Origin of the sequence: Scandinavium sp. (assembly GCF_036271055.1) — a bacterium.
Classification (GTDB): Bacteria; Pseudomonadota; Gammaproteobacteria; order Enterobacterales; family Enterobacteriaceae; genus Scandinavium.
Map to the genome: position 1 here is coordinate 1 of NZ_DATBBJ010000099.1, position 115,343 is coordinate 115,343.

Annotated in this window: 100 protein-coding genes and 1 other RNA gene (1 of these 101 running past the window's edge); 54 read left to right on the forward strand and 47 right to left on the reverse strand. The window is 53.9% G+C overall.

Translation table 11 applies throughout. The annotated features are described in order from the left end of the window. The first annotated feature begins 8 nt into the window (after positions 1–8). The 15 genes from VH187_RS20070 to VH187_RS20140 all read left to right on the forward strand — a co-directional run bounded on the left by VH187_RS20070 (position 9) and on the right by VH187_RS20140 (position 19,305). Positions 9–141: non-coding RNA, RtT sRNA (locus VH187_RS20070), on the forward strand. A 716-nt stretch (positions 142–857) separates the two neighbouring features. Next, entirely contained in the window at positions 858–2,465 is a 1,608-nt protein-coding gene (dppA, locus tag VH187_RS20075) for a dipeptide ABC transporter periplasmic-binding protein DppA (protein WP_329703204.1), read from the forward strand. A 158-nt stretch (positions 2,466–2,623) separates the two neighbouring features. Then, on the forward strand, positions 2,624–3,643 hold the full coding sequence (dppB, locus tag VH187_RS20080) for a dipeptide ABC transporter permease DppB (protein WP_329703205.1): 1,020 nt from the start codon (positions 2,624–2,626) through the stop codon (positions 3,641–3,643). Between the two features lie 9 nt (positions 3,644–3,652). Next, positions 3,653–4,552, forward strand: a complete 900-nt coding sequence (gene dppC, locus VH187_RS20085; RefSeq protein ID WP_329703206.1) for a dipeptide ABC transporter permease DppC — start codon at positions 3,653–3,655, stop codon at positions 4,550–4,552. Positions 4,553–4,562: 10 nt separating this feature from the next. Next, positions 4,563–5,546 carry a dipeptide ABC transporter ATP-binding protein gene (dppD, locus tag VH187_RS20090; RefSeq protein ID WP_329703207.1) on the forward strand — a complete coding sequence of 328 codons (984 nt, stop codon included), beginning with the start codon at positions 4,563–4,565 and terminating at the stop codon, positions 5,544–5,546. Further along, positions 5,543–6,556, forward strand: a complete 1,014-nt coding sequence (dppF, locus tag VH187_RS20095; protein ID WP_329703208.1) for a dipeptide ABC transporter ATP-binding subunit DppF — start codon at positions 5,543–5,545, stop codon at positions 6,554–6,556. Before dppD ends, dppF begins: the two co-directional genes overlap by 4 nt. A 486-nt stretch (positions 6,557–7,042) precedes the next feature. Continuing rightward, positions 7,043–7,606: a cellulose biosynthesis protein BcsO gene (gene bcsO / locus VH187_RS20100; protein WP_329703209.1), complete on the forward strand. Its 564-nt coding sequence runs from the start codon at positions 7,043–7,045 to the stop codon at positions 7,604–7,606. After that, complete coding sequence (gene bcsQ, locus VH187_RS20105; protein WP_329703210.1) at positions 7,597–8,400, forward strand: cellulose biosynthesis protein BcsQ; 804 nt, start codon at positions 7,597–7,599, stop codon at positions 8,398–8,400. The genes bcsO and bcsQ (VH187_RS20105) overlap by 10 nt, the downstream gene beginning before the upstream one ends. A 17-nt stretch (positions 8,401–8,417) precedes the next feature. Further along, a complete protein-coding gene (bcsA, locus tag VH187_RS20110) occupies positions 8,418–10,523 on the forward strand; it encodes a UDP-forming cellulose synthase catalytic subunit (protein WP_329703211.1) in 2,106 nt (701 codons plus the stop codon). Beyond that, complete coding sequence (bcsB, locus tag VH187_RS20115; protein WP_329703212.1) at positions 10,520–13,018, forward strand: cellulose biosynthesis cyclic di-GMP-binding regulatory protein BcsB; 2,499 nt, start codon at positions 10,520–10,522, stop codon at positions 13,016–13,018. The genes bcsA (VH187_RS20110) and bcsB (VH187_RS20115) overlap by 4 nt, the downstream gene beginning before the upstream one ends. Further along, positions 13,015–17,070, forward strand: a complete 4,056-nt coding sequence (locus tag VH187_RS20120; RefSeq protein WP_329703213.1) for a cellulose biosynthesis protein BcsC — start codon at positions 13,015–13,017, stop codon at positions 17,068–17,070. Before bcsB (VH187_RS20115) ends, VH187_RS20120 begins: the two co-directional genes overlap by 4 nt. 1 nt (position 17,071) lies before the next feature. Beyond that, positions 17,072–17,545: a cellulose biosynthesis protein BcsD gene (gene bcsD, locus VH187_RS20125; RefSeq protein WP_329703214.1), complete on the forward strand. Its 474-nt coding sequence runs from the start codon at positions 17,072–17,074 to the stop codon at positions 17,543–17,545. Positions 17,546–17,557: 12 nt separating this feature from the next. Continuing rightward, complete coding sequence (locus VH187_RS20130) at positions 17,558–18,547, forward strand: family 8 glycosyl hydrolase (protein ID WP_329703215.1); 990 nt, start codon at positions 17,558–17,560, stop codon at positions 18,545–18,547. 165 nt (positions 18,548–18,712) lie between these two features. Next, positions 18,713–18,979 carry an AbrB/MazE/SpoVT family DNA-binding domain-containing protein gene (locus VH187_RS20135; protein ID WP_329703216.1) on the forward strand — a complete coding sequence of 89 codons (267 nt, stop codon included), beginning with the start codon at positions 18,713–18,715 and terminating at the stop codon, positions 18,977–18,979. Further along, the gene (locus VH187_RS20140; RefSeq protein WP_329703217.1) at positions 18,976–19,305 is read left to right on the forward strand and encodes a type II toxin-antitoxin system PemK/MazF family toxin; all 330 of its coding nucleotides are present in this window, start codon (positions 18,976–18,978) and stop codon (positions 19,303–19,305) included. The genes VH187_RS20135 and VH187_RS20140 overlap by 4 nt, the downstream gene beginning before the upstream one ends. Before the next feature lie 49 nt (positions 19,306–19,354). Here the strand turns inward: VH187_RS20140 and bcsG are convergent, their stop codons facing one another. The 3 genes from bcsG to bcsE are packed head-to-tail and all read right to left on the reverse strand — an operon-like array spanning position 19,355 to position 22,780. Continuing rightward, on the reverse strand, positions 19,355–21,034 hold the full coding sequence (gene bcsG / locus VH187_RS20145) for a cellulose biosynthesis protein BcsG (protein ID WP_329703218.1): 1,680 nt from the start codon (positions 21,032–21,034) through the stop codon (positions 19,355–19,357). After that, positions 21,027–21,224 (reverse strand): cellulose biosynthesis protein BcsF, encoded by a 198-nt coding sequence (gene bcsF, locus VH187_RS20150; RefSeq protein ID WP_329703219.1) that lies wholly within the window; start codon positions 21,222–21,224, stop codon positions 21,027–21,029. The genes bcsG and bcsF overlap by 8 nt, the downstream gene beginning before the upstream one ends. Beyond that, positions 21,221–22,780 carry a cellulose biosynthesis c-di-GMP-binding protein BcsE gene (gene bcsE, locus VH187_RS20155; RefSeq protein ID WP_329703220.1) on the reverse strand — a complete coding sequence of 520 codons (1,560 nt, stop codon included), beginning with the start codon at positions 22,778–22,780 and terminating at the stop codon, positions 21,221–21,223. The genes bcsF and bcsE overlap by 4 nt, the downstream gene beginning before the upstream one ends. A gap of 217 nt (positions 22,781–22,997) precedes the next feature. Between bcsE and bcsR the strand changes: the two genes are divergently transcribed. From bcsR to VH187_RS20200, 9 genes are all read left to right on the forward strand, one after another. Then, positions 22,998–23,186 carry a cellulose biosynthesis protein BcsR gene (bcsR, locus tag VH187_RS20160; protein WP_329703221.1) on the forward strand — a complete coding sequence of 63 codons (189 nt, stop codon included), beginning with the start codon at positions 22,998–23,000 and terminating at the stop codon, positions 23,184–23,186. Positions 23,187–23,196: 10 nt separating this feature from the next. Then, positions 23,197–23,949 (forward strand): cellulose biosynthesis protein BcsQ, encoded by a 753-nt coding sequence (gene bcsQ, locus VH187_RS20165; protein WP_329703222.1) that lies wholly within the window; start codon positions 23,197–23,199, stop codon positions 23,947–23,949. Continuing rightward, the gene (gene bcsA / locus VH187_RS20170; protein ID WP_329703223.1) at positions 23,946–26,564 is read left to right on the forward strand and encodes a UDP-forming cellulose synthase catalytic subunit; all 2,619 of its coding nucleotides are present in this window, start codon (positions 23,946–23,948) and stop codon (positions 26,562–26,564) included. Before bcsQ (VH187_RS20165) ends, bcsA (VH187_RS20170) begins: the two co-directional genes overlap by 4 nt. A gap of 10 nt (positions 26,565–26,574) precedes the next feature. Beyond that, positions 26,575–28,992 carry a cellulose biosynthesis cyclic di-GMP-binding regulatory protein BcsB gene (bcsB, locus tag VH187_RS20175; protein ID WP_329703224.1) on the forward strand — a complete coding sequence of 806 codons (2,418 nt, stop codon included), beginning with the start codon at positions 26,575–26,577 and terminating at the stop codon, positions 28,990–28,992. A gap of 6 nt (positions 28,993–28,998) precedes the next feature. Continuing rightward, positions 28,999–30,105 (forward strand): cellulose synthase complex periplasmic endoglucanase BcsZ, encoded by a 1,107-nt coding sequence (gene bcsZ, locus VH187_RS20180; protein ID WP_329703382.1) that lies wholly within the window; start codon positions 28,999–29,001, stop codon positions 30,103–30,105. Then, complete coding sequence (gene bcsC, locus VH187_RS20185) at positions 30,087–33,401, forward strand: cellulose synthase complex outer membrane protein BcsC (protein WP_329703225.1); 3,315 nt, start codon at positions 30,087–30,089, stop codon at positions 33,399–33,401. Before bcsZ ends, bcsC begins: the two co-directional genes overlap by 19 nt. Before the next feature lie 152 nt (positions 33,402–33,553). Next, a complete protein-coding gene (gene hmsP / locus VH187_RS20190) occupies positions 33,554–35,560 on the forward strand; it encodes a biofilm formation regulator HmsP (protein ID WP_329703226.1) in 2,007 nt (668 codons plus the stop codon). A 145-nt stretch (positions 35,561–35,705) separates the two neighbouring features. Next, on the forward strand, positions 35,706–36,992 hold the full coding sequence (locus VH187_RS20195; protein WP_329703227.1) for a dicarboxylate/amino acid:cation symporter: 1,287 nt from the start codon (positions 35,706–35,708) through the stop codon (positions 36,990–36,992). A gap of 242 nt (positions 36,993–37,234) precedes the next feature. Continuing rightward, positions 37,235–38,725: a M16 family metallopeptidase gene (locus tag VH187_RS20200; RefSeq protein WP_329703228.1), complete on the forward strand. Its 1,491-nt coding sequence runs from the start codon at positions 37,235–37,237 to the stop codon at positions 38,723–38,725. An 82-nt stretch (positions 38,726–38,807) separates the two neighbouring features. On the opposite strand, the gene kdgK is transcribed toward VH187_RS20200, so the two are convergent. Beyond that, positions 38,808–39,737, reverse strand: a complete 930-nt coding sequence (gene kdgK / locus VH187_RS20205) for a 2-dehydro-3-deoxygluconokinase (RefSeq protein ID WP_329703229.1) — start codon at positions 39,735–39,737, stop codon at positions 38,808–38,810. 234 nt (positions 39,738–39,971) lie between these two features. On the opposite strand from kdgK, the gene pdeH reads away from it, so the two are divergent. Both pdeH and VH187_RS20215 read left to right on the forward strand, forming a co-directional pair. Beyond that, positions 39,972–40,745: a cyclic-guanylate-specific phosphodiesterase gene (pdeH, locus tag VH187_RS20210; protein ID WP_329703230.1), complete on the forward strand. Its 774-nt coding sequence runs from the start codon at positions 39,972–39,974 to the stop codon at positions 40,743–40,745. 69 nt (positions 40,746–40,814) lie between these two features. Further along, positions 40,815–42,857, forward strand: coding sequence for an AsmA family protein (locus VH187_RS20215; RefSeq protein WP_329703231.1), 2,043 nt, complete (start codon positions 40,815–40,817; stop codon positions 42,855–42,857). Between the two features lie 83 nt (positions 42,858–42,940). On the opposite strand, the gene VH187_RS20220 is transcribed toward VH187_RS20215, so the two are convergent. The 3 genes from VH187_RS20220 to VH187_RS20230 form a co-directional block, all read right to left on the reverse strand. Beyond that, positions 42,941–44,263: an MFS transporter gene (locus VH187_RS20220; RefSeq protein ID WP_329703232.1), complete on the reverse strand. Its 1,323-nt coding sequence runs from the start codon at positions 44,261–44,263 to the stop codon at positions 42,941–42,943. 262 nt (positions 44,264–44,525) lie between these two features. Beyond that, the gene (gene yhjD / locus VH187_RS20225; RefSeq protein WP_329703233.1) at positions 44,526–45,554 is read right to left on the reverse strand and encodes an inner membrane protein YhjD; all 1,029 of its coding nucleotides are present in this window, start codon (positions 45,552–45,554) and stop codon (positions 44,526–44,528) included. 81 nt (positions 45,555–45,635) lie between these two features. Beyond that, positions 45,636–46,535 (reverse strand): LysR family transcriptional regulator, encoded by a 900-nt coding sequence (locus VH187_RS20230; RefSeq protein ID WP_329703234.1) that lies wholly within the window; start codon positions 46,533–46,535, stop codon positions 45,636–45,638. A 118-nt stretch (positions 46,536–46,653) separates the two neighbouring features. On the opposite strand from VH187_RS20230, the gene VH187_RS20235 reads away from it, so the two are divergent. Further along, positions 46,654–47,412, forward strand: coding sequence for an SDR family NAD(P)-dependent oxidoreductase (locus tag VH187_RS20235; RefSeq protein ID WP_329703235.1), 759 nt, complete (start codon positions 46,654–46,656; stop codon positions 47,410–47,412). A 111-nt stretch (positions 47,413–47,523) separates the two neighbouring features. Here VH187_RS20235 and VH187_RS20240 read toward each other — a convergent pair whose 3' ends face one another. Beyond that, entirely contained in the window at positions 47,524–48,054 is a 531-nt protein-coding gene (locus VH187_RS20240; RefSeq protein ID WP_329703236.1) for a GNAT family N-acetyltransferase, read from the reverse strand. Positions 48,055–48,197: 143 nt separating this feature from the next. On the opposite strand from VH187_RS20240, the gene VH187_RS20245 reads away from it, so the two are divergent. After that, positions 48,198–49,790 carry an STY4199 family HEPN domain-containing protein gene (locus VH187_RS20245; protein ID WP_329703237.1) on the forward strand — a complete coding sequence of 531 codons (1,593 nt, stop codon included), beginning with the start codon at positions 48,198–48,200 and terminating at the stop codon, positions 49,788–49,790. A 220-nt stretch (positions 49,791–50,010) separates the two neighbouring features. Further along, positions 50,011–51,597, forward strand: a complete 1,587-nt coding sequence (locus VH187_RS20250) for an STY4199 family HEPN domain-containing protein (protein ID WP_329703238.1) — start codon at positions 50,011–50,013, stop codon at positions 51,595–51,597. 5 nt (positions 51,598–51,602) lie between these two features. Here VH187_RS20250 and VH187_RS20255 read toward each other — a convergent pair whose 3' ends face one another. After that, positions 51,603–53,255, reverse strand: coding sequence for an alpha,alpha-trehalase (locus VH187_RS20255; RefSeq protein ID WP_329703239.1), 1,653 nt, complete (start codon positions 53,253–53,255; stop codon positions 51,603–51,605). A 377-nt stretch (positions 53,256–53,632) separates the two neighbouring features. On the opposite strand from VH187_RS20255, the gene VH187_RS20260 reads away from it, so the two are divergent. Beyond that, on the forward strand, positions 53,633–54,724 hold the full coding sequence (locus VH187_RS20260) for a serine hydrolase domain-containing protein (RefSeq protein WP_329703383.1): 1,092 nt from the start codon (positions 53,633–53,635) through the stop codon (positions 54,722–54,724). A gap of 5 nt (positions 54,725–54,729) precedes the next feature. Here the strand turns inward: VH187_RS20260 and VH187_RS20265 are convergent, their stop codons facing one another. After that, on the reverse strand, positions 54,730–54,981 hold the full coding sequence (locus tag VH187_RS20265; protein ID WP_329703240.1) for a hypothetical protein: 252 nt from the start codon (positions 54,979–54,981) through the stop codon (positions 54,730–54,732). A 308-nt stretch (positions 54,982–55,289) separates the two neighbouring features. Between VH187_RS20265 and VH187_RS20270 the strand changes: the two genes are divergently transcribed. Both VH187_RS20270 and VH187_RS23510 read left to right on the forward strand, forming a co-directional pair. Then, positions 55,290–55,904, forward strand: a complete 615-nt coding sequence (locus VH187_RS20270; protein ID WP_329703241.1) for a cyclic nucleotide-binding domain-containing protein — start codon at positions 55,290–55,292, stop codon at positions 55,902–55,904. After that, the gene (locus VH187_RS23510; RefSeq protein WP_414714013.1) at positions 55,882–56,040 is read left to right on the forward strand and encodes a helix-turn-helix domain-containing protein; all 159 of its coding nucleotides are present in this window, start codon (positions 55,882–55,884) and stop codon (positions 56,038–56,040) included. Before VH187_RS20270 ends, VH187_RS23510 begins: the two co-directional genes overlap by 23 nt. 359 nt (positions 56,041–56,399) lie before the next feature. Here VH187_RS23510 and gorA read toward each other — a convergent pair whose 3' ends face one another. After that, complete coding sequence (gene gorA, locus VH187_RS20275; protein WP_329703242.1) at positions 56,400–57,752, reverse strand: glutathione-disulfide reductase; 1,353 nt, start codon at positions 57,750–57,752, stop codon at positions 56,400–56,402. Between the two features lie 70 nt (positions 57,753–57,822). Beyond that, on the reverse strand, positions 57,823–58,665 hold the full coding sequence (locus VH187_RS20280) for a 23S rRNA (adenine(2030)-N(6))-methyltransferase RlmJ (protein ID WP_329703243.1): 843 nt from the start codon (positions 58,663–58,665) through the stop codon (positions 57,823–57,825). Positions 58,666–58,880: 215 nt separating this feature from the next. On the opposite strand from VH187_RS20280, the gene prlC reads away from it, so the two are divergent. Next, positions 58,881–60,923, forward strand: a complete 2,043-nt coding sequence (gene prlC, locus VH187_RS20285; RefSeq protein WP_329703244.1) for an oligopeptidase A — start codon at positions 58,881–58,883, stop codon at positions 60,921–60,923. 7 nt (positions 60,924–60,930) lie between these two features. After that, positions 60,931–61,683 (forward strand): 16S rRNA (guanine(1516)-N(2))-methyltransferase RsmJ, encoded by a 753-nt coding sequence (gene rsmJ, locus VH187_RS20290; protein WP_329703245.1) that lies wholly within the window; start codon positions 60,931–60,933, stop codon positions 61,681–61,683. 94 nt (positions 61,684–61,777) lie between these two features. On the opposite strand, the gene uspA is transcribed toward rsmJ, so the two are convergent. Continuing rightward, on the reverse strand, positions 61,778–62,215 hold the full coding sequence (gene uspA / locus VH187_RS20295) for a universal stress protein UspA (protein WP_329703246.1): 438 nt from the start codon (positions 62,213–62,215) through the stop codon (positions 61,778–61,780). A 302-nt stretch (positions 62,216–62,517) separates the two neighbouring features. On the opposite strand from uspA, the gene uspB reads away from it, so the two are divergent. After that, positions 62,518–62,853 (forward strand): universal stress protein UspB, encoded by a 336-nt coding sequence (gene uspB, locus VH187_RS20300; RefSeq protein WP_319627112.1) that lies wholly within the window; start codon positions 62,518–62,520, stop codon positions 62,851–62,853. A gap of 67 nt (positions 62,854–62,920) precedes the next feature. Here uspB and pitA read toward each other — a convergent pair whose 3' ends face one another. Next, positions 62,921–64,417 (reverse strand): inorganic phosphate transporter PitA, encoded by a 1,497-nt coding sequence (gene pitA / locus VH187_RS20305; RefSeq protein WP_329703247.1) that lies wholly within the window; start codon positions 64,415–64,417, stop codon positions 62,921–62,923. 230 nt (positions 64,418–64,647) lie between these two features. On the opposite strand from pitA, the gene VH187_RS20310 reads away from it, so the two are divergent. Further along, positions 64,648–65,841: a BaiN/RdsA family NAD(P)/FAD-dependent oxidoreductase gene (locus VH187_RS20310; protein ID WP_329703248.1), complete on the forward strand. Its 1,194-nt coding sequence runs from the start codon at positions 64,648–64,650 to the stop codon at positions 65,839–65,841. 197 nt (positions 65,842–66,038) lie between these two features. Here VH187_RS20310 and VH187_RS20315 read toward each other — a convergent pair whose 3' ends face one another. The 7 genes from VH187_RS20315 to VH187_RS20345 form a co-directional block, all read right to left on the reverse strand. Next, complete coding sequence (locus VH187_RS20315) at positions 66,039–67,247, reverse strand: MFS transporter (RefSeq protein WP_329703249.1); 1,209 nt, start codon at positions 67,245–67,247, stop codon at positions 66,039–66,041. After that, entirely contained in the window at positions 67,228–67,857 is a 630-nt protein-coding gene (gene purN / locus VH187_RS20320; RefSeq protein WP_329703250.1) for a phosphoribosylglycinamide formyltransferase, read from the reverse strand. Before purN ends, VH187_RS20315 begins: the two co-directional genes overlap by 20 nt. Continuing rightward, on the reverse strand, positions 67,854–69,143 hold the full coding sequence (locus VH187_RS20325) for an amidohydrolase family protein (protein ID WP_329703251.1): 1,290 nt from the start codon (positions 69,141–69,143) through the stop codon (positions 67,854–67,856). Before VH187_RS20325 ends, purN begins: the two co-directional genes overlap by 4 nt. 99 nt (positions 69,144–69,242) lie before the next feature. Then, positions 69,243–69,800, reverse strand: coding sequence for an inosine/xanthosine triphosphatase (locus tag VH187_RS20330; RefSeq protein WP_329703252.1), 558 nt, complete (start codon positions 69,798–69,800; stop codon positions 69,243–69,245). Continuing rightward, positions 69,790–70,647 (reverse strand): thymidylate synthase, encoded by an 858-nt coding sequence (locus VH187_RS20335; RefSeq protein ID WP_329703253.1) that lies wholly within the window; start codon positions 70,645–70,647, stop codon positions 69,790–69,792. Before VH187_RS20335 ends, VH187_RS20330 begins: the two co-directional genes overlap by 11 nt. A gap of 1,143 nt (positions 70,648–71,790) precedes the next feature. Continuing rightward, the gene (locus tag VH187_RS20340) at positions 71,791–72,156 is read right to left on the reverse strand and encodes an NlpC/P60 family protein (RefSeq protein ID WP_329703254.1); all 366 of its coding nucleotides are present in this window, start codon (positions 72,154–72,156) and stop codon (positions 71,791–71,793) included. 454 nt (positions 72,157–72,610) lie between these two features. Beyond that, positions 72,611–73,174 (reverse strand): LuxR C-terminal-related transcriptional regulator, encoded by a 564-nt coding sequence (locus VH187_RS20345; RefSeq protein WP_329703255.1) that lies wholly within the window; start codon positions 73,172–73,174, stop codon positions 72,611–72,613. Positions 73,175–73,963: 789 nt separating this feature from the next. Between VH187_RS20345 and arnB the strand changes: the two genes are divergently transcribed. Genes arnB through arnF form a run of 7 tightly spaced genes read left to right on the forward strand, consistent with a single transcriptional unit; the run spans position 73,964 to position 81,327 of the window. Further along, positions 73,964–75,103: a UDP-4-amino-4-deoxy-L-arabinose aminotransferase gene (gene arnB / locus VH187_RS20350; protein ID WP_329703256.1), complete on the forward strand. Its 1,140-nt coding sequence runs from the start codon at positions 73,964–73,966 to the stop codon at positions 75,101–75,103. A gap of 1 nt (position 75,104) precedes the next feature. Then, the gene (gene arnC, locus VH187_RS20355) at positions 75,105–76,088 is read left to right on the forward strand and encodes an undecaprenyl-phosphate 4-deoxy-4-formamido-L-arabinose transferase (RefSeq protein ID WP_329703384.1); all 984 of its coding nucleotides are present in this window, start codon (positions 75,105–75,107) and stop codon (positions 76,086–76,088) included. Beyond that, entirely contained in the window at positions 76,085–78,067 is a 1,983-nt protein-coding gene (gene arnA, locus VH187_RS20360; RefSeq protein ID WP_329703257.1) for a bifunctional UDP-4-amino-4-deoxy-L-arabinose formyltransferase/UDP-glucuronic acid oxidase ArnA, read from the forward strand. Before arnC ends, arnA begins: the two co-directional genes overlap by 4 nt. Beyond that, positions 78,067–78,960, forward strand: a complete 894-nt coding sequence (arnD, locus tag VH187_RS20365; protein WP_329703385.1) for a 4-deoxy-4-formamido-L-arabinose-phosphoundecaprenol deformylase — start codon at positions 78,067–78,069, stop codon at positions 78,958–78,960. The genes arnA and arnD overlap by 1 nt, the downstream gene beginning before the upstream one ends. 5 nt (positions 78,961–78,965) lie before the next feature. Next, positions 78,966–80,621, forward strand: coding sequence for a lipid IV(A) 4-amino-4-deoxy-L-arabinosyltransferase (arnT, locus tag VH187_RS20370; RefSeq protein WP_329703258.1), 1,656 nt, complete (start codon positions 78,966–78,968; stop codon positions 80,619–80,621). Continuing rightward, a complete protein-coding gene (arnE, locus tag VH187_RS20375; protein ID WP_329703259.1) occupies positions 80,618–80,956 on the forward strand; it encodes a 4-amino-4-deoxy-L-arabinose-phosphoundecaprenol flippase subunit ArnE in 339 nt (112 codons plus the stop codon). Before arnT ends, arnE begins: the two co-directional genes overlap by 4 nt. After that, complete coding sequence (gene arnF / locus VH187_RS20380) at positions 80,956–81,327, forward strand: 4-amino-4-deoxy-L-arabinose-phosphoundecaprenol flippase subunit ArnF (protein ID WP_329703260.1); 372 nt, start codon at positions 80,956–80,958, stop codon at positions 81,325–81,327. The genes arnE and arnF overlap by 1 nt, the downstream gene beginning before the upstream one ends. Positions 81,328–81,377: 50 nt before the next feature. Here the strand turns inward: arnF and acpT are convergent, their stop codons facing one another. The 21 genes from acpT to VH187_RS20485 all read right to left on the reverse strand — a co-directional run bounded on the left by acpT (position 81,378) and on the right by VH187_RS20485 (position 98,882). Further along, on the reverse strand, positions 81,378–81,956 hold the full coding sequence (gene acpT / locus VH187_RS20385) for a 4'-phosphopantetheinyl transferase AcpT (RefSeq protein ID WP_329703261.1): 579 nt from the start codon (positions 81,954–81,956) through the stop codon (positions 81,378–81,380). A 2-nt stretch (positions 81,957–81,958) separates the two neighbouring features. Then, a complete protein-coding gene (locus VH187_RS20390) occupies positions 81,959–83,188 on the reverse strand; it encodes a beta-ketoacyl-ACP synthase (RefSeq protein ID WP_329703262.1) in 1,230 nt (409 codons plus the stop codon). Continuing rightward, positions 83,185–83,916 (reverse strand): 3-ketoacyl-ACP reductase FabG2, encoded by a 732-nt coding sequence (locus VH187_RS20395; RefSeq protein ID WP_329703263.1) that lies wholly within the window; start codon positions 83,914–83,916, stop codon positions 83,185–83,187. The genes VH187_RS20390 and VH187_RS20395 overlap by 4 nt, the downstream gene beginning before the upstream one ends. After that, positions 83,913–84,389, reverse strand: a complete 477-nt coding sequence (locus tag VH187_RS20400) for a hotdog family protein (RefSeq protein WP_329703264.1) — start codon at positions 84,387–84,389, stop codon at positions 83,913–83,915. The genes VH187_RS20395 and VH187_RS20400 overlap by 4 nt, the downstream gene beginning before the upstream one ends. After that, the gene (locus VH187_RS20405; RefSeq protein WP_329703265.1) at positions 84,386–85,555 is read right to left on the reverse strand and encodes a beta-ketoacyl-[acyl-carrier-protein] synthase family protein; all 1,170 of its coding nucleotides are present in this window, start codon (positions 85,553–85,555) and stop codon (positions 84,386–84,388) included. Before VH187_RS20405 ends, VH187_RS20400 begins: the two co-directional genes overlap by 4 nt. 1 nt (position 85,556) lies before the next feature. Next, positions 85,557–86,141, reverse strand: coding sequence for a DUF3261 domain-containing protein (locus tag VH187_RS20410; protein ID WP_329703266.1), 585 nt, complete (start codon positions 86,139–86,141; stop codon positions 85,557–85,559). After that, a complete protein-coding gene (locus VH187_RS20415; RefSeq protein ID WP_329703267.1) occupies positions 86,138–88,459 on the reverse strand; it encodes an MMPL family transporter in 2,322 nt (773 codons plus the stop codon). Before VH187_RS20415 ends, VH187_RS20410 begins: the two co-directional genes overlap by 4 nt. After that, positions 88,428–89,033, reverse strand: a complete 606-nt coding sequence (locus VH187_RS20420; protein ID WP_329703268.1) for an outer membrane lipoprotein carrier protein LolA — start codon at positions 89,031–89,033, stop codon at positions 88,428–88,430. The genes VH187_RS20415 and VH187_RS20420 overlap by 32 nt, the downstream gene beginning before the upstream one ends. Beyond that, a complete protein-coding gene (locus VH187_RS20425) occupies positions 89,030–89,452 on the reverse strand; it encodes an acyl-CoA thioesterase (RefSeq protein WP_329703269.1) in 423 nt (140 codons plus the stop codon). Before VH187_RS20425 ends, VH187_RS20420 begins: the two co-directional genes overlap by 4 nt. 3 nt (positions 89,453–89,455) lie before the next feature. Continuing rightward, a complete protein-coding gene (locus tag VH187_RS20430) occupies positions 89,456–91,135 on the reverse strand; it encodes a glycosyltransferase family 2 protein (protein WP_329703270.1) in 1,680 nt (559 codons plus the stop codon). Continuing rightward, the gene (locus VH187_RS20435; protein ID WP_329703271.1) at positions 91,126–91,479 is read right to left on the reverse strand and encodes an ApeI family dehydratase; all 354 of its coding nucleotides are present in this window, start codon (positions 91,477–91,479) and stop codon (positions 91,126–91,128) included. Before VH187_RS20435 ends, VH187_RS20430 begins: the two co-directional genes overlap by 10 nt. Next, positions 91,476–92,825 (reverse strand): AMP-binding protein, encoded by a 1,350-nt coding sequence (locus VH187_RS20440; protein ID WP_329703272.1) that lies wholly within the window; start codon positions 92,823–92,825, stop codon positions 91,476–91,478. The genes VH187_RS20435 and VH187_RS20440 overlap by 4 nt, the downstream gene beginning before the upstream one ends. Further along, a complete protein-coding gene (locus VH187_RS20445) occupies positions 92,822–93,403 on the reverse strand; it encodes a COG4648 family protein (protein ID WP_329703273.1) in 582 nt (193 codons plus the stop codon). Before VH187_RS20445 ends, VH187_RS20440 begins: the two co-directional genes overlap by 4 nt. A gap of 5 nt (positions 93,404–93,408) precedes the next feature. Continuing rightward, a complete protein-coding gene (locus tag VH187_RS20450; RefSeq protein WP_329703274.1) occupies positions 93,409–93,660 on the reverse strand; it encodes an acyl carrier protein in 252 nt (83 codons plus the stop codon). Positions 93,661–93,673: 13 nt separating this feature from the next. Next, complete coding sequence (locus VH187_RS20455; RefSeq protein WP_110510180.1) at positions 93,674–93,931, reverse strand: phosphopantetheine-binding protein; 258 nt, start codon at positions 93,929–93,931, stop codon at positions 93,674–93,676. Positions 93,932–93,964: 33 nt separating this feature from the next. Further along, positions 93,965–94,750, reverse strand: coding sequence for a lysophospholipid acyltransferase family protein (locus VH187_RS20460; protein ID WP_414714014.1), 786 nt, complete (start codon positions 94,748–94,750; stop codon positions 93,965–93,967). Beyond that, positions 94,747–95,469 (reverse strand): beta-ketoacyl synthase chain length factor, encoded by a 723-nt coding sequence (locus tag VH187_RS20465; RefSeq protein WP_329703275.1) that lies wholly within the window; start codon positions 95,467–95,469, stop codon positions 94,747–94,749. Before VH187_RS20465 ends, VH187_RS20460 begins: the two co-directional genes overlap by 4 nt. Before the next feature lie 234 nt (positions 95,470–95,703). Further along, positions 95,704–96,096, reverse strand: coding sequence for a hypothetical protein (locus tag VH187_RS20470; RefSeq protein WP_329703276.1), 393 nt, complete (start codon positions 96,094–96,096; stop codon positions 95,704–95,706). 298 nt (positions 96,097–96,394) lie between these two features. Beyond that, positions 96,395–97,444, reverse strand: a complete 1,050-nt coding sequence (locus VH187_RS20475) for an AI-2E family transporter (protein WP_329703277.1) — start codon at positions 97,442–97,444, stop codon at positions 96,395–96,397. 141 nt (positions 97,445–97,585) lie between these two features. Beyond that, on the reverse strand, positions 97,586–98,143 hold the full coding sequence (locus VH187_RS20480) for a DcrB family lipoprotein (protein ID WP_329703278.1): 558 nt from the start codon (positions 98,141–98,143) through the stop codon (positions 97,586–97,588). A 73-nt stretch (positions 98,144–98,216) separates the two neighbouring features. Next, positions 98,217–98,882 carry a 7-cyano-7-deazaguanine/7-aminomethyl-7-deazaguanine transporter gene (locus tag VH187_RS20485; RefSeq protein WP_329703279.1) on the reverse strand — a complete coding sequence of 222 codons (666 nt, stop codon included), beginning with the start codon at positions 98,880–98,882 and terminating at the stop codon, positions 98,217–98,219. Between the two features lie 168 nt (positions 98,883–99,050). Between VH187_RS20485 and tusA the strand changes: the two genes are divergently transcribed. The 4 genes from tusA to VH187_RS20505 all read left to right on the forward strand — a co-directional run bounded on the left by tusA (position 99,051) and on the right by VH187_RS20505 (position 102,280). Then, positions 99,051–99,296: a sulfurtransferase TusA gene (gene tusA / locus VH187_RS20490; RefSeq protein ID WP_329703280.1), complete on the forward strand. Its 246-nt coding sequence runs from the start codon at positions 99,051–99,053 to the stop codon at positions 99,294–99,296. 173 nt (positions 99,297–99,469) lie between these two features. Continuing rightward, positions 99,470–100,453 (forward strand): TRAP transporter substrate-binding protein, encoded by a 984-nt coding sequence (locus VH187_RS20495; RefSeq protein WP_329703281.1) that lies wholly within the window; start codon positions 99,470–99,472, stop codon positions 100,451–100,453. A gap of 23 nt (positions 100,454–100,476) precedes the next feature. After that, complete coding sequence (locus tag VH187_RS20500) at positions 100,477–100,986, forward strand: TRAP transporter small permease (RefSeq protein ID WP_329703282.1); 510 nt, start codon at positions 100,477–100,479, stop codon at positions 100,984–100,986. 10 nt (positions 100,987–100,996) lie between these two features. Beyond that, the gene (locus VH187_RS20505; RefSeq protein ID WP_329703283.1) at positions 100,997–102,280 is read left to right on the forward strand and encodes a TRAP transporter large permease; all 1,284 of its coding nucleotides are present in this window, start codon (positions 100,997–100,999) and stop codon (positions 102,278–102,280) included. Positions 102,281–102,350: 70 nt separating this feature from the next. Here VH187_RS20505 and zntA read toward each other — a convergent pair whose 3' ends face one another. Together zntA and VH187_RS20515 are read right to left on the reverse strand one after the other, a co-directional pair. Next, complete coding sequence (zntA, locus tag VH187_RS20510) at positions 102,351–104,567, reverse strand: Zn(II)/Cd(II)/Pb(II) translocating P-type ATPase ZntA (RefSeq protein WP_329703284.1); 2,217 nt, start codon at positions 104,565–104,567, stop codon at positions 102,351–102,353. A gap of 78 nt (positions 104,568–104,645) precedes the next feature. After that, positions 104,646–105,272 carry a lysoplasmalogenase gene (locus VH187_RS20515; protein WP_329703285.1) on the reverse strand — a complete coding sequence of 209 codons (627 nt, stop codon included), beginning with the start codon at positions 105,270–105,272 and terminating at the stop codon, positions 104,646–104,648. 142 nt (positions 105,273–105,414) lie between these two features. Between VH187_RS20515 and VH187_RS20520 the strand changes: the two genes are divergently transcribed. Then, positions 105,415–105,771 (forward strand): DUF2500 domain-containing protein, encoded by a 357-nt coding sequence (locus VH187_RS20520; RefSeq protein WP_329703286.1) that lies wholly within the window; start codon positions 105,415–105,417, stop codon positions 105,769–105,771. Positions 105,772–105,823: 52 nt separating this feature from the next. Here the strand turns inward: VH187_RS20520 and VH187_RS20525 are convergent, their stop codons facing one another. Together VH187_RS20525 and rsmD are read right to left on the reverse strand one after the other, a co-directional pair. Continuing rightward, positions 105,824–106,096, reverse strand: coding sequence for a DUF1145 family protein (locus tag VH187_RS20525; protein ID WP_329703386.1), 273 nt, complete (start codon positions 106,094–106,096; stop codon positions 105,824–105,826). Further along, positions 106,086–106,682, reverse strand: coding sequence for a 16S rRNA (guanine(966)-N(2))-methyltransferase (rsmD, locus tag VH187_RS20530; RefSeq protein ID WP_329703287.1), 597 nt, complete (start codon positions 106,680–106,682; stop codon positions 106,086–106,088). The genes VH187_RS20525 and rsmD overlap by 11 nt, the downstream gene beginning before the upstream one ends. 146 nt (positions 106,683–106,828) lie before the next feature. Here rsmD and ftsY point away from each other — a divergent pair, with 146 nt between their 5' ends. The 4 genes from ftsY (at position 106,829) to rpoH (ending at position 111,246) form a co-directional block, all read left to right on the forward strand. Further along, positions 106,829–108,394: a signal recognition particle-docking protein FtsY gene (gene ftsY / locus VH187_RS20535; protein WP_329703288.1), complete on the forward strand. Its 1,566-nt coding sequence runs from the start codon at positions 106,829–106,831 to the stop codon at positions 108,392–108,394. A 2-nt stretch (positions 108,395–108,396) separates the two neighbouring features. Beyond that, on the forward strand, positions 108,397–109,062 hold the full coding sequence (gene ftsE / locus VH187_RS20540; protein WP_329703289.1) for a cell division ATP-binding protein FtsE: 666 nt from the start codon (positions 108,397–108,399) through the stop codon (positions 109,060–109,062). After that, positions 109,055–110,113, forward strand: a complete 1,059-nt coding sequence (gene ftsX / locus VH187_RS20545) for a permease-like cell division protein FtsX (RefSeq protein WP_329703290.1) — start codon at positions 109,055–109,057, stop codon at positions 110,111–110,113. The genes ftsE and ftsX overlap by 8 nt, the downstream gene beginning before the upstream one ends. 278 nt (positions 110,114–110,391) lie before the next feature. Further along, a complete protein-coding gene (gene rpoH / locus VH187_RS20550) occupies positions 110,392–111,246 on the forward strand; it encodes an RNA polymerase sigma factor RpoH (RefSeq protein WP_329703291.1) in 855 nt (284 codons plus the stop codon). Between the two features lie 116 nt (positions 111,247–111,362). On the opposite strand, the gene pdxR is transcribed toward rpoH, so the two are convergent. Further along, positions 111,363–112,844 carry a MocR-like pyridoxine biosynthesis transcription factor PdxR gene (gene pdxR / locus VH187_RS20555; RefSeq protein ID WP_329703292.1) on the reverse strand — a complete coding sequence of 494 codons (1,482 nt, stop codon included), beginning with the start codon at positions 112,842–112,844 and terminating at the stop codon, positions 111,363–111,365. A 116-nt stretch (positions 112,845–112,960) separates the two neighbouring features. On the opposite strand from pdxR, the gene VH187_RS20560 reads away from it, so the two are divergent. Next, positions 112,961–114,226, forward strand: a complete 1,266-nt coding sequence (locus VH187_RS20560; protein WP_329703293.1) for a 4-aminobutyrate--2-oxoglutarate transaminase — start codon at positions 112,961–112,963, stop codon at positions 114,224–114,226. A gap of 223 nt (positions 114,227–114,449) precedes the next feature. Next, positions 114,450–115,343, forward strand: the 5' portion of a protein-coding gene (locus VH187_RS20565; protein ID WP_329703294.1) for a branched-chain amino acid ABC transporter substrate-binding protein. Its footprint extends 210 nt past the window's final position; the window shows 894 of its 1,104 coding nt (coding positions 1–894); its start codon is at positions 114,450–114,452; its stop codon lies off the right edge, out of view.

Here is a 115,343-nt window from a genome sequence, read left to right on the forward strand (position 1 = left end):
AGGTTTTTTTTCGTCTGTAGGAAATGAGGATGAGAAGCTCCGGGGTAGGAGGTTCGACTCGAGCGCAGCGAGAGAACGTTGCTTCAGCAACGGCCCGAAGGGCGAGCCACGCAGTGGCGAGTGATCCTCTCTCGCCGACCACATTCGAAAAACCTGCTTTTTAAAGCAGGTTTTTTTTCGTCTGTAGTTTGTGATATTTGTTTTGCCGGGTGGCGGCGTTGCCTTAACTGTCCTACGTTGCTATCGTCTTTGTAGGCCCGCGCAAGCGAAGCGCCGCCGGGCATGAGCCTTGTCCCAAATTGCCTAAAAAGCCAACTCACCCCATTTCACGCCGCAAGTTAACCGTTTTGTGACATATTCCATTGTATTTTTTTATATTTGGTTAGCTATTTTCTTGCGTTTCTTATGGATAAGCTCAGCATTTTCACCTGTGCGTTTTAACGTTCACGCTATTAATCGCTCAGAATATCGCCATTTCGCAAGAAATTTTTAGCATTTAGCACAATTGTTAATCACTGGTTATTACGAAGTGTGAAGATGATTGTGCTGCTGTTAAGCGCGTAGCATAAATTTCCCTGCTGCAAATACCCACTTGAACTTTTTTTAATCTTTGTCTGCCAATTCTCACCGCTGATGTAAATCCCGGTTACCTGTATTGACGTTTGCACATTCTGTTGACAGATTGTACGGCATGAGGGGCATTTCAGGGAGGATCTGCGCTGCTACTCAATCGCACTCCTGAAAGGAATCTCTAACCCTTTTAACGCCTTCGGGCACTGCCGCACAGACCGTGTAAAAAACAAAAAAAGGCCTGGCGGAAAAACACAACAAACAAACATCACATTTGGAGCAGAATAATGAGTATTTCCTTGAAAAGGTCAGGGATGCTGAAGCTTGGTCTTAGCCTTGTGGCGTTGACTGTGGCGGCAAGTGTACAGGCCAAAACCCTGGTTTACTGTTCTGAAGGCTCGCCGGAAGGCTTTAACCCACAGCTGTTCACCTCTGGTACGACTTACGATGCCAGCTCCGTTCCAATTTATAACCGTCTGGTTGAATTCAAAACCGGCACCACGGAAATCATCCCGGGTCTGGCAGAGAAGTGGGACGTCAGCGCTGACGGTAAAACCTACACTTTCCACCTGCGTCAGGGTGTGAAATGGCAGGACAATAAAGATTTCAAACCAACTCGCGATCTGAACGCCGATGACATCGTGTTCTCGTTCGATCGTCAGAAGAATGACAAAAACCCGTTCCACAAAGTCTCTGGCGGCAGCTACGAATACTTTGAAGGCATGGGCCTGCCGGATCTGATCAGCGAAGTGAAGAAAGTGGACGATAACACCGTTCAGTTCGTGCTGACTCGCCCGGAAGCACCGTTCCTGGCTGACCTGGCAATGGACTTTGCGTCTATTCTGTCAAAAGAATACGCGGACAACATGCTGAAAGCCGGTACGCCGGAGAAAGTCGACCTGAACCCAATCGGTACAGGTCCATTCCAGCTGGTTCAGTACCAGAAAGACTCCCGTATTCTGTATAAGGCCTTCGCGGGCTACTGGGGCACCAAGCCGCAGATCGATCGTCTGGTGTTCTCTATCACGCCTGATGCGTCTGTGCGTTACGCCAAACTGCAGAAAAACGAATGCCAGGTGATGCCGTACCCGAACCCGGCTGACATCGCACGTATGAAGCAGGACAAAAACATCACCCTGCTGCAACAGGCGGGTCTGAACGTCGGTTACCTCTCCTTCAACACCGAGAAAAAGCCGCTGGATGAAGTCAAAGTTCGCCAGGCGCTGACCTATGCGGTGAATAAAGAAGCGATCATCAAAGCCGTTTATCAGGGCGCGGGCGTTGCTGCCAAGAACCTGATCCCACCAACCATGTGGGGCTATAACGACGATGTGAAGGACTACACATACGATCCAGAAAAAGCCAAAGCGCTGCTGAAAGAAGCGGGCCATGCAGATGGCTTCACTATCGATCTGTGGGCGATGCCGGTTCAGCGTCCGTACAACCCGAACGCTCGCCGTATGGCTGAGATGATTCAGGCTGACTGGGCGAAAGTGGGCGTGAAAGCTAACATCGTGACCTACGAGTGGGGCGAGTACCTGAAACGCGCCAAAGCAGGTGAGCATCAGTCTGTGATGATGGGCTGGACCGGCGACAATGGGGATCCGGATAACTTCTTCGCCACTCTGTTCAGCTGTGCGGCGGCGAAAGACGGTTCTAACTACTCTCGTTGGTGCTACAAGCCGTTTGAAGACCTGATCCAGCCAGCGCGTGCGGCTGAAGATCACAACAAGCGTGTTGAACTGTACAAACAGGCTCAGGTCGTGATGCATGATCAGGCTCCAGCGCTGATTATTGCTCACTCCACCGTGTATGAGCCGGTGCGTAAAGAAGTCAAAGGCTATGTGGTTGATCCATTGGGCAAACACCACTTCGAAAACGTCTCCATCGAATAATTAAAAATGAAAGGGGTACGTCAGTACCCCTATGCCAGGCGACGCTGCGTTTGCACGGGTCTACGTGAGTAGGCTGGTTCAGCGCAGCGCCACCCGGCAGTTGTGAGCAATACAGATGCACAGTTCCAGGCTGTGGATCTTGAGAGAGAATCCGGGTTATGTTTCAGTTCATCCTCCGACGTTTGGGATTAGTCATCCCGACCTTTATCGGTATCACCCTGCTGACCTTTGCCTTTGTCCATATGATCCCCGGTGACCCGGTGCTCATCATGGCCGGTGAGCGCGGTATATCCCCTGAGCGTCACGCAGAGCTTCTGGCTGCATTGGGTCTTGATAAGCCAATGTGGCAACAATACGTCCACTATGTCTGGGGCGTTCTTCATGGTGATTTGGGCATTTCACTCAAAAGCCGCCTACCGGTGTGGGACGAGTTTGTTCCGCGCTTTAAAGCCACGCTGGAACTCGGCGTTTGCGCCATGCTGTTCGCCATTGCCGTCGGTATTCCTGTCGGTGTCCTGGCTGCGGTCAAACGTGGCTCCATCTTCGATCACACCGCCGTTGGCCTCGCGCTGACCGGTTACTCGATGCCTATCTTCTGGTGGGGCATGATGATGATCATGCTGGTGTCGGTGCAGTGGAACCTCGCACCCGTTTCCGGGCGTATCAGCGATTCGGTGTTCCTTGATGACTCGATGCCATTAACCGGCTTTATGCTGATTGATACCGCCATTTGGGGCGAGCCGGGCGATTTCATTGATGCGTTAGCGCACATGGTCTTGCCTGCGGTGGTGCTTGGCACCATTCCATTGGCGGTGATTGTGCGTATGACCCGCTCGGCAATGCTCGAAGTGCTTGGCGAAGACTATATCCGTACCGCACGTGCGAAGGGTCTGACTCGTATGCGCGTGATCATTGTGCATGCGCTGCGTAACGCGATGTTGCCAGTGGTCACGGTTATCGGTTTGCAGGTCGGCACGCTGCTGGCAGGCGCAATCCTGACCGAGACTATCTTCTCCTGGCCGGGCCTTGGGCGCTGGCTGATTGATGCACTGCAACGCCGTGACTATCCGGTGGTGCAGGGTGGGGTCCTGCTGGTGGCGACGATGATCATCCTCGTTAACCTGCTGGTCGACCTGCTGTATGGCGTGGTGAACCCGCGTATTCGTCATAGGAAGTAAGGGGCCATCATGTCACAAGTCACTGAAAATAAAGTTGCTGCACCGGTGCCCATGACCCCGTTGCAGGAGTTCTGGCACTATTTCAAACGTAATAAAGGTGCGGTTGTCGGCCTGGTCTATGTGGTGGCGGTGATGATTATCGCTATCTTCGCGAATTTCCTCGCGCCGCATAACCCGGCGGAACAGTTCCGCGACACGCTGCTGGTCCCGCCATTCTGGCAGGACGGCGGCAGTCTGGCGCACCTGTTCGGTACGGACGATGTGGGCCGTGATGTACTGTCGCGCCTGATGTATGGCGCGCGTCTGTCGCTGCTGGTGGGTTGTCTGGTGGTCGTGCTGTCGCTGGTGCTGGGCGTTGTCCTTGGCCTGGTGGCGGGCTACTTCGGCGGCATCGTCGATAACATCATTATGCGTGTTGTCGATATCATGCTGGCCCTGCCGAGTTTACTGCTGGCGCTGGTGCTGGTGGCGATCTTCGGCCCGTCGATTGGTAACGCCGCGCTGGCGCTGACCTTCGTCGCCTTGCCGCACTACGTGCGTTTAACGCGTGCGGCGGTGCTGGTGGAAGTGAACCGCGATTACGTGACCGCTTCTCGCGTGGCGGGTGCGGGTGCGATGCGTCAGATGTTCGTTAATATTTTCCCAAACTGTCTTGCGCCGCTGATCGTTCAGGCGTCGCTTGGTTTCTCGAACGCCATTCTCGATATGGCCGCTCTTGGCTTCCTTGGCATGGGTGCGCAGCCGCCAACACCGGAGTGGGGCACCATGCTCTCCGACGTGTTGCAGTTCGCGCAAAGCGCCTGGTGGGTCGTGACCTTCCCGGGTCTCGCAATCCTGCTGACGGTGCTGGCATTTAACCTGATGGGCGACGGTCTGCGTGACGCGCTGGATCCCAAACTGAAGCAGTAAGAGGCACGAGATGGCGTTATTAAATGTAGATAAATTATCGGTGCACTTCGGTGACGAAGGCACCCCGTTTCGCGCCGTGGACCGCATCAGCTATAGCGTAAAGCAAGGCGAAGTGGTGGGCATCGTTGGGGAATCCGGTTCCGGTAAATCCGTCAGCTCGCTGGCGATTATGGGGCTGATTGATTACCCAGGCCGCGTGATGGCGGAAAAACTGGAGTTCAACGGTCGCGACCTGAAGCGCATTTCTGAGAAAGAGCGCCGCCAATTGGTGGGCGCAGAAGTGGCGATGATTTTCCAGGATCCGATGACCAGCCTGAACCCTTGCTACACCGTTGGTTTCCAGATAATGGAAGCGATTAAGGTGCATCAGGGCGGTAACAAGAAAACCCGTGTTCAGCGTGCGATCGATCTGCTGAATCTGGTGGGTATTCCTGACCCGGCTTCGCGTCTTGACGTTTATCCGCACCAGCTTTCCGGCGGGATGAGCCAGCGCGTGATGATCGCGATGGCGATTGCCTGTCGTCCGAAATTGCTGATTGCCGATGAACCGACGACCGCGCTGGATGTGACCATTCAGGCGCAGATCATCGAGCTGCTGCTGGAACTTCAGCAGAAAGAGAACATGGCGCTGGTGCTGATCACCCACGATCTGGCACTGGTGGCGGAAGCGGCACACAAAATCATCGTGATGTACGCAGGTCAGGTGGTGGAAACCGGTGCCGCGCAGGATATTTTCCGCGCGCCGCGCCATCCGTATACCCAGGCACTGCTGCGCGCGTTGCCGGAGTTTGCGCAGGATAAAGCGCGTCTGGCTTCGCTGCCGGGTGTGGTGCCAGGCAAGTACGACCGTCCTAACGGTTGTCTGCTCAACCCGCGCTGCCCGTATGCCAGCGATAAATGTCGCACTGAAGAACCTGAACTGAATACCGTCGATGGCGGTCGTCAGTCCAAATGCCATTACCCCCTCGATGATGCCGGGAGGCCGACACTATGAGTACGCATGAGGCCACCTCGCGACAGCCGTTGTTGCAGGCTATCGATCTGAAAAAACACTACCCGGTGAAGAAGGGCATTTTTGCCCCTGAGCGCCTGGTGAAGGCGCTGGATGGCGTATCGTTTGACCTCGAGCGCGGTAAAACGCTGGCGGTGGTGGGCGAATCCGGCTGTGGGAAATCCACGCTGGGCCGTCTGCTGACGATGATCGAAGTTCCGACTGGCGGCGAGCTATATTATCAGGGGCAGGATCTGCTCAAGCCTGATCCTGCGGCAGAAAAGCTGCGTCGTCAGAAAATCCAGATCGTGTTCCAGAACCCGTACGGTTCTCTGAACCCGCGCAAGAAAGTCAGCCAGATTCTGGAAGAGCCGCTGCAAATCAACACCACGTTGAGCAAAGCGGAGCGCCGGGAAAAAGTGCTGGAGATGATGGCGAAAGTCGGCCTGAAAACCGAACACTATGACCGCTATCCGCACATGTTCTCCGGCGGCCAGCGCCAGCGTATCGCCATCGCCCGTGGTTTGATGCTTGACCCGGATGTGGTGATTGCCGATGAACCCGTTTCTGCGCTCGACGTGTCCGTGCGCGCGCAGGTACTGAACCTGATGATGGATTTGCAGCAGGAAATGGGGCTGTCGTACGTGTTTATCTCGCACGATTTGTCGGTGGTCGAACACATCGCCGATGAAGTGATGGTGATGTATCTGGGACGCTGCGTGGAGAAGGGCACCAAAGAGCAGATTTTCAACAACCCGCGCCATCCCTACACCCAGGCACTGCTTTCCGCGACGCCGCGCCTGAATCCGGATGACCGTCGTGAGCGTATTAAGCTGACGGGCGAGCTGCCTAGCCCACTGAATCCACCGCCGGGCTGTGCGTTTAACGCCCGCTGCCGTCGTCGCTTTGGCCCTTGCACGCAGTTGCAGCCACAGTTAAAAGACTACGGCGGCCAGCTGGTCGCGTGTTTTGCAGTCGACCAGGATGAAAACGGCGAGAAGCCGTTGGCTTGATCGGAATGCGTGGGTTTTAACCTGAACCGGAGCCTTGGCTCCGGTTTTTTATGCCCTTTAAAACAGTACTGATAATGAATGAGTAAATGTAACTATAAATTTCAGATAATGTAAAAAAATTTCAAAGGCAAGAATTCACCCAAAAGCATTAGGCCATGAATTTAGCGTATGGCACTTCACTATATTGCGCTTCGAAGGCCCGCCAGTACGTTCTATGGCTTAGTTATAGTAGATCTAGCAGGAAACACCGTCATTATTTTTGGATGAAAAAAAAATAGTCGTGGTTCAGGTAATATGAAAACATTGCGCTAAATAAACCAGCGCTTATTAAACGATGAACTCTTGCTTAATAGTTGCATATGGAAATTAATGGATTATTCAGCTAAGTGCTCGCACTTATACAAAATACACTATGCTGTAGTTGGATGGATACGTTATAAAACAGCAAGTTATTGACGTAATACTTTTGTGAATCATGGGGTTACTATGAATCATTATGATGATTTGCAGCGGTTTAAGGACAAAACACGCACGCAAAGCCTCGATTTTAAGGATCTTTCTGCTCAAAACGCCGCGAGCGAACGTGGTGATTGGGCTATTCTCGATCAGCTTTCCCCTCCTGCAGAGAAAGAAACCACTCTCGCAATGGGTGGCTCAGTGTCGCAGATTGTTCCCCAGCCTGTGGCGGCTGATGCTTTTACTGCACATGACTTGCCACCGGTTAAGGCGACGCCCCCTGGCGATGCCATCCATGAATCGCATGCAACCTCTATTATGCAAAGCGTTTCCTCCCAGATGGCGCCGAAAGTGGCACCCGTGCCGGAAGAAGCGCCAATAGCCAAGCCCGAACCGGTTGTTCAGGCCGTCGCTCCACAGGCTGAGCCGACTCTGGCACCTGCTCCACGTCCACAAAAACCGGTTACCCCGGACGCGGTGAATTATTCCCGACTCTTTGCGCCAAAACCCGCCAATATTCCGGTGAAAGCAGAGAAAGAAGAAAAAGATCAGCCCTTAAAATCATTGCTCGAAAGGATTTCTTCATGCCGCTAATTTGCGTCTGTTCTCCTAAAGGCGGCGTGGGAAAAACCACCCTCGCGGCTAACCTGACTCACGCTCTCGCGCGCGCAGGCAGTAAAGTGCTGGCGCTCGATTTTGATGTGCAGAACGCGCTGCGTCTGCACTTTGGTGTACCGCTTTCCGATGAGCGCGGCTACGTCGCCAAATCGTCTGATTCTTACGACTGGAGTCAGTATGTGCTCGGCGCGGGTAGCAATATGTTTGTACTGCCTTACGGTGAAGTGACCGAGCAGCAGCGTGTTGATTTCGAAGATAAATTAATGCATGACGAACATTTTCTCAGCCGTGGGCTGGGTACGCTGCTCAACTATCCGGGGTTGATTATTGTCGCCGATTTCCCGCCGGGCCCGTCTGCGGCCCTCAAAGCCATGACTCCGCTTGCCGATATTCATTTAGTGACGCTGATGTCTGACACTGCTTCGATGTCGCTTTTGCCGCACGTGGAAAATAACCGCCTGACAGGCGAGGCGCTGAACCACAAACACGGTCATTTCTTCGTTGTGAATCAAAGCGATAGCCGTCGCCAGATCAGCCGTGATGTCACCGGGTTTATGGAAGAAAGACTGGGTGAACAGCTGCTTGGCATTATCCATCGTGACGAAAGCGTGATCGAGGCTAACGCCTCACAAAAATCTATATTCGAGTTTAGCCCGGCCTCTGCCGCGGCTTTTGACATCGAAATTATTGCAAAAAAGGTCGCCGCGAAACTGGGCGTCAAAGTTGGGGACGGCACGGTACATAACATGCCACGCATGTCCGGGCTTTAATACATTCAGGGCCGCTTATGAAAAAGTTATCTTTCTGGTTGCTGGTTTTGCTGCTGGCACCGGTAGCAATTCTTGTGATTGCCACCCCCATGGACAGCCAAAAACAGTCTATTTTCGGTTTGCTGAGCGTCGGCATCCTGTTCCTGATGGGATTCAGTAAACGCCGCAGTATCTCGGTGATTATGGTGGTGACATCGTTATTGATGTCTACCCGATATATGTATTTCCGCCTAACGCAAACGTTGCATTTTAATTCTGAAATAGAGGCCATCCTCGGTACAGGGTTATTTCTGGCGGAAGTCTATATTTGGGTGATGCTGCTGCTGAACTATTTGCAGACCGTCTGGCCGCTCAATCGCGATATTACGCCGCTGCCTGATGATATGTCGTTGTGGCCGACGGTTGATGTCTATATCCCGAGCTATAACGAACCGCTGGAAGTGGTGCGCGACACCGTGCTGGCGGCGCAGTGCATCGATTACCCGAAAGATAAAATCAAAATCTATCTGCTCGATGACGGTAAACGTAACGAATTCGCCGTGTTTGCCGCCGATGTCGGCGTGGGTTATATCACCCGTAACGACAATAGCCATGCAAAAGCCGGTAACCTCAACCATGCGATGAAGCTCACCAAAGGCGAGCTTATTTGTGTCTTCGACTGTGATCACGTGGCAACGCGTATTTTCCTGCAGGCCACCGTCGGTGGTTTCCTGAAAGACCCGAAACTGGCGCTGGTGCAGACCCCACACTATTTCTACTCACCAGATCCGTTCGAGCGTAACCTCTCTGTAGGCCGCGATATTCCTAACGAAGGGATGCTGTTCTACGGCCCGATTCAGCGCGGCAACGACAACTGGAACGCGACCTTCTTCTGCGGCTCTTGTGCGGTTATCCGCCGTAGCGCGCTGGAAGAGATTGGTGGTTTTGCGGTTGAAACGGTGACAGAAGATGCGCACACGGCGCTGAAAATGCAGCGTCTTGGCTGGAAATCGGCGTTTATCGATATTCCACTGGCAGCGGGCCTTGCGACAGAGCGTCTGGTGCTGCACGTTATCCAGCGTACCCGTTGGGCACGTGGTATGACACAGATTTTCCGTATGGATAACCCGCTGTTTGGCCGTGGGCTGACCTTCCAGCAGCGCCTGTGTTATCTCAGCGCGATGATGTATTACCAGTTTGCGCTGCCGCGTGTGGTGTTTGTCACCGCACCGTTGGCCTACCTGCTGTTTAACCTCAACATCATTCACTCTTCGGCAAGTTTGATTGTCTCTTATGCTTTGCCGCACCTGTTCCTGGCTATTTATGTCGGTTCGCGAATGAACGGGCGCTATCGCTACAGCTTCTGGGGTGAAATCTACGATATCGTACTGGCGTTCCACCTGGTGCTGCCGACGCTTATCACCATGATTTTCCCGAAACGCGGCAAGTTCAACGTGACCGATAAAGGCCAGTTACTCGACGAGGATTACTTTGATTTCGCCGTAGTACGTCCGCATTTGATCGTGGCGTTCCTGCTTGGTGTGGGCGTGATCGTCGGTATCATCCGGGCCAGCGGCTTTAACTTCTTTGGCTCAGACCCAAGGGTTATCGCACTCAACGTCGGTTGGGGAGCGTACAGCCTGATCTTCCTGCTTGCCGCCATCGCGGTGGCGCGTGAAACCAAACAGACCCGTAAAACGATTCGTATTGACGTGGATATCCCTGTCCTCATTCACTATGCCAGTGGCATTGTGTCGCGCAGCAAAACCGCCGATCTGTCGATGGGCGGCTGCCGTATTGAGGTTGTCGACGAACGTCATTTGAACGATGAGATTGAAGAAGTGGAGCTGATTCTGGAGTCAGGCGCTATTTCGATTCCGGCCAAAATGATTGCGACCGATGAGCGCTATATTCGCCTGATGTTTGAAGAGAATATTCCGCTGGCTCGCCGTCGTGAACTGGTTCGTGTCGTGTTGTCCCGTGCCGATGCGTGGATCCAACCACCACGTCCGCAAGATAAGCCGCTTCGCTCATTCGTGACTATTTTGCGCTGTGTGTTTGAACTGTTCTGGTTAACCTGGAAATCGCGTAGGGAAAATCGCCGTCTGCGTGCGGCGATGGCAAAAGAGGAAGGCCGCGTATGAAACGAATTACGACGCTAGCGCTGCTGATGAGCACACTGCTGGCGCCTTCGCTGAACGCGGAAGAGCCCGCTAGCGATACAACGCCTGCGATGAGTTTCCCGTCGCCGATTGCTGACGACATGGCGGCCTCAGACGCTGCTGCACCAGCAGAACAGGATAGCACAACGCCGCCAGCCCCGGATGCCAGTGGTGCAGCGACACCAGATACCACTGAGGCTCCGGCTGCAAATTCGCCAGAAAGTGATGCGACCGATACGCCGCCTGCAAACATTGACCCGACAGACAGCGTGCCTCCACCGGCAATGCCTCCTGTCACCGATGACACCACGCCGCCGGTTAGCGGTCTGGTGCCGTCGATGGTCAGCGGTCTGAATCTGTCGCAAATGGGGATGCCGGAAGGGATTATCCTCAGCGGCGGTCAGCTTCAGGGCGGGGCTGATTTCACGCTACCAGGCGATCAGGTCGTAACGGCTGCACAACTGACGCTGGATGTGAAAGTATCGCCAGAAATGGCAACCCGTAATGCCACGCTGCAACTGATGCTCAACGGCCAACCGCTGGGTACTGTGCCGCTGGGCGCGGCAGAAAACGACATTTCTCATTATCAGCTCGACATTCCTGCGGCGCTGATGGTCTCGAGCAACAACCTGAGCTTTAAGATTAACGATGGCGATGCCCGGCAGTGTCAGCGTGATCTGACGGACAAATACCGCGTCGTTATCCTGCCGACCTCTCGTTTCAACTGGGAAGGGCAGCAGCTGGATATCGGTTCCGATCTGAGCCATTTCCCGCGCCCCTTCTTCGACAGTATGCAGATGACGCCTGCGGGTGTGTCGGTGAGCTTCCCGGCGCGTATCAGTGCGGATACCGTCAGCGCTGCGGCCGTTGTGTCGTCGTGGTTGGGTATTCAGGCCGATTATCGCGGTATCTCCTTTGAGGCGCTGCATGACCGCCTGCCGGACAAACACGGGATCGTGATTGGTCATCCGGGCGAACAAGTGGGCGGTTTAACGCTGCCGCAAACCACGAAGCCGCTGCTGAAAATCATTCCTAACCCGGCGAACCCGGTTTACAAGCTGCTGCTGATTGTCGGTAAAGATGATGCCGCGTTGCGTGCGGCGGCCTGGCGTTTGACGCGTGGCGACTTTGCGGTGCAAACCGCCAGTAGTGAAGTGGATTCACAGGCAATCCCTGCCAGCCGTCCTTACGATGCTCCGCGTTGGATCCCAACCGATCACCCGGTGAAAATCAGCGATCTGATCCGTAAAGATCAAAGCACAACCGTGAGTGGCGTGTGGCATGAACCCCTGCGCGTAGCGTTCCGTGCAGCGCCGGACCTTTATCTGTGGGACGGCGAGACCATTCCATTGCAGATTGGCTATCGTTTCCCGTCGGAAAACTGGATTGATGAACAGAAATCGCGGCTTAGCATCACGCTGAACAACACGTTCCTCAGTAATTTGCCGATGAACAAACAGGGGATCCTCGAATCGCTGTGGCACAAGCTCGGTGGCGATGCCCGTCAGGAACGCGTCACCATCCCGCTCGAACCGTACCTGATTTACGGCGACAACCAGATGTCGATGTATTTTGACGTGGTGCCGAAAGACAACGCGCCGTGCAGCGTGCTGTTGAACAACAATATCAAGAGCCGTATCACCGACGACTCATGGATTGATTTGAGCCGCACGCGTCACTTCTCGCTGCTGCCAAACCTCTCTTATTTCGTGGGTGCCTCTTTCCCGTTCACCCGTCTGGCGGACTTCTCGCAGACGGTCCTGTTGCTGCCGGAAAAACCGTCGGAAATGCAGGTCGCGACAATGCTGAACATGACCGCGCGTTCCGGTAATGCGACGGGCACGGCGCTGGGGAACAACCGCGTTGTAATGGGGATTCCGTCTGGTGGCGCCAACCTTGAGTTCTTGCGTCAACGTGATGTGCTGGCGGTCAGCGGTCTCGACCAGAAGCAATTCAACCAGGGGCTGCTGGCAAATTCACCGTACAGTCTGACAGACAACACGTTGGGTGTGCGCAGTGCGACGACGTGGCAAAAAATGCAGCGCTGGATAGTAGGCGACTGGACGGCTGATGGCGTCGATGCGGATCGCTATCTCTCTTCGAACAGTGCCTGGCGTGGTTTTGTCAGCTATCGCTCGCCGTGGAACAGTGATCGTCTGGTGGTCGCCGCCTTGGGTAGCAGCGATGATCAGCTCGCTCGTTTGTATAACGACCTGAATTCCCCACGCATCAACGCCGGGATCCGTGGTGATACTTCGATCATCACCAATGAAAACACTGTGCGCAGTTTCCGCGTCAGCACGCAGTTCCCAAGCGGGCAAATGCCGTGGTACATGATGGCTATTTGGTATGCCAACCAGCACTCTGGGCTGCTGGCGATCCTGGGGCTGATTGCCACTTCGATTATCGGCCTGGCATTAACGTCGATGTTCAAACGACATGCCCGTAAGCGCCTGAATCCGGGGGAAGATAAATGAAAAGAACCACCCCAATGAAGACCCCTAAACTGCGCAGACTTTCCAGCCTGTGCCTTTCAGGCATGCTGGCACTGGGCGCAATGGACAGCGCCCAGGCGGCGGGCAACGACGCGGCCATGAAAGCGTTGTTCGACCAGGCCCAGTACTGGCATGAGAAATCGCACGACGATTTGGCGATGGAATCGCTGAAGAAAGTGCTGATGGTTGACCCGAATAATACCCAGGCGTTGTATCTGCTGGCGCTGTGGAATCAACAAGGCGGCAATATGCAGGCCTCCGCGCAGTGGCGCGAGCGGCTGGCGAAAGCCTCGCCGGGCGATAACAGCTTACAGGAGCTGGATAACGCCCGAAAAATGTCGAAGGTCCCGCAGGGGCAACTGAACCTGGCGCGGCAGCAGGCACGCAGCGGCAACATTCCGGCGGCGCTGACCACCTGGCGCGGCATGTTCAACGGCGATCAGCCGCCTCAGGCGCTGGCCTCTGAATACTACACAACCATGGCTAGCGATAAATCGCTCTATCCGCAAGCGGTGAGCGAACTGCGTAGCTATGTGGCACAGCATCCGCAAGATAACGCCAGCCGTGTGGCACTCGGAAAGGTGCTGACCTGGCGAGAAGATTCGCGTCGTGAAGGCATTGAAATGCTGGAACCGATGGCGAGTGGCAACAAAGAAGCCAACGCCGGGTTGCGTCAGGCATTGTTGTGGCTCGGGCCGCAGTCGGGTGATGATAAATATTATAACAACTGGATGCAGCGTAATCCGCAGGACAGCGCGGTGCAGGCGTATTACCGCGAACACGTCGGCGGACTGGCGAAAGGCCAGGGTTATACCGATCTGAACAGTGGCAATACCAGCGGAGCCAAACAGCAGTTTGAGCAGGTTTTGCAAACCAACCCGCAAGATGCCGACGCGCTGGCGGGAATGGGTTATATCGCCCAGCGTAGCGGAGATTATCAGGCCGCAGCGCAGTATCTGAATCGTGCGGCAGCGCTCGGCGGCGAGGCTTCGGCTACGCGTCGCGAGCAGGCGGCGGATGCACAGTTTTACGGTCAGTTAGCGCAGGCGCAGTCGGCGTATAAACAAGGCAATGTTAGCCAGGCGCTGGCGCTGTCGGCTCCTCTTGCACAGCAAAGCGGTACGCGTGGCACGGCAGCGAAACTGTTCCGCGCTGACGTGCTTCGTCACAACAAAGATTATCCGCAAGCCGAGCAGACCTTGCGTTCGTTGTTAAACGATCAGCCACAGAATGCGTCCGCGCGAGAAAACCTCTATTACGTTCTGCGCGATCAGAACAAAACCGAAGAAGCCCAGACTGTACTGCGTACGCTGCCTGCCAGTTTGCAGGCCAAGCTGCAACCGAAAGTGGTCAGCGGCACACCTGGTGACGGCGTTCGTCGTCAGGCGCAGCAGATGGTGGCGAACGGTGATACTCAGCAAGCCATTACCACGTTACAACAGGGTGTGGCGCGTTATCCGGACGATCCGTGGATGCGTCTTGATCTTGCGCGTTTGCTGCAAAAATCCGGCAACAGCGGAGAAGCGGCATCGGTGATGGCGACGGCTTATCGTCCCGGCGCCAGTGCAAATTCATTGTACTCCGCAGCACTCTTTGCCAGCGAAAACGGCGCATGGCAGCAGTCGCAGACGCTGCTCTCACGTATTCCGGCCTCCAGCCAAACCTCGCAAATGCGCGATTTGCGCCAGCGGGTGAACTACAACCTGCAACTGGCAACCGCGCAAGGCTATCTGGCGCAAGGCAATAACGTTGCTGCGGCAAATACGCTGAAAGCGCTGTCAGCCACACCGCCTAAAGATCCGGCTGATGTCGGGAAACTGGCGCGGATGCTGGCAGACAGCGGTGATATGAATACTGCCGTTGCGCTGGTGCGCAATAACATTAGCAGCGGCGTGAAGGGGAACGTGGGTGATTATGCCGATCAGGTGACGGTGCTGAATCAGGCCGGTCTGACCCGTGAAGCGCAAAGTCTGTTGTCGAACCCAACGCTTCAGGCTGGAAGCACGCCAACGCAACTGGCGAGTATTCGCAACGGATACGTGATCAACGAAGCCGATCGTCTGCGCGCGCAGGGCAACTATGCTGGCGCGTATGACAAGCTGATTGGTGCAATGCAAAACGATCCGCAGAATACCGATTTGATGTTCGCGATGGCGCGTCTGTACCAGACCGGCAAAATGAACAAAGAAGCGGGGGTGGTTTACGACTACCTGATGACCCGTGATACGCCAACACAGGACGCACGTTCCGGCGCGATTGACGTCGCGCTGTCGGAAGGCGATAACGACCGCGCCGCCGATTTGGCGCACGGTCTGCGTAACGATAACAGCCCGGACCGCTTACTGCTGCTGGCGCGTGTTGAAGAAGCGCAGGGTAATCACCAACAGGCGATGACGTATTTGCGCAGCGCGCGCGGCAAGCTGGTGGGACTCGAATCCTCGAACACCGCACAGACGCCAACCGTTGGCGGATTGCTGATGTCGGATAACCCGTTTATTGGCACCTCGAAAACACCAGCCCCGACACGCACCGCTTCAACTTACGGCACGACGCTGCCGTGGCAGATTGGGCAAGTGGCCGCCGATCCAGGTACAGCGCTGCCGGGCACCGAACGAACGGATCTCCCGGCTGATACAGCGCAAAGTCGCACGTTACGTCAGGTTGATACCATGATGCAGCAGCTGCAAGAGAAAACCGGAACCTGGCTACAGGCGGGTATGCAGATGCGCAGCCGTGATGGCGAATCGGGGACCAGTAAACTCACCGAAATGAAAGCGCCGCTCACCTGGTCGTCATCCCCGTTTGGCGATTCCCGCTTTGACTTTACCGTCACGCCAGTGTCGTTAAGTGCGGGTAGCACATCGGGTGACGCCTGGCGTCGTTACGGTTCTAACCCGCTGTCGAACGCCGTATCCAACATTACCTCTACCGCGACGGCTGAACAAAAAGCGATTGCGGGTATGAATGCCGTCGAAAGGGCCGCTTATTTCGCGGCAAATCCAGGGGCTGCCGCATTGGCGGGGTTAGGTCCGATTGACCCGTCGGATCTGAACCCGACGACCAGCACCGGGATGGAGAATCTGGCGAAGCTTGGTCAGTATGACAGCGGCCAGGTTGCCTCTTACATTGCCGCTTCAAATCTGAAACCGAACGTTGATGAAGCGGGTGATGTGTCGACCGATTCGCAGAAAGCCAGCGGTGTTGAATTGAGCATGGCGTTGAGTGGCGATGACTACAAAGTAGACATTGGCAGCACCCCACTGGGGCAAGATCTCAACACTCTGGTTGGCGGCGTGAAGTGGTCGCCGAAGCTGACCAACTATCTGTCGCTGATCTTTACCGGTGAACGTCGTTCGATTACCGACAGCCTGCTTTCTTATGTCGGGCTGAAAGATTCCTACTCGGGTAAAACCTGGGGCCAGGTGACGAAAAACGGCGGTACGGTCCAACTGAGCTATGACGATGGCGATGCTGGTTTCTATGTGGGGGCAGGTGGCTACAGCTATCTCGGTGAAAACGTTGAAAGCAACACCAGCTTTAACGCCAATGCCGGGGTGTATCTGCGTCCTTATCATGATGAATACCAGACGCTGCAGACTGGGATCAGCATGAGTTACATGGACTACTCGAAAAACCTGAGCCAGTTCACCTTTGGTCAGGGCGGCTATTTCAGCCCGCAGAACTATGTCAGCGTGTCGCTGCCGGTAGATCTGACGGAGAAATACAACAACTGGACAATGAAACTGGGCGGCGCAGTCGGCTATCAATCCTACAACCAGGATGACAGTCCGTACTTCCCAACGGAATCAGGCTGGCAGCAGTCGCTGGAGACCGCTGTGTCGAATGGTTTCGCGAAAGAGGCGTACTACAAGGGCACTTCCACGAATGGCATCGGTTATACCCTTCGTGCGGGTGCGGATTATAAGGTCAATAATCAGATGACCATTGGCGGCCAGGTGGGGTATGACACCTTTGGTGATTACAACGAAAGCACCGCCGCGCTCTACTTCCGTTACATGTTGGGAGACAAATAAAATGACGGATAACACCGCTTCCGCCGCGTTGGCGTGGTTTCAGCAACAACAAACGCCTGCGGGCTGGTTTGATCTCCTGACCATTATGGTTGATGGCATGGTGCGTAATGCGGGCGAAGTTGAGAGTCAGCCCTTTTTACATCAGATGGGTCAACGGCTGGGAGACGCCTGGCCGCTGCCGGAATCCGAGACACTCGGCCAACTGGAAGAGAACATTAATCGCTTTCTGACACTGTTCCAGTGGGGCGTCATCACACTGCATACCGCTGAAAATGGACTGATGATCCGGCATCAGGCGCTGCCGGTGGGCCGCGATGCTGAGCAGCAGATGCGCTGGTGCAATGCATTTTGTACGATACTGGAAGGATTATACTCCCGTTGGCTGCAAGCGCAGGGTGGCGGCGAGCATGTGATGCTGCAGCGGGAGCAACTCTATTCCATTTCCGACGTGCAGTTCCGCTATTACCATCCATAAAAGAGTAACGCTATGCTAGTGCGAATGTTAATCGCCATGTCCGTCCTGTTTTCTACGTTTGCCCACGCAGGTGCGTGGGAGAACTATAAGTCTCGTTTCGTGATGCCTGATGGGCGCGTGGTGGATACCGGTAACGGCAATATCTCCCACACCGAAGGACAGGGTTTTGCCATGTTAATGGCAGTCAGCCTCAATGATCGCCAGACCTTCGATAAGCTCTGGAAGTGGACCGAATCGACGCTGAAAAACAAAGACACTGGCCTGTTTTATTGGCGCTATAACCCTGTTGCGCCCAATCCGATTGCCGATAAAAATGATGCCACTGACGGTGACATGATGATTGCCTGGGCGTTGCTGAAAGCGCAGAAGCAATGGCGGGATAACAGCTATGGCACCGCATCGGATAACATCACCAGTGCGTTGTTGAAGCACACGGTTATCACCTACGCAGGCTATAAGGTGATGCTGCCGGGAGCGAACGGCTTTAATCTCAACAGCCGGATTAACCTTAACCCTTCCTACTTTATTTTCCCTGCATGGCAGGCGTTTGCCGACCGTAGTCATCTGGTTGTGTGGCGTGATCTGCTGCGCGATGGGAAAAAGTTGGTCGGTAAAATGGGTTGGGGCAATGCCAATTTACCGACAGACTGGGTCGCACTGAGCGCTGACGGTAAACTGAAACCTGCCGATGAATGGAAACCGCGCACCAGCTATGACGCGATTCGTATTCCGCTGTATATCCGCTGGCAGGAACCGCAGAGTCCATTACTTGCGCCGTGGAAAGCCTGGTGGCAGAAATACCCGCGCGAGAAAACCCCTGCGTGGGTCAATGTGTTGACCAATGAAACCTCGCCTTACCCAATGAATGGTGGTCTGATGGCCGTTCGCGATTTTACGCTGGGCGACAATCCCGGCGAACCGCAAATCACCGTGCAAGACGATTATTATTCCGCGAGCCTCAAAATGCTGACCTGGCTCGCCGAGCGCGATATCACGCAGTAACCCTTCTTTTTTGCGAGGCGCTTTCAGGAAATGAAACGGACATCCTTCAGGTGTCCGTTTTCGTATTTCGCGCGGCTGTTAAAAAGTCTATTTTGTGTGCAACGCTCTTCGCGACAGAAGTTATACTGAGTTATATTCAGTTTAACGCATCATCACGGGGGTTCTATGTATAACACTACATTTCGCAAAGTAGGCGGTTCAGTCATGATGGCTATTCCCCCCGCGCTGCTGGAAGCGCTTAATATCCAGCCCGGCGATAGCGCCGTATTAATGGCCGTGGATGGCCAACTGGTTGCTTGCCCCACGCCCAAGGAGATTCGGCGTCGCAGTAAATATTTACTCTCAGATCTACTCGATGAGACAGATTACCCGTTAGACGACTCGGAACGAGAGTGGGTTGATGCGCCAGTGAAAGGGCGTGAAATTCTATGAGGCAGGGTGAGATTTGGTTATGCAACATGGAGCCTGTTGCGGGTCATGAGCAAGGAGGGAAACGCCCGGTGCTGATTATTTCCTCCGATGTTTTTAACTCGCGAACGGGATTGCCGGTTGTCTTTCCCATCACGCAGGGCGGAGGGTTCGCAAGGCGAAGAGGATTCGCTTTTGAACTGCCCGAGGGTGGAAAAATATCCGGCGTCATTCGCTGCGATCAGCCACGCACGCTTGATCTTGAAGCCAGAGAGGCGATTTGTGTGGGTCGCATTGATGGACCAACGTTAAGTGAAGTGCTGGAAAGGTATTACGCTATCGTGGAGTAAAAATGGAATAAAAAACCCGCTGCGAGAGCGGGTTTTTTGTGGCTGATGATTACTGCGGGTAAGGCACCCAATCGCCGCCGTTAAGCCGCACGTATGGTTTGTCCTGGTACTGAATCACCACCGCATTGGAGTTTTCAGATACAGGCGCGGTTTGCGGCAGGTTGCTGATGTACTCATCCCAATTTACGGTATCGGCGGTAAACATCTTGCCGTCGAGTGCACGGGAAACCAGCTCCGAAATCGCAAGCAGGCTGCTTGGGTTGTCAATTTCAATCGCAGCACCCTGATGCGGTGTTTTCATGCCGAAGAATTTAACGGCAGCGGGAACGTTGGTGATGTTCGGGCTTGGGATATCGCGCAGGCCAGAAACCTGCATTTTATCGCCTTTCAACGCACCGCCATGTTCCGGCACAAGCACCACCATCACTTTACGGCCTGATTTTTCCAGCTCGGTAAAGAATGTATCCAGTTCATCAAACATCTTCTGTGCGCGAACTTTATAGTCAGCCGTTTTGCTCTGACCGGTGAAGTGGTTACCGTCGTGCAACGGCAGCGTGTTGTAGAAGGTCGCAGTACGCGCGCCAGGCTCTTTCAGTTCACCTTCATTCCAGCGTTGGAGCACTGCCAGATCGTCGTAAACCGGTGAGCCGTCAAAGGCAGTCAGGCTTTGTTGCAGACCTTTTTGATCCATTAGCGGTGCCTGCATATCCCCGTAGTTACGCATTTCTTTCAGGAAATCGCCGAACACGCCGTTGTGGCCTAACATCAGCTGCGTTTTAAAGCCCAACGCCGCGAGGTTATCAAACAGATAGCACTGCTTACCCGCAGGGGAATACAAATTGGTGTGTGAAGGCTGGCCGCAACTGGCGCGCAGCAGGCGAATTGCCGCCGGGCCGCTGTATGAGGTTGCCGAGTTAAAGTGTTTAAACACGATGTCAAAATGCGACCACAGCGGGTGCTGCATCAACCCTGCGGCTTCAATGTCATCCCACGAGAGGGAGCAAATATTGATAACCAACAGTTCAAACGGTTGAGCATCCGCAGGCAGCGAGGCCGGGAATGTAGTCTGGCGCTTTTCTTCGGCGGCATAGAAGCTGGAAAGCCACGCGTTGAGATTCGCTGACGTTGGCGGCGCGGTTTGCGCAGGGATATCACCAACCACCGGTTTAGCATTCGCCGTGGCGACAGTAGCGGCTGCCGTTGCGCCGGTCGTGGTCACCGTGCCGGTAGGTTGCCCGCCCGGGAACAACGTGAAGTTCGGGCCAACCACGGTAATCAAATTCAGCCACACCATAATGAGCACGCTAAAGACGGTTACGCGTACCCATTGGGATAAAAACAGCCATGCAACCAGCAGAACGAAGAATAAACCCACCATTTGCCAGTTAATAAAACGCGTCACCAGATCGATGACGTAAGACATACTGAAGCCCGCCACTTCTGAACCCTGGCTCAAAATGCTTTCCGGGCCAGGCAACCACGTATCGTGCCAGAAAAGCGCAAAACCAATCGGAATGGCTATCCAGTGGCGAATTTTATGCAGCTTACGGTTGGGGATAGGTAGCAGCAGAAAAGCCATAAACACCAGGTTCTGCATCGCGTGGAAATTGAGATATCCGGCCCACAGCAGGCCAAACTTCGCCAGAAAGTAGAAGTTCCATCCAGAAAGGCCGCGCCAGTATTGCCAAAATGGCGATGAGGAGACGGCGGTTTGCGTTGGGTTAGTCATCGTTTTGCTTTGCCTTGACAAGATCAGACCGGCGCAGAGTGCCTGCCGGTTTTACATAACGGGGTCTAAAAAACATCAACCGAAAGGTGGTTTCAATGCGGCGAAGGAAGTGGCGCGCCATGTATCCCAGAGGGAAAAATATTAGCGCGCAAAGCACAACCAATTGAATAATATCGGCAATAGACATCATTGAGAGTGTCCTCCCTGTGCATCATCCAGACGAAGGGGTTCCGGGTAGCGACGCCAACTGCGCCCATCATGCACCGCATTGACCACCGTGTTTTTCTCTGGGGTGACGGGTAGAGGGGCCGTCCAGTGTTCCGCTGTGACCGCCCGCATTTGTACAATTTCAGCCGTTATCTGTTTATCTTCGAACCAAATCATACGGTTAGAGAAAATATCCCCGGTCGGTAACGGGAAAATATGATTCAGGGCGGTATCCAAATCGTTGATACGACAGAAGGTCAAAAACATCACCAGACGATTATCACCGATGGTCATGATGTCGCCGAGGCGGTTTGGACGGCACAGCGTTAACGCTTGCTCAACACGCAAACCCGGCACGGGGCGCAGCGCGACCATGACCCCCTTGTTATCGGCAGGCAACAGCGGATTGTTCATGATGTTGTGCACCGCTTCGCAGAAGATATCCCATTTTTGATAACCACGAAGTTTCAGCGGCTGGGTCATCGACAGCAGCATGCCGATTTCGTCCGGTACATGGCGCTGGAATTGCTGTTTCTGCACGCTTTCAATGAGCGTCAGGCAACGGGAAAGTGGCGCGTTCCAGGGGACAATCAGATTGGCGCCGCAGCCGAGCAGTAAACGCTCATCGGTCGCGCGCAGGCTGGCGGTAATTTCGCGCACCACAATTTTCAGGGCGCTACCACGTTGACGACGCAGGGTGTGAATCGCGTGGGCAAGCTGTTCAATTTGGCTGGTTTGCTCAACGGTAAAAATGATGGTCGCAGCCTGAGCGGTACGGGCGGCATTAAATACGGCGTCGTTTGTGTCAAAGACAGACCAGTATTCTGACAACGGCGGCGCGCCCTCCAGTGCACTTTTGGTGCTGAGCACATCTTTTTCGTCGCTGCGTGGCTGAACCACAGCTTCTTCTTGCTCAGCCAACTGCCAGGTTTTCCCCTGATGGTTAACTTGCAGTTGTTGACGCGCGCTGACACCTTTTTCGTTGGCCCAGAAAGCAATGTCAAACAGGTGACTGTCTCCCTGATAACGCAGGCTCGCCAAACCAGACAGCGACCGATACTCCGCCAGTAATAGTGAAAGCTGGGCGTCAGTATTGTTGCCGGGATTAATGATAAGTAGAGTGCAGTGGGAGTATTTGGCCCAACGCTGGGCGTTATTTAGCCATTTTTTTATGCGTTCAGAGTGAATATTTTGCCAGGTATTGTCCGCGCATAACAGGATAAATAAATATCCTGTCGGATCTATTGAACAAAGCAGATCGCGGCGCAATGAGTATAGACTGTTTTCATTATTTGGCATGCTGAAAAGGCGTATTTTTTCAGGACCGTGAGAGGCACTTAACTTTACGATTTTATGCGGTTTTTCGCCCATGGTTATTGCGGCGATTTTGGCGTCACAGTCTTGTGCTGAGATCGTCTGATTCAACAAACTCTCAGCGTCTTCACGGCGATCGACGTTCAACCACCAGACGCCGCCCAGGGGCATGTGACTAACTTCGTCCCATAAAGACTGGATTCCAAGTGAAAATACAGGGGTCACGGTGTCCCTCGAGTGCAAATTTGGCTATCTATTAGTTTACTAGCAAAAATTTAAGATTAAACCTAACATTGAAATTAAAGAGTAACAGATTTAGCATGTAAACCCATTTCGCTATCGGACATCGTGTATCTCAATGATGAACTCGTGTTTTAGTTTCTTGAATCAAAGAAATGTCCGATACATTTACCCATGAAATGTCCGATAAAGGGTTATAGAAATGTCTGAAAAAGAACTCCGGACAATGCCAGATACAACGCCTGGTTACACCTTTCAAAATGATTTTTTGGCTTTAAGTCGGGCATTTTCATTGCCTGAAATAGATTATACCGATATATCCCAACGCGAGCATCTCTCTGCCGCATTAAAGCGGTGGCCGCTGCTGGCCGAGTTTTCGGAACAAAAATAAGGAAGCCTGTATGGCCATTTTGGGATTACAGGGCCTGCGAGGCGGCACGGGAGCGACATCGCTGACTGCCGCACTGGGTTGGGCATTACAGATGCTGGGCGAGTCGGTCATCATGATTGATGCAAGCCCTGACAATATGTTGCGCTACTTTTTCAACGACGACATTGCTCACCGTGAAGGCTGGGCGCGCGCGCTTCTGGATGGAAAAGAGTGGCAAGATGCCGGGATGCGCTATACCTCTCAGCTTGATTTTCTCCCCTTTGGCCATCTTTCTGTAACAGAACGTTTAAATGTGCAGGTTTTGACACCTGTACTTGCTCAGGCTGTGGACATTGTTCGAGCGCTGCATCAACAACGTCCGCATCAATGGGTGCTTATCGATCTACCGCATGAAGTTGCGCCCTGGATGCAGCCCTTAATTGAGGCCTGTCATCATGTTCTGACGGTGGTGAGACCGGATGCCAACTCGCATATTCGCCTGCATCAGCAGGTGCTGCCTAAGCATGGTCATATTCTGATTAACGATTTGCGCGTCGGTAGCCCTATTCAGGACGATCTCTATCGCGTCTGGCTGCAGAGTCAGCCAAGGATGCTGCCCGTCGTGATTCACCGTGATGAAGCGATGGCTGAGTGTCTGGCAGCGAAACAGCCGCTCGGTGAATACCGGAGCGATTCTCTGGCTGCAGAAGAAGTGACCACGCTCGCCAGTTGGTGCCTGATGCATTACGCCGGGACCCACGCGGTCGCGGAGCAAACATCATGATACGCCTCACCGCCCTTTTGCTTGCACCGGAAGCGGGGGCGCGTTTGCGTGCGCGTTATCTGGATTATCGTCGCCATAAAGCGTCGTGGTTAGGCGCGACCTTAGGCTGTTTTTGGGTCGCACTGGCATGGATTTTTATTCCGCTTGAACACCCGCGCTGGCAGCGTATTCGCGCGAGTCATCACGAATTTTATCCGCACATCAACGCGCATCGCCCGCGCCCACTAGATCCGTTACGTTATCTTCTGCAAAGCCTGTGGCTGGTGGCGACACGGCCGATGGCAGAGAAGAAAAACTTCGAGTGGAAAGGACTGAAAGCCATGACTGGCGCTCGGGGTCGTTATCATGAATGGATGGATAATCTGCCTGAACGAATGAGCAAGAAAACCGCACATCTGGACTCTAAAAAAGAGCTGGCTCATGTCAGCCCGAAAGTGCGGAAAATCATTCTCGGGGTGGTGGTCTTTTGCTCGCTGTTGCTGGCGCTGGTGTGTGTCACGCAGCCGTTTAATCCGTTGTCGCAGTTTATCTTCCTGCTGTTGCTGTGGGGCGTTGCCTTGTTGGTGCGCAGGCTTCCGGGGCGCTTCTCTGCGCTGATGCTGGTAGTGCTGTCGTTAACGGTTTCCTGTCGTTATATCTGGTGGCGCTACACGTCGACCCTGAACTGGAACGATCCGGTAAGCCTGGTGTGTGGCTTAACGCTGCTGTTTGCCGAAACCTATGCGTGGGTCGTGCTGGTGTTGGGGTATTTCCAGGTTATTTGGCCGCTGAATCGCCAGCCGGTGCCGATGCCGAAAGATATGTCGACCTGGCCTTCGGTGGATATTTTCATTCCGACTTATAACGAAGATTTGAGTGTCGTGAAAAACACGGTTTATGCTTCGCTTGGCATTGACTGGCCGAAAGATAAGCTCAAAATTTGGATCCTTGACGATGGCGGTCGTGAAGAATTTCGTCAATTCGCGAAAGACGTTGAAGTGGAATATGTTGCCCGAACGACTCACGAACATGCGAAAGCGGGTAACATCAACAATGCGTTGAAACTGGCGAAAGGCGATCTTGTCTCGATTTTCGACTGCGACCACGTGCCGACTCGCTCCTTCCTGCAAATGACCGTTGGCTGGTTCCTCAAAGATAAAAAGCTGGGCGTGATGCAGACCCCGCACCACTTCTTCTCGCCGGATCCGTTCGAGCGTAACCTCGGGCGTTTTCGCACTACGCCAAATGAAGGCACGCTGTTCTACGGACTGGTTCAGGACGGGAATGATATGTGGGATGCCACGTTCTTCTGTGGTTCCTGTGCGGTGATCCGTCGTGGGCCACTGGATGAAGTGGGCGGTATTGCCGTCGAAACGGTCACTGAAGATGCACATACCTCGTTGCGTTTGCATCGTCGCGGTTATACGTCGGCGTACATGCGTATTCCGCAGGCCGCCGGCCTGGCGACGGAAAGCCTGTCCGCACACATCGGGCAGCGTATTCGCTGGGCGCGCGGCATGGTACAAATCTTCCGTATGGATAACCCGCTGCTCGGCAAAGGGCTGAAATGGTCGCAGCGCATCTGTTACGCCAACGCCATGCTGCACTTCTTATCCGGTGTGCCGCGTCTTATTTTCCTTACCGCGCCATTAGCTTTCCTGCTGCTGCACGCCTATATCATCTACGCCCCGGCGCTGATGATCGCGCTGTTTGTCTTGCCGCATATGATTCACGCCAGCCTGACGAACTCAAAAATCCAGGGCAAATATCGCCACTCCTTCTGGAGCGAAATTTACGAAACGGTGCTCGCCTGGTATATCGCGCCGCCGACGATTGTGGCGCTGATCAACCCGAAAATCGGGACGTTTAACGTGACGGCGAAAGGCGGTCTGGTCAAAGAAGAGTACGTCGACTGGGTTATCTCCCGGCCTTATCTGTATCTGGTTATCCTCAATCTGGTTGGTATCGGCTTTGGTATCTGGCGACACTTTACCGGCCCCGCCAATGAAGTGCTGACCGTATGGGTCAGTATCGTGTGGGTATTCTATAACCTGATTATTCTGGGCGGCGCGGTGGCGGTGTCTGTGGAAAGTAAACAGGTACGCCGTTCACATCGCGTTGAGATGCGCATGCCTGCGGCGATTGCCCGTGAAGATGGCCACTTGTTCTCCTGTACGCTGCATGATTTCTCAGACGGCGGTGTGGGAGTGAAAATCAACGGTCAGGCGCAGGTACTGGAAGGCCAGAAAGTGCATTTGCTGCTTAAACGTGGTCAGCAGGAGTATGTCTTCCCCATGCAGGTCGCCCGTGTGCAGGGCAGCGAAGTGGGTCTGCAACTGCTGCCGATGCCGACGCGTCAGCATATTGATTTTGTACAGTGTACGTTTGCGCGGGCTGACACCTGGGCGCTGTGGCAAGACAGCTTCCCGGAAGATAAGCCGCTGGAAAGTATGCTGGATATTTTAAAGTTAGGGTTCCGTGGCTATCGCCACCTTGCGGAGTTCGCGCCGCCTTCGGTGAAATTCATTTTCCGATCGCTTCTCTCTCTGGTTGCCTGGATTGTCTCTTTCGTACCGCGTCGCCCGGAACGCAACGCGGTAGCGACTTTCCCTGAACCGGCAATGGCTCAACAATGATGACTATACGATGAAAAGAAAACTTTCCTGGATGTGCGCAGCGGCGGTGGGCATCAGCGCTTTTGTTCCACTGACTACTTACTCCGAAACGACGGCAGCCACCGCTGCGGCACCTGAACAGGGTGCGCCAACCGCAGCCGATGCTGCGCCTGAAGCTCCGGTCGATGCTGGCACGACGCCTGCGGCTCCGGTTCCGGAAACAGCCGCGCCTGGCATGGTTGACCCAACGGTTACTGACCCGGCGGCGGTGGATCCTGGCGCGGCGGTAACGCCTGCGGTCGTCGAAAATTCACCTTCTCGTGATGTGAAGCTCAGCTTTGCGCAAATAGCGCCCGCGCCGGGCAGCATGGTGCTGAAAGGTTCGAACCCGACGGGTTCGGTGCAGTTTGGTACGCGCAGTGACGAAGTGGTGTCGAAGGCGGTGCTGAATCTGGTGTATACGCCATCGCCGTCGCTGATCCCGGTACAGTCGCAGTTGAAGGTCTATCTCAACGATGAATTGATGGGCGTATTGCCGGTCACCAAAGAGCAGTTGGGCAAGAAAGTAATGGCGCAACTGCCGGTTGATCCGCTGTACATTACCGATCTGAACAATGTGCGCCTGGAGTTTGTCGGTCACTATCGCGATGTGTGTGAAAACACCGCCAGCACTACGCTGTGGCTGGATGTCGCGCGTAACACGTCACTGGATTTAACGCTCCAGCAGCTGAACGTGAAAAACGATTTGTCGCACTTCCCGGTGCCATTCTTTGATTCACGCGATAATCGTCCGCTGAACCTGCCGATGGTCTTTGCGTCTACGCCGGACATTACGCAGCAGAAAGCGGCATCGATTGTTGCATCGTGGTTTGGTGCTCGTGCGGGCTGGCGCGGGCAGACATTCCCGGTGCTGTATAACGAGTTACCGGAACGTAACGCCATCGTCTTTGCGACCAACGATAAGCGCCCGGATTTCCTGCGTGATTATCCCCTGGTGCAGGCCCCGACGATCCAAATGATCGACAATCCGAATAACCCGTATGTGAAGTTGTTGGTGGTCTTTGGTCGCGATGACAACGATCTGCTGAAAGCCGCTGAAGGCATCGCCGCGGGGAGTATTCTGTTCCGTGGCGACACCGTTACCGTGGATGAAGTGAAATCGCTGCTGGCGCGTCAGCCGTATGACGCCCCGAATTGGGTGCATACCGATCGTCCGGTTACGTTCGGTGAGCTGAAAACCTACGAGCAACAGTTGCAGTCCACCGGGCTGGAACCGGCGTCGATTAACCTGTCGCTGAATCTGCCACCGGATTTGTATCTGCTGCGCAGCAACGGCATCGACATGGATTTGAAATATCGCTACACCATGCCAGCGATGAAAGACAGCTCACGCATGGACATCAACCTTAACGGTCAATTCCTGCAATCCTATAGCCTGAGCAGCACCCAGGACACCAAGAGTTTGCTGATGCGCCTGCCGATTGTTCAGGGCCTGCTGGACGGTAAAAGCGAAGTGTCTATTCCGGCGTTGCGTCTGGGTGCAACCAACCAGCTGCGCTTCGATTTCCAGTACACCAACCCGATGCCGGGTGGGACCATTGAAAACTGTGTCACCTTCCAGCCGATTAAAAATAATGTCGTGATTGGCGATGACTCGACGGTGGATTTCTCCAATTACTATCACTTCCTGGCGATGCCAGATCTGCGTTCGTTTGCCAATGCGGGCTTCCCGTTTAGCCGAATGGCGGACCTTTCCGACACGCTGATTGTGATGCCAAAAGAGCCGACGCAAAACCAGGTCAGCACGCTGCTGGATACTCTGGCGACCATTGGTGGGCAGGTTGGCCTGACCGGCGCAAACCTGAAAATCACTGACGATCCGAGCGAAATGCAAAAGCACGATGCGGACATCCTGTTGGTGGGCAACATTCCTGACAAGCTGAAAGACGACAAGCATATCGATCTGCTGGTGGATGCGACAAAGAGCTGGGTGAACACCCCGTCGCGACAGAATGAACTGTCCTCGGTCAGAGTGGACGATCACGAACGTAAACCGATGGCGCAGGCTACCGTCGGCTCTAAAGGCCCGATGGCGGCGATTATTGGCTTCCAGTCTCCGTATCACGACCAGCGCAGCGTCATTGCTCTGATGGCAGACAGCCCGCGTGGTTTTGAACTGCTGAATCAGGCGCTGAATGACAGCGGCAAGCGCGCGGCGATGTTTGGTTCCGTGTCGGTTATCCGTGAATCTGGTGTGAACAGCCTGCGCGTGGGTGACGTGTATTACGTCGGTCATCTGCCGTGGTACGAGCGTGTTTGGTTTGCGCTGTCTAACCACCCAATCATGCTCTCTATTCTTGCGGCGCTGAGTGTGGTTCTGCTGGCGTGGGTACTGTGGCGTCTGCTGCGTATCATTAGCCGTCGCCGTCTGGATCCGGATGATGAGTAAACGATGATGAAAGGCGTACGCCAGGGATGCCTGGCGCTACTGACGCTGGTGACGTTGCAGGCCTCTGCCGCCTGCAACTGGCCTGCGTGGGAGCAGTTCAAAAAAGACTATATCAGCGACGGTGGCCGGGTAATTGACCCGAGCGATGCGCGGAAAATTACCACCTCCGAAGGGCAAAGCTACGCGCTGTTCTTTGCCCTTGCCGCCAACGATCGCGACGCGTTCGCCTCGCTGTTTAACTGGACGCAAAACAATCTGGCGGAAGGCGATTTAAAAGCCCATCTGCCAGGCTGGCTGTGGGGCAAAAAAGAGGACAACAGTTGGAGCGTTCTCGACACCAACTCTGCGTCAGATGCTGACGTGTGGATTGCCTGGTCGCTGCTGGAAGCCGGGCGTCTGTGGAAAATGCCTCAGTACACGGAAACCGGAAAAGCGCTGCTGTCACGCATTGCCAAAGATGAAGTGGTGAAAGTGCCCGGTCTGGGTTCGATGCTATTGCCGGGCAAAGTTGGTTTTGTCGATGATGCGGGCTGGCGTTTCAATCCGAGCTACCTCCCGCCGCAGCTGGCGAGCTATTTCGAGCGTTTTGGCGCGCCATGGAATGCGTTACAGGTCACCAATCTGCGTCTTCTTTTGGAAACTGCGCCAAAAGGCTATTCGCCAAACTGGGTGCGTTTCGATAATAAAAAAGGCTGGCAACTCAAGCAGGATAAATCGCTGCAAGGCAGTTACGACGCGATTCGTGTGTATCTGTGGACGGGCATGCTGAACGACGCTGACCCGCAGAAAGCACGGCTGCTGGCGAAGTTTAAACCGATGGCGACACGCACCACATCGACGGGGCTCCCGCCTGAAAAAATCGATATCGCCACCGGCAAGATTGACGGTGACGGACCGGTGGGCTTCTCCGCTTCCTTGCTGCCATTCTTGCAAAATCGCGATGCTCAGGCGGTACAACGCCAGCGCGTCGCCGACCATTTCCCCGGCAATGATGCCTATTACAGCTATGTTCTGACCCTGTTCGGGCAAGGATGGGATCAACACCGTTTTCGGTTCACCGCCCGTGGTGAACTTTTACCTGACTGGGGCCAGGCATGCGCACGTTCTCATTAAGTTTACTCAGCCTCTCGCTTGGGATGGCGCTCATGCCATTAGCCCAGGCCGCGCCGACATCGGCGCAACAACAGTTACTCAATCAGGTGCGTTTGGGGGAATCGGCGAAGCGTGAAGATTTGGTGCGCCAGTCGCTCTATCGCCTCGAGCTTATCGCGCCTGACGACCCACAGGTTATCGCCGCACGTTTGCGTTATTTACTGCGTCAGGGCGATGCCGCAGGCGCGCAAAAACAACTCGACCGCCTGAAAACCCTTGCGCCTGAGTCGGATGCGTATAAATCCTCGCAAAGTGAAATTCAGCTATCGACTGGCAAGGGCCGTCAGGCGTTGCAGCAGGCACGTTTGCAGGTAGCAACCGGGCATGTTCCTGAGGGGCTGGCGCTCTACGATCAGCTCTTCAATGGCACGCCGCCGGATGGCGATATGGCGGTGGAATACTGGACCGCTGCGGCGCAGATCCCTGCTCGTCACAACGACGCTGTTAACAAACTCAAAGCGCTCAACGCGAAGGCGCCGGGTAACGTTCAGTTGCAGACCACGCTTGCCAAAATGTTGTTCAAAGATAATCGCAAGGATGAAGGTTATGCGGTGCTTGAGCAGATGGCGAAATCCAATGCGGGGCGGGGAACGGCGGCAGATATTTGGTTCGATCAGATAAAAAATCAGCCCGTCAGCGATGCCAGTGTGAAAGCGCTCCAGCGTTTCCTGACTCTGTTCACAACCGGCGATCTTGCCGATCAGGCTCGCGGCCAGCTAGCCGATCAGCAACAGAAACTCGCCGATCCGGCGTTCCACGCCAAAGCGGAACAGCAGGCAAAAGCCGCGGAAGTGGCGCAGGTCGAAGCCAGCAAACCGCAAACCTGGCAGATTTACTGGCCGCTTTTGCGCAAAGGCGATGCGGCCCTGAAAGCCAAAAATCTCGATCAGGCCGAACGTTTTTATCGGCAAGCTCAGCGTGTCGACAGCACCAACAGCTATGCGCCGTTGGGTTTGGGGGATGTCGCTATCGCGCGCAACGACAGTGCGGCGGCAGAACGTTATTACCAACAGGCATTGCGTCTGGATCGCACCAACAGCAACGCCATTCGCGGGCTGGCGAACATTTATCGTGCTGAATCCCCCGAGAAAGCGACGGAGTTTATTAACGGACTCAACGCTCGTCAGCGTCGGAGCATTGACGATATTGAACGCAGTCTGACCAACGATCGTTTGTCGCAGCAAGCTGAAACCCTGGAAAATCAGGGTCGTTGGGCGCAGGCGGCCGAAGTGCAGCGCCGCAGGCTGGCGCTCGATCCAGACAGCGTGTGGATAACCTATCGCCTGGCGAAAGATCTTGCCAGCGCCGGGCAGCGCAGCGAAGCCGACAATTTGATGATGAGCCTGGCGCAGAAGCAATCCGGCGATCCGGATCAGGTCTACGCCTACAGCTTATATCTCTCCGGGAACGGACAAGATCTGGCGGCAATATCCCATCTCAACGGGCTGCCAAAAAGCCAATGGAACGCCAATATTCAGGAGCTGTCAGATCGTTTGCAGTCCGATCAGATCCTGCAAAAAGCCAATTTGCTGCGTGATAACGGTCATGAAGATCAGGCCATTGCATTGTTGAAACAGCCGCCGTCGTCAACGCGATTCGATTTGACGCTCGCCGACTGGGCGCAGCAACGCGGCGATACCGGGGCGGCGATTACGGAATACAACGCGGTCCTGGCGAAAGAAGCCAGCAATGATGACGCGCGTCTGGGCCTTGCTGAAGTGTATGCCGCTGCAGGCAATGACGCCGCCGCGCGTGAGCAACTCGCGCAATTGAAAGCCCCTGCGGCGGGTGAAACACGCTCGCTCAATACGCAGCGCCGTACCGCGCTGGTAAATTCGAGTCTGGGCGACACCGCTCGGGCGCAGCAGATTTTCAGTTCGATTGTGCCGCAGGCCAAAGCGCAGCCCGCTTCGATGGAAAGCGCGCTGGTATTGCGTGATAACTCGCGCTTCCAGGCCCAGAACGGCAGCCCGAAGCAGGCGCTCGACGGCTACAAAGATGCGATGGTCGCGGCAGGTATAACGCCGAGCCGTCCTCAGGATAACGACAGCTTTACCCGTCTGACCCGTAACGATGAAAAAGATGACTGGCTCAAGCGCGGCGTGCGCAGCGATGCCGCCGATCTCTATCGTCAGCAGGATGTGAACGTCACGCTGGAACATAACTACTGGGGCTCAAGCGGTACTGGCGGTTATTCCGATCTGAAAGCGCACACCACGATGCTTCAGGTGGATGCGCCGTTAGCGGACGGACGCATGTTCTTCCGCAGTGATTACGTCAACATGAACGCCGGAACCTTCTCCACCGACAGCGATGGCGGCTATTCGCCGAAGTGGGGCACCTGTACTGATGACGCGAAATGCTACGGCAGCACCAGCCAGAAAGATAAAGGCGCAAGCGTCGCCGTCGGCTGGCGCAACGCGACCTGGGACGTGGATATCGGCACGACGCCGATGGGCTTTGATGTCGTCGATGTGGTGGGCGGCCTGAGTTACAGCAACAGCATCGGTTCGCTCGGTTATACCGTGGAAGGCCATCGCCGACCGATTTCCAGTTCGTTGCTGGCGTTTGGTGGGCAGAAAGACACCAACACGGGCACCACCTGGGGCGGCGTGCGTGCCGACGGTGGCGGCGTAAGCCTCAGCTACGATAAAGGCGAAGCCAACGGCGTCTGGGCCTCTTTGAGCGCAGACTCGCTCACCGGGCAGAACGTGGAAGATAACTGGCGCGCCCGCTGGATGGCCGGTTATTACTACAAACTTATCAACGAGAATAATCGCCGGGTCACCGTTGGCCTGAACAATATGATTTGGCACTACGACAAAGATCTCAGCGGCTACACGCTCGGTCAGGGCGGCTACTACAGCCCGCAGCAATATTTGTCGTTTGCCGTGCCAGTGAACTGGCGTCAGCGTACTGAAAACTGGTCCTGGGAACTCGGCGGGTCGGTGTCATGGTCACATTCGAAGACTAACTCTCAGGCACGTTATCCTGAGCAAAATCTGTTACCGTCCAACTTCCGGGGCGGCGACACCATCGACAGCGGCAGTAGCAGTAATGGCTTTGGTTACACGGCGCATGCCTTAATCGAACGGCGTATGACGTCAAACTGGTTTATCGGTGCGGCGGTAGATATTCAGCAGGCGAAAGATTACACCCCAAGCCATGCTTTACTGTATGTGCGTTATTCTGCGGCAGGCTGGCAGGGTGATATGGATCTCCCTCCGCAGCCGTTGGTGCCTTATGCTGATTGGTAACGGATTAGCCTTAATTCCACTTTAGGCCATCCCGCCGGGCGGCCTCTTAGCGTATAATGTGCCGAAAATCACGTAATGCCGGGTTCAATTGCGCTAACCCGGCATTATCGTGATGCGCCGAACGGCGTGGTTTTACTCTGGGGAGAGTTCATTTGCGCGTTAGTCGCTCACTCACAATTAAACAGATGGCTATGGTGGCCGGTGTCACCATGGTGTTTGCGTTCGTCTTTTGTTCCATTTTGATGTTCCATTTCGTGCAGCAAAACCGTTATTCCACCGCCACTCAGCTTGAAAGTGTGGCACGCGCCGTTCGCGAACCGCTCTCTTCCGCCATTCTCAAAGGGGATATCCCCGAAGCCGAGACGATTCTGGGGCGCATTCAGCCTGCCGGGATTGTCAGCCGCGCCGATGTGGTTTTGCCGAATCAGTTCCAGGCGCTACGAATGCGCTTTATCGAAGAGCGTCCGGTGCCGGTGATGATCACCCGACTGTTTGAATTGCCGGTACAGATTTCGCTACCCATTTATTCGCTCCAACGCCCGGCAAATCCTCAGCCGCTGGCTTATCTGGTGCTGCAATCAGATTCTTATCGCTCCTACAAATTCGTAATGAGCGCGCTCGCGACGTTAGTGACTGCTTACTTACTTTTGGTGTTGATGCTGACCGTGGCGATCACCTGGTGTATCAACCGGCTGATCGTGCGCCCGTTGCGTGTGCTGGCGCGTGAGTTGAATGATATTTCACCTCAGGAGCGTGTCGGTCATCAACTGACGCTGCCGCGCCTGCATCATGATGATGAAATCGGCATGCTGGTGCGCAGTTATAACCGCAATCAGCAAATCCTGCTGCGCCAACATGAAGAATTAAGCAGCCAGTCCACCCGTTTTCCGATCTCCGACTTGCCGAACAAAGCGTTTTTATTGGCTTTGCTCGAACAGACGGTGGTGCATAAGAAAACCACCGCGCTGATGATTGTGGCGTGCGAAACGTTGCAGGACACGGCGGGCGTGTTGCAGGAAAGCCAGCGCGAGATGCTGTTGCTGACACTGGCGGAAAAACTCAAATCGGTCATTTCGCCCCGGATGGTGTTAGCGCAGGTCAGTGCTTATGACTTTGCAATTCTGGCTCATGGTGTGAAAGAGCCGTGGCACGCGATCACATTAGGTCAGCAAGTGCTCACTATCATTAATGAACGATTGCCATTACAGGGGATTCAGCTCCGTCCGAGCGCCAGCATTGGGATTACCATGTTCCATGGCGATATGAGTGCGGAACAGCTTTATCGCCGCGCCGTTTCGGCGGCCTTCACCGCTCGCCGCAAAGGCAAAAACCAGATTGAATTTTTTGACCCAGTGCAGATGGAAAAGGCCCAACAGCGTCTGACCGAAGAGAGCGATATTCTTACTGCCCTTGATAGCCAGCAGTTTGCCGTGTGGCTACAGCCGCAGGTTGAGATAGCCAGTGGCAAAGTCTGCAGCGCAGAAGTGTTGTTGCGTTTACGCCAGACGGACGGAAGCTGGGAACTGCCACCCGACCTCATCGAACGCATTGAATCCTGTGGGCTGATGATCACCGTCGGCTACTGGGTGCTTGAGGAAGCCTGCCGCCAGCTTGCCGCGTGGCAGAGTCGCGGGATCATGATGCCGTTATCGGTGAACTTGTCAGCGCTGCAACTGCTGCATCACGATATGGTGTCGGACATGCTGGAGTTGCTGAATCGCTATCGTATCGAGCGCGGCACATTAGTGCTGGAAGTGACCGAAAGCCGCCGTATTGACGACCCGAAAGCGGCAGTGGCTATTTTGCGCCCACTGCGTAACGCCGGGGTACAGATTGCGCTCGATGATTTCGGCATGGGCTACGCAGGTTTGCGCCAGCTCCAGCACATGAAATCGTTGCCGGTGGATGTTCTCAAAATCGATAAAATATTTGTGGATTCATTGCCGGATGACACCAGCATGGTGTCGGCGATTATCCAGTTGGCGCGCAGTCTGAATCTCAGCATTGTCGCGGAAGGGGTGGAAACGCAAGAGCAGCTCGAATGGCTGAAATCTGCGGGTGTGGACATCGCACAAGGCTTCCTGTTTGCCCGCGCAGTGCCACCGGACGTCTTCGAACAAGACTATCTGTCGGCGCAAACGGAAGGTGTCAGCGTGTAAAATACTCGCGCGCTTGCGCGAGTCAGCTCTAACTTTTTAACATTTACCGCGCCAATTGTTTCTGTGTTGTTTATCGGATGTTATTTTAAAGCCGCAGGCGATTATAAACCCTATTTAGCCTGTGGTTTTATCTCAAGGACATCCTATGAAAACCTCTCTGTTTAAAAGCCTCTATTTCCAGGTGCTGTCGGCCATCGCGATAGGTATTTTGCTCGGCCATTTCTACCCGGAACTGGGCGCGCAAATGAAACCGCTTGGCGATGCCTTCGTTAAGCTCATTAAAATGGTTATCGCCCCTGTTATCTTCTGCACCGTGGTCACCGGCATTGCGGGTATGGAGAGCATGAAAGCGGTGGGTCGCACGGGCGCGGTGGCGCTGCTCTATTTTGAAGTGGTCAGCACGCTGGCGCTGATTATTGGTCTGGTGATTGTGAACCTGGTACAGCCGGGCGCGGGGATGAACGTTGACCCTGCCACACTGGATGCGCATGCGGTGGCGGTCTATGCCGAGCAGGCGAAAGATCAGGGTGTCGTTGGCTTCCTGCTGGATATTATTCCGTCCAGCGTCATCGGCGCATTTGCTAGCGGCAACATCCTGCAAGTGTTGTTGTTCGCGATTATGTTTGGCTTTGCCCTGCATCGCTTAGGCCACAAAGGCCAGCTGATTTTCAATGTGATCGAAAGTTTCTCGCAGGTCATCTTCGGCATTATCAACATGATTATGCGTCTCGCACCGATTGGTGCGTTCGGGGCGATGGCCTTCACCATCGGCAAATACGGTGTCGGCACGTTGGTGCAACTGGGGCAGTTGATTATCTGCTTCTATATCACCTGTATTCTGTTCGTGGTGGTGGTGCTGGGGACTATCGCTCGTGTGACGGGTTTCAGCATTTTCAAATTTATCCGCTATATCCGCGAAGAGCTGCTGATTGTGCTTGGCACATCATCGTCCGAATCCGCACTGCCGCGCATGCTGGATAAAATGGAGAAACTCGGCTGCCGTAAATCGGTGGTGGGGCTGGTTATTCCGACGGGCTACTCTTTTAACCTCGATGGCACGTCTATTTATCTGACGATGGCGGCGGTGTTTATCGCTCAGGCGACCAACAGCCATATGGATATCTTCCATCAAATTACGCTGCTGGTGGTGTTGCTGCTCTCTTCGAAAGGTGCGGCAGGGGTGACAGGCAGTGGCTTTATCGTGCTGGCAGCAACACTTTCTGCAGTGGGCCATTTACCGGTTGCCGGTTTGGCGCTGATTTTGGGCATTGACCGCTTTATGTCAGAAGCGCGAGCGCTCACTAACCTTGTGGGTAACGGCGTGGCGACTATCGTGGTGGCGAAATGGGTGAAACAACTCGATACGCAAAAACTCGACGATACGCTCAATAACCGTGCAACGGCTGACAAACCACACGAAATATCCTCGTAATACCGCAACTTATCCCCCAAATACGCCCGTAGTCGCTTGATGCGCTACGGGCTCCTGCGCATAATTGACCATATTTTTCGTCGCACGTGTGACATTTCAATTTTTGCACGGTCTAAACGACGTATTTAACTCATTATAATGACCATGAGTTGTCTTTTGTTACTCTACATTGGCGAGTCGCAGGCAGGCTGCAACTTGAAGAATGTGAGTATATAACCAGGATTGTTGATTCAGGGGTTCAGATGCAGGGCAGAAAAATTCGACTCATCGCGGGCGGAATGCTGATGATGGCAGCTGCGGGCTATGCGCAAGCAGAGGCGCTCCAGCCAGACCCGGCATGGCAACAGGGAACACTGGATAACGGTTTTCAGTGGCAGGTTTTAGCCACCCCGCAGCGCCCAAGCGACAGGGTTGAAGTCCGTCTTCAGGTCAATATTGGTTCTCTGAGCGAAAGCACGCAGCAGGCGGGCTTCAGCCACTTTATTCCTCGTCTGGCGCTCTCGCAGAGCGGCAGTCTACCGACGATGCAGGCCCGTTCATTGTGGCAGCAAGGGATCGATCCTCAGCATCCCATGCCCCCGGCCATCGTCTCCTACGATTACACCCTTTTCAGCCTGAGTCTGCCGAACAACCGCAATGATCTGCTGAAAGAGGCGCTGACCTGGTTGTCTGATACCAGCGGCAAATTGAACGTCACCCCGGAAGCCATTAATCACGCGTTAGGCGGTGAAGACATGGTGATGACCTGGCCGCAAGACCCGAAAGAGGGCTGGTGGCGTTATCGCATGAAAGGTTCCGCGATGCTGGGTCACGATCCGACGGAACCGCTGAAACAACCGATTGATGCAGAACAACTGAAAAGCTTCTACCAGAAATGGTACACCCCGGATGCGATGACCCTGATTGTGGTCGGCAACGTCGACAGCCGCAGCATCAGCGAGCAAATCAATAAAATCTTTGGTGGGCTGAAAGGCAAACGCCAAACGCCAGCAGCAGTACCGACGCTGGCTCCGCTCGCGCCAACGGCGGTCAGTATCATGACCGACGCGGTCCCACAGGATCGCCTCTCTATCATGTGGGACACGCCGTGGGCACCGATTCGTGAGTCTGCTGCGCTGCAACGCTACTGGCGTGCCGATTTAGCCCGCGAAGCGCTGTTCTGGCACGTGCAGCAGAATCTGAGCAAAACCAATGTGAAAGATGTTGGCATCGGCTTCGATTGCCGGGTGTTATATCTGCGTGCGCAGTGCGCCATTAACGTTGATTCCCCGAATGATAAGCTGAATAACAACCTGGGCCTGGTGGCGCGTGAACTGGCAAAAGTTCGTGAAGAAGGGCTGACGCAGGAAGAGTTTAATGCGCTGATTGCGCAGAAAAATCTTGAACTGCAAAAGCTGTTTGCTACTTATGCGCGCACCAATACTGACCTGCTGATAAGTCAGCGGATGCGTGCGCTGCAAAATCAGGTGGTAGATATCGCACCAGAGCAGTACCAGAAGCTACGCCAGGAATTTTTAAGCTCTCTGACGGTTGAAGGTTTGAATCAGGATCTGCGTCAGCAGCTTTCACAGGATATGGCGTTGATTCTCCAGCAGCCGAAAGGCGAGCCGGAATTCAATATGAAAGACCTGCAAGAAACGTGGAATAAGCAGATGGCACCGACAACGCCTGCCGCAGCACCTGCCGCGAGTGACGATCATCAGGATGTAACGGATATTCCGCCAGGGCAGTAAATCTGGATGGCAGTAACGATTTCCCTCTCTGAAAGGAGAGGGTGACGAAAAGGGCATCTGACAGCGTCGATGCCCTTTTCTGTTATGCAGGCATGGCTTCGCGAGGAATGATCGCCCCGCGATACTGAATCACGGTGCTGGCAGTCAGATGGCCACGCTGTGCTGCTGCTGCTGCGTCACCGCCGGTCAAACGTACGGCCAGATAACCGGCGCTGAATGAATCACCCGCCGCAGTGGTATCTACGACTTTTTCTTTCGGCAATTTCACCGCCGGGACTTCAACTACGCTTTCTTCTGCCAGTGACACCAGGCAAGAATCTGCCCCGCGCTTGATCACCACTTCACTCACGCCAGCGGTGTGCGTGCGAGCCATCACTTCTTCAACCGGCTTTTCGCCCCACAGCGCGTCTTCATCATCGAGTGTCAGGAACGCGATGTCAGTACAGGCCAGCATTTGCTGATAAACCTGTTGCGTCTCTTCACGACTCGCCCACAGGCGCGGGCGATAGTTGTTATCGAAAATGACTTTTCCGCCGTTGGCACGGCATTCGTGCAGCAGCGTGAACAGCTTTTCGCGACTCGCTGGGCTTAAAATCGCCAGACTAATGCCGCTCAGATAGAGATAGTCAAAAGTCGCCAGCTCTTCGCAGATGGCAGCTGACTGCTCGCTCTCCAGCCAGAATTTCGCAGCCGCTTCGTTGCGCCAGTAATAAAACGTGCGCTCGCCGGTTTCGTCGGTCTCGATGTAATACAGGCCCGGCATACGGTTCGCCATACGTTGAATCAGACGGGTATCGACATTCTCATTTTGCCACGCGTCTAACATCTGCTGGCTAAAGCTATCGGTGCCCAGTGCGGTGATGTAACTCACCTGCAAATCACTCTGCGCGACCTGGCGAGCGATATAAACAGAGGTGTTCAGCGTGTCGCCGCCAAAGCCGCGGTTCACCGCAGAGCCTTTCTCTGATAGCTCAATCATGCATTCGCCAATGACGGCAATTTTCTTAGACATAGTCGTCAAGCCTTCCCGGAATCGAAAAATTAGCGTTAGTGTGCGCTGAGGGTGTTTGGGGGTCAACTATATTAAAACATCGTTCCATTATTTTTTTGAACTGGCGCGGATTCTCCTTCAATACTCGTTGCACAGAAACACAAAATGCCAGCGTTGGACATAAAGTTCTCACTGTCAGCGCCGATAACCCAATGACGAGTTCCGACAGATTCCCCTATTAACAGGACAGCTGAGATGAAGTTAAAGCAGGTAATCCAGCAGCTAAGCATTCCCGATGCAGGCATTGAAGGCCTACAGGAGCGGCGCTATTGGCTGGAGTGTGAGCGTGCTTATACTTACCAGCCGATCTACAAAACCGATGGCTCTTTAATGGCCGTAGAATTGCTGACGGTGGTGACGCACCCGGAGCATCCCGGGCAACGCATTGCCCCGGATCGCTATTTTGCTGAAGTGGCGGTGCGCCAGCGTATTGATGTCATCAAAGAGCAATTGGCCGTGCTTATCGCAAAACGCGCGTTCTTCGCTGACAACGGCATTCTGGCGTCCGTGAACGTCGATGGTCCAACGTTGCTGGCGATGCGCCAGGACCCGTCATTAATGGCGCAGATTGAAAATATTCCCTGGCTGCGCTTTGAGCTGGTGGAGCATATTCGTCTGCCGAAGGATTCTTCGTTTGCTTCACTGTGTGAGTTTGGCCCGCTGTGGCTCGATGATTTTGGCACGGGGATGGCGAACTTCTCGGCGCTGAGCGAAGTCCGTTACGACTACATCAAAGTCGCGCGCGACCTGTTCATCATGCTGCGTAAAACCCCGGAAGGCCGCAATTTGTTCGAGCTGCTGATCCAACTGATGAACCGTTATTGTCATGGTGTCATTGTGGAAGGCGTTGAGACGCTGGAAGAGTGGCGCGACGTCCAGCAATCCCCGGCACATGCGGCTCAGGGGTACTTCCTGTCACGTCCTGTTCCGATGGCGACGCTTGAGGATGTAATGCTCAATCTGGCCTGATATGCCGTCCTTTCTGTCAGCCTCAACTATATTCATAAAAAGGTGAGGCAAAACAGGAGCGTTCCCGGCATGACCAAAACCAGCAAAGTCATCAGTATTACGTTTGCGACGTTAGTTCTGCTTATCGTCGTCATCGTGATCATTATCGCGACCTTCGACTGGAATCGCCTGAAACCCACCATCAACCAGAAAGTGTCTGCGGAGCTGAACCGACCGTTCGCTATTCGCGGCGATCTGGGTGTGGTCTGGGAGCGTCAGCCGACGGAAACCGGTTGGCGAAGCTGGGTGCCGTGGCCGCACGTCCACGCTGACGACATCATTCTCGGCAACCCGCCGGATATCCCTGAAATCACCATGGTGCATCTGCCGCGTGTTGAAGCTACTTTGGCCCCGTTAGCGCTACTGACCAAAACCGTCTATCTGCCGTGGATCAAGCTGGTTCAGCCGGATGCGCGCATCATTCGTTTGTCGGAAAAAACCAATAACTGGACCTTCAATCTGGCCTCTGCCAATGCCGATCAGAAAAACGCCCAGCCGTCCTCGTGGTCATTCAAACTGGATAACATCTTGTTTGATCGCGGGCGGATCAAAGTGGATGACAAGGTGACCCGCGCCGATATTGAGATCTTCGTCGATCCGCTGGGTAAACCGCTGGCGTTCAGTGAAGTCACGGGCGATAAGGGCAAAAGCGGCGCAGCGAAGCCGGGCGACTATGTGTTTGGGCTGAAAGCTGACGGGCGCTACAACGGCGAGCCGTTAACCGGCACGGGGAAAATTGGCGGAATGCTGGCGCTGCGCAGTGAAGGCACGCCGTTCCCGGTTCAGGCTGATATTCATTCCGGCAACACGCGGGTCGCTTTCGACGGCACGGTGAACGATCCAATGAAAATGGGCGGCGTTGATTTGCGCCTGAAATTCTCCGGTGATTCCCTCGGCCAACTCTACGACTTAACCGGCATTGTTTTGCCCGATACACCGCCGTTTGAAACGGACGGGCATTTGGTAGCCAAAATCGACACCGAGAAAGGCTCTGTGTTTGATTATCGTAATTTTAACGGGCGCATTGGTGACAGCGACATTCACGGCACACTGAAATACAGCACCAGCAAACCTCGGCCGAAACTGGAAGGTGACATGGAGTCGAAACAGTTACGGTTAGCGGATTTAGGTCCGCTGATTGGCGTTGATTCCGGGAAAGGCACCAAAACGAAAGAAGTCAAAAAGGACCCGCAGCCTGCCGGAAAAGTGCTGCCCTATGATCGTTTTGAAACCGATAAATGGGCCGTTATGGACGCCGACGTGCGCTTCAAGGGCGGGCGTATCCAGCATGGCAGCACTTTGCCGCTCAATAATCTTTCGACTCATGTCATTCTGGATCGTGGTGATTTGCGCCTGGAGCCGCTGAAATTCGGCATGGCGAACGGCACGATTAATGCCAATATCCATCTGGCGGGTAATAAAAAACCGATGCAGGGCGAAGCGGATATACAGGCCCGAAGGCTGCGACTCAAAGAATTGATGCCGAACGTCGAGCTGATGCAGAAAACGTTGGGTGAGCTCAACGGTGACGCCAAATTGCGCGGGACGGGCAATTCTGTCGCGGCGCTTCTGGGTTCGAGCGACGGTAACCTGAAACTGCTGATGAATGATGGCGTGGTCAGCCGTAACCTGATGGAAATTCTCGGCCTGAACGTCGGCAACTTTATCATCGGGCAGATCTTTGGTGACGATGAAGTGCGGGTGAACTGTGCGGCGGCGAATGTCGATATCAATCACGGTGTGGCGCGCCCGCAAATCCTCGCGTTTGATACTGAAAATGCCCTGATAAACGTCACCGGTACGGCGAGCTTTGCTTCGGAGCAACTGGATTTGACTATCGATCCGGAAAGTAAGGGGATTCGTATCATCACCCTGCGTTCGCCGCTGTACGTGCGCGGTACGTTCAAAAATCCGGATTATGGTGTAAAAGCAGGGCCGTTAATCGTGCGCGGTGCAGTAGCGGCGGCGCTGGCGACATTAGTGACGCCAGCGGCAGCGTTGTTGGCATTGGTTTCACCGTCCGAAGGCGATGCTAATCAATGCCATGTGATTTTGTCGCAGATGCGGAAGTAGCGCAGCCCGGCGACACTTCGTTTGTACAGGCCTACAGAATTTGTAGGCCCGATAAGCGTTAGCGTCATCCGGCACAGAGAGGCTTACAGCGACTGATGGCGAGTTTCATGCGTGAGGATCAGCGCAATCAGCGTCAGGGCCGCCATTGACGCCAGATAGTAACCGACATACGCAAGACCATAAGTTCCGGTCAGCCAGGCGGCGATGTACGGTGCTACGGATGCCCCGAGAATCGACGACACGTTATAAGAGAACGATGCCCCGGTGTAGCGCACTTCTGTTGGGAAAAGCTCTGGCAGCAGCGCGCCCATTGGGCCGAAGGTTAGCCCCATCAGGCTTAAACCGAGCAACAGATAAGCCATAACCAGCGTCGGATTGCCGGAACCCAGCAGCGGCTGGAACACGAACAGACCAAACAGAATAATCAGCGTGGTAATGGTAATCATGCTCTTACGGCGACCAAAACGGTCGGCCAGCAGACCTGCAATCGGCACCATCACACCAAAACCAATTACCGCCATCATCAGCATCCATAGCACTTCATTACGCGGCAGACCCAGGCCGTGCGGCACTGCAGCGGTGCTGTAAGTCATGGAATATACCGTCATGATGTAGAACAGCGTGTAGGTCGCCAGCATGATGAAGGTGCCGAGAACCGTGACACGAAGATGCTTGCTGAGCAGCGTGCCCATTGGCACTTTGACCTGTTTCTTCGCGGCGGCCACTTTGGCAAACACCGGGGTTTCATGCAGAGAAACGCGCACGTACAGGCCGATAATCACCAGCACGGCGGAGAAGATAAACGGTACGCGCCAGCCCCAGCTCATGAACTGTTCGTCGGTCAGCAGCCAGGAGAGCAGCAGGAAAGTGCCGTTGGCAAAGAAGAAGCCAATCGGCGCACCGAGTTGCGGGAAAGAGCCATACAGCGCGCGTTTCTTCGGTGGCGCGTTTTCGGTTGCCAATAACGCAGCGCCACCCCATTCACCGCCGAGTCCCAGACCCTGACCAAAACGTGCCAGCGCTAACAGCATCGGTGCGAGAATGCCGATGGTTTCGTAGCTCGGCAGCAGGCCGATAACCACCGTAGAAATACCCATCGTCAGTAACGAAGCAACCAGCGTCACTTTACGGCCAACACGATCACCGAAGTGACCGAACAGCGCAGAACCAATTGGACGCGCTACGAATGCGATGGCGAACGTCGCAAGGGATTGCAGCGTAGCGGCGGCCGGATCACCCTGCGGGAAGAAAATATGCGGGAAGACGATAACTGCCGCAGTGGCGTAAATATAAAAGTCGAAGAACTCAATGGCGGTGCCAATAAGCGAAGCCACGACGACTTTGTTGCGTGAGTTTACCGGGGCGATATCCTGGTTAGTTTCGAGTGTTGTGGCAGCAGATTCCATAGTCTTTTCTTATTTTTTGGCGAACGAACAGCCATATTACGCACAGCAAAAGCGACATTTCAATGTGTAACAAACTCGCCGATTGGCTGAAAATCAGGCAAAAAGTGAATAATTTTCAGACCAGTAAATTAACTTCTATGAAATGCTTCACATTATTTCATTATTGGTTGATAAAACTGGTTTTTGGTTAAAGAAAAGTTACGGACTGGATTTATCTGCTGAGAAGAGGGTTCGGGTTGACGTTTCAACCCGATAACCGATTTTAGCGGTGGGATTTGCCCGGCATGCGCGGGTCGTCTTTGTATTCGGCTGTGGCAATCCACGCCGCACAGAATAGCGTCAGGCGGGCGAAGAAATAGAAGAACGCCATGATGCCCAGAACCGAACCGAAGGCCGCACCGGACGGGGATTTCACCAGCGCAGGCAGTGTCCAGGTCATGATGATTTTAATCACTTCAAAACCGATAGCCGCAATAAAAGTGCCGCGAATCAGCGCTTTTCGGCGCGGACGATGACGCGGTAAGCGCCAGAAAATCCAGAAAAACAGCAGATAGTTGGCGAGAATCGAAATGGCGAGGCCAATCAGTCGCCACGCGGGTTTCAGCCACTCAATCGCATCCAGGTGCAGCGCCGAGATAATCATCTGCTGCGCAGACCCGGCGACTGAGGTGATGGAGAGAGTCACAACCAGCGCGACCAGCAGACCAATCAGCGAAATGAAATCGCGAAAATACTTAACCCAAATTTTCTCCTGGTCTTGCGGCGTGCGTTCCCACACATCGCGCGACTGGGCGCGAATCGCTTCACGCAGGTTCCCCATCCAGTTAACGCCCGAATACAGCGCGACTAACAGGCCGACAATCCCAACGGTCGTGCGCTGTTGAACCGCTGTGCTGATGGTGTTTTTCAGCGTCGCGGCGAGCATGGGGTCGCTGACGTTAAGCAGGATTTTGTCGAAAATGTCCTGCAACAGTGTCGGGTGCGAGGCAAGAACAAAACCGGCTGCCGCAAATGACACCATCAGAATTGGGATCATCGACAGGAAGGAGAAATAGGTGATGGCCGCGCCAAACTGGTTGCCAAGCCTGTCGTTGAAACGTTCGGCGGCACGGATCAGGTGGGCGATAAACGGCTGGCGCTGCACTTTTTGCGCCGTGCCTGTGGCTTTACTCAGGGCACCGCTGGCCCGCTGTTTCATGCCCGTTTTGGATGCCTCTTCCGTATCCATTTTCCTGACGGGGTCGTACTCGAGATCCTGAGTGGGGCGTTTTGCGTCGTTGTCCGGCGTCATCAGGTGCATATTCCTTATTTTAACAACCTAAACGAAATTATAGACGATGAGGTGCTGAAAATTGACGGAAACTCATGCTGTTCAGTCCACATAGCTTTTTAAAATTTCCGTTAACCATTCCATAAACAGATGAACGCGACGTGAAAGATTGCGACGGTGCGGGTAAATGAGCGACACCGGCATCGGCTCCGGACGGTAATTCGGCAGAATTTCGACCAGCGTTCCACTGCGCAATGCTGCTTTTACGCCAACGCGTGGCACCTGAATAATCCCAAGCCCTGCAAGGCAGGCCGCGTGGTAGGTTTCGGTGCTGTTGACCGTTAACACACCGCCGGTTTTCAACCAGCGGGTCTGATTATCACTGCTGATTTCAAAGCCCTGTGGGCGCACACCGAGGCTGGTGGCGTAGTGAACCAGCGCATGGCTATCAAGATCTTCGAGCGTTTCCGGATAGCCAAAACGCGCCAGATAATCTGGGCTGGCGCAATTAATAACGGTCAGTTTACCGATCGGGCGCGCCACTAATCCGGAGTCTTTCAGCGTCCCCACGCGTACTACGCAGTCGAATCCTTCCCGAATCACATCCACCAGGCGGTCGCTGCTGCTTAGTTCCAGTTCAATGCCCGGATACTGTTGCAGAAACGTCGGCAGTTTTGGAATGATTAAATTTCGAGCAACGCCGACGGGCATATCAACACGCAGCCGTCCACTGATGCTGGTGGGGTCATGCTGGAACATCCCGTCGAGTTCATCGAGGTTACTGAGTAAATCTTTGGCGCGTTCGTAATAGACCATGCCATCTTGCGTAAGCTGCACGCGGCGGGTGGTGCGGTGTAAAAGGCGTACGCCGAGCAGGTTTTCCAGCGCCTGGATTTGACGCGATACGCTGCCTTTTGGCAGGCCGAGCGACTCTGCCGCGCGCGAAAAACTCTCCAGTTCCGCGACGCGAATAAACAGCTGCATTGCGTGAATTTTATCCATAGCCAACGCCTTTTGTTGTTCTGATTGAAACAATGAAACGTAATTTACCGTCTTTATTGACTATATGTAACCTAATAAGCTCTCTCTCACTGATTACTTATCCGAAATGAGGTGGGTTATGACTCAACGTATTGCTTTAATCACTGGCGGTAGCCGTGGGCTGGGAAAAAATGCGGCGCTGAAGCTAGCGGCGAAAGGAATTCATATTGTGCTGACGTACAACAGCAATCAACAGGAAGCGCAAAAAGTTGTCGCGGAAATTGAACAACTTGGCGTTAAAGCCGCTGCATTACAGCTGAATGTCGCCGATGTCTCTGGGTTCGAACATTTTGCCGAACAGGTACAGAAAACGCTGCAACAGATCTGGCAGCGTGACACGTTTGATTATTTAGTGAACAACGCCGGAATTGGTTTATACGGTGCGTTTGCTGAGACCAGCGAGGCGGTGTTTGATGAATTAATGAACATCCACTTTAAAGGCCCGTTCTTCCTGACGCAGCGTCTGTTGCCGATGATTCAGGATGGCGGTCGCATTCTGAATGTTTCGACAGGGCTGGCACGTTTTGCGCTCCCGGGGTTTGCGGCGTATGCCTCGATGAAAGGCGCGATGGAAGTGCTGACGCGCTATCAGGCCAAAGAGTTGGGCGCGCGCGGGATTTCGGTCAATATCATCGCCCCTGGCGCAATTGAAACCGATTTTGGTGGTGGACGCGTACGTGATAACGCCGAGATGAATCAGCATATCGCCGCTCAAACGGCGCTGGGCCGCACCGGCCTCCCGGACGATATTGGTGGCGCAATCGCGGCCCTGCTCAGCGATGAGTTGGGTTGGATGAACGCTCAGCGTATCGAGGTTTCAGGCGGTATGTTCCTGTAATTTCTACACAGGTAGACGCGCGCCACAGGGCAGTTTTGCCTGATGGCGCTGCGCTTAACAGGCCTGTGGTCCAGTCATGTAGGCCCATGCAAGCGAAGCGCCGCTGGGCATTCAGCGTTGATATTCGCTGCGCAACAATCCCAACAGCCAGTCGTTATGCCATTTTCCGGCCAGCCAAAAGTTTTCCCGCAGTTCCCCTTCCAGAACAAAGCCTGTTTTTTCCAGAACGCGACGCGATGCCATGTTTCCGGCCGTCACCGTGGCGGTTAGCCGTCGCACTTCACCAGCGGCGAAGGCAAAATCACACACTGCACGTAACGACTCCGTGGCAAACCCCTTTCCCTGGGCAACAGGGGCAAAAATAAAACCCACTTCTGCACAGTCTGTTTCCCGATGGATATAGCCCGTCACGCCGAGCGGTTCACCCGTCTCTGTTTCCCGAACCACCAGGCTTAGCCAGTGCGCCGCACCCGGCGTCCAGTCCGGCAATCGCGACTCAAAGATTTCTCGAATCTGGCTTTCCGTTCGTGGTTCAGACACGTAACGCATGACGTCAGCGTTCTGTTGCAGTGCCAAAAAGAACGGCCAGTCTGCTTCGCACAGTGATTCACAACTCAGCCTTGGGGTGGCGATTTGTATCATCGTATTTACTCCGGTGACTTTTAGCGGTTTATAGACGGATTAGCGCGCAGGACTCTGATGTAATCTATTCTTAACTGTCTAATAACAAAAATAAAACCTGGTAATTAACATGGTTAATTAATTTAGCTTAGGTAAGGAAATCGATGCACACGGCATCACACTATTCCGGCGATCAATTTGAGCATTGTCTGGTGATGATCCGCCAGGCGGGAGTGGAGATCCTCTCCCTGTTGAAAGTCCATACCGCTGAAGCCAAAGATCTCCGCTGGTTCCTGGAACAAATGGAACAGGCACGCCTGAATCTGGGCGGGTGGGCAAACGTGGCCCGCCGGTTAAACCTCAATGATGCTCAGCTCAGCGATTTTACGCTGCAATTGCGTCACCTTCAGCAAATCGTGCCGGTGTATGAAAGCGGCCAGGCGGTAAGTGAAAATCAGCTGATCGCCGCGTTACGTTTTTCTGCGGCGCTGGAGTTTGTACGCAAGCGGCAGCCGCTGCTGACCTTTACCTCCATTTCAGGTGATGACAGCGACGAACGGCAGGAGCAGGCCCAACGGCAAATGCGGGCGCTCACCTTGACCCTCAAGGCGCTGATCAATCAGGCGTTTCCTGATGCCACCCGTCTCAATGATTTCCTTAAACTGCAGTTTGGTGCTGACAGCGTGCGCCAGTGGCTCGCCAACAGCGAGGCAGGAAATATTCTGTCGGGGATGCAGTTCAGTGAGCTGGCGCTGTTGGTCATCGATAAAAAAACGTTTGCCCGCCACTATTCCTCTTTGTTTAACGCGGCGGCGGCGCTGACGTTTCTGGCGGAACAGCGTGTGACGCTGCATGCGTTTCTGGAAGATTGTCGGGTGATGCGTAATGCCATTCTGGCCCAGCGCCCGTTGACAACCACCGAGCTGGCGCTGCTCGATAATTATCTGCACCAGATTGCTGGCCCTATCCAGCGCGCGTTTGAACAGGGGCGAACCCGCATTAATCCGGCGTCGTTTATAGCCGTAGACAGCAGCGAACTGCATCATTTCTGGGAACATGCGCGCAGCAAAGATCGTGCTTTGGGCGGCGATAACCAGCCGGTGCCTGAGGGTATCGACCCGCCTAAGAAAGCGAAAGTCAGCGACCCGGCGGAGCGAGAGCAGCTGATTTCTTCACTGCTGTGGGGCGTGGTCGGCCTGGTGATACTGGTGATGGCGTTGGGATCGCTGTGGATGTTCAGCAACAGCACGCCAGAAGAATCGGTCGCCCAGGCCCACGACACATTCGCGGGATCCTCGGAACAGGGCGAGGGAGTACTGACGCCACGGGATAAGCTGGCTCAGAAGGGGATCCGATGGGATATCAACAATCTGCGAGCGGCTATCGATCGCAACGATATCTACGTGACGACGCTCTTTTTGCAGGGTGGAATGAACTGGCAGCTCTCATGGACCGAGCAGGCACAGGCTTTCCGTTATGATCAGGTGCTGGCGCTGCTGCTGCGCTATCGGCTGCAAATGGATGAGCCTAAACCTTGCCGCCGCTTTATCTCAAACCTGAGCCATGCCATGGCAGCCGGCGAATCCTTAACCTCGATCCGCAAATCCTATCTGCAGGCATTTTGTTCCTCGCCCGGCGTGGTGGCACGCCAGCGCTATAACGTCTCGCAGGCGCAGCGACGGGCAGATGCCACGCCGAACGAAGAGAATAAAAAATGGCTAACTATTCAGTCTGCTATTTACGATGTCATCAATTAACGGCGAGCGTAAAGAAGGGCCAGTCTGCTTCATACAGTGATTCTCAGCTCATCCTTGAGGGGGGATTTTTATCATCGTATTAACTCCGGTGATTTTTAGCGGTTTATAGGCCAATTGCACGCCAATAGAATGATGTAGTCTAATTCCCGGCTGTATAAAAATAAAACTAAAACCTTGTAATTTACATGGTAAATTAATTTTGATTAGGTAAGGAAATTAGATGCACACAGCATCATTTAATTCTGGCAGGCAGTTTGAACAATGTGTGAGTGTTGTTCGCCAGGCAGGGATGGAAATTCTTTCCCTATTGGACGTACATACTGCAGAAGTGAAAGATCTGCGTTGGTTTCAGGAGCAACTAGAACAGGCCCGGCTGAATCTGGGGGGATGGGCAAATGTCGCCCAACGGTTAAACCTCAATGATGCTCAACTCAGCGATTTTATCCTCCAGTTGCACCGTGTTCGGCAAGTCATACCGGTGTATGAGCGTGGGCAGGCGATTAATCAAGATCAGATGATCGCGGTGCTGCGCTTTGCAGCAGCCCAAGAATTTATACGCCAGCGCCAGCCGCTGCTGACGTTTGCCTCGGTGTCTGGTGCCGACGGTAAGGTATATCAGGAGCGAGCGCAGCGACAAATGCGTGCGCTGACATTGACGATGAAGGGATTAATTAACCAGGCCTATCCCGATCAATCAGGGCTAAATAATTTTCTCGAACGGCAGTTTGGGGCTGATAAAGTCCGTCACTGGTTGGCGAACAGCGATCCCGGGGATACGCTTTCCGGGATGCAGTTTAGTGAGCTGGCGCTGATTATCGTTGATAAAAAGACTTTCCTCCGCTACTACTCATCGATTTTTAATATGGCGTCGACGTTGACGTTTCTGGCAGAACGACAGGTCACACTGCATACTTTCCTCGAAGATTGCCGGGTGATGCGCAACGCGATTTTGGAGCGGCGCCCACTGACCGCCATCGAAATAGCGCTGCTTGACAACTATCTGCAACAAATTACTGAGCCAATACAGCGTGCTTTTAAGCTCGGACACACTGAGATCGATCCGGCTGCGTTTATGGCGATAGACAGCAATGAACTGCACCGATTCTGGGAACTTGCCCGTCACAAAGACCACTTACTGGGTGGTGATCTCTTGCCGATCCGTGAAAATATCGAACCGCCGCAAAAACGTTCGACGCACAACCAGCAAGAGCATAAAGAGTTAATTTCGACGGCTCTGTGGAGCACTGTGGGCATTACTATCATGGTGGTCAGCTTCGCCGTGCTATGCATGTTCAGCGATGCCACGCCTGAAGAACCGGTCATACAAGCCCAGGAAGTTCATCTCCCCGAGCCCAATCACAAAGTGCTGACACCGCGAGATAAACTGGCGGAGGAAGGGATCCATTGGGATACTGGCAATCTTCGTTCAGCCATCGATCGTAACGATGTAGACGTAACAAGGCTGTTTTTACAGGGCGGCATGAACTGGCAACTGGCATGGACAGACCATGCACAATCCTTTCATCACGAAGAAGTACTGGAACTGTTGCTGGCCCATCGTCGGCAAATGGAAGAGCACAAACCCTGCCATCGTTTTATCGCCAGCCTTAGTCATGCCATGGCCCGGGGTGAACCCTTGATGCCGATACAAAAATCGTATTTGCATGCGTTTTGTAGTGTGCCAGAGGAGATAGCACATCAACGCTCCAGCGTCTCCCAGGCAAAAAAACGGGCCCTGGCGAAGCCGGACGCGCAGAATAAAAAATGGCTAACCATTCAGTCAGCCATTTATAGCGCCATCGATTAACGGCGTTATGGCTCGCCATACAGGCCAATTAATCGGCGTACAACGCCATTGGTCCAGCCGAAACCATCCTGTAAGGGATATTCACCCCCGCCCCCTTCGCGGGGCGTGCCGCTGGCGATATGGTATTTCTCAATCAGCTTATAATGACGCTGATAAAAATGGTTGACCGTTTTCAGCCAGCTACGGGCGATTTCGTCGCCCAGCGTGTCGTTTCCGTACAGTTTGAAGCCCTGAATCGCCATCCACTGTAGCGGCGCCCAGCCGTTGGGGAAATCCCACTGTTCGCCGCTGTCATACTCCGTCGCCAGGATCCCGCCCGGTGTCAGCAGGCGCGTACGTACCGCGGTGTCGAGTTTATCTGCTTGTTCATGGGTGGCCATACCAACATACAGCGGCACCATGCTGGCGGCTGAAAATAGCCCCAGCTCTTCGCGCCGCCAGTCGTAATCGCGAAAACAGCCCTGTTCGTTATCCCACAGATAACGGGTGACGGCTGCCCGGCGTTCACTGGCCTTGTGGCGGAATTCCGTCTCGGTTTCCCGATCGCCTTTTAAACCGGAAATATTGGCGATGGTGTTTTCCAGTTTGAACAGAAAAGCGTTCAAATCTATCGGGATAAATTGCGTGGTGCGGATACTTGCCAGGCGAGTTGTGTCCCGTAGCCAGCGCGAGGAGTAATCCCAGCCGGATTCCGCACCTGCGCGTAAATCGCGATAGACCTCATTCGGTGGACGGCCTGAATGGCGTGCGGTTTCCACGTCTTCCAGCCAGGATTCATCTCGTGGCGTGTCGCGGTCATCCCAGTAGCGATTGAGCAGCGATCCGTCCGGCATGCGTACAACGTGCCGCCAGGCTTGATTCGGTAGCAGATTGCCCGAGCCATCCATCCAGAAGTTGTACTCCATTTTGAGATGGTCAAGATAGCGCTTCGCACCGCGCACGCCATCTTCCTCGAACAGTTCCACCATCAGAGCGAAAACCGGTGGCTGTGAGCGGCTGAGATAATACGTGCGGTTACCGTTTGGAATATGGCCGTAGCGCTCGATCATCCAGGCGAAGTTATCCGCCATGCACTTGAGTAAATCTTCACGTCCGCTTTCCGCAAGACCCAACATGGTGAAGTAGGAATCCCAATAATAGGTCTCGGTGAAGCGCCCGCCGGGAACGATATAGGATTGCGGGAGTGCGAGTAGCGAAGACCAGGGAATATGGTCCTGCGGCTCGCGAGTCAGGATCGGCCACAGGGTTTCGATGTGTTCTTTTAAGGTCTTGTTAGGATCGGAAACATAGTCGTCGCCATTCCCTTCCGGCAGCCAGAAATGTTCTTCGACAAAGGCTCGCAGGTTAAAGCCCGGCAAACGTTTCTGCTGACGAAAGCGGATCAGGATATCCAGCGGATCCATTTTCGGCGCGCAGTCGGGAAAGGTTTTACTGTCGGCAAAAATCCGCGCGGCCTGGACACGCTCAAACAGTTCAAGATAACGGTCGGCGGGGGTGAGCGCATCGGATGCGGGCATCCCCTCGATCATTTCCGGTTCCGGCTCGACCTCGAACATTTCATCCAGTTTTAACTCGCACGGATCCGTGAGGTAGCAAAGCTCAGCTTCAAGTGCCTGCGCTTCGTCGGTGTCCGGGTTACGTAATTTCTGGTTGAACATAACGGTAAAAACCTCCGGATAGCGTCAAAACAAATTGCCGGGAAAAATCCGGCGCTCTATTAAGCGTAGACATTCGCTTCGATCTTCGGAAACGAAAGCGTGCGCTTCATCACATTTCTTGGTTTATCTCTGTTTGTGCTTTTCGGTTAATCTCATGTTTTCACAGAATAATCATGGAAAACGAGGCATAGTGAACGTTCTTCACTTTCAGAGCTTTCACTTTGCAACGAATTGTGAATAACGGTAGGGTGAGCCGCTCGCTATTTCGTCATTCTCCACCTCTTTATCTCAACAGGAAGGCAATATTGAAAGGGTTAATACTCCCTGTGCTGATTGCGTCTACACAGCTCTGCGGCTGTGCCGGAACGCTTTCGCAAATGAATATGCCTTCCAGTGAAGTGACTCAGGTGGCGCAAAATGGACGGGCGCTTTCCGTCGACGAACTCGTCACTGAATATATGCAGACCAAACAGGTGTCGGGCATGGTGGTGGCCGTTATTCAGCATAATGGCCCGGCGAAATTTTACTGCTATGGCGTCACGGATGCCAAAAACCATTACCCGATAACACCGGATACCCTGTTTGCGCTCGGTTCATTGAGTAAAGGGATTACCGCCGAGGTGATAACGCTGCTGGTGAACGAGGGGCGTTTACACTGGGATGACACACTGGATACGCTACTGCCACCGGGAACGCTGCTGAGTGCGGATGCGAAAAAAATCACGCTCCTGCAACTGGTGACGCACACTTCCGGTTTGCCGCGTCAGCCGATGAATTTGTTGTCGTTAGAGCATCTGGTGAGCTATCTGCGTGACGGCGAAAACTTCTATCAGGATTTGGACAGTGATGGCGTCCTGAATTATCTCAGTACTTTCAATGCGCCATTAACGCATGAGCCACGTTATTCCAATATTGGCTACGCCGTGCTCGGCTATATCCTGAAATATAAAACCGGGCAGTCGATTGAAACGTTGTCAGCGCAGAAAATTTTTCAGCCACTGGAAATGGACAATGCGAGCTTCGACCCGGAAAGTCTGCGAACCTTCCCGCAGCGCGCGTTAGGGCACGCGGGTGATCAGCCGAAATTTATTGCTCGGGGCGCGTTAACACCGGACTGGCAGTTCAGCAATAATATGGTCGGTGCGGCAAGCCTTTACAGTGATGCCAGGGATCTTATCGAATATACACGGGCGCATTTTTCTTCTACAGGCAATGCGTCGCTGGACAAAGCGTTTGCAGATGTCACTGTCGATTATTTCCCTCGAGAGAAGGAAGCGGCCAATATTGCATGGATAACCGATACCTACGGTCAGCAAAAAATCACGTATCAGGTGGGCTACATCGGTGGGTATTCCAGTTATATCGGATTCGATAAAGAAAACCAGAATGCGGTAGTGGTATTACAAAATAGCTTTAACTGGAGTAATTATATTGGGCATGCGCTATTAAAACGCATTGCCCAAAAATAAATCTGTTACCACTTCTTATCGAAGGCGTCGCGACGACCATCGCGGCGGTTTTCGCGCTTGTCCTGACGGCAACGGGAGTTGCTTTTATCATTGTCTTTAAAGCACTCTTGCTTCTTATCGCGACCTTCGGTGCGAGCATCCTGACGGGTGTTGCGAGCATCCTGGCGCTCGTTACTGCGATGCGTTGCATGAGCAGGGAGGGTCATGGCTGACAAGAGCGTCGCAGCCGTTAATACAGAAAGTATTGTTTTTTTCACGAAGATAAAACCTTATAAATAAATGCAAAGAATGACAATTAATATTATTAATATCAGCTCGCATAGTATCTCTTAGCGTAAATTGCAGACGTGGTGCAATTAGTGCTGTCATGTAGAAAAAACAATTCAAAATAAAATTATAGGGTATTGATCCCTGTGGGTAGCGGCGTGGTTGCGATCTTTCTCTTGAGATTAGCAAATCGATGCAATGGGATTGGAACTTTGGAGGTAGCTTAATGACAGCATTTTTCTGTGAATGGACGGGAAATCAGGTGCAAACCGGAACAACACTACATGATAATCACTAAATGAAGACAGAAGCGAGCAAAAAGCAGGAGCTGAGTCTGTTCTATGGTTCATCTCAAGACTGTGTTATCAACCTCTTGGAGGCGTGTGAAACTATATCCCACTCTGGCCCGCTGAATTCGAATCACCCTCAAGCTATTGCGAGGCACTCTCATTATCTAATTGAATTAATTGAAAAGATATCACCTCATTTGCATTGTCATACCTATCCAATAGGGCAGCGCTTTACTCTGAGTTCGAGCCGTGACTCAAAATGCTACTACATTCGCACGGGTGCAATCTCGCTTTATCGCCAGCCGAATGATGTATTGCTCGAACTCCTTGATGCGCCAAGTATAAGAGGTATTATTCCGATCCCTCCAGATTCTGCTTCCATCTACACGCTGAAAGTGATAATCCCTGCTGAAATCGCGGTTCTGGATATTGGTTGCCTCTATGAGTTGTTGGGCGAGTTAAATTTATGGGAAACCTTCTCTCGCTATTTACAAGTGATGTCAAGTATTTTAGGGGAGGTGATTTTCAAACTGGTAGTGCCATCTGCCTATGATAGTGTGCGAATTCAACTTTATGAGTTAATGGCTAAGCACAGAAAATGTGCGCGAGCGTATCCTGGTTGAGAACTATATTCGAGATAAAACCAATATTTCACGAAGCCGAATTATGCGAATTCACTCTAATCTGAAAGCAGGTGGATATATTCTGATGGATAGAGGCATTCTAAAGGATATAAGTAATATTCCTTTGAAATATTAAAGGATCGAACCAGTCATGATGTCCCTTTCATATTGGTGTCTTAAGTGTTTGTCGTTAGCTCTTGTTTGTATATTAGTTTTATTTCTTTTATGATGGCAATTCAGGTTAAGCAAACATTATCTCACCTGCGTAGAGCATTGATCCAGCAGCTTTTATATTGTCATCTTTCGTCTTCCAGACATAATCGCTGGTTTAAGAAGTGGTTGTCTCGCTGTGGAAATATTCAGTATGCCGGGAAGTCTTTAAAAGTGAATTTAAAAGTGAATAGTGCTGATAAGCGAGGTGCTTGTAAAAGGGCCAGAGTAAATTCTGGCCCTTTTATTTTTTTACCGTAGAAGTTTGTACCCGATGCTTATTTCTTAACGCATGGTAACAAATTCTTCTGCAGCCGTCGGGTGAATAGCCACTGTGTTATCGAAATCTTTCTTGGTTGCGCCCATTTTCAGGGCTACCGCGAAGCCTTGCAGGATTTCGTCCATCCCGAAGCCGATACCGTGAATCCCGACGATTTTCTCTTCCGGGCCCACACACACCAACTTCATACGGCACGGCTGACGGTGAGAGGTCACGGCGGTGTACATCGCGGTAAAGGAGGATTTATATACCTTCACTGCGTCGTCGCCATACTGCTCACGCGCCTGCGGTTCGCTCAGGCCAATGGTGCCAATTGGCGGATGGCTGAACACCACGGTTGGAATGTTGCTGTAATCCAGATGCTCGTCCGGCTTGTTGTTGAACAGGCGCTCGGACAGACGGCGACCTGCCGCCACGGCAACAGGCGTTAACTCTACCGCACCCGTGTTATCACCGACGGCATAAATGCCCGGCACGCTGGTGTTCTGGAACTTATCGACAACGATATAACCTTTGTCGTTGGTTTTCACACCCGTCGCCACCAGGTTGAAATTGTCGTTTGCAGGCTCGCGGCCAATCGCCCAAATCAGGCTATCGACGGTCTGACTACGGCCATCTTCCAGTTCCAGTGTCAGGCTGCCATCGGCATTTTTAATGACGGCTTTTGGCACTGCATGGGTATGCAGCGTTGGGCCTTCGGCGTTCATCACTTCAACCAGCGTTTCAACGATCATCGGGTCAAAGCTGCGCAGCGGCGCATGCTTACGCACAAACAGATGCGTTTGGGCACCGAGGCCATTGATCACGCCCGCCAGTTCAACCGCGATGTAACCCGCGCCGACAACGGCCACGCGTTTTGGCAGCGCTGGCAACTCGAAGAAACCGTCAGAGTCGATACCGTATTCCACGCCAGGAATATCTGGGTGGCTCGGACGACCGCCGGTAGCAATCAAAATATGATCGGCAGTCAGCGTTTCACCGTTCACTTCAATGGTTCTTTCATCGACGAAACGGGCAAAGCCTTTGATCACATCGACGTTATTTTTGCCCAGCACGGTGTCGTACGAGGTGTGAATGCGATCGATATAAGCTGTACGGCTGGAGACCAGCTTGTTCCAGTCGAAGTGGTTGATAGTGGTGTCGAAGCCGTAGTCCGGGCCGTACATATGAATGGCCTCGCGGATCTGCGCGGCATGCCACATCACTTTCTTCGGTACGCAGCCGACGTTCACACAGGTGCCGCCGAGCTCTTTGGCTTCAATCAGCGCACATTTCTGGCCGTACATCGCCGCGCGGTTAATGGAGGCGATGCCGCCGCTGCCGCCGCCGATGGCGATATAGTCATAATGCTTAGTCATAGCTTCTTCCTTAATCGTTGATTGCCGCGATTGTATACCTGGAATCCATAGGTTCCACCGATGATTGTGATTACTCCGGCACAATCCAGCTAACGGTGGCGTGGCCCGTGCCCGTTGGCACCAGCTTTTTGTGCAGCCATGGCAGCACGTTATTCATCTGTTGTTCGAGTTTCCACGGCGGATTGATAACGATCATGCCGGATGCCGTCATGCCGCGCTGATCGCTATCCGGACGCACCGCCAGCTCGATTTGCAGAATGCGGCGAATACCGGTGGCTTCGAGCTCTTTGATCATGCGTTTAATTTGCGCGCGCAATACGACTGGATACCACAATGCATAAGTGCCGGTAGCAAAACGCTTGTAGCCTTCGCTGATGCCAGAAACGACAGCCTGATAGTCGGTTTTAATCTCATACGGCGGGTCAATCAGTACCAGACCACGGCGTGATGCTGGCGGCAGCTTGGATTTAAGCTGCTGATAGCCGTCGGATTTCTCCACTCGCGCACGGTCATCTTTCTGAAATTCGGAACGCAGCAGCGGGAAATCGCTCGGGTGCAGTTCGGTCAGGTTCAGGCTGTCCTGCTCACGCAGCAACTGGCGTGCAATCAGCGGAGAACCCGGGTAATAGCGCAACTGACCGCTGCGGTTGAAATGATTCACCACGTTGATGTAAGGCTCTAATTCCGCAGGCAAATCATCCTGCTGCCAGATGCGGGCGATGCCTTCCATGTACTCACCTGTGCGCTCTGCATGCTCGCTGCTCAGCTGATAACGCCCTGCGCCCGCGTGAGTGTCGAGATAGAGAAACGGTTTTTCTTTCTCTTTCAGCGATTCAATGATCAGGCTCTGAACGGTGTGTTTGAGGACGTCGGCGTGGTTGCCGGCGTGAAAGCTGTGGCGATAACTGAGCATGAATAAAGGTGTTCCACTGAGTAATTACAGGCCCGGTGAACGCAGTGCCACCGGGTCACAAAAAAAAGCGATGGGGACAGTATACAGAAAAGTCTCTGTCGCCGCGAAAGCGCATCGTCTGGCATTGAAATCCTCTACACTTAACCCCATTCTACAAAGATATGTGCCGCGCCGGATGTGCGCCTCATTCACTCTTTTTAAACAGGACAGCGCTTATGACTAATCCATTACTGACGCCCTTCGATTTGCCACCGTTTTCAAAAATCCAGCCAGAGCACGTCGTCCCAGCAGTGACTAAAGCGCTGGACGATTGCCGCACGGCGGTTGAAAGCGTTGTGGCGCAGGGCGCGCCGTACAGCTGGGAAAGTCTGTGTCAGCCACTGGCCGAAGTGGACGATGTGCTGGGCCGTCTGTTCTCGCCGGTCAGCCATCTGAATTCCGTGAAAAACAGCCCGGAACTGCGCGAAGCCTATGAGCAGACGCTGCCGCTGCTGTCCGAGTACAGCACCTGGGTGGGTCAGCATGAAGGTTTGTATCAGGCGTATCGTGACCTGCGCGACGGTGACCATTACGCAAGCCTGAATACCGCACAGAAAAAAGCAGTCGATAACGCGCTGCGTGATTTTGAGCTGTCCGGGATTGGCCTGTCGAAAGAGAAACAGAAACGCTACGGCGAAATCGCGGCGCGTCTGTCTGAATTAGGTAACCAGTACAGCAACAACGTGCTCGACGCCACCATGGGCTGGAACAAGCTTGTCACAGATGAAACTGAGCTTGCCGGGATGCCGGAAAGTGCACTGGCAGCAGCGAAAGCACAGGCCGAAGCCAAAGAACAAGAAGGCTATCTGCTGACGCTCGACATCCCGAGTTATCTGCCGGTGATGACCTATTGCGACAACCAGGCGCTGCGTGAAGAGATGTATCGCGCTTACACCACTCGTGCGTCTGACCAGGGCCCGAATGCCGGGAAATGGGACAACAGCCCGGTAATGGAAGAGATCCTCGCGCTGCGTCACGAATTGGCACAGCTGCTGGGCTTTGAAAGCTATGCGTTGAAATCGCTGGCGACCAAAATGGCAGAAAACCCGCAGCAGGTGCTCGAATTCCTGACCGATCTGGCAAAACGCGCCCGTCCGCAGGGCGAAAAAGAACTGGCTCAGCTGCGTGCGTATGCGAAAGCGGAATTTGGTATCGATGAGTTACAGCCGTGGGATATTGCTTACTACAGCGAAAAACAGAAACAACATCTCTACAGCATCAGCGACGAACAACTGCGTCCTTACTTCCCGGAAAACAAAGCCGTCAACGGTCTGTTCGAAGTGGTTCAGCGCATTTACGGTATCACCGCCAAAGAGCGCAAAGACATTGACGTGTGGAGCCCGGAAGTGCGCTTCTTCGAGCTGTACGATGACAAAAACGAACTGCGCGGCAGTTTCTATCTCGATCTCTACGCCCGCGAGCACAAACGCGGCGGCGCGTGGATGGATGACTGTGTGGGCCAGATGCGTAAAGCGGACGGTTCGCTGCAAAAACCGGTGGCCTATCTCACCTGTAACTTCAACCGTCCGGTTAACGGCAAGCCTGCGCTCTTTACCCACGACGAAGTGATCACCCTGTTCCATGAATTTGGTCATGGGCTGCATCACATGCTGACCCGCATCGAAACCGCAGGCGTTTCGGGCATCAGCGGTGTGCCGTGGGATGCCGTCGAGTTGCCGAGCCAGTTTATGGAAAACTGGTGTTGGGAGCCGGAAGCGCTGGCGTTTATCTCTGGTCACTTTGAAACGGGCGAACCACTGCCAAAAGAACTGCTGGATAAAATGCTGGCAGCGAAAAACTACCAGGCGGCAATGTTCGTGCTGCGTCAGCTGGAATTCGGCCTGTTCGATTTCCGTCTGCATGCCGAATTTAATCCAGAGCAGGGCGCGAAAATCCTCGAGACGCTGGCAGAAATCAAGAAACAAGTTTCTGTGGTCCCGGGCCCATCATGGGGCCGATTCCCGCACGCTTTCAGCCACATTTTTGCTGGCGGCTATGCGGCAGGTTACTACAGCTATTTGTGGGCCGATGTGCTGGCGGCAGACGCGTTCTCTCGTTTCGAAAAAGAAGGGATTTTCAACCGTGAAACTGGGCAGTCGTTCCTCGACAATATCCTGAGCCGTGGCGGTTCCGAAGAGCCAATGACGCTGTTCAAACGCTTCCGTGGCCGTGAACCGCAACTGGACGCGATGCTTGAGCATTACGGCATCAAAGGCTAACCCGTTCGTGAAAATATGTTTAGTTGATGAATCAGGCGCCAGTGATGGCGCCTTATCTGTTCTTGCGACTCGTTGGGGCCTGGAACAGGATGCGGATAACCTGATGGCGCTGGTGCTCACAACAGAGCATCTCGAACTGCGTAAGCGTGATGAACCCAAACTCGGCGGCATCTTCGTGGATTTTGTGGGTGGCCCGATGGCGCATCGACGAAAATTCGGCGGCGGTCGTGGGGAAGCGGTGGCGAAAGCGGTGGGCATCAAAGGCAGTTATTTGCCCGATGTCGTGGATGCTACGGCAGGATTAGGCCGTGACGCGTTTGTGCTGGCTTCGGTAGGGTGTCGAGTGCGGATGCTGGAACGTAATCCGGTAGTGGCCGCGTTGCTCGATGACGGTTTGGCTCGCGGCTACGCTGACCCGGAAATCGGCGGCTGGTTGCAAGATCGCTTGCAGTTGATTCATGCCTCGAGTCTAACGGCATTGACCGATATCGCGCCGCGCCCGCAGGTGGTCTATCTCGACCCGATGTTCCCCCATAAGCAGAAAAGCGCGCTGGTGAAAAAAGAGATGCGAGTGTTTCAGTCGTTGGTGGGGCCGGATTTAGATGCCGACGGGCTGCTGATCCCTGCACAACAATTGGCGACAAAGCGGGTCGTGGTAAAGCGCCCGGACTACGCACCGCCGCTGGCAGACGTTGCCACTTCAAACGCAGTGGTGACGAAAGGGCATCGCTTTGATATTTACGCCGGGACGCCGGAATAAGAAAGCCGGGTGGCGATTGCGCCTGACCCGGCTTACGTTTTTCCGTGATCGTGTAGTGCCCGGTAAGGCTTAGCCGCTACCGGGCAACAAGCTATTACTCGTCTTCTTCGTCACGCAGTGGAACAATCAGCATATCCACATGTACGGTGTTAATCAGCTGGCGAGCCGAAGACATCAGCTTGCTCCAGAAATCCTGATGATGACCGCAAACCACCAAATCCATATCGTATTTCTTGATGGCATCAACCAGCACCTGGCCCAAATCACCGCTGCCACTCAGGGTTTCGGTGATCGGATACCCGGCGTTAGTGGAAAGCTCACTCAACGCGTGATGAGTTTCTTCCGAGATGCGTTTCTGCATATCACCCAGATTGACATCAATCAGGCCGGTATAGAGATCGGAGTAGTTCACATCGACATGAATCAGGGAAACTTTCGCGTTATACGGGCGCGCCATCGAGACTGCTTTATCTACCAGCATTTTGCTTTCCGGCGACAGATCGACCGCGATAAGAATGTGTTTGTAAGCCATAGTGTTACTCCTTCCTTAAGTCTGTGGTTACTCGTTAAGTATAGTCAACTCAACCTTAAAACGACCCTTAAGTTACGTCAATGACCCTTTATCACCAATTAGTTAAACAAATCTTTGCGCTTTTGCTATTGATTACGATTAAGGATGTGGCAAAAAAATCAGCGGATCTCCTACACTATTAAAAGAGTCGGTCGGCGAAGTTAATGTGATCGGTCTCTCACTCTTTCACTGACTGTCTGATGAGTTTCGGGGTGCGGTAGTCCTGGAGGGAGTCTCCGTGGGCGGGTCGCCGGGGAGGAGGTATGGTAAGCACTGTCGCGCTGTTTTGGGCTTTGTGCATCGTGTGTGTGGTGAATATGGCGCGCTACTTCTCATCATTGCGCGCCCTGCTGGTGGTGCTGCGTGGTTGCGATCCCTTACTCTATCAGTATGTGGATGGCGGAGGTTTTTTCACCTCCCACGGTCAGCCTGGCAAACAGGTGCGTCTGGTGTGGTATATCTACGCGCAGCGTTATCGCGATCATCATGATGATGAGTTTATTCGCCGCTGTGAGCGTGTTCGCCGTCAGTTTGTGTTAACCAGTGCGCTGTGTGGCCTGGTGATTATCAGCATGATTGCGTTGATGATTTGGCACTGAGTTTCGACATAAAAAAACGGGTCAGTTTCCTGACCCGTTTTTGTCGTTTTCAGACGCTGACAGAGACTCAGATAAGCTTCAGGCTCAGCCAATAGAGGCCGCCAGAAAGGAGAATCGCTGCAGGCAGGGTCAGAACCCATGCCATCAGAATGTTCGTCACGGTCTTGCGTTGCAGACCGCCACCGTCAACGATCATCGTACCCGCAACGGAGGACGACAGAACGTGGGTGGTTGAGACTGGCATCCCGGTATAACTCGCGAGTCCAATCGATACCGCAGCGGTCATCTGCGCGGACATGCCCTGTGCATAGGTCATGCCTTTCTTACCGATTTTCTCACCGATGGTGGTCGCCACACGACGCCAGCCAATCATCGTACCAATGCCCAGCGCCAGCGCGACAGCCATGATAATCCAGACCGGTGCGTACTCGATGGTGCTCAACATATCGGTTTTGAGTTTTTTCAGCAGACGCTTGTCGTCATTGCTGACGTCAGGCAGCTTCGCCACTTTATCGGTGGTATCGGAAATGCACAGCATGACGCGACGCATCTGGCTGCGCTGATCGACGCTCAGCTTGTCGTAACTCTCAATGTTATCCAGCATGCCTTTCACGCGGTTCAGTGCGTTGATGGTATTTGCCGGATGACAATGGAATTCAGCAGGCTGGGTCGCACCCGGCTCTGGCGATGGAATCAACGGTTCAGCGCTGGTTACTTTTTGCAGCAGGTCAGGATGCTGCTGGAAATAGAGCTCAACGTTGTTAACCGCATCACGAGTACGGGTGATTTCGTAGCCAGAAGCGTTCATGTTGACCACAAAGCCCGCTGGTGCCACGCCAATCAGGACCAGCATCACCAGACCAATGCCTTTCTGACCGTCATTCGCGCCGTGAGAAAACGCAACGCCAATAGCCGAAATGATCAGTGCGATACGTGTCCAGAAAGGCGGCTTTTTCTTACCGTCCATCTTTTCACGTTCCGCAGGCGTCATGTGGATACGAGCCCGTTTTTTGGTGTTGCTCCAGTAGCGACGCAGCAGGAAAATCAGGCCACCGGCAACAACCAGACCGACAATAGGCGAGACAATCAGTGAAGCGAAAATCCCAATCACTTTCGGGATATTCAGCGCGTCAACAACAGAGGTGCCGGTCATCAGTGCATTGGTTAACCCAATCCCGATAATGGCCCCGATCAGGGTGTGAGAGCTTGATGCTGGCAGGCCGAAATACCAGGTTCCGAGGTTCCAGATAATCGCCGCTAACAGCATAGAAAAGACCATGGCGAGACCATGAGCAGAGCCCATGTTCAGCAGCAAATCCGTTGGCAGCATATGCACAATCGCATAGGCTACGCTCAGACCGCCAAGCAGCACGCCAAAGAAGTTGAAAATTGCCGCCATCGCCACCGCGAGTTGCGAACGCATCGCGCGGGTGTAGATAACGGTCGCTACTGCGTTTGCGGTGTCGTGGAAGCCATTAATCGCTTCGTAAAACAATACAAATCCCAGAGCAAGCAGTAATAAAAGCCCAGTATGTAAATCCAGGCCAGCAAACAAATGTAGCATAGGACGTTACGCCATTTTGAGGACATGAACGCGGCGCATTATCCAGGACAAACGCGGCGTGGGCAAAGAGAAATATAGACTTTTATTGATATTTCTTCACCAACGTAAAAATAGTCTTTGGATTATTCCTATATGTTTCAAACGTATGACCCGTCATGAAAAAATTCTTACTGGTCGTACCGCAAGGGAAAATTTACAATTCCCGACATTCAAAATGAGAGGACAGGCGTGTGGAAAGGTTTGATGCCATTGTTGTCGGCGCGGGCGCGGCGGGAATGTTTTGTGCAGCGCAGGCGGGACAGGCCGGGGCGCGAGTGTTGCTTCTGGATAACGGCAAAAAGCCGGGCCGCAAGATTTTAATGTCCGGCGGTGGGCGATGTAACTTCACCAATATGTACGTAGAACCCGCGGCGTACCTCAGTCAGAACCCGCATTTTTGCAAATCGGCGCTGGCGCGTTACACCCAGTGGGACTTTATCGATCTGGTCGGAAAATATGGCATTGCGTGGCATGAGAAGACCCTTGGCCAGTTGTTCTGCGATGATTCCGCCGAGCAAATCGTCGACATGCTGGTGTCGGAATGCGAGAAGGGCGGGGTCATCACGCGTCTGCGTACCGAGATTATCAGCGTTGAGCGCGACGAAGAGGGCTACACGCTGCAACTCAACGGCGATACGGTGGCGGCGAAAAAACTGGTGATTGCCAGCGGCGGGTTATCGATGCCGGGCCTCGGCGCATCGCCATTCGGCTATAAGATTGCCGAGCAGTTTGGCCTGAACGTTTTGCCGACCCGCGCAGGATTGGTGCCCTTTACACTGCACAAACCGCTGCTGGAACAATTGCAGGTGCTTTCCGGCGTTTCCGTGCCATCGGTGATCACCGCCAATGATGGCACCGTATTCCGCGAAAACCTGTTGTTCACCCACCGTGGGCTTTCAGGCCCTGCCGTGCTGCAAATTTCCAGCTTCTGGCAATCTGGTGAATTCGTCAGCATCAATCTACTGCCAGAGTGTGATCTTGAAACGTTCCTCGATGAGCAGCGTAACGCGCACCCCAACCAGAGCCTGAAAAACACGCTGGCGATGCAGTTGCCAAAACGTCTGGTGGAATGCCTGCAACTGCTGGGGCAAATCCCGGATGTACAACTCAAACAACTTAACAGCAAAGATCAGCAGCAGCTGGTCGACACGCTGACCAACTGGCGCATACAGCCAAATGGCACCGAGGGATACCGCACTGCCGAAGTAACGCTGGGTGGTGTCAATACCGATGAGCTTTCCTCACGCACTATGGAAGCGCGCAAAGTACCGGGGCTTTATTTCATCGGAGAAGTGATGGACGTTACCGGCTGGCTCGGCGGCTACAACTTCCAGTGGGCATGGGCATCGGCCTGGGCGTGCGCGCAGGCGTTGGTAGAGGCGTAGATCGATAATAATGTTTGTAGCTTAAGCAAAAGGTTTGTAGTTGAAAGGCTGCTGTAGAAATAAAGATTGTTGTTAATGTGCGCTCGATTCACTTCTCGGGGTTGGCTTCAGCGAGGTGTGGTTGGCTGTATAAAAAACAAACGGCACTCTATTTCAGGTGCCGTAATATGGGGAATGTCATTGCGATTATGGCGGTGTTAGTATGAAGGCGCCGAGCCAGTCAGCCTACTTAACTCCGCAATGCGGAGTTGACGATATGCCAGCACTGTTGAATACAGCGCGAGAAGACAGCAAAGGAAGGCGAAAATAAAAATTGCGGGGTAACCGAAGATGGAGACGATAACTCCGCCAACCAGACCTGAAATGAGGATCCCTATATCAAAGCAGGATTCATAGGTGCTCAGTGCAAGCCCAATGTTTTCATCAGGCATGCTCTTGATTGCCGGCAATGCCAGTAGCGGATAGACCATAGACAGACCGAATCCTGTCATAAACGAGCCCAGCATTGCCATCCATGGGCTTGATGCTAGCCCAATCATCAGGAGCCCTACCGCCTCGATGCAGAGTGAAAACAAGGTCAGTTTTAGCCCGGAACTGTCGGCTTTCCATCCGAGTGTAAGCCTAGAAAGAACGTATCCTACTCCAAAAAGCGAAATGGCAATAGCGGCCTGCTTATCCCAGTCATTTTGCATAAAAAACAGTACCAGAAAACCAGTGATAGAGGCATATCCAATATTCGCCAGTGAAAAACCAGAACCAGCTTTCCAGACGCGTGTAATAGCGTAAGCAAGGGTGACATGGCTTCTGGAGGGAGAGACAGATACGGGTTTAACTAGCATGACAACGATAAAGCCCAGCAGGGGCAATATTGTCATGATTAATGCGGAGATATTCAGACCTGAATGGGCATAGAACCATGTCCCCCCGAAATTCCCGATTGCAAGTCCCAGGAACATGGCAATCCCCACCCAGGACATGATTTTCCCTGCATGAGCCTTTCCAACCAGTCCGATTGGCCAAGTTCCACTGCAGGTGAATATCAGACTTTCCCCGATCCCCATCAGTACCCGTGAAAACAGGATCACGCCGTAAGCTGTGTGAGACGGAGCAATAAACGTAAATGTCAACCAGCACAATAAACCGGCAGAGACCGTAAGAGATAGCCCCAGCGTCATCCCTTTTCTTGGGCCTTGGTTGTCAGAATAGCGGCCAGCGAAGGCTCTGGAGACGAGTGTAGCCACGGACTCTGTCGCGATCACAAGCCCGACAAAAAACGCCGAATATCCGGCGATTTTATTGATATACAAAGGAAGGATGGCAAGAGATAGCCCAAGGCTGATAATGGCCAGAAAAAGTATTCCAGCCACGAGGGTAGCAGCGATTAAATTATTCTGGATTTTGTACATGCATATAATCCTTATATACGACACGGGATTCGGACAATGTTATCTTTCCGTTCAAGAAGGCAAGTGCCGCACGATAAATCATCTTCTGTTCCACTTCAATAATTGCCTGCCGAAGATCACTTTCCGTCATTCCATTGGTAATCCTGACTGGCTCCTGATCAATAATGGGCCCCGCATCCACTTCCTCATTAATGAAATGCAGTGTGGCTCCGGTGACACGCAACCCCATATTCAAGGCTTTTTGCTGAGCTTTGTCTCCGGGCAAAGCAGGCAGTAAGGAAGGATGCGTGTTCATGGTTTTATGGCCAAACTCCATGGAGAATTCTTTAGTGAAAATACGTCTGAATCCACCCAGAATCACCAGATCTATCTGGTTTTTTCGTAAGATATCGGCGATATGCTCATCAAACGCATGACGTGAATCGAAATTTTTATGATCGATGACCTTAACTTTTCTTCCTGAAAAATTGGGGTTAGAGACCGAAGTAAACTCGCGGTTGTTAGTGATAATCACGCTCAGTTCGGCAGCGGTCTGACTGTGTTGCACTGCACGGATAGCGGATTGAATAAGGGTTCCTCGCCCTGAAAACAGAAAGGCTATTTTTTTCATAGTCTGACCTGTGCTCTTAACATTTCATATTCAGTATCATTCAATTCAATATCGACATTCACAAACCGACCGTCGATAATAATATTTTCTCCGTTGATCATTACACGCGAAGGACTTTCGCTGTTTAACAATTTGAGAAGCGATACAGGGGTATTAATGTAGTCAGTATCAATTTTCGATTTCTCAAAAAGGATCAGATCAGCTTTGTAACCACTTTCTAGTTTGCCAACATTATTCAGGCCCAGTGTTTTGGCTCCGCCTTCGGTCAGAAAATATAGCAATTTGGCCGCAGACACTTTTTTGCTAAAATCCGTATCTCCATGGTGATATAACGCAAAAAGTGCATCAGATGTCAGGTTATTGCCCGGATTGACCATTGCCGCATCAGTACCCAGACCGATATTGACATCACTCATCAGGGCTGAGACAGGAAAGGTGCCTGCCCCGACAAAGCTGTTACTGACGGGGCAATGAATTATCTGAGCACCACTATTCTTAAGTACAGAAATGTCGTCTTCGGAAAGATGGCTACAGTGAACAAGTGCAGTATGCCGATCAAGGATCTTTAATTCCGCTAAGCGCTGGATACCACTTTTTCCATACTTAGCACTGTGCAGATCAACCTGTATTTTCCCTTCATGCGCATGCAGGAACAGTCTGGTTCGGGTGTGACGTGCTGCTTTATGCAGAGCCAAAAGTAGTGCATCGTCGGCCGATAGTTCGGAGGCCGTAGCCGGGCTCACTGATACAAGAGAGTCTTGGTAAGAAGAAAGCGCTGCATAAAAATTATCACAGGCCACATCCACGGTACTGCGCTGTGGGCTCTGACCTTTCCCTGCCCACATGTTGCTCTGGCAAAAATTGACCACACAGCGACACCCTGTGAGTCTGGCGGCCAGGACGTCATTCTCAGCACGACTGGTAAACAGTCCAAATGTCGTCACGCCCTTTTTTATTCCAGAGGACAGCGCCTTTAGGGCCGCGATATACTGTCCCTGAGGTGACTCCAGCTCATTATTTTTATGTACAGAATCCAGCACCATATCAATCGGTGAGGCATCAAGAATGCTGCAATGAATTTCTTTACTGGGATGAAGGTGGGCATTGACTAGCCCCGGGAAAGCAATAAGCTGGCTGGCTTCGACGATTGCTGTTTCACTGCAGACGACCAAATCTCTCCCAATCTCAACGATGGTGTCGTCTTCGATATAGATGTCACCGCTAATGAGCAACATAGGGACCACATCAAGATATTTTATCCCTTTAAACAGGATCTTCGTTTTCATAATGGCTCTCTGTTTGCTGGTACAGGACAGTGGCACCTGGAGTCTGTTCATACAGACCTGTATGCCAGCCTCCTTCCTGTTAAATAAAAGTGCTGATACTTATAATTTCAGGGCTTTTTGTTCGGCAATCATAGATCCAAATGCGCAACGCAGCGCTGTGCTGAATTCATCTGACCGGGTATACATCCCTCCCGTCAGGACGCCGTTCGTTCCCAACCGTTCCAGTTCCTGCCGAGAGATGGATGCAAATTTTTCCAGTACCAGATCGGAAAGCTTCAGGTTGCGTGAAAGGCCAACGGCGACGTCGGCTGGGAGCATGATCTTACCGCTGCAGCCGTAATACATTCTGCCGTCAGCGATATTTTTCAGGACTGCCCATCCATAAAGAAAGGTCCCGTAGGATGTTTTTTCAGTAAGCCCCTCCAGAGCAATGACTACGTCAACTTCTCCTCCCAGCTTGGCTTCGAGGTTTTCAATCCGGCGGTGGCAGCCTGCCAAGGCTTCTTCATCGGTGTCAGGTGTTTCACTGACCCCGGAAGAGATGGCATAACATCTCAGTGAGAAATTATGGAACGCCTGGCTGCATATTTCTTTTGTCGCTTTTATTTTTGCACTATTTTCAGAACATAAAGCGATAAGGGGGTGATTATTCGGCATGCGCATGTACCCACTTAATAACTGGAGTCTGTTGTTGGCCGTTAATGATATCGGACAACGTATCCTGTGCTGATTCAATTAGCGGCATGCGCTTATCACTATCACTGAGCAGGTGACTTTCTATCACCTCATGGGCCTTTTGCAGAGTTTTATTGTAGATTTGTGTGAAGGTAGTTTTCATGACTGTGGTACCGAGTCCCAGACCGTTCATGCCACTCTGACATAAATCCTTCCACAATAATTCATGAATGAACGAAAAGAAGCCCATGTCATACGGTAAGCCTGTAATAACATCAGTACTTCGGGATGTTGTTTCGCAGTACAGGGCATTATTCTTTATGTAAAATTGAATGCCGACGGTGCAGGGAAAATCTTTGGTGTCTGACTTGTGGTAATTCTGATTAATGTTAATAATAGCTCTGCGAGAATCCCGGTTAGCCATCAGAACATGCTTTGCCCAGTTATACTGGTTGCCGTATCCTTCTACAGGTTCATAAAAGACATAATACCCATAGTTTGAATTAACGTTACCGTCATCATCGGTCAGGCTCATCCAGAATTTTGAGGCTTTCGCCAGCCCGTCTTCAGCCTTCAGGCTTCCCTTAAAGTAGGCAACAAACTCTCTGGCAAGATACCGAATAGCTCCTTGTCTGGTGGTATGCAATCTGTTCAGAGGGTGCCTTAATAAATAGTTTACACCATAGGCCTGCTGCGCATCACCTGCGCGAGATGAGATGGATTCCCCTTCTGCAAGAATATGGTAAACCCCATTTCTGACGAGTTCATCGACTGAATCCGCTGCAATCGTTTTGTAGTTATTACATGAAGTGATAATGCCGTTATCCATGACGCATCCTTTGCTGAGTAATAAACATATATCACAATCCATATTAAGAATATCGACGAGGAATTTATTGTCTATGTTTTTTTGGCTTTTATAAGCTAGGTGCATTCCAGTTATGCAATTATAAAGAGAAGGGGGTTTAGCACCGCTAAAGGATGTGTCAGTGAATTGAATGGTCTGATATTTCATCATGATACTATTGAGGCCTTGCCAGGCCGGTGTTTCTTTTGTTATTTTCTGAGTGAATATATTAAGTGTCTGTGAATTTTCGCGGTTTAATCTATGTCTTTTAATTAATTAGACCTGTGTCACGTTTTTGATATTATTACAGACGACGGCGTTTTAAAATTAAACGAGGGGGCTTCATGACCGGATTCGTCATCCAATACGACGCTATCTCCTTACAATAAAAAGCCCATACAGAGGTAGGAAGCGACCTGCGCCAGTCACTGTCCTGATGCTTAGCCTAGCCCACAAACTCCAGCATGTCCCCTGCCAGCAGCCTGAATGTATGCATACTGTCCGTGGTAGCGGTGATCGCAGTCTCTCCTGCATCGGTGGCCAGAGAGTTGCCCTTTAGTTCCCCTAGCACAACAGCCAGTGACCCTCTATCGGTTTGCATGGACCTAATGCTGTCGAGTATGCACTCAGCGGTGCAGATATGTAACATTCGGTAGGCTAGCAATCAGGTGCACACGATTGCATCTTCCTGTCTTAGCATCAGAATTGCGACTCAGGGTGGAAGATAGGTCTGACAATCCCTTGTTTGTCTTACTGGTAAGCACTGAATGCAACTACAAACTTTTTTACTGAAAAAATCCCTCAAAGCTACAAACTTTATTGTCGATCCATAAGAGGTGTAAGAGCAGAACAACAGGGAAGGCATCAATAGCACAAAATAATTCCCTGTTTTTATCGTGGGAATGTATGATGCTTCACCCTTTTGCCCGAGCCAGGATTAAGACAAAGAACGCATGAACATTTACGTGATTATGTCCGTGACCCTATCATTAAAGCTGCTGTTTACGTTTTTCGTCTATAAGAAAAACAAACAGAGCTTCAAAAGATTGAGCCTGCCCGCAAAAGGGGCCGTGATTGGCGGAGGCTGGCTTGCCAGCTATGGCCTTCTACAGATTGTCGAAGGTTTCATCTAACGACGGTCTCTGGCAACACTCTACGCACTGCCAGCAGGCGACGGTTCCAGTAAGGGTCATTCAGCTGTGAAATGGTGACCCCTTTCCGGCGGGATGCGTGAATAAACCGATTTTCCCCGATATAAATCCCCACATGTTTTTGCGCTCGCCCGGTTTTAAAGAACACCAGATCGCCAATCCGCCTCGTACCCTGCTTCGCTCTTTTACCTCTTGTTAATTGCCCGGTCGTTGTTCGCGGCAAGTTCACGTCAAACGCATCCTGATACAAGCGGCGGGTCAGTGCAGAGCAATCAATCGCTTTGTGCGAGTTTGCTCCCAGTCGATAGCGGGTGCCTTTCCATTGTTTGTACTGGTTCATCAGGCGGGTACGGCGTTTGAGATTTGCCGCAGTTTTAATGGGCTTTGAGGCTGTCTGAATTTTAATCGGTTTTGCGGTTGTTTTTTTATGCTTGTGTTTATGCTTCGTGCTTGTTTTGGTGTGTGTTTTTTTGTGATGAGGGGCGGCGTGATGATCACGAGCAGCCTGCGCGCTACAGTGGAAGGAAAACAATAAACAGAACAATAAGACAAGGCGCAGAGACATAATCACTATCGAGTTATTAATCGTAAATGAACAAAAATTTCTATGGCTGAATGCTACGTTTTTTAGGTGTGATGAGCAACGCTGAAAAAGTAAATTGCAAATTTAAATGAAGAATTGATCACCATCACTTTTGATAGTGCGACACGTTTTGATAGAAACTTAAACAGAATAGAGAAAGAAAATAGCCAGGGAGAGTGGCTCTCCCTGCTGGCCTGAGCAAATGAAATTTTTAGGCTTGTTGCGAAAGCAGTCCGTGCAATTTTGACCCATTACTGCGTGAAATTGCCGTTTTGATACGCAGCATCGCCAGCGTATTTTTTGATTTCATGCGCAGTTTATGTTGAATATTCACGCGATGACCGCTGGCCGTTTTCTGCGAGATATCCAGTTCACGGGCAATTTTTACATTTTGCAGGTGGAATACTTCAAGGATATCCAGTTCACGTTGAGTGAGGACATTCTGACGCGGCTTTGGAAAATAACGAACAATTTTCTGGATATAATGCGGAGTGCATTCCATGGAAGAGAACACCACGTCACCAATCTTAAAGCAATGATCTTTAATGATATCCTGCATCAGAATCATGTACTTGAGATGCAACTGATTCACTTTCTTAATGAAGTAATCGCGCAGGAAAAGATTTTCAATACCAACAACTAAATAGTTGTCCTGATTATAGGATTCAAGGTACGCGTCAATATCACGCTTGTCTGAAATCTGATGAGAGTCGAAAACTTGCGATTCGATACCTGTGCACAGATAGAAATTATCGCTAACAAAGCTAATGTTCATAATAGAGGGATATCCCTGTTCGGTATTTAAAAGGAAAACAAGGCCGTTTATATTTAATTTTAAATTATCGGCCACCTACTTATCGGCCCAAACAGTACGGTTATTACCCAGGTGATGTAAACCGCAAAAATGTTAAATGTCTTTTTTTGAATATTTAAAACAATATATAACCATTTGTTTTGTAATGTTTTATTGAGGTGGGGTTTGCGGTGAAAATAATATGAAGTTACATATCGTATGATTTTACTGCTGTAAACAACGCTGAAATGGATTATCAGGGAGAGAATTTTCTCATTCGCCACTTCGGTAAAGCATGTTCTGACATTTTGCTGTTTCGTTTCAGACTTGCCCTGCTGACGGGAAGCATTCTTTCCTTCTTCGCGTTTTATACTCTGCTCCTTTTCCGTTCCTCGTAACAGTGCTAACACTCCTAAAATGAATAATAAAATGTGGCCGCGATCATTAAATCAAAGTCATACCCTCCGCTTTGTTGAGCTTAGGTTGAAGTTATGTGCGTACGGCTTGATATCAGCGTTATTACAATGAGATGAAAATTTAATGTTGGCGAAAGTGGGTTTCATTAAAACCCTTTTACAACAATGAGTTGGCCTGTATTTTTAAATGCTTTGAATTCTTAATATTATCCTAATGTATATCCGCTAATTTAAATCATGTTGAGCTGGTGTTTATCAACTCGCAGTTTTCGACCCTATTTATTATTACTTCGTTTAACTCTGCGAGCGCAGGATGGTTTCGGTCTAACCTCAACGTTCAGGGTAAGGATAATCAATGAGTGAATTTTTACCTTTCTCACGCCCGTCTATGGGAGATGAGGAGTTTGCCGCGCTGAAAGGCGTGTTGCAGTCGGGCTGGATCACAACAGGCCCGAAGAATGCTCAGCTCGAAGAGGCGTTTTGCGCCTTAACTGGCAACCGCAACGCGATTGCCGTGAGCTCTGCGACCGGCGGGATGCACGTGACTCTGATGGCGCTCGACATCGGGCCGGGCGACGAAGTGATTACTCCCTCGCAGACCTGGGTTTCCACGCTCAATATGATTGAACTGCTGGGTGCGACCCCAGTAATGATTGACGTTAACCACGACACGTTGATGGTCACCCCGGAGGCCGTCGCGGCGGCTATCACGGCACGTACTAAAGCCATTATTCCCGTTCACTATGCCGGTGCGCCGTGCGATATCGACGCCATCCGCGCCATTGCCGCACAGCACGGTATTCCGGTCATTGAAGATGCCGCCCACGCTGCGGGCACTTATTACAAAGGCCGCCACGTTGGTGACAAAGGCACAGCGATTTTCTCCTTCCACGCGATCAAAAACATGACCTGCGCCGAAGGTGGCCTGATTGTCACTGATGATGACCAGCTTGCGTTACGCATTCGCAGCCTGAAATTTCACGGTCTGGGCGTGGATGCTTATGACCGCCAGACTCACGGTCGTGCACCGCAGGCTGAAGTGATTTCTCCAGGCTTTAAATACAACCTCGCGGACATCAACGCCGCACTGGCGCTGGTTCAGCTCGGTAAACTGCGTCAGGCGAATATTCGCCGAAGCGAGATTGCGCAGCGCTATCTCACTGAACTGGCTGATACGCCTTTCCAGCCGCTGGCAATACCGGCTTGGTCGCACCAGCACGCCTGGCACCTGTTTATCATTCGCGTAGATGAAACCCGCTGCGGCATCAGCCGTGACTGTCTGATGGAACAACTGAAAGCGCAGGGTATCGGCACCGGGCTGCATTTCCGCGCCGCGCACACGCAAAAATACTACCGCGAACGCTATCCACACCTCTCCTTGCCGAACACGGAGTGGAACAGCGCCCGCATCTGTTCTCTGCCTCTTTTCCCGGATATGACTCATGACGACACAACCCGCGTCATTTCTGCGCTCCGTCAGCTCGCAGGACATTGATATGTTTGAAGCGCCGAAAGTTAAAAAAGTCTCGGTGGTGATCCCTGTTTATAACGAACAGGAAAGCCTGCCAGAGCTGATTCGCCGTACCGACGCCGCGTGCGCCACGTTGAACCGCGATTACGAAATTCTGCTCGTCGATGACGGCAGCAGTGACGACTCGGCTCGCATGCTGTGTCTGGCTGCTGAAGCGCCGGGCAGCCACATTGTGGCCGTGCTATTGAACCGTAATTACGGTCAGCATTCGGCGATCATGGCTGGTTTCAGCCACGTGACGGGCGATTTGATTATTACCCTCGATGCTGACCTGCAAAACCCGCCGGAAGAGATCCCGCGTCTGGTTGAGAAAGCCGATGAAGGCTACGACGTAGTCGGCACGGTTCGCCAGAACCGTCAGGACAGTATCTTCCGCAAATCCGCGTCGAAGATGATTAACCGCCTGATCCAGCGCACCACCGGTAAAGCGATGGGCGACTACGGCTGCATGCTGCGCGCGTACCGCCGCCACATCATTGACGCGATGCTGAACTGCCACGAGCGCAGCACCTTTATCCCGATCCTCGCTAACACCTTTGCGCGTCGCGCGGTGGAGATCCCGGTGCTGCACGCCGAGCGTGAATTCGGCGATTCCAAATACAGCTTCATGCGCCTGATTAACCTGATGTACGACCTGGTGACCTGTCTCACCACCACGCCACTGCGCCTGTTGAGCGTGGTCGGCAGCGTGATTGCGGTGGCCGGTTTTGCCTTCGCCATTCTGCTGGTGGTGTTACGTCTGGCCTTCGGTCCGGCATGGGCGGGCGATGGCCTGTTCCTGCTGTTTGCGGTGCTGTTTATGTTTATCGGCGCACAGTTCGTCGGTATGGGACTTCTTGGGGAGTATATCGGGCGCATCTATAACGATGTTCGCGCGCGTCCCCGCTACTTTATTCAACGTGTTGTCCGTCAGGAAAACCTGACGACTGAAGAGGAAAATCGTTCATGAAAGCTGTCGTATTCGCCTATCACGACATGGGTTGCACGGGCATTCAAGCCCTGCTTGACGCCGGATATGACATCGCGGCGATCTTCACGCATCCGGATAACGCCAGTGAAAACCATTTCTTTGGTTCCGTGGCGCGTCTCGCTGCCGAGCAAGGGATTGCCGTTTATGCGCCGGAAGATGTGAATCACCCGCTGTGGGTCGAACGCATTCAGGCCATGGCTCCTGACATGATTTTCTCCTTCTATTATCGCAACCTGTTGAGCGATGCGATCCTCAGCACCGCGCGTCATGGCGCGTTCAATCTTCACGGTTCACTGCTGCCGAAATACCGTGGCCGCGCGCCGCTGAACTGGGCACTGGCAAATGGTGAGAAAGAAACCGGCGTTACATTACACCGCATGGTGAAGCGTGCCGATGCGGGCAACATTGTGGCTCAGCAGGCTGTGGCAATTGATGAAGCCGATGTGGCATTGACGTTGCACCGTAAACTTTGCGCGACTGCACAAACGCTGTTGCGTGACACGCTGCCGCTGATCGCGTCAGGCAACATCACTGAAACCGTACAGGACGAAAGTCAGGCGAGCACTGTACGTGGTCGCACGCCGGAGGATGGGCGTCTGAACTGGGAACAATCCGCCGAATCGCTGCATAACCTGGTGCGTGCGGTTTCTGATCCATGGCCGGGCGCATTTGGTTTTGTCGGCACTAACAAATTTATCGTCTGGAAATCTCGCGTGCGCCATGACGTTGCCACCGCGAAACCGGGCACTGTGATGTCGGTGAATCCGCTGGTGGTTGCCTGTGGTAACGGCGCGCTGGAAATTATCACCGGTCAGACTGAGAAAGGCGTCTACATGCAGGGCGCACAACTGGCACAGGCTTTGGGTCTGGTGACGAGCGCACTGTTATCGAGTAAACCTTTTGTCGCCGTAAAACGCCGCACCCGCGTGCTGATCCTTGGTGTGAACGGATTTATCGGTAACCATCTGACCGAGCGCCTGCTGGCAGACGATAACTATGAAATCTATGGTCTGGATATCGGGTCTGACGCGATCAGCCGTTTCCTCGACTGCCCACGTTTCCACTTCGTTGAAGGCGACATCAGCATTCACTCCGAGTGGATCGAATATCACATTAAGAAATGTGATGTGGTACTGCCGCTGGTAGCGATTGCGACGCCGATTGAGTACACCCGTAACCCGCTGCGTGTGTTCGAACTCGATTTCGAAGAAAACCTGAAAATCATCCGTGACTGCGTGAAGTACAACAAGCGCATCATCTTCCCGTCGACGTCCGAAGTGTACGGCATGTGCACCGACAACAACTTCGACGAAGACGCTTCGAATCTGGTGGTTGGGCCAATCAACAAACAGCGCTGGATTTACTCCGTGTCTAAGCAACTATTGGACCGTGTGATTTGGGCGTATGGCGACAAAGAAGGGCTGAAATTCACGCTGTTCCGTCCGTTTAACTGGATGGGGCCGCGTCTGGATAACCTGAATGCGGCGCGTATCGGTAGCTCCCGCGCGATTACTCAGTTGATCCTGAATCTGGTGGAAGGCTCGCCAATCAAGCTGATCGAAGGCGGCAAACAGAAACGCTGCTTTACTGATATCAGCGACGGTATCGAAGCGCTGTTCCGTATTATCGAGAACAAAGAAGGCCGCTGCGACGGGCAAATCATCAACATCGGTAACCCGGATAACGAAGCGAGCATCAAAGAGTTGGCAGAAATGCTGCGCGATTGCTTCGAACGTCACCCGCTGCGTAATCAGTTCCCTCCGTTTGCGGGCTTCCGCGAAGTGGAGAGCAGCGATTACTATGGCAAAGGTTATCAGGACGTTGAGCACCGCAAGCCGAGTATCCGCAATGCGAAACGTTGCCTCGACTGGCAGCCAACGGTGGAAATGCAGCAAACGGTTGAGCAGACCCTGGACTTCTTCCTGCGCACTGTAGAGTTAACGGAAACCCCGAAATGATGCGAAAAGTTGGCTTACGCGTTGATGTGGACACCTTTCGCGGCACTCGCGATGGTGTGCCACGGCTGCTGGACATTTTTCAGAAGCACGACATTCAGGCCAGCTTTTTCTTTAGTGTCGGGCCGGACAACATGGGGCGCCACTTGTGGCGCCTGTTAAAGCCTAAGTTTCTGTGGAAGATGCTGCGCTCACGCGCGGCATCGCTGTATGGCTGGGATATCCTGCTGGCGGGCACTGCCTGGCCGGGGAAAATCATCGGTCAGGCGAACGCCGACGTCATTCGCGCCACGGCCAAAGTGCATGAAGTCGGGCTTCACGCCTGGGATCATCATCGTTGGCAACTCTGGAGCGGCGTCTGGAACGAGACACAGCTGGAAGATGAAATTGGTCGCGGCTTGCAAGCGCTGGAAGCGATTGTCGGTTCAACCGTCACCTGTTCAGCCGTTGCGGGCTGGCGGGCGGATGAACGCGTCGTCAAAGTCAAAGAGGGCTTTGAATTTCTCTACAACAGCGACTGTCGCGGTACGCGTCCTTTCCTGCCGGTTCTCGACAATGGCACGACAGGCACGGTGCAAATCCCGGTGACGTTACCGACGTGGGATGAGGCCGTGGGCAGCAGCGTCAGTGCAGAAGACTTTAACGACTGGCTGATTGAGCGCATCCACAAAGACAGAGGCGTTCCGGTTTACACCATTCATGCAGAAGTGGAAGGGATTATCGGCGCTGAACAATTTGAGAACCTGATACGGCAAGCGGCGGAAGAGGGCATCACGTTTTGCCCGCTGAGCCAGCTGTTACCGGATGATTTTAGTACGTTGCCCAAAGGGAATGTGGTGCGCGGAGAACTGGCGGGCCGGGAAGGCTGGTTAGGGCAAGAACAATTATTGGGTTAAGGCTGATGAAATCCTTACGTTTAAGCGTGTCACTGCTGTTTTTATTCGCGCTCTATTATGTGGTTCCCCTGAATTTTCGCCTGCTTTGGCAGCCGGATGAAACCCGCTATGCGGAGATCAGCCGCGAAATGCTGGCCTCCGGCAACTGGATCGTGCCGCATTTCCTCGGCCTGCGTTATTTTGAAAAACCGATTGCCGGATACTGGATTAACAGTATCGGGCAGTGGCTCTTTGGTCATGGCAATTTTGCCGTGCGTTTTGGCGTGGTGTTCTCCACGGCCTGTACCGCGCTGTTGGTCGGCTGGCTGGCGTGGAAACTCTGGCAGGATAAACGCACCGCCATCCTCTCTGCCGTCATTTTTCTGACTGCTTTCCTTGTGTACGGCATCGGCACTTATGCGGTGCTCGACCCGATGATCACTCTGTGGTTAGTGCTGTCGATGTGCAGTTTTTGGGGCGCATCGCAGTCAGCTACCCGCAGCGGGAAACTTGGCGGCTACGTACTGCTGGGCATTGCCTGCGGCATGGGTGTCATGACCAAAGGTTTTCTGGCGCTGGCGGTGCCGGTTCTCGGCGTGCTGCCGTGGGTTATCACGCAGAAACGCTGGAAAGAGGTGTTGCTTTGGGGATGGGTTGCGGTGCTGGTGTGTATTCTCACCGTGCTGCCGTGGGGCCTGGCGATCGCCCATCGTGAACCGGATTTCTGGCGCTACTTCTTCTGGGTAGAACACGTCCAGCGTTTCGCGCAAAGCGACGCGCAGCATAAAGCGCCGTTCTGGTACTACATTCCGTTCCTGATTGCCGGGAGTTTGCCGTGGCTGGCGTTGTTGCCCGGCGCGTTGAAAACGGGCTGGAAAGCCAGCGACACACAGCGCAGCACCTTTTATCTGTTGGGCTGGATTGTGATGCCGTTCCTGTTCTTCAGCATCGCCAAAGGCAAGCTGCCGACTTACATTCTGCCGTGCTTTGCACCGTTGGCGATGTTGATGGCGCGTTATGCCATTGACGCTGCCGACAGAGGCGCGAAAGCGCTGCGCTATAACGGCTTTATCAACATCGCTTTCGGTCTGACGGGACTGGTCGCGGTGCTGGTGGTGTCACCGTGGGGACCCATGGCGAAACCGGTATGGAACAGCATTGAGCTGTATAAATGCCTGCTGGCGGCGGTAGGGTTTGCCGTCTGGGCGCTAATGGGCTGGCTGTCGATTCGCGACGGCGTGAAAGGCTGGGTGCTGGCGGCGTGTTGCCCACTGGGTATCGCGTTGCTGGTCGGCTTCGCGATTCCGGACAGAGTCATCGACAGCAAGCAGCCGCAGTTCATCACCGATATCGTCAGTGAACAGCTTACGCCAAGTCGGTATGTGCTCACCAACAGCGTAGGTGTGGCCGCCGGGCTGGCGTGGCAGTTACAACGTAGCGACATCATCATGTTCGGCCAGCAGGGCGAACTGAAGTACGGTTTGGCGTACCCGGATGCGCAGGGGCGATTCTTTGAAAAATCAGATTTCGAAAGCTGGTTAGCAAAGCATCGCAGTGAAGGTCCGGTGTCGCTGGTGCTACAGTTGGACAAAGGACAAAAGCTGGAGGAGCTTGGCTTGCCGAAACCCGATAACGTCTACGTGATGAGCCGGATGGTCTTTGTGCAGTATCTGCCGAAATGATCACCGCGCTTTCCCTGCTGCTGGCAAGTCTTCTGAGCTGTGCCGGACAGTTGTGCCAGAAACAAGCCACTCGCCCGGCGAAATCCGGGCGGCGTGGGCAGCATATCGTTTTGTGGCTGGGGTTGGCGCTGCTGGCGCTGGGCGGCGGAATGGCGCTGTGGCTGGTGGTATTACAGCGTTTACCCGTGGGTATTGCTTACCCGATGCTAAGCCTGAATTTTGTTTGGGTCACACTGGCTGCGCGCTTCATCTGGCATGAACCGGTATCGCGCCGCCACTGGCTCGGCGTCGGGCTGATTATTCTGGGGATTCTGGTACTGGGAGGCAGTCGCTAATGGGGATTCTCTGGGCGCTACTCAGTGTTGTTCTGGTCAGCGTGGCACAACTGTTGCTGCGAAGTGCGATGGTCACATTGCCTGCGGTAAGCGACATTGGCACGCTGCTGTGGCATTTACTGCAATTCAAGCCCGGCACAGCATCACTATTCCTTGGGCTGTGCGGCTATCTGTCATCAATGGTGTGCTGGTTCTTCGCGCTGCGCCAATTGCCGCTGGCAAAAGCTTATGCGCTGCTGAGTCTGAGCTATATCTCCGTTTGGGTTGCCGCATTATTACTGCAAAACGAAGCGTTTTCCTGGCAAGGGCTGGCAGGTGTTCTGCTGGTCATGGTGGGAGTGATGACGATTTTTGCGCCTCAGCGGCGGTGATTTTTGCCCGGCGACGCTTCGCTTGTACAGCCTACAGTGTGTAGGCCGCTTCAAGCCACGCGCTCAATCACGTCTGACGACAGACTAAACGGTGTTGGCGTACACACTGCCAGGCTTAGCCCGTCGGCCTGTAAATCACTGAGATGTAAATGCAGCGGCGCGGTGCTGTCGTAGCTGACAATCTGCCAGGCGCTGCCGCCGCGCTGTTTCACCATCGCTTCCTTTCGCGTCCAGATACGCCAGAACGCCGCCAGGCGGTGTTCTTCGGCTTCCTTTTCCATTTCCACATGTTCATGGCGAGTAAAGGTGGCGTTGGCAAGTTGCTGCCATTGCGGGCGCGGACGCAGCGCTTCGATATCGCAGCCCACTTCCCCTTCGTCGCTTAACAGCAGCGCAATATTATCGCCGCTGTGGCTCAGGTTGAACCACAGCGCGTGATGTTCATCGAACCCCGGTTTCCCTTGTTCGCCAAAACGAAGCTCCGGCAACGGCGAGACGGCGTGGCAGAGCAACGCACGTCCGGCGAGCCAGGCGCTACGGCGCTTTCCGTCTGGCGCGTGTTCTGCAAGCGTTGACGGAATCGTCGCCAGACTGAGGGTCGAAATTTTCCCGAGGAACAGCCGATACATCTTTACTCCCAGCGTTTAATGACAATCGAGGTGTTGATCCCGCCGAAGGCGAAGTTGTTGCTTTGCAAAAACTCACAATCGATAGCCCGTGACTCTCCCATAATGTAGTCCAAATCGCCACATTGTTCGTCAGGCTGTTGCAGGTTTAAGGTCGGCGCAAACCACCCTTCGCGCATCATTTGCAGGCTCATCCACGCTTCCAGCGCACCGCATGCGCCGAGTGTGTGGCCGAAATAACTCTTCAGTGATGAAATCGGCGTACGGTTGCCAAACACGGCTGCAGTGGCCTGACTTTCAGCGATATCGCCGCGATCGGTCGCGGTGCCGTGGGCCGAAATATACCCGATATCCGACGGCGCAAGCCCCGCCTGACGCAGCGATTGTTCCATACAAATCTGCATCGTTTCCCGCTGAGGCTGCGTGATATGTGCCGCGTCGCAGTTGGTGGCGAAGCCTACGATTTCACCGTAAATGGTCGCGCCGCGCGCTTTCGCGTGTTCCAGTTCTTCCAGCACCAGTGTGCCTGCGCCTTCGCCAATCACTAAACCGTCACGGTTCACATCGAACGGCGACGGCGTGCTGGCTGGCGCATCGTTGCGCTGGCTGGTGGCAAACAGCGTATCAAACACCGCCGCTTCCGACGGGCAAAGTTCTTCCGCGCCACCTGCGACCATCACGGTTTGATAACCGTGGCGAATGGATTCATACGCGTAACCGATCGCCTGGCTGCCTGAAGTGCAGGCGCTGGAGGTCGGAATGACGCGCCCACGCAGGCCGAAGAACAGGCCCGTGTTGACGGCAGTAGTATGCGGCATCATCTGCACATAAGTGGTGCCGGTGATGTTGTTGGTATGCTTTTCGGTCAGCATAGTGGCGAATTCGCTTACCGGCCCGGTGCTCCCGGTCGATGAACCGTAGGCAATCCCGGTTTCGCCGTTGGTCAGGACCGGGTTATCAATCAGCCCGGCTTGTTCCAGCGCCAGTTCGCTCGCCCTTGTGGACATCAACGACACGCGGCCCATCGCACGAATGCGTTTGCGGGTGTAATGCGCAGGCAGCGAAAAATCATCAATCGGCGCGCCGAGCAGCGTATGCAGCCCGTCGTAAACCTGCCATTCCGGCATTTTACGCACTGCGTTCTGATAGCTGCGCAGGCGTTCAGACACGCTCTGCCAGCTTTCGCCAAAGGCGGTGACGCCGCCCATTCCGGTGATCACGACACGACGACTCATAACATGCCCCCATTGATGGAAATCACCTGGCGGGTGACGTAGCCCGCGATATCGGACATTAAATAGCTGGCAAGCCCGGCGACTTCATCGGCCTGGCCCATGCGTTTCATGGGGATGATATTCATCGCTTCTTTCAACGCCGCTTCTTCCATTTCGATCATCCCGGTGTCAATAAGCCCCGGCGCGATACAGTTGACGGTGATTTTGCGTTTCGCCAGTTCAATGGCGAGCGCTTTGGTCGCACCGATAATCCCGGCTTTTGCCGCGCTGTAGTTGACCTGGCCACGGTTGCCCATCAGCCCGGACACGGATGACAGAGTAATAATACGACCGCCTTTGCGGGTCGAAATCATCGGCATGATGCACGGGTGAATCACGTTATAGAAGCTGTCGAGATTGGTGTGGATCACGCTGTCCCAATCGTCTTCGCTTAACGCCGGAAATGCGCCGTCACGGGTGATACCCGCGTTGCTCACCACGCCATACCATGCACCATGTTGTTCGATATCAGCTTCCAGCACTTCGCGGCACTGCTCACGATTGCCGACATCAAACTGCAACAGACGGCCCGCGCCTCCGGCTGTTTCGATGGCGCTGAGCGTTTCCTGTGCGCCAAGTTTATCGCTGTGATAATGCACGCCAACGGCAAATCCGTCGGCCGCCAGTTTGAGCGCAATCGCGCGGCCAATGCCTTTGCTGGCTCCGGTGACCAGAACTGAACGACTCATGATGACGCTCCCTGTTGAAACAGCGTAGTTAATTCTTCGGTAGTGGGCTGGAAGGTGTTCACGCGCCCGGTGGCAAGCGGTTCACCGCCTGCGGTAATCACGCAATCAAAGCTGCCGAAGCGTTCGTCCTGCATCAGCAGCGAAACGGTGATGTCGAGCACGCTGTCGGCGGCAAACTCGCCGGCCACGCATTTCAGCTCGCGCGCGCCCAGCACCATGCCCAGCGTGATCTGCGTTTCGCCTTTTTGCTGGCGGTGCCAGCCGGACCACACGCCGACAGTCTGCGCCATCAACTCCAGTGCATACCAGCCGGGCAGATTTCCACTGGCATCAACAAAGGGGGCCAGTACGCCCTGGCGGTTGACAGTTACCTGGCAAACGGCCTGTTCGTCGGTGACGTTTAGCACGCTTTCCAGCAACAGCATTGGCGCGTCGTGGGGCAGATATGCGCCCGGTGATAAATAGTGGCTCATGCCATTCTCCCCAGCAAAATGCTGGCGTTGTTACCGCCAAAGGCGAAAGAATTCGACAAAATAACTGGACGTTCAAGCGGCTGCGGCGCGGTGATAATCCCGCAGGCGGGAAGCGTTTCGTCGGCGGGTGAATGGCTGAAATCCTGTGCAGGCAATGGCAAATTGCGGTCCAGAATCAACCAGCTCAGCGCCGCTTCGGTAATACCCGCCGCACCCAGCGTGTGCCCGGTCAGATGTTTGGTAGAACTGCACGGCACGCTTTCGCCAAACAGCGAATGAACAACCTGCGATTCCACCTGATCGTTCAGCGGCGTGGCGGTTCCGTGCAGATTGATATAGCCCACGTCCTGGGGCTTCAGTCCGGCATCGTTTAACGCCTGCTGAATCGCGCGGATAGCGCCTTCACCCTGCGGATGCGGGGCAGAAATATGGTGTGCGTCGCTGGATTCGCCCACGCCCAGCAGCGCAATCGGCTGTGGTTCGCGGGTGAGTAGCATCAGTGCCGCGCCTTCGCCGATGGTGATGCCGCAGCGATCACGCCCGAACGGCTGGCACAGCGTGGTGGACAAGGATTCTAAGCTATTGAAACCGTTGACCGGCATGCGGCTCAGGGTATCGGCTCCCCCGACAATTGCTACGTCGACCAGCCCGGCTTCAATCAGGCGGCGACCGCTAATCATCGCGCGAGCACTGGATGAACAGGCAGTTGACAGCGTATAGGCCGGGCCTTCCAGATTCAGCCAATTACGCAGGAAGCGCGACGGGTCGCCCAGCTCTTGTTGCGCATAGCGCCACGCCACACTCTCTTTGCTATTCAGCTTCAGATTGGCGTGCATATCACCTTCATCGAGACCCGATGTGCTGGTGCCCATAATCACCGCCACGCGATCACGACCGAACCGGGCAATCGCCTCATCAACCTGCGGCTGAATTTGTTCCAGTGCTGCCAATAGCAGCTGATTATTCCGCGAGCGGTGAGCGGTGAATGCATCGGGGATCGCAGGCAACTCGCCCTCCACCCCGCCGAGCACGGCAGAGACATCGCCCTGCAACCAGCCTTCGCGCGGGCGCATACCTGGCGCGACGCCTGCGCACAGATTGGCGGTTATCTCATCCGCTGTGCGGCCCAGCGCGTTAATCATTCCTGTGGCAGCAATGTAGATCATCTCAGTCGCCCAGATATTGAATGGTGATGTGGTAGTTGAACACGTGTTGCTCAATGCTGATCGGCTCGCGCTTCCCTTTGCGTTGCAGGTAGGTGATGTCTGTCACCAGTTTACCCTGAGGATTGCGAAGCTCACGTTTATCGCCGTGATCGGTGAGTGTCCAGCCTTTCGGCAGTTGCGGCGTCCATGCGCTGATTGGCCAGTGGCTCAACATCACGTCAGCCAGCACCTGGCTGGCTGGTGGCAACTGTGGCACCACAATTGACTGCTCAGTGTGAATGCCTTTGTCGTCATAGCTCACAAGGAACAGGCGGATCCCCACGGAAGAAAGCCCTGCGAGGCTCAGCTTTTTATCATCAGCGTTAAGCAGCACCAGCAGCGATTGGGATTTGCCGTTAAAGCTGCCGGTCAACAGTTGCTGAGAACTGACCGCAGGCGTAATGCCCGGTGCGGGCAATGTCACCTGCGTTCCCGGTTGCAGCCACGCCTGTGGACGACCATTTTCCTCGGGCGAAGAATGGCTACAGCCGGTGAGGGCCAGCACCGCTGCGAAAGCAACGCTGTGCCAAAGGGGACGTATCATCATTTTCTTCTCTCTTTCTTGCCCGGCATCGCCAGCGGTGACAGCAAAAACGCGGTGAAAATGCCGCTCACCAGCACGATGCCAAAACTGCTGATCGCCTGAGTAGCGCTGAATACCAGCATACCCAACGTCAACAACGTGGTGATCATCGCAAGCGTAATCGCCAGCAGCGACGTGAGCGGTGTTCCGCGCGGGTTGCTGAAAAATAGCGTGTAGTTGACGCCAATCCCGAGCACTAACACCAGCGCCAGTAACGAGAACAGATTCACCGCATGCTCGCTGAATGACAGCACCGCCAGACCGCAACCGAGTGACAGCAGCGACGGCACCAGGCTAATCAGCCCTCTACGCCAGCCAAGACGCAGCATGGCACCCACGGCGATAATTACCAGTGCCACGCCAAGCAGCGCGGTCAGAATGGTGCGGTACAGCGCGAACAGGTGATCAAATGAGGTTTTGCGATCGTTCCATGCGACACCCTCAGCGCGATCCGCGAGCCGTTGCAGCACAGCGCTGTTCTTCACGCCGTCAACGGGCACCAGCACGCCACTCTTACCGCTTGGCAGCGTCAGCCACAGCAAACGCCAGCCTTCGCTGGCAGGGCTTTTCAGCCATATGTCGACGGTCACTGGCATCGGGTTAAGATCAGGCGAAACGGTTTTCAGCCCGGCACTTTGCAGCGCTTTCACCACATTGGGCGTGGCTTGTTTTAACAGCGCTAAATCTTGCGCCTGTCGCTTGAGCGAATTCAGCGGCAGCGTGCGGAACTGTGTGAAATCGCCCGCGGCGCGCGCCTTTTCCAGCTGTGGCGTAAAGGCTTCCAGCCGTTCCAGCGTTTGCTGGGCGGAATCGCCGTACACCACAAACCATTTCTGATCGACGCTTTGCCCAGTGAGAGCGGTGATTTTTTTCTCCTGCGCGAGCAAATGCTGCGGCAGCGCCTGGAGTTGGGAAATGTCGTCATCCACGCGCAGCGTCGCCATTCCCGCCAGCGCAAATAACGCCAGCGCGACAGGCAGGCCGACAGAGAGTTTTTTATTGCGCCGCCATGCCGCGAGCCAGCGCAGCATCAGGGTCATCATCGGAACAGGGCGCACTGGCAAGCCACGGCACAGCCACGGATGCCAGAAAATGACGGTGAGGCATGACGCGCTGAGTCCGGCAGCAGCAAACACCGCCATCTGGCGAATACCAGGGAACGGCGCGAGTATCATCAACAGATACGCCGCAACGGTAGTCAGCAACGCCAGCAGCAGGGCGCTACGCACTTTTTGCAAGCTTTGCCACGGCGTGGAGACTTCGCCGTGGACCATCCGCTCGGTCAGATAATAGAGCGTGTAATCCGCCGAAATGCCGATGATGCTCATGCTCATCACCAGGGTCATTAAATGCAGCTCGCCGAACAGTAACAGTGTGACAACGGTTCCCGCCAGCGCACCGATCCCGACAGAAAGCAGGCATAAAACCAGCGGACGCAAAGAACGGAACACCAGCACAATCAGCAGGATAACGCCGAGGATCGTTGCCACGCCGAGCGTCGACACATCGTGCTTCGCCTGCTGGCTGGCGTAATCGCTGTAGAACATCGTTCCGCGTGACAGCAACTGCGCCTGCGGGAATTGCGCTTTCAGCTGGGTTTCCAGCGTCGCCAGTTGCGTGACGCGCTGGTGGATTTGCTGCATGTCGAACGAAGAACCGTTCAGCTCGCCGTGCAGCAGATACCAGAAGTTACCCGCTTTATCCTGCGCGACCAGCCAGCCGTCCATCAGCCGCAGCTTTTGTCCGTTTTGTGCCAGCGCCAGTTGTGAACCGCGCATCAGCATCAGCGGATCGTTGTTTAATTCTTTCCCACTGACGCCGGAAAACGCCGAGTACAGTTGCGATAAAATCCACTGTGCCTGCGCTTCACCGCCCTGTTGCAGGCGGCTGCGGGTGGCGCTGTCAATAAGCGCATTGCGATGCTGGAAGAAGAACGTGCCCCACGTTTGCTGGCTGTCTGCATCCATCGCGCCTTTCACTTCGCTTAACGCGCCGGACTGCGATAGTAACTGCTGCCAGCGATTCGCGGCCGCGGGATTGGCGGTTTTGCCCGGGCTCACCAGCCACACTAATTGCCGGTCGAGACGCTGCATAAACCCGTCGCTGAGCGCAGGCGGGATAGCACCCATGCTTTGCGTTGGGAGCATTGCCAGCACGCTACTGTTGAGCTTCGCCCGTGGCAGCATAAACGCCAGCGCGGCCAGCAGAATCAGGCACAGCGCAAGCCAGCTCCAGGCGGCACGGCGAGCGCTATTGGGCGGCAAAGCGTTGGCGTTCGTCATCGGTCAATTGGGTCGGCGTCAGGCGTTGGTTGGTGAGTTTGATATCGGTGCGATCGCCCTGTTTATCATTCAACTGGATCGTTTCCAGATACGTTTTCCCCGCCAAATCGATAGAGGTAAAAATCTTGTCGAGCGGTGTGGTGATGGGCGTCAATTTCAGGGTCCAGCTGTCGTTGCCTTTGTCCTGAAAATCGATACGGAAGTTTTGCTCCAGCACTTTGCGGTCGGCCTGGAACAGCGCGCGCAGCAGATGGTTAAACTGGAACATCTGCGGGTTGTTGTCGGCGGTGATGGTCTGCGGCGGTTGGCCGTTGACGATTTGCACCATTCGCGAATCATTGAGCATCAATTGCATCGGGAACGGCGTGGTCTGGTCCCACAACAGTCCGGTGTCGCGAGCAATCAGCATTTCGCCCTGCGAGCGCAGCGGCTGCGGCATCTCTTTAATAGTGCGAGTCTGATCGAAATGGGCGCGTACCAGCGGTTGCCCGGTAAAGCGCTGCTGCAAATCATCCAGCGTGATGGCGTGTGCCAGCGGGGCGAGCAGCACGACGATAAGAGGCCACAGTTTCATGCGCTCACTCCCATGCGTTCGAATAATATCGCCGGGCTGACGAAGCACAGCTCTTTGGTTTTCTCTTCCACCGCCACCTGAATGGTGTAGCCGGTGGTGGTGCGCTTGCCGGTTGCCGCGTCGAAAATTTCATAGCTGATACGCAGACGGTTTTCATACTCTTCGAGTTTGGCGCGCACGCGAATGGTCTGCTCGAAGGTTACGACGTCGCGGTACTTCACGCGGGTGTCGACAACTGGCCACACGTAGCCGGATGCTTTCATCTGGCGATAACCATAATCGAACTGATTGAGCAGCGCCTCGCGGGCGATTTCGAAATAACGGAAGTAGTTGCCGTGCCACACCACGCCCATCATATCGACGTCGTGAAAGGGCACGGTCAGTTCAATCTCGGTGGTAAAGCGGGGATCGTTGAGCACCCGTTACTCCTTCTCAGTCGCATCCGGCAGACGCCAGAAATCAAAAAAGTTAAACCAGTCGAGCGGTGACTGTAAGGCGTAATGCTCCAGTCGCTGCGCATAACGATCGACAGTGGCCTGTAACGCCTGCTGGCGCTCGCCTCGCGGTAACACCAGCGGGTCGGCGAATGGTTCGCAGTGCACGCGCAGTTTGCCCTGCTGCTTGAGGGCGAAAATCATCAGCACCGGACATTTCAGCACCGAAGCCAGAATAAACGGTCCTTGCGGGAACGGCGCGGGCGAGCCCATAAACTCGCTCCAGATAACGCGCCAGTCGCCGCCGCGCTGCGGGTTGACGGCAATACGATCGCCGACGATCGCCACCCATTCGCCCTGATCGAGTTTCTCTTTCAGCAGCATGGCGGTGTCCGGACCAACGTCCGTCACCGAAATTAAATTGAGGCCAGACTGCGGGGCGTTTTCTTCCATCACCTGTTTAAAGCGCTGTGCGTTTTCGTTAAACACCAGCGCGTTAATGGTTCTCGTCGACAACGCGCGACAGGCTTCTACATCGCCGAGATGCGAGGCCAGCAGCAGTTTTCCCTGTGGCGCAGACATGTCTAACGCGTCCTGTGCGCCGGAGGCAAAAACAATATCGCGGCCTGGTTTCAGTTCGCCGCGCCAACTGGCAATTTTGTCGAGAATAGCGTGGCCGAAAGCCATAAAGTGATGAAAGCTGTTGAAGCGTGCAGGCTGCGGGAAATGACGCGCCGCGAGTTCTTTTTTCGCTCGCGCAATCCACTGCTGCGATGCACGACGCGGTTCGCGGGCGGTGAGCCAGAAAACGGCAATGACCGGCCACAGCAACAGGGAAAATGCGCCACGCCCGAAAGTTTTCCACACCCAAATCATCAGCCGCATGCCCCACAACCCTTTGGCTTCCGGCTGTTTTGCCCAGTGATGGCTACGACGACGAAACAGCAGCGAGGGAATGCGCGGCAACATGCCGAAGAACAAACGAGTGTGCATCCAGGAGATGCGCAGGTTGTCTTTTAAGGCATCGAAATGCGAGAGGCCGTCCGGCGGATAGGTCACGCGGGTCGGCACAAAATAGCTGGTATTGCCCTGCCAGTAGAGGCGCACCATCACTTCGGTGTCGAAATCCATTCGTTTGCCGAGTGGCACGCGGCGGGCGAGCTGTAGCGTCGGCTCCACCGGGTAAACGCGAAATCCGCACATGCTGTCTTTGAGCTGGAGAGACAGTGTCTCAATCCATACCCAGACGTGGGTGACGTAACGCCCGTACAGGCGCGAGCGCGGAACGGATTCATCGTAAATCGGTCGCCCGGAAATCAGCGCGTCCGGGTGTTTTTCTGCCAGCGCTACCAGACGTGGGATGTCTTCAATTGCATGCTGCCCGTCGGCATCGACCTGCACTGCATGGCTGAATCCTGCACGCTGGGCTTCCTCTAAACCACGGAGGACTGCCGCGCCTTTGCCTGCGTTTTCCGGCAGGCGCACCAGCGTCATGTTTGTGTGCGTTGCCGCGAGTGTATCCAGTGTTTCGCGTGTGGGTTCATCGCTGCCGTCATCCACCACAATGCACGGCATGGCAAAGGCCGACAGCCGTTCGAGTACGCTCGCCATCATTGCGCCATGGTTGTAGCAGGGGATCAGAATGCAGGGGGAAAAGACTACTGGCATAACCGGATCTTTCCGCTGCTGGCCGTGTGACGTGCGTCGCCGTCGTGGCGCTGATAGCTGAACGTCAGCAGCTGTTTTTCGGCTTGCCAGGCGAGGTCCAGTGTGACGGTGGTTTCGGGCAACAGCGGGGCCTGAAACTTCACGTTCTGAATGCTGTGAAAACGAAAACCGGGGGCCAGCAGTGTGGTGGCGTAATGCATTACCCAATCGAGTTGCGCCACGCCGGGCAGAATAGGCTGCACATCAAAGTGGCCCTGAAACCAGAACAAGTCGGGATCCAGATGCAGGGTGATCGACAGCGCCTGCGGCTGTGTCAGTTGGCGTGCAATTTCACGAGGCTTCACGAAAATAACTCCTGCAATTGCGCATAGACACGCTTGTTCATGCTGTTCACGGGGATTTCATCCAGCACGCGCCAGTAACGCGGTACAGCGACGGATTCCAGCCACGGTTGTAGTGCCTGACGCCAGGCTTGCTGTTGGCCTTTGCCGCCCGTCGTGTCCCATTGTTGACGGGCGCTTTCGGTTAACACCAGCACCACGCCAATCCCCTGACGACCGCCGCGTGAAACCGGCAGCGCAGCCGCTTCCACAACGCCCTCCAGTGTCATCAGGCGCTTTTCGACTTCGCTCAGGGAAACCCGTTTTTCTTCAATTTTCACTACGCGCCCGCGACGCCCTGCCAGACGGAAACCGTCATCGACCAGTTCAATCATGTCGTCGAGCAGCAGCCCTTCATTGTCGTTCACCAGCGGCGAAAGCAGACGCCACTCTTCGCCTTCGGCCCGCAGCGTGACGCCGGGAAACAGCTGCCACGACGTACCGTTGTCGATGCGCTGACGCCAGGCAACGATGCCGGACTCGGTGCTACCGTAGATTTCATCCAGCCAGACGTTGAGCCAGCTCTGAGTCTCTTTCACCTCTTTCCACGGCAGCATGCCACCTGCGGAAAGGATCATCTTAACCGGCGGAGGTGCGAGTTGTGGATCCAGACGTTTAAGAAACGCCGGACTGCTGATGAAGACGTAGCGATGCTGTGGATCAAGCGCGCTTAACTGTTCGGCATAATAGGTCATCGACGCGTGCAGCGGCATTCCACAGGCCATGGGCAAGAAGATGCGGAACGTCAGTCCGTACAGGTGCTGCGGCACGACAGAGGCCACCACCCGACAGCCTTCGAGGCGTTGTTCAAAACGGGTGTGCAGCATGCGGGCTTCTTCGTCGAGCAACGCGATGGGCTTGATAATTTTTTTCGGCTGACCGGTGGAGCCGGAGGTGAAGAGTTCGACGTAGCTGTCAGCGGCAATCGGCGGCAGTGTGATGTCGTTATGCGGCGTTGCTTCGCCTGGCGTCACCACAATTTGTGGGCCTTCGCAGTCGAGTTGCGTTTCGCTGAGCATCCCGTCGAATAAATCCTTCTGTTCACTGAGCAGCGAGGCGCGGCAATGGCCTGGGATCACCGGGATTTTTCCCGCGTGCAGTGTCGCCAGCAGGGCTACGATAAACAGATAGCTGTTTTCGAAACACAGCGCCCAACGCGTGCCGGGCTGTGCCGCCAGCGACTGCATCAGGGTCACCACGTCGTGGCGTAATTCACCGAGCGACCATTCGCGTGTGCCAAGCCACGCAACAGGCGTGTCGTCAGGGCGCGTGGGACTTAGCCACTGTGACAGCGGAAGGGGGTGTTTCATGGTTGTTCTCTTTTCATCATCCGTCGACGAACCAGCCATTCTCCGGCCATCAGGCTGCCCATTAGCAGGTAGGCGATAACGCCGTTCCATGCAGTCCACAGCTGCATGTCGCCATGCAGCGCAGTGAAGAGGGCAATCAGTCCGTTCACGATAAAAAACAGGCACCAGATGCGGGTGACCTGACGGGTATAGCGCACGCCTGCCGGAGGCAAATTCGGTTCGCGCAGTCGCGCCAGACGCTCAACCAGCGGCATTGCGCTCCACAATGAGCCGCCGAAGACCGTCAGCATCACCGCATTCACCACCACCGGGTAGAACAGCAACAGCTGATGCGCTTTCAACACGCTGCTGGCGACGCACAGGGCAATGCCAGCCAGCGCGACGGTTTGCAGCACCCGGCGCATCGGCCCGGCTTGTTTACGCACCATAAACAGGCGAATCACCAACAGCAGGGCCATGGCAGGGATCAACCAGTGCAGGCCGTTGTGTGCCAGACCAAAGCCAACCAGCAGTGGCCAGGCGAGGACAATCACACCTGTCGCCAGCCGGATAGCCGACAGCGAGCGTAAACCACGCATCTGCGTTACTCGTCGTGCAGCAAACGGCTTACGGCATCGACCACATCCTGAACGGTGCGGACCGATTTAAACTCGTCGGGCTTAATTTTTTTGCCGGTTTTTTTCTGCAAATGAACAACCATATCGACGGCGTCGATGCTGTCCAGTTCCAGATCTTCATACAGGCGGGACTCAGGCTTGATGTCCTGAGGATCGAGTTCAAAGAGTTTGTGCAGAAGTTCGGTAACTTCCTGAAAAATAGTTTCTTGTTCAGTCATAACGGACTCGTCTTCACGCGCGTTGGGCGTTAATAAAGGACGCCAGTGTGGCGACGGAATAGAAATGCTGACGCATCTCTTCGCTTTCTGCTGAAAGCACCACGCCGTACTGATTTTTCACCGCCAGCCCCAGTTCCAGCGCATCAATGGAATCCAGGCCTAAGCCATCGCCAAAGAGTGGGGCATCGGTGTCGATATCATCCGCTGACAGCTCATCAAGATTCAGGGTCTGAATGATGAGGTTTTTTATTTCAAGATAGAGGGCTTGCATCATTAATTCCTGCCAAAAATAAGTCTTTCCCGATTACGTTTCCGGGTTGGGCTGCTGTAACTGCGCCAAAAACAGCCGGTTGAGCTGTCGGGCAGCCAGTGCCGGTTCTTGTAAGTTTGCATCATAAAAGTCGGTGATGGCGAGACGCTCGCACACATTCACGTCGAATATGGGTTTTACCGGCGGCACATCATACCACTTGCTCTGTTTATCGAGCATACGTTCGCTGCAGTGGATCGTCACAATTCGGACATCACTGGCGCAGCGCACGGCGATATTCGCCGCGCCGCGCTGGAGTGTCATTGGCTCGCCGTAGCGCGTGCGGGTGCCTTCCGGGAAAATCAAAATCGTGTCGCCGTTGCCCAGCCGTTGCTGGCTGGCGGGTAGCAGGCTGTCGGCCTGGCTGTTAATTAAATAATCCGCGCTGCGAATGACTCCGCTCATAAACGGGTTCTTAAGTAATGAGCTTTTGACCATGCAGTCGGTTTCGGGCATCACCGAGGCCAATAACACGTAGTCGAGCAGCGACGGATGATTGGCGATCACCAGACAGCCGCTTTCAGCGTGCAAAATCTCTTTGCCGTGAAAACGGTAATCCAGCACGCCCATGATTTTCGTGACCCACAGGAAAAAGCGAAAGCTGGCCGAGATACTGCGACGGGCAATGCTGCGGCGGCGCGCGGGATTGCGCACGCACACTAACAGGATATTGAACCAGATAAGCGAAAGCAGCAGGCCGCCAATGCCGAACAGCGAGAAGCAAAATCCAGTGGCGAAAATGCGCCATAGGCGATTAATACGGGCACTGATGGCGGTCATGCGCGGCTCCAGCACCAGCGGGACACTTCACCGTCCAGGATGAATTCGCGGTCGTCATTCAGGTAATGGCGCAGGAAAGTAAGGCTTTGCGGCAGACCCGTTTCTTCTTCGCTGCCGCCAGACTGTGTAGTGCAGTTGAGCGTGCTTCCGGCCTCGAAAACCATCGCGCAGGCATACGCCCATGTCGACATGTTCTCGGGCAAATCGGGGTGATAAAACGGGGGCAGCGCACCGTCGAAATCCACCATCAGTACGCGCTGATAGCCTGCATGCAACAGGCTAATGACTTCACACAAACCCTGTTGAAACGTATCTTTTCCGGCGGCAAGCGACGATGAAACCACAGGCTGTTGGGCCACGATGGTCAGATTACCGACGGCGGAATTGTGTACCGAAAGAGCGAAATCCGTAGGCGAGACGGGTTGCTGTGTCGCCAGCGCTTCGAGAATGCGGTAGTTGCGTTCCAGTTCGCCGTGGCGGCTGGTGTAAAGCACGGCGTCTATCGCATGTTTGTGCAGCATCGACAGCCCACATTCCACCGCGAGTTTACTGCCTGAGCTCAGGCGGCGGGCGGTCATCATCGGCAACGCAGTCAGTTTGGCCTGCGGCGCTATCGGGTCGATGGGGTGTGCGTGATGCGCCCAATCAAGCCATTGTGCGGTGTCGCTTAAGCCAGGCGCACGGGCCTGCCAGTCGATAAGATTCAATGCAAAATTCATCAGTACGAGCCTGGTCTGTCAATACGCCTAAAAGAAAGTTATGCCATTTATTATCGTTTTATTCACGCGGCAAATCGCGGCGCGACTGCTGTTTTCGTCTCTATCCTACAATGTTGTCGGCAGGCTGGCGAATATCTGTAAGGCAGAGTGGTCTTAAATTTGGCATTAATCGTTTTGGCACATGAAACGTAACGGGATATCAAGCCAATGCAGGCCAATATCCCGAAATAATACTTACTGCTGAGTCGCGCTGGCGAGGCTAATCTGAATATCCTGATCGAGATTATGTACCCAGCGGTTATAATTCTTATGAATTTTACCGCCTTCCGCCATCAGATTGGTGCTGCCATCATATTTGATGATGTAGCTATTAGCAGAGTATTGCACCAGAACATTGGCGGTATGGCCACGACTTTGCTGGCGACCTTTAATTACGCCAGGGCCGGCATCGGTCATAATCCATTGGCGATTAAGACCCGCTTTTAAAATAGCATTACGCACCTGGGCTTCGGTGTGACCCGTCGCCACCTGGTTCTGGACCGTTTCAATGGGGGCAGTACGCGAGACACAGCCTGCCAGTGCGCCGACGACGGCAGCGGCGACAATCCACTTCACTAACTTTTTCATCACAAATTCCATTAACTACGCAAAATGATGCGTGATTAAAACAAGCGTTATCCAAACCTTTTATCAACGCTCGATATATATTCACCGCATCAGCTGAAATAATCGATTATTGGTTATTTAAACGTTACCGCAAAGGTGCGGTTGTAAAAGGATAAGGGAGCAAGTGTGACGCTGCAACTGGAATATCTGTTAATGCGATGATACGCATTAGGGTAATTAATAAGCGGTCATTTTTAATTTTATTTAGGGCGCTATTTATTTCTGTTATGGATAAATAAATAGCGCCCTAAATGACTCTTCAGCCAGGCAATCGGCTTTTCGGTCGCCCAGGTCCAAGCAAAATCGCCAGTTTGCTGCCGCCTTTGGTGGTTTCCATCCAGATTTTGCACACACTGGTGAGTGGCACCGACAACAGCATCCCCACCGGGCCAAGCAGCCAGCCCCATACCAGTAATGAGAGGAATACCACCAGCGTCGACATCCCGAGGCGATGGCCCATCATGCGTGGCTCAACCATATTCCCCAGCACCATATGCACCGCGAGGAACAGTCCACCGACCAGCAGGCACTCATACGGGCCATTGAACAGAAACGCCTGAATCATCGGTGGAATGGCCGAAATCACTGAACCGATGTTGGGCACATAGTTGAGCAGAAATGCCAGCACGCCCCACATCAACGCGAACTGGACGTTGAGCAACAGCAGACCCAGCCAGACGATAACGCCGGTCCACAGGCTTATCAGCGTTTTCAGCGCCAGATAATGCGACACGCCTTTTAACGCGCGGTGCAGTCCGGCGATGTGGATCTGCGGATTGACCAGCGCGAAGCGCAGTTTGTAGGGCACATGGCGCACTTCAAACAGCATAAACACGACGGTCATCACCAGCAGCACAATGCTTGCCATCGCGCCGGAAAGTTGGGCCATCATGGTGGTGGCGAACGCCATCATTTTGTCGGAATCGACGCGTTGAAGCATGCGTTCCGGCGACATATGCATGTGTAAGAACGGCATGGAATCCTGCAGCGCCAGCAGTTTGTGAGTCAGCTCCTTGTTGTATTTCGGCAGCATCGCGACAAATTCGTTGCCAGAAGCCGCCAGCACGCCAAACAGCGCCGTGAGCACGCAAAGCATCACAAACACCACGAGCGTAATAGCAAGCGGTCTGGAGACGCCCCGGCGGATAAACCAGGTAACTAAAGGATTGAGGACAATGGCGAAAAACAGCGCCATCAGCAACTGAACGATAATGTCAGCGGCGGCGTGGATACCCGCCAGAATGACCACCAGCGACGCCAGCTTTAACAAAATATGCAAACCCGCTTTATCTGCGGTAGATGTTGTCATGATAATTTCCTTATGAGCTATCGGCATTAAGTGTAGTGCGTAGCGGCAGGCTGACTATCGGACAGAAGGGGGAAAGTCGGGCTGGAAATAAAAAAAAGCCCCCGGTTGTGAAACCAGAGGCTCTCTCGTCAGCAGGCTAAATTAGTTGATGACGATGGTATTAATGATGTTCTCTGCTTGCGCCTGCGCTTTCTGCTGATCGTCAGCAGGCAGGGTGATTTGCAGGGTCAGCAATTTACCGTCTACTTTACCCAGTACCACAGAAGAGTACGCAGTCTGGCCTTTGGCAGAGATAACGCTGTCGAGCTGTTGCAGGCTGTGGCCCTTCAGCTCGATGGATTTGTTAGTGACGACCTGCAACTGCGGGTCACGGCTGCGCTGCTGATCTTCCAGACGGGAAGCCAGTGCCGCCAGATCTTCGTTGCTGTTGTCGCCAACAATCACAATGACGGCTTTCTGGCCTGTCGCGTCAGAGTAGACGTGCATATTGTTGGCCTGAGTGCCCAGTTTACCGCTCTGATCGGTCATATCGGCCGGGAGAGCGAAACTGAGTTTGCCATCCAGCAGGCTGACAGGCTGAGCCGCGGCGTTGCTTTCGGCAGCCGCGCCCTGCGTTGGCGCTTTGCTGTCGCTGTTGTCACAGGCCGCAAGACCCATTACCAGCAAGCCAATTCCGGCGTATTTAACCAAATTGCGCATTGACATCTTCCTTTTGATAAACGGCCATTAATGGCACATTCGCTTATCTTATCACAACCCGTTGGATGAACCTTTACCCCGGCTGAAAAGCGGAGATTTCAGATTTATCTGCCAATCTTTTCAACAGCATATTCAGCAAGAAGCCGTACATCGGCAGGAAGAACACCATGCTGATAAGCACCTTAAAGCTGTAATCCACCAGCGCGATTTCCACCCAGTGAGCGGCCATGAACGGGTCAGGACTACGCCAGAAGGCGATAAAGAAGAAGGCGAGGGTATCGCTGACGTTACCGAACAGCGTGGAAGCCGTCGGGGCCAGCCACCAGCGGTGATTCTGACGCAGACGGTTAAACACGTGAACGTCGAGAATTTGCCCCAGCGCATAGGCCATAAAGCTTGCGGCGGCGATGCGGGCGACAAACAGATTGAAGTGCGTCAGCGCGGCAAAACCCTGCCATTCGCCCATGTAGAACAGCGACGAAATGACATAGGAAATCAGCAGCGCAGGGGCCATCACCGCAAAAATGATTCTACGGGCGAGCGGCGCGCCAAAAATACGCACGGTCAGGTCAGTCGCAAGGAAGATAAACGGAAAGCTAAACGCGCCCCAGGTGGTGTGAAAACCAAAAATGGAGACCGGCAGCTGTACCAGATAGTTACTGGAGGTGATCACCAGCAGATGAAAAAGCGAAAGCCAGAACAACGCTTTTACGCGCTGGGCTTGGGAAAACGGCGTCATATTGTGACCTTTTTAGTGGTTGGGGTGAGGGAACCCAATGAAAACCGCCGCATGATACTGCGTTCTGTGCGCATTGCAACGGCTAATTTTCGCGCAATCGTTAACCTGCCTTGCGTCACAAAATTCCAGGGGTAAACTAGGGCGGTTTTTTGACTGACTGAGTGAACCATGAGCGATCTTTTTTCTGCTGCTGACCACACCCTTGATGCCATGGGCCTGCGCTGCCCGGAGCCGGTAATGATGGTCCGTAAAACCGTGCGCACCATGCCTGTGGGCGAAACGCTGCTGATTGTGGCTGATGACCCGGCAACGACGCGCGACATTCCCGGCTTCTGCCGCTTTATGGATCATGAGCTGATTGCCCAGCACACGCATTCCCTGCCTTACCGTTATCTGATCCGCAAAAACCACTGATTCTCTAAGGGCAGAAATTGTGATCTGCCCTGAACTCTTGTTATCAAATCCTTAAACCATCGTTTCATATTTGTGGCTTTTGTGAGGCGTCTCACCGTCGTTTTTTCTGCACCAGGCTAATTTTTAAACGCAAAACTAAAACAACGTTTTATTAAATACCCTGGAGCCGACCGATGAAAATGACTGTAAGGCCATTTGTGGCCGCTTTATGCCTCTCCACTGCAACTCTCTGCTTTTCCACGTCGCTGTTAGCGCAAACCATTCGCGCTGCGGATGTCCATCCTGAAGGCTACCCGAATGTGGTGGCGGTGCAGCACATGGGTGAAAAACTCAAACAGCAAACCAACGGCGACCTCGAGATCAAAGTCTTCCCGGGCGGTGTGCTGGGCGATGAAAAACAGATGATCGAACAAGCGCAGATGGGTGCGATCGATATGATCCGTGTGTCGATGGCGCCAGTGGCAGCGATTCTGCCGGATGTGGAAGCTTTCACCCTGCCGTACGTGTTCCGCGATGAAGATCATATGCATAAGGTTATCGACGGCGATATCGGCAAACAGATTGGCGAAAAGCTCACCAACAACCCGAAATCGAAACTGGTGTTCCTCGGCTGGATGGACTCCGGCACGCGTAACCTGATAACCAAACAGCCGGTGACGAAACCGGAAGATTTGAAAGGCATGAAAATCCGCGTACAGGGCAGTCCGGTGGCGATTGATACCCTGAAAGACATGGGCGCGAATGCCGTCGCGATGGGCGTGAGCGAAGTTTACAGCGGTATGCAGACTGGCGTTATCGACGGCGCTGAAAACAACCCGCCAACCTTTATCGCTCACAACTATATGCCTGTGGCGAAGCACTACACCCTCAGCGGTCACTTTATCACCCCGGAAATGTTGCTTTATTCCAAAGTGAAATGGGACAAGCTGAATGCAGACCAGCAGCAAAAAATTCTGACCCTGGCCCGTGAAGCGCAGATGGAGCAGCGCCAACTGTGGAACGCGTACAACCAGCAGGCGCTGGAGAAAATGAAAGCGGGCGGCGTGCAGTTCCATGAAATCGACAAAACGTATTTCGTCCAGGCGACGGAGCCGGTGCGTAAAGCCTATGGTGAAAAGCATCAGGATCTGATGAAAGCCATCGCTGATGTTCAGTGATTTTCAAGGCGGACGGAGGACCTATGTCTGAATCCTTTCCAAGATTAATGGACAAGCTGTACATGCTGGCGATGTGGGTCGCTGGCGTGTCATTGCTGGTGATGACCATCGTCATTCCCATCGGCATTTTCTCCCGCTATGTGCTCAACAAAGGCGAATCCTGGCCCGAGCCGGTGGCGATTCTCTGCATGGTGACGTTTACGTTTATCGGTGCGGCGGTGGGGTATCGTGCCGGGTCGCACATTGCCGTCAACATGCTGACTGACCGTTTACCCGCCGCGCTGCAACGTGCGGCGGCACGGCTGGTGGACCTGATGATGTTGCTGATCACCGGGCTGATGTTCTGGTACAGCCTCTGGCTGTGTCTCGATCTCTGGGAGCAGCCAGTGGCCGAGTTTCCACTGCTGACGTCGGGCGAAACCTATCTGCCGCTGCCGATTGGCTCGGCGGTGCTGATCCTGTTTGTGATTGAACGACTGCTGTTCGGTTCTCAAGAGAATCGCCCGGTAGTGCTCATCGGTAACCACGGTTAAGGGGTGTTAAATGGACGCATTTGTACTGCTTTTCACCCTTGCGATCCTACTGGCGATTGGCATGCCGGTGGCGTTTGCCGTGGGGCTCAGCGCCGTAGCAGGCGCGTTATGGATTGATTTACCGCTGGAAGCGCTGATGATTCAGATAACCAGCGGAGTGAACAAATTCACGTTGCTGGCGATCCCGTTCTTTATTCTCGCCGGGGCGATTATGGCGGAAGGCGGTATTGCCCGTCGTCTGGTCAATTTCGCCTATCTGTTTGTCGGTTTTATTCGCGGTGGCTTATCGCTGGTGAATATTGTGGCCTCCACCTTTTTCGGCGCGATTTCTGGGTCGTCGGTCGCGGATACCGCATCAATCGGCAGCGTGATGATCCCGGAAATGGAGAAGAAGGGCTATCCCCGCGAGTACGCAGCAGCAGTGACCGCCAGCGGCTCGGTGCAGGCGATCCTTATTCCGCCAAGCCACAACTCGGTGATTTACTCGCTGGCGGCGGGCGGCACGGTATCTATCGCCACGCTGTTTATCGCAGGTGTGCTGCCGGGGTTGCTGCTCGGCGTCAGCCTGATGGCGATGTGCCTGGCGTTTGCCCGTAAACGCGGCTATCCGAAAGGTGAGGTCATTCCGTTCAAGCAGGCGGTGAGGATTTTCTTCGATGCGCTATGGGGGCTGATGACGGTGGTCATCATTCTCGGCGGGATCCTGTCCGGTATTTTCACCGCGACAGAATCTGCGGCGGTAGCCTGCCTTTGGGCGTTCTTTGTGACGATGTTTATCTATCGTGACTACAAATGGAACGAGTTGCCGAAGCTGATGTATCGCACGGTCAAAACCGTCAGCATCGTGATGATCCTGATTGGCTTTGCCGCGGCGTTTGGCGCGGTGATGACCTACATGCAGCTGCCGACGCGCATCACCGAGTTCTTCACTTCGCTCTCCAGCAACAAATACGTGATCCTGATGTACCTCAACGTCATGCTGCTGCTGATTGGCACGCTGATGGACATGGCGCCGATCATTTTGATCCTGACGCCAGTGCTGTTGCCGGTGACAAATGCGCTGGGGATCGACCCGGTACATTTCGGGATGATCATGATGGTTAACCTTGGGATCGGCCTGATCACGCCGCCGGTAGGATCGGTGCTGTTTGTCGCCAGTGCGGTGAGCAAGCAGAAGATCGAAACCGTAGTGCGGGCGATGCTGCCGTTCTACGGGATGTTGCTGGTGGTGCTGGCGATGGTGACCTATATTCCGGCGATTTCGCTTTGGTTGCCGCATATGTTGGGGATGTAAGTGTTGTCATGCCGGGCGGCGCTTCGCTTGCCCGGCCTACGCGTCGAGAGGGTGTCCGGTGTGGCTGTCGTTATTTCTTGTTCAACAACCGCAGCGCATTCGCTGTGACTAATACCGTCGCACCGGTATCGGCTAACACCGCTAACCACAAACCGGTGATGCCTAACAGCGTGGTCACCAGGAACACGGCTTTCAAGCCTAATGCGAGCGTAATATTTTGCCGGATATTGGCGCGGGTGGCACGGGCGAGACTGATCATCTGTGCCAGCCCGGTCAAACGGTTCCCTGTCAGTGCCGCATCGGCGGTCTCCAGCGCCACGTCTGTGCCGCTCCCCATCGCGATACCAATGGTTGAGGCTTTCATTGCCGGAGCGTCGTTGATGCCGTCACCGACCATCGCCAGCGGCGCTTGCGTATTCAGTGCGGTCACGGCGGTGACTTTATCCGCAGGTAACAATCCGGCACGGAAATCCAGTCCCAGTTCAGTGGCAATGGCTGCCGCCGCGCGCGGGTTGTCGCCAGTCAAAATGACGCCCTGAATCCCCAAATCATGGAGTGCTTTGACCGCTTCACGCGCGTCATCTCGCAGCGTATCGCGCAAGGCCAAAATCCCCAGCAGCGCACTATTTTTGACAACCACGACCACTGTTTGTCCGGCTTCTTCCAGTTGAGCAATTTGGGCAGCGTACCCACCGGTCGGGAATTTATCCCCGGCGCAAATCAGCACTTTCTCGCCATTCACTTCGGCTTCGATACCTGAACCCGCCAGCGCCCGCTGCGACTGAGCCTGTGGCAACGCTACGTTACGGCTGACGGCCTCATTGACGATTGCCATCGCCAGCGGGTGACTGGAACCTTGTTCCACCGCCGCCGCCAGTGCCAGCAGTTCGTTCTCGGTTGTGTCGTTCAGCGGAACAATCGTGGTGACACGCGGTTTACCGACCGTCAGCGTTCCGGTTTTATCGAAAGCGACATGTTGAATACTGCCAAGCTGTTCCAGTGCTGCGCCGCCTTTAATCAACGCCCCACGACGGGCCGCTGCCGCAAGGCCAGAGGTGATGGCGGCGGGAGTGGAAATCACCAGCGCACACGGGCAGCCAATCAGCAACAAGGTCAGCCCTTTGTAAATCCACGGCTGCCATTCCACGCCCATCAATAGCGGCGGTAACACCGCGACTAATAGCGCGACCAGCATAATCGCCGGGGTGTAAATACGGCTGAATCGGTCGATAAAGCGTTCGATAGGCGCGCGGCGTTCTTCGGCTTCTTCAATCAAACGCAGAATGCGGTCAATCGCGCTGTCGCCGGGTTCTGACGTCACGCTGAGCTGAACCAGACGGTCAACGCTGGTTGCCCCTGCGGGAACACTTTCGCCTTCTGTGCGTTCGACGGGAACGGATTCTCCGGTCAGTGCGCTTTCATCGAAGCTCGCGAAAGAGGACAGGAGCTTACAGTCGGCGGGCAGGCGACCCCCGGCGGCGACTTCAATCACATCACCCGGGCGTAAATCACGTTGGGCGACGGTTTCACGCTGACCGTTACGCAGGCGAATTGCGGTGTCCGGTTTTAAGGCCATCAGTGCGGTGACGCCTTTACGGGCGCGGCTGGCAGCCCAGCCTTCAAGGCGTTCGCCGATGATAAACAGCAGCAGCACCATCGCCGCTTCGGCGGTTGCGCCAATGAATAACGCGCCAATCGCCGCCACGCTCATCAGCGTTTCGATCGCAAACCAACTGCCGGTTTTGATCAGACGTAGCGCCTGGCGGGCAATTGGGAACAGGCCGACCAGTGTGGTCGCGATGAACGCGAGATTACCCAGCGGATGATTGGCCTGCTGCAGTCCCCAACTGATCGCCATCATCACGATAAGCAAAATCAGCGGCAGATTTTCACGCAGGCGAGAAGGGGCTTCGGTTTCCGGCGCATCTTCACTGCGCAGCACATAGCCGGTTTTGCTGACTGCCGCTTCCACCTGTGGACGAATATCGTGGTCGGCATCAACCAGCAATTTTTCAGTGGTGAACAGCACCTGAACCTGATTCACCCCTGCCACCTGGCGTACGGCGTTTTCGACTTTGCGCGCACAGGCGGCGCAGTCCATGCCGCTCACCAGCCAGCTATAGCGGGTTCCGGTAGCCGGAGAAATAACAGGAGTGGGTTCATTATGCGAACCGCCGCAGCTTGTGCCGTGCTCATGTTGATGGTCGTGCTCATGCGCAGGAACGGGCGTTAACGGTGTTTTCGCAAATTGTGGGGCAGGTTTGGCGTTCGTTTCTGGAGTCGACATGGCACTCTCCTGTTAATGATCACTTCTCAATAACGCAGAGCATACACTTTGGAGTCGACTCCAGAGTCAAGCCTCTTTTTACAAATAAAGTGCGCGGACGATCAAAAAGTGTCCGGCGAAGTAACAGGCCGAGGCAATGGCGGTATCAGCACGGAAGCGGCGGCGATAATGGCTGCCCAGCCAGACGATATTACTGATGAGCAACAGTGCCGCGCCGAGGAAGCTCGACAACGCGGTATCCACCGGACGGAAGAACCACAACTCACCCGCGAGCCACACCATTACCAGCGTCATCGCGATAAACGTACACACGGGCAGACGCAACTCTTCCAGACGCGACCAAATCACGGCGATCAGCAGCGCGCCAATCACCAGCAACACCAGCGGCAACGGCCAGAAGAAAGACAGCGTCATTTGGCTTGCGAACCAAATCGTATACAGCAGATGAGACAGGAAGAACGCGCCGATGGCGTACAACAGGCGTTCGCGCGACAGCAGCGTCAGCGCATCACCAATCAGCGAAGCGCACAGCCCCGCCAGCACCAGGTAACTAATAGCGTTAAACATCGGCGCTTGCCAGGCGAGCAGCAGCAGTAAGATGAGCGTGACGGGTTTAAAAACCCAGCGTTGCCAGACCGGGCCACGATAGGAAGCGTCCACGTACAACCAACCGGATAAACAGACAGCAATGAATGACCAAAGCATGATATTAAGTCCTTGTATCTGTTATTGATGCATAAACTCTCTCCGTCCAGTGTAGTGGCGCGAGTGGTCAGATAGCAATGGCGGAGCAGGCAGGGTATCCTTTTTTGCGCTAATTCTTACCAGACACAGAGAGAACTTCCCGATGAGCAAAATGCCGCTCTTTTTTGTGATTGTGGTGGCGATTATTGTCGTAGCCGCCTCGTTCCGCTTCGTGCAACAACGCCGCGAAAAAATGGACAACGAAGCCGCACCGTTGCAGCAAAAGCGCGTAGTGGTCACCAATAAGCGTGAAAAAGTGCTTAATGACCGCCGTTCACGCCAACAAATCGTCGCCCCGGCGGGCAGCGACATGCGCTATGAAGCGAGTTTTAAGCCAGAAAATGGCGGGCTGGAAGTGAGTTTCCGTCTGGACGAAAAAATCTATCACCAATTGAATGTCGGTGACAACGGAACACTGAGCTACAAAGGCTCGCAGTTCGTTGAATTTAAAGCCGAATGACATTGATTTTGAAGGCCGGGTAAGGCGCTAGCCGGCACCCGGCACTCCACCATTACTTCTTCTTTGGCGTCATTTTCTTCTGCCAGGCAATCAGCTCAAACACCCCAAACAAAAACACCCGCACCTGATCACCACGCGTCATCTGTGGGCCATCTTTTGGCATGGTGGCTTTCAGCAGGGTCATTTGCAGGCCGTGCATCAGGATCATAAAAATCAGCGCCACGTTGACGAAGATATTAACCGGGAATTTGAACGGGTGCAGGACGTTGAGGACCAGAAAAGCCCAGACGCAAAGCATCAGTAAGCGGCCGATATTAAGCAGCATCATTGTTTCCTTGTGCTTCACGATGATAAAGACGATAAGCGACTTGTCCGGCCACCTTCTCGCGGTGTAAATCCCAATGTGCGGGAACCGGCGGCAGCCCGTTCTCCACTTCGCTTTCGACGTAGATCAGCGCATTGTCTGCCAGCCAACCGTGGGTTTCCAGCAGTGTCAGTGTCTCTTCAAGCAACCCTTTGCGGAACGGCGGGTCGATAAACACCACATCATGCGGCGTACCCGGCTGTGCCAGGAACGTTAAGGTGTTGGTGTTGACCACTTTCGCGTTACGGGCGTTGAGCGTCACAAGATTTTTTTGTAACTGTTGTGCGACGTGGCGATCCATCTCTAAAAGGGTCGCGCTCCCGGCATAACGGGAGAGGGCCTCAAGCCCTAATGCGCCGCTTCCGGCGAAACAGTCGAGGCAACGGGCATCCACCATATTTGGCGCAAGCCAGTTAAACAGCGTCTCGCGGACCCGATCGGTGGTCGGACGCAGGCCTGGGCTGTCAGGTACCGGGAGCTTACGGCCCCGCCATTGTCCGCCTATAATGCGGATCTGGCCGCTGCCGGAGTGGTTTGGTTTTTTCATATCTCAGCTCTGCTCAATGCCGGATTACTTTTCCAGGCGGTGAAGCGCGTTAAGTTAAGTGATAGACTATTTCATCATTTTTTTAGCTTCCATGTACATAGCGGTGACGCAGTACCTGGAATCAACAGCGAAGAGCGTGCTCGCAAATGGCAAAAGACAAAAAAAGAGGCTTTTTCTCCTGGCTGGGCTTTGGACAGAAAGAACAAGAGCAGCAACAGGAAGCCGAACAACAGCAAAGCGAAGCGCAACAGGCGCCCGTAGAGCCTGTCATTGAACAGGACGCTGTTGAAGACGTCGCGGTTGAGCCAGCGGCTGTTGAGGAAGCGGAAGTTGTCCCGGAAGAGAACATTGCTGAACCGGAAGCCGAAGTTACCGCGCACAGCGAAACAGAGACCCAGGCTTTCGCACAAGACGTTGTTGAGGTGACTGAAGAGGTTGTTCACAGCGCCGCGCCGCAGCCGGTTGAACAGGAAACTGTGGCCGAAGTTGTCGCACCCGTTGAAGAACCGCGCATCGAATCCGAACCAGAAGTCGCTATCGAACATGAAGCGCTGCCACTGCCGGAAGAGATTGTCGAAGAAGAGCCTGAGGCTATTCTTGAAGAAGAAGTTGTTGTTGCTCATCAGGCTGTTAGCGAAGACGCCATTACAGAAGATGAACTGAGCGACGAAGAACTCGAAGCCCAGGCACTCGCTGCCGCCGATGCCGCTGAAAATGCCATCGACACCCCGGAAGAAATGGTTGAAGAAGCGGACGAAGAACAACCGCTTCAGGAGCAAGAGCGTCCGACGAAAGAAGGTTTCTTCGCTCGCCTTAAACGCAGCCTGCTAAAAACCAAAGAAAATCTCGGTTCCGGATTTATCAGCCTGTTCCGTGGCAAGAAAATCGATGATGATCTGTTTGAAGAGCTGGAAGAACAGCTGCTGATTGCTGATGTCGGCGTGGACACCACCCGTAAAATCATCGCCAGTCTGACCGAAGGCGCGAGCCGTAAACAGCTGCGCGACGCCGAAGCGTTGTACGGTCTGCTGAAAGATGAAATGAGTGAAATCCTCGCAAAAGTAGACGCGCCGCTTAATATTGAAGGCAAATCTCCGTTTGTTATTCTGATGGTCGGCGTCAACGGCGTGGGTAAAACCACCACCATCGGTAAGATGGCGCGCCAGTTCGAGCAGCAGGGCAAATCGGTGATGTTGGCGGCGGGCGATACTTTCCGTGCCGCAGCGGTCGAGCAGCTCCAGGTCTGGGGTCAGCGCAACGACATCCCGGTCATTGCGCAGCATACCGGCGCGGATTCCGCATCGGTGATTTTCGATGCCATTCAGGCGGCGAAAGCGCGTAACGTCGATGTGCTGATTGCCGACACAGCCGGGCGTTTGCAGAACAAAGCGCACTTGATGGAAGAATTGAAGAAAATCGTCCGCGTGATGAAGAAGCTGGACGAAGATGCACCGCACGAAATTATGCTGACGCTCGATGCCAGCACCGGTCAGAATGCTATCAGTCAGGCCAAGTTGTTCCACGAAGCGGTTGGGCTGACGGGCATCACATTGACTAAACTGGACGGGACCGCCAAGGGTGGCGTTATCTTCTCGGTGGCCGATCAGTTCGGCATTCCGATTCGCTACATCGGCGTTGGCGAACGTATCGAAGATTTGCGTCCGTTTAAATCGGACGATTTTATTGAGGCACTTTTTGCCCGAGAGGATTAACAATGATTCGCTTTGAACAAGTCAGCAAAGCCTATCTCGGTGGGAGACAAGCGCTGCAGGGGATTAACTTCCAGCTGCAGCCGGGTGAGATGGCCTTTCTGACCGGCCACTCCGGCGCGGGGAAAAGTACCCTGCTCAAGCTCATTTGCGGTATTGAGCGCCCAAGCACCGGGAAAATCTGGTTCAGCGGCCATGACATCAGCCGTCTGAAAAACCGTGAGGTGCCGTTCCTGCGTCGCCAGATTGGCATGATTTTCCAGGACCACCATCTGCTAATGGACCGCACGGTATTTGATAACGTGGCGATCCCGCTGATTATCGCCGGAGCCAGCTACGATGACATCCGTCGTCGCGTGTCGGCGGCGCTGGATAAAGTCGGGCTGCTCGACAAAGCGAAAAACCTGCCGATTCAGCTCTCTGGCGGTGAACAACAGCGCGTGGGCATTGCTCGTGCGGTGGTGAACAAACCGGCGGTATTGCTGGCGGATGAACCGACCGGTAACCTCGATGAAGCTTTGTCAGAAGGTATTCTGCGTCTATTTGAAGAGTTCAACCGCGTCGGGGTCACGGTCCTGATGGCTACCCATGACCTGGGGCTTATCTCCAGCCGTTCCTATCGTATGATGACCCTCAGCGACGGGCATTTGCATGGAGGTCACGGTGAATAAACGCGACGCGATCAATCACATTCGCCAATTTGGCAACCGTTTCGACAGGTTGCGCAATTCTGGCAGTGGCGGTGGAAAAGGCGGCGGCAATGCGCCAAAACGCGCGAAACCGCCACAGAAGCCGAACTCCCGCAAAACCAACGTCTTTAATGAGCAGGTGCGCTACGCGTTCCAGGGCGCATTGCAGGACCTGAAAAGCAAACCAGTGGCGACGTTCCTGACGGTAATGGTGATTGCCATTTCCCTCACGCTGCCAAGCGTCTGCTACATGGTTTATAAAAACGTGAACACGGCGGCGTCGCAGTATTACCCGTCGCCGCAAATAACCGTGTATCTCGAAAAAACGCTGGATGATGACGCGGCGGCGAAAGTCGTCGGGCAGTTACAGGCTGAGCAAGGCGTGGACAAGGTGAATTATCTTTCCCGCGATGAAGCGCTGGGCGAATTCCGCAACTGGTCTGGTTTCGGCGGCGCACTGGATATGCTGGAAGAAAACCCGCTGCCTGCAGTGGCTGTGGTGATTCCTAAGCTTGATTTCCAGGGCACCGATTCGCTGAACACGCTGCGTGACCGTGTGTCGAGAATTCAGGGGGTTGATGAAGTGCGCATGGACGACAGCTGGTTCGCGCGTCTCTCCTCGATTACCGGGCTGGTAGGGCGCGTAGCGGCAATGATCGGCGTGCTGATGATCGCCGCAGTGTTCCTTGTTATCGGCAACAGCGTGCGTCTGAGTATTTTTGCCCGTCGCGACACCATCAACGTACAGAAACTGATCGGTGCGACCGATGGCTTTATTCTGCGCCCGTTCCTGTATGGCGGAGCATTGCTTGGCTTCTCCGGCGCGTTCCTGTCACTGATCCTGTCCGAAATTCTGGTGCTGCGCTTATCGTCAGCAGTAACCGAAGTGGCGAAGGTCTTTGGGACGCAGTTTGAACTCAGTGGCTTAGGCCTCGATGAGTGCCTGCTGATGCTGATTGTCTGCTCGATGATCGGCTGGGTCGCGGCATGGCTGGCAACCGTTCAACATTTACGCCACTTTACGCCGGAATAAAAAAAGTCTGATATACTCTCTCCCTGCTGCAACAAACAGCCGCATTATGTTCCTGTTCGCAGGGAGAGTTTCAAAACCCATCTGCTTCCCCCTGCCTTCAGCGGTATCATCGTGATGTCACAATTTGTGCGTAATGTATTCACATCGTTGCATGGAACTTGTGGATAACATCACTGTCTGATAAAAATGCGAATGTTAATCTCGCTGCTCGTAACAACTGGCCCGAAAGTTGCCTGATGGGGACAAACAAGGCCAGGACGTAAATTGAGAGGATTTGAATGACCAAAGAAATGCAAACTTTAGCTTTAGCCCCTGTTGGCAACCTGGATGCTTACATCCGGGCGTCAAACGCTTGGCCGATGTTAACGGCTGATGAAGAGCGGGCACTGGCGGAGAAGCTGCATTACCAGGGCGATCTGGAAGCAGCGAAGACGCTGATCCTGTCTCACCTGCGCTTTGTTGTTCACGTTGCTCGTAACTACTCGGGCTACGGCCTGCCGCAGGCGGATTTGATTCAGGAAGGTAACATCGGCCTGATGAAAGCCGTACGTCGCTTCAACCCGGAAGTGGGCGTGCGTCTGGTCTCTTTCGCCGTGCACTGGATCAAAGCCGAAATTCATGAATACGTGCTGCGTAACTGGCGTATCGTGAAGGTTGCGACCACTAAAGCACAGCGTAAACTGTTCTTTAACCTGCGTAAAACCAAGCAGCGTTTGGGTTGGTTCAATCAGGATGAAGTGGAAATGGTCGCACGCGAGCTGGGTGTGTCCAGCAAAGACGTGCGTGAAATGGAATCGCGAATGTCCGCCCAGGACATGGCCTTTGATATGTCGTCTGACGAAGATTCCGAAAGCCATTCCGTTGCGCCAGTGCTCTACTTACAGGATAAAACGTCTAACTTTGCCGACGGCATTGAAGACGATAACTGGGAAGAGCAGGCTGCGAACAAACTGACCCACGCGATGGAAGGCCTGGACGAACGTAGCCAGGACATCATCCGCGCCCGTTGGCTGGACGAAGACAACAAGTCCACCTTGCAGGAACTGGCAGACCGCTACGGCGTGTCCGCAGAGCGTGTGCGTCAGCTTGAAAAGAACGCGATGAAAAAATTGCGTATGGCGATTGAGGCCTAAGCCGAAAGCCATTGCCCGGTGGCGCTAGCGCTTACCGGCCCTACAAAATAGTCGCTAACGTGTAGGTCGGGTAAGGCGAAGCCGCCACTCGACAACGCAAAGAGAAGCCCGAAGGTTTATGCCGTCGGGCTTTCGTTTTTTATACAGTCCATCAGCACCTTAAACGCTCCTTCCATCTCTTCTTCGCGCATCGCCGCAAACCCCATTAGCAGCCCGCGCTGCGCCGCCTCATTCAGGTAATACCGCGACAATGGCCGCACCAGCACGCCTTTTTCATTGGCACGTTTCGCCAGCGCTACGTCATCACACTTCGCGTCGAGTTTTAACACCAGATGCAACCCGGCGTTATCGTTGAATTCGCTTAGCGCTTCTTTGCCGAGATAATCGGTAATTAGCCCTGCCAACCGCTGGCGACGACGGGCATACAGCAAACGCATCCTACGGATGTGCGCGGTGTAATGGCCTTCACGAATAAACAGCGCCAGCGCTTCCTGGTCGAGCAATCGTCCGCTGCGATACAGTTCGGCATGCGCCGTACGCAGCGCCTGCGCCAATGGGCGCGGCAGCACCACATACCCGAGGCGCATTCCCGGCCACATGGTTTTGCTGAACGTGCCGATGTAAATTACCGGGGCGTCTTCCACCAGCCCCTGTAATGCCGGGATGGGCTGGCCGGAAAAGCGAAATTCACTATCGTAATCGTCTTCCACAATCCAACTGCCAGTCTGTTTCGCCAGGGCGAGCAGGCGCTGACGGCGCTCAAGGCTCATCACGCAGCCGAGCGGATATTGATGCGACGGCGTGACAAACATCAGACGCGGCGGCGTATCACCCGGCTCAGGTGGATTCATCCCGCTGAGATCGACGTCTACCGCCTGCAACTTCACGCCGTTCATCTGCAAAACGTTGCGGATCCCCCAATACGCAGGCTCCTCAATCCACGCGCTGTCGCCGGGGTTGCACAGCATTCGGGAAACCAAATCAATCGCCTGGTGAATCCCTTCGGTGATCAGAATTTGGTCCGGCGTACAGCGTACCGATCGTGCCACGCGCAGGTATTCCATCAGCGCCTGTTGCAGCGCCAGGCTGCCGCCGGAAGGGCTATAGGAGAGTTGTGTTGCCTGCGGTTTACGGCTGACGCGGGTCTGGATTTTGCGCAGCAACGCGTGAGGAAATTCATTCACGTCCGGCACGCCGGGCAAAAAAGCGCCCCATTGGCGAGGACTGGCGCGGCTGTGCGTCAGAAGCGCCTGGCCGCGTTCTGAGAAACTGACGCAGCGGTTGTCGCTGGTGTCAGCTTCATGTCTGCTGGTGGCGAACAGCAGCGCGTCAGGCACTGTTTTTGCCACGAAGGTGCCGCTGCCGGAACGCGAGACAATGTAGCCCTCTGCCAATAGCTGTTCGTACACAGTAAGCACCGTATTTCGTGACAACCTTAGCTGAGTCGCGAGGTCGCGCGACGGCGGCAAACGGCTTTGTGGCGGCAGGCTGCCGTCGAGGATCGACAGGCGCACGGCGTTATATAACTTCTTGTGCAATTTGTCGTCGGGCTGTTCATCCAGACGCAGTTGCAGGAGATCGCACACTAAAGAACGCAATTGGATCCCTCAATTATTCAAAACTGGTACTCGATTATAGGACCGCTCACAGAGTAAAACACTCATATTGTTTCAAAGTTGTTAACACTAAACGAATCTGTGATGGGGTAAGGTCGATGAAAAACAATGAACTGAATCAGCGCCGTTTGCAGGCGACACCGCGTGGCATTGGCGTCATGTGTGGTTTTTATGCCGAGAAAGCGGAAAACGCCACCCTGTGGGACGTGGAAGGCAACGAAGTGATCGATTTTGCTGCCGGGATCGCGGTGCTGAACACCGGTCATCGTCATCCAAAAATCGTGGCGGCGATTGAAAAGCAGCTGCAAGCCTTTACCCATACCGCGTACCAGATTGTTCCTTACGAAAGTTACGTCTCGCTTGCAGAGCGCATTAACGAACGCGCTCCGGTGAAGGGCCCGGCGAAAACGGCATTCTTCTCAACGGGTGCGGAAGCGGTCGAAAACGCGGTGAAAATTGCTCGCGCATACACTAAACGTCCTGGTCTCATCACCTTTGGCGGCGGTTTCCACGGTCGTACTTTTATGACTATGGCGCTGACCGGCAAAGTGGCACCGTACAAAATTGGTTTCGGCCCGTTCCCGGGTTCTGTTTATCACGGTCAGTACCCGAATGCGGCGCATGGCGTGAGCACGGCTGACGCGCTGAAAAGCCTGGATCGTATTTTCAAAGCGGATATCGCAGCCGATCAAGTAGCGGCGATTATTCTGGAGCCCGTGCAGGGCGAGGGCGGTTTCAACGTTGCACCGGCCGACTTCATGCAGGGCCTGCGCAAACTGTGTGATACCCACGGAATTCTGCTGATTGCCGATGAAGTGCAGACCGGTTTTGCCCGTACCGGGAAACTGTTTGCGATGGAACATTACGACGTGAAACCCGACCTGATCACCATGGCGAAAAGCCTCGCTGGCGGGATGCCGCTGTCCGCAGTTGCAGGGCGTGCGGAAGTGATGGACGCACCAGCACCAGGCGGTCTGGGCGGTACTTACGCCGGTAACCCACTGGCGGTAGCTGCGGCCCACGCGGTGCTCGATATCATCGACGAAGAAAAGCTGTGCGCGCGTGCTGCTGAGCTGGGCCATCATCTGGTGGAAGTGCTGAAAAGCGCTAAAGCCGATTGCCCGCATATTGTTGATGTGCGTGCGCAGGGTTCCATGGTCGCCGTCGAATTCAACGACCCGCAGACCGGCGAGCCGTCTCCTGAATTCACTAAACAGGTGCAGGAAAAGGCGATGAAAGAGGGCCTGCTGCTGCTGAGCTGTGGTGTTTACGGCAACGTGATTCGTTTTCTTTACCCTCTCACCATCCCTGAAGTCCAGTTCCGCAAGGCGCTGGAGATTATTCGCCGCTCTCTCAGCCAGTAATGGCGTTGTTGCTTAAATGCATTGGCCGCTCCTGTGAGTGGCCATTTTTTTGTCACGTTTCTGTTACATAACCCTCAAAATTCTCGTTCCAATTAGCAAAAAATCGGGTATGTTTTAGCAGAGTATGCTGCAAAGGCGCGGCTGGCAGACCTAAAACCGAAATAAAGCGCCACATAACAACATCACAACAAAAGCAATCACCATCACAATGGGGAATCTCAGGATGAAAATGAAGGGTAAAGCGTTACTGGCAGGATGTATCGCGTTAGCAATGAGCCACGTGGCTATGGCTGACGATATTAAAATTGCCGTCGTGGGAGCGATGTCAGGTCCGGTAGCGCAGTACGGCGATCAGGAGTTCACAGGGGCGGAACAGGCTGTCGCCGATATTAATGCCAAGGGCGGCATCAAAGGCAACAAGCTTTCCATCGTAAAATATGACGATGCCTGCGACCCGAAACAAGCGGTGGCGGTAGCGAACAAAGTCGTGAACGATGGCATCAAATACGTTATCGGTCACCTCTGCTCCTCTTCCACGCAGCCAGCGTCTGACATTTATGAAGACGAAGGCATTCTGATGATCACCCCAGCGGCGACCGCACCAGAGCTGACCGCGCGTGGCTACAACCTGATTCTGCGTACCACCGGTCTGGACTCCGATCAGGGCCCAACGGCGGCAAAATACATCATCAACACCGTGAAGCCGAAGCGCATCGCGATTGTGCATGACAAACAACAGTACGGCGAAGGTCTGGCGCGTGCGGTTCAGGATTCCCTGAAAAAAGGCAACGCCAACGTGGTGTTCTTCGACGGTATCACTGCCGGTGAGAAAGATTTCTCAACGCTTGTGGCGCGTCTGAAGAAAGAAAATATCGACTTCGTTTACTACGGCGGTTATCACCCGGAAATGGGTCAGATCCTGCGCCAGGCGCGCGCTGCGGGTCTGAAAACACAGTTCATGGGCCCTGAAGGTGTGGCGAACGTGTCACTGTCTAACATTGCCGGTGAATCTGCGGAAGGCCTGCTGGTGACGAAGCCGAAGAACTACGATCAGGTTCCGGCGAACAAACCGGTTGTTGATGCAATCAAAGCCAAGAAACAGGATCCAAGCGGTGCG

What these genes read in the sequence shown, in the direction of transcription:
- dppA (WP_329703204.1), top strand. Translation starts at nt 858, where the DNA reads ATGAGTATTTCCTTGAAAAGGTCAGGGATGCTGAAGCTTGGTCTTAGC.
- dppB (WP_329703205.1), top strand. Translation starts at nt 2,624, where the DNA reads ATGTTTCAGTTCATCCTCCGACGTTTGGGATTAGTCATCCCGACCTTT.
- dppC (WP_329703206.1), top strand. Translation starts at nt 3,653, where the DNA reads ATGTCACAAGTCACTGAAAATAAAGTTGCTGCACCGGTGCCCATGACC.
- dppD (WP_329703207.1), top strand. Translation starts at nt 4,563, where the DNA reads ATGGCGTTATTAAATGTAGATAAATTATCGGTGCACTTCGGTGACGAA.
- dppF (WP_329703208.1), top strand. Translation starts at nt 5,543, where the DNA reads ATGAGTACGCATGAGGCCACCTCGCGACAGCCGTTGTTGCAGGCTATC.
- bcsO (WP_329703209.1), top strand. Translation starts at nt 7,043, where the DNA reads ATGAATCATTATGATGATTTGCAGCGGTTTAAGGACAAAACACGCACG.
- bcsQ (WP_329703210.1), top strand. Translation starts at nt 7,597, where the DNA reads ATGCCGCTAATTTGCGTCTGTTCTCCTAAAGGCGGCGTGGGAAAAACC.
- bcsA (WP_329703211.1), top strand. Translation starts at nt 8,418, where the DNA reads ATGAAAAAGTTATCTTTCTGGTTGCTGGTTTTGCTGCTGGCACCGGTA.
- bcsB (WP_329703212.1), top strand. Translation starts at nt 10,520, where the DNA reads ATGAAACGAATTACGACGCTAGCGCTGCTGATGAGCACACTGCTGGCG.
- VH187_RS20120 (WP_329703213.1), top strand. Translation starts at nt 13,015, where the DNA reads ATGAAAAGAACCACCCCAATGAAGACCCCTAAACTGCGCAGACTTTCC.
- bcsD (WP_329703214.1), top strand. Translation starts at nt 17,072, where the DNA reads ATGACGGATAACACCGCTTCCGCCGCGTTGGCGTGGTTTCAGCAACAA.
- VH187_RS20130 (WP_329703215.1), top strand. Translation starts at nt 17,558, where the DNA reads ATGCTAGTGCGAATGTTAATCGCCATGTCCGTCCTGTTTTCTACGTTT.
- VH187_RS20135 (WP_329703216.1), top strand. Translation starts at nt 18,713, where the DNA reads ATGTATAACACTACATTTCGCAAAGTAGGCGGTTCAGTCATGATGGCT.
- VH187_RS20140 (WP_329703217.1), top strand. Translation starts at nt 18,976, where the DNA reads ATGAGGCAGGGTGAGATTTGGTTATGCAACATGGAGCCTGTTGCGGGT.
- bcsG (WP_329703218.1), bottom strand. Translation starts at nt 21,034, where the DNA reads ATGACTAACCCAACGCAAACCGCCGTCTCCTCATCGCCATTTTGGCAA.
- bcsF (WP_329703219.1), bottom strand. Translation starts at nt 21,224, where the DNA reads ATGATGTCTATTGCCGATATTATTCAATTGGTTGTGCTTTGCGCGCTA.
- bcsR (WP_329703221.1), top strand. Translation starts at nt 22,998, where the DNA reads ATGTCTGAAAAAGAACTCCGGACAATGCCAGATACAACGCCTGGTTAC.
- bcsQ (WP_329703222.1), top strand. Translation starts at nt 23,197, where the DNA reads ATGGCCATTTTGGGATTACAGGGCCTGCGAGGCGGCACGGGAGCGACA.
- bcsA (WP_329703223.1), top strand. Translation starts at nt 23,946, where the DNA reads ATGATACGCCTCACCGCCCTTTTGCTTGCACCGGAAGCGGGGGCGCGT.
- bcsB (WP_329703224.1), top strand. Translation starts at nt 26,575, where the DNA reads ATGAAAAGAAAACTTTCCTGGATGTGCGCAGCGGCGGTGGGCATCAGC.
- bcsZ (WP_329703382.1), top strand. Translation starts at nt 28,999, where the DNA reads ATGAAAGGCGTACGCCAGGGATGCCTGGCGCTACTGACGCTGGTGACG.
- bcsC (WP_329703225.1), top strand. Translation starts at nt 30,087, where the DNA reads ATGCGCACGTTCTCATTAAGTTTACTCAGCCTCTCGCTTGGGATGGCG.
- VH187_RS20195 (WP_329703227.1), top strand. Translation starts at nt 35,706, where the DNA reads ATGAAAACCTCTCTGTTTAAAAGCCTCTATTTCCAGGTGCTGTCGGCC.
- VH187_RS20200 (WP_329703228.1), top strand. Translation starts at nt 37,235, where the DNA reads ATGCAGGGCAGAAAAATTCGACTCATCGCGGGCGGAATGCTGATGATG.
- kdgK (WP_329703229.1), bottom strand. Translation starts at nt 39,737, where the DNA reads ATGTCTAAGAAAATTGCCGTCATTGGCGAATGCATGATTGAGCTATCA.
- pdeH (WP_329703230.1), top strand. Translation starts at nt 39,972, where the DNA reads ATGAAGTTAAAGCAGGTAATCCAGCAGCTAAGCATTCCCGATGCAGGC.
- VH187_RS20215 (WP_329703231.1), top strand. Translation starts at nt 40,815, where the DNA reads ATGACCAAAACCAGCAAAGTCATCAGTATTACGTTTGCGACGTTAGTT.
- VH187_RS20220 (WP_329703232.1), bottom strand. Translation starts at nt 44,263, where the DNA reads ATGGAATCTGCTGCCACAACACTCGAAACTAACCAGGATATCGCCCCG.
- yhjD (WP_329703233.1), bottom strand. Translation starts at nt 45,554, where the DNA reads ATGACGCCGGACAACGACGCAAAACGCCCCACTCAGGATCTCGAGTAC.
- VH187_RS20230 (WP_329703234.1), bottom strand. Translation starts at nt 46,535, where the DNA reads ATGGATAAAATTCACGCAATGCAGCTGTTTATTCGCGTCGCGGAACTG.
- VH187_RS20235 (WP_329703235.1), top strand. Translation starts at nt 46,654, where the DNA reads ATGACTCAACGTATTGCTTTAATCACTGGCGGTAGCCGTGGGCTGGGA.
- VH187_RS20240 (WP_329703236.1), bottom strand. Translation starts at nt 48,054, where the DNA reads ATGATACAAATCGCCACCCCAAGGCTGAGTTGTGAATCACTGTGCGAA.
- VH187_RS20245 (WP_329703237.1), top strand. Translation starts at nt 48,198, where the DNA reads ATGCACACGGCATCACACTATTCCGGCGATCAATTTGAGCATTGTCTG.
- VH187_RS20250 (WP_329703238.1), top strand. Translation starts at nt 50,011, where the DNA reads ATGCACACAGCATCATTTAATTCTGGCAGGCAGTTTGAACAATGTGTG.
- VH187_RS20255 (WP_329703239.1), bottom strand. Translation starts at nt 53,255, where the DNA reads ATGTTCAACCAGAAATTACGTAACCCGGACACCGACGAAGCGCAGGCA.
- VH187_RS20260 (WP_329703383.1), top strand. Translation starts at nt 53,633, where the DNA reads ATGAATATGCCTTCCAGTGAAGTGACTCAGGTGGCGCAAAATGGACGG.
- VH187_RS20270 (WP_329703241.1), top strand. Translation starts at nt 55,290, where the DNA reads ATGAAGACAGAAGCGAGCAAAAAGCAGGAGCTGAGTCTGTTCTATGGT.
- gorA (WP_329703242.1), bottom strand. Translation starts at nt 57,752, where the DNA reads ATGACTAAGCATTATGACTATATCGCCATCGGCGGCGGCAGCGGCGGC.
- VH187_RS20280 (WP_329703243.1), bottom strand. Translation starts at nt 58,665, where the DNA reads ATGCTCAGTTATCGCCACAGCTTTCACGCCGGCAACCACGCCGACGTC.
- prlC (WP_329703244.1), top strand. Translation starts at nt 58,881, where the DNA reads ATGACTAATCCATTACTGACGCCCTTCGATTTGCCACCGTTTTCAAAA.
- uspA (WP_329703246.1), bottom strand. Translation starts at nt 62,215, where the DNA reads ATGGCTTACAAACACATTCTTATCGCGGTCGATCTGTCGCCGGAAAGC.
- uspB (WP_319627112.1), top strand. Translation starts at nt 62,518, where the DNA reads ATGGTAAGCACTGTCGCGCTGTTTTGGGCTTTGTGCATCGTGTGTGTG.
- pitA (WP_329703247.1), bottom strand. Translation starts at nt 64,417, where the DNA reads ATGCTACATTTGTTTGCTGGCCTGGATTTACATACTGGGCTTTTATTA.
- VH187_RS20315 (WP_329703249.1), bottom strand. Translation starts at nt 67,247, where the DNA reads ATGTACAAAATCCAGAATAATTTAATCGCTGCTACCCTCGTGGCTGGA.
- purN (WP_329703250.1), bottom strand. Translation starts at nt 67,857, where the DNA reads ATGAAAAAAATAGCCTTTCTGTTTTCAGGGCGAGGAACCCTTATTCAA.
- VH187_RS20325 (WP_329703251.1), bottom strand. Translation starts at nt 69,143, where the DNA reads ATGAAAACGAAGATCCTGTTTAAAGGGATAAAATATCTTGATGTGGTC.
- VH187_RS20330 (WP_329703252.1), bottom strand. Translation starts at nt 69,800, where the DNA reads ATGCCGAATAATCACCCCCTTATCGCTTTATGTTCTGAAAATAGTGCA.
- VH187_RS20335 (WP_329703253.1), bottom strand. Translation starts at nt 70,647, where the DNA reads ATGGATAACGGCATTATCACTTCATGTAATAACTACAAAACGATTGCA.
- VH187_RS20340 (WP_329703254.1), bottom strand. Translation starts at nt 72,156, where the DNA reads ATGAACCAGTACAAACAATGGAAAGGCACCCGCTATCGACTGGGAGCA.
- VH187_RS20345 (WP_329703255.1), bottom strand. Translation starts at nt 73,174, where the DNA reads ATGAACATTAGCTTTGTTAGCGATAATTTCTATCTGTGCACAGGTATC.
- arnB (WP_329703256.1), top strand. Translation starts at nt 73,964, where the DNA reads ATGAGTGAATTTTTACCTTTCTCACGCCCGTCTATGGGAGATGAGGAG.
- arnC (WP_329703384.1), top strand. Translation starts at nt 75,105, where the DNA reads ATGTTTGAAGCGCCGAAAGTTAAAAAAGTCTCGGTGGTGATCCCTGTT.
- arnA (WP_329703257.1), top strand. Translation starts at nt 76,085, where the DNA reads ATGAAAGCTGTCGTATTCGCCTATCACGACATGGGTTGCACGGGCATT.
- arnD (WP_329703385.1), top strand. Translation starts at nt 78,067, where the DNA reads ATGCGAAAAGTTGGCTTACGCGTTGATGTGGACACCTTTCGCGGCACT.
- arnT (WP_329703258.1), top strand. Translation starts at nt 78,966, where the DNA reads ATGAAATCCTTACGTTTAAGCGTGTCACTGCTGTTTTTATTCGCGCTC.
- arnE (WP_329703259.1), top strand. Translation starts at nt 80,618, where the DNA reads ATGATCACCGCGCTTTCCCTGCTGCTGGCAAGTCTTCTGAGCTGTGCC.
- arnF (WP_329703260.1), top strand. Translation starts at nt 80,956, where the DNA reads ATGGGGATTCTCTGGGCGCTACTCAGTGTTGTTCTGGTCAGCGTGGCA.
- acpT (WP_329703261.1), bottom strand. Translation starts at nt 81,956, where the DNA reads ATGTATCGGCTGTTCCTCGGGAAAATTTCGACCCTCAGTCTGGCGACG.
- VH187_RS20390 (WP_329703262.1), bottom strand. Translation starts at nt 83,188, where the DNA reads ATGAGTCGTCGTGTCGTGATCACCGGAATGGGCGGCGTCACCGCCTTT.
- VH187_RS20395 (WP_329703263.1), bottom strand. Translation starts at nt 83,916, where the DNA reads ATGAGTCGTTCAGTTCTGGTCACCGGAGCCAGCAAAGGCATTGGCCGC.
- VH187_RS20400 (WP_329703264.1), bottom strand. Translation starts at nt 84,389, where the DNA reads ATGAGCCACTATTTATCACCGGGCGCATATCTGCCCCACGACGCGCCA.
- VH187_RS20405 (WP_329703265.1), bottom strand. Translation starts at nt 85,555, where the DNA reads ATGATCTACATTGCTGCCACAGGAATGATTAACGCGCTGGGCCGCACA.
- VH187_RS20410 (WP_329703266.1), bottom strand. Translation starts at nt 86,141, where the DNA reads ATGATGATACGTCCCCTTTGGCACAGCGTTGCTTTCGCAGCGGTGCTG.
- VH187_RS20415 (WP_329703267.1), bottom strand. Translation starts at nt 88,459, where the DNA reads ATGACGAACGCCAACGCTTTGCCGCCCAATAGCGCTCGCCGTGCCGCC.
- VH187_RS20420 (WP_329703268.1), bottom strand. Translation starts at nt 89,033, where the DNA reads ATGAAACTGTGGCCTCTTATCGTCGTGCTGCTCGCCCCGCTGGCACAC.
- VH187_RS20430 (WP_329703270.1), bottom strand. Translation starts at nt 91,135, where the DNA reads ATGCCAGTAGTCTTTTCCCCCTGCATTCTGATCCCCTGCTACAACCAT.
- VH187_RS20440 (WP_329703272.1), bottom strand. Translation starts at nt 92,825, where the DNA reads ATGAAACACCCCCTTCCGCTGTCACAGTGGCTAAGTCCCACGCGCCCT.
- VH187_RS20445 (WP_329703273.1), bottom strand. Translation starts at nt 93,403, where the DNA reads ATGCGTGGTTTACGCTCGCTGTCGGCTATCCGGCTGGCGACAGGTGTG.
- VH187_RS20450 (WP_329703274.1), bottom strand. Translation starts at nt 93,660, where the DNA reads ATGACTGAACAAGAAACTATTTTTCAGGAAGTTACCGAACTTCTGCAC.
- VH187_RS20455 (WP_110510180.1), bottom strand. Translation starts at nt 93,931, where the DNA reads ATGCAAGCCCTCTATCTTGAAATAAAAAACCTCATCATTCAGACCCTG.
- VH187_RS20460 (WP_414714014.1), bottom strand. Translation starts at nt 94,750, where the DNA reads ATGACCGCCATCAGTGCCCGTATTAATCGCCTATGGCGCATTTTCGCC.
- VH187_RS20465 (WP_329703275.1), bottom strand. Translation starts at nt 95,469, where the DNA reads ATGAATTTTGCATTGAATCTTATCGACTGGCAGGCCCGTGCGCCTGGC.
- VH187_RS20470 (WP_329703276.1), bottom strand. Translation starts at nt 96,096, where the DNA reads ATGAAAAAGTTAGTGAAGTGGATTGTCGCCGCTGCCGTCGTCGGCGCA.
- VH187_RS20475 (WP_329703277.1), bottom strand. Translation starts at nt 97,444, where the DNA reads ATGACAACATCTACCGCAGATAAAGCGGGTTTGCATATTTTGTTAAAG.
- VH187_RS20480 (WP_329703278.1), bottom strand. Translation starts at nt 98,143, where the DNA reads ATGCGCAATTTGGTTAAATACGCCGGAATTGGCTTGCTGGTAATGGGT.
- VH187_RS20485 (WP_329703279.1), bottom strand. Translation starts at nt 98,882, where the DNA reads ATGACGCCGTTTTCCCAAGCCCAGCGCGTAAAAGCGTTGTTCTGGCTT.
- tusA (WP_329703280.1), top strand. Translation starts at nt 99,051, where the DNA reads ATGAGCGATCTTTTTTCTGCTGCTGACCACACCCTTGATGCCATGGGC.
- VH187_RS20495 (WP_329703281.1), top strand. Translation starts at nt 99,470, where the DNA reads ATGAAAATGACTGTAAGGCCATTTGTGGCCGCTTTATGCCTCTCCACT.
- VH187_RS20500 (WP_329703282.1), top strand. Translation starts at nt 100,477, where the DNA reads ATGTCTGAATCCTTTCCAAGATTAATGGACAAGCTGTACATGCTGGCG.
- VH187_RS20505 (WP_329703283.1), top strand. Translation starts at nt 100,997, where the DNA reads ATGGACGCATTTGTACTGCTTTTCACCCTTGCGATCCTACTGGCGATT.
- zntA (WP_329703284.1), bottom strand. Translation starts at nt 104,567, where the DNA reads ATGTCGACTCCAGAAACGAACGCCAAACCTGCCCCACAATTTGCGAAA.
- VH187_RS20515 (WP_329703285.1), bottom strand. Translation starts at nt 105,272, where the DNA reads ATGCTTTGGTCATTCATTGCTGTCTGTTTATCCGGTTGGTTGTACGTG.
- VH187_RS20520 (WP_329703286.1), top strand. Translation starts at nt 105,415, where the DNA reads ATGAGCAAAATGCCGCTCTTTTTTGTGATTGTGGTGGCGATTATTGTC.
- VH187_RS20525 (WP_329703386.1), bottom strand. Translation starts at nt 106,096, where the DNA reads ATGCTGCTTAATATCGGCCGCTTACTGATGCTTTGCGTCTGGGCTTTT.
- rsmD (WP_329703287.1), bottom strand. Translation starts at nt 106,682, where the DNA reads ATGAAAAAACCAAACCACTCCGGCAGCGGCCAGATCCGCATTATAGGC.
- ftsY (WP_329703288.1), top strand. Translation starts at nt 106,829, where the DNA reads ATGGCAAAAGACAAAAAAAGAGGCTTTTTCTCCTGGCTGGGCTTTGGA.
- ftsE (WP_329703289.1), top strand. Translation starts at nt 108,397, where the DNA reads ATGATTCGCTTTGAACAAGTCAGCAAAGCCTATCTCGGTGGGAGACAA.
- rpoH (WP_329703291.1), top strand. Translation starts at nt 110,392, where the DNA reads ATGACCAAAGAAATGCAAACTTTAGCTTTAGCCCCTGTTGGCAACCTG.
- VH187_RS20560 (WP_329703293.1), top strand. Translation starts at nt 112,961, where the DNA reads ATGAAAAACAATGAACTGAATCAGCGCCGTTTGCAGGCGACACCGCGT.